The organism is Robinsoniella sp. KNHs210 (assembly GCF_000686105.1).
Classification (GTDB): domain Bacteria; phylum Bacillota; class Clostridia; order Lachnospirales; family Lachnospiraceae; genus Robinsoniella; species Robinsoniella peoriensis.
In genome coordinates this window covers 4451030-4566372 of record NZ_JMLZ01000002.1, presented here as the reverse complement: position 1 = coordinate 4566372, position 115343 = coordinate 4451030, and the positions used below count along the sequence as shown (strand labels likewise).

The following is a 115343-nucleotide window of genomic DNA, read 5'->3' as shown; positions in this document are numbered from 1 at the left end:
CAGATACGCTTCATATATATCCACCTTGCTGGTAATCTCCCATGGTGCGTGCATGTTCAGTACGGCAACACCGCTGTCAATAACCTCCATACTGTAATTCGCCAGGATAAAAGCAATGGTTCCGCCGCCGCCCTGGTCTACTTTTCCAAGCTCTGCTGTCTGGAAACTAACCTGGTTTTCATCCAAAACCCTGCGTATGTCTGCAATATATTCCGCATTGGCATCATTGGAGCCGGATTTACCCCTTGAACCGGTGTATTTGTTAAATGTCAGTCCCCTGCCTAAGAAAGCACTGTTGTTTTTCTCCATAACACTTGGATAATTCGGGTCAAAGGCAGCACTTACATCGGAAGAAAGCATCTTAGAATTTTTCAGGGCACGGCGCAGCTTCAACTCACTGTAATCTCCGGTACAGTTCATAACCTCAGCAACCGTATTCTCAAAAAACTTAGACTGCATACCGGTTGCCCCCACGCTTCCGATCTCCTCTTTATCCACTAAGAGGCAGACTGCCGTTCTGGTTGTGTTAGCCAACTGCAGCATAGCCATGTATGATGGATAAGCACATACACGGTCATCCTGTCCATATCCCATAACCATACTTCTGTCCAGTCCGTAATCCCTTGCTCTTCCCGCAGGAACAGCTTCAAATTCTGCAGACAGGAAATCTTCTTCTTCTATTCCGTACTTTTCCTTGAGTATCTGAAGAATCTGGGCTTTTACCGGCTCTTTATCATCTCCGTCTAACGGAATACTGCCTATTAATATGTTCAGGTCTTCCCCTTCAATAACTTTATTTGCTTTTTTCTCCAGCTGGGTACCGGATAAATGAATCAATAAATCAGAAACTCCAAATACAGGTTCTGACATCTCTTCTCCAATGGAAACTTCCACAATGCTTCCATCTTTTTTCGCTGCAACACCATGCAGGGCAAGGGGATGTGCAACCCACTGATACTTTTTCACACCGCCATAGTAGTGTGTTTCCAGCATTGCGAGATCATTATCCTCATATAATGGATTCTGTTTCAGATCCAGTCTCGGTGAATCAATATGTGCTCCCAGAATATTCATACCTTCTTCCATGGGTACTTCTCCGATATGATACAGCGCAATTGTTTTTCCCATATTTGCAGCATATACTTTATCCCCTGACTTTAAAACTCTTCCGGAAGAAACAATTTGATCCAGATCCTCATAGCCAAAAGACTGTACCTGCGCAATCACTTCTTTTACACATTCCCTCTCTGTTTTACATTTGGAAATGAAATCTTTATATCCTTCATTAAAAGCAAATACTTTTTCACGACCTGCCTCATCATATTTTTTCCATGCATTTTCCCGTTCCATATTATGTCATCCTTTCTGTTTCTTTTATTTAAAATATAATTACATACCTCTGGATTTCTTTACACATGCCTTCATGGCTTCGATCACAGCACTTCTCATACCTTTTTCTTCCAATACACGCACCGCCTCGATGGTTGTTCCTCCCGGTGAGCATACCATATCCTTTAATTCCCCCGGATGCTTTCCGGTTTCTAAAACCATCTTTGCACTTCCAAGTACTGCCTGGGCTGCAAATTTATAAGCCTGGGCTCTTGGCATTCCATCGGCTACCGCACCGTCAGCCATGGCCTCGATAAACATAAATACATAAGCCGGAGCACTGCCGCTTACGGAAACTACCACGTCCATTAGATGTTCACTGATTACTTCTGTGGAACCGCATGCTCCCAGAATCCTGCATACCATCTCTAATTCCTCAGAAGACACCAGTTCATTTGCGCAGACTCCGGTAATCCCTTCCCCTACCAGGGCCGGTGTATTTGGCATACAGCGAATAATTTTAAGGGGTTTTTCAAATACATCACCCAGCCATTCAAGAGTCTTACCAGGAGCTATGGACACCACGATCTTATCAACGTTAACTGCATCTCTGATCTCTTTGATTACCGCTTCATAATACTGTGGTTTAACCGCCAATACAATCACATCCGACTGCTTTGCAACTTCTTTATTATCTATGGTAGTGCAGATGCCAAACTTTGCTTTAATTGCATCCAGACTTTCCTGTCTGGAAGTAGATCCTATAATTTCATCTGCAGGAATCAACTCATTTTTTAAAATCCCGCCCAGCATCGCTGTCGCCATATTTCCACATCCAATAAATCCTATTTTCATTTAAGAACCTCCTGATTTTAATCTCTTTACCATTCTGCAGGTGCATTTCTTTCACACTTTACCCATGAATAGCGCAAGCTGGGCTTGTGCTATTCCTAAATCAGCAGTGTGAAAGCGGTTTTCTTTAACACTTACCCCATGAATAGCGCAAGCTGGCTTGTGCTATTCCTAAATCAGCAGTGTGAAAGCGGTTTTCTTTAACACTTATCTTTCACTTTATCAAATTAACGGGATTCGGTCAAGTTTTTCATTGAATATCCTTACATTTTGAACTATAATGATTAGAAGATTTTCTTTAAGGGAGCGCACCTATGATAAAAGACAATGCTTATATGAAATTAATAGAAGAGATTTCTCTCAATGCATGGCCTTCGCATAAGATCGAACTTTATGACGGATGGCTGATCCGTTTTTCCCACAACTATACCTACCGTACCAATAGTGTAGAGCAGGTTGGCATCTCTAATCTTCCGGTTGAAGAAAAAATAGCATATTGTGAATCCATGTATGCCAACTTTCATACCCCGGTTAATTTTAAAATCAATCCCATGATCGATCCGTCTTTTGACCGGATCCTGGCGGAACGAGGGTATAGCGTGGAGCATATAACTGATGTGATGACTATGCCTATGGAACAATTTCATATGTTCCCTTATGAATCTATTGAATATGAATATTATGGAAGAAACTCAAACCTACCTTCTTCCGTTTTTTATCCGAATGATACGATCGTCCAGCTGCGGGACCGCATTACGGATGACTGGATAACTTCTCTATTTCGTTTAAACGGTACCACCAATCCTACACTCAGGAGGATTGTGCCTTCAATGTTTAAGGCAATCCCAAAGGAAACGATCGTCGCTTTTATCGAAATCGACGGACGTATGGTTGCATCCGGTCTGGGTATTTTGGACCGTGCCCACATTGGCCTTTATGCCATTTATGTGGACGCAAGCTGCAGACGCAAAAACTTTGCGCGTTCAATTTGCAGCTCAATTCTGGAAGAAGCAAGAAAAAAAGGTGCTGAGCATGCTTATCTTCAAGTGGTAGATGGCAATACTTCCGCTAAGGACCTTTATATTTCACTAGGATTTGAAGATTTTTATACTTACTGGTTCCGTTCAAAAAGGAACCTGGCAGTCCATAAAGTTTGACTTCACACGAAAGACGCAGAATGCTTTACGGACTACCGGATACAAAATTTAACTAGGAAAGGTAATATGTAATATGTGGATAGCTGATAATTGGAAAGATTACGAAGTAATTGATACTTCTTGTGGAGAAAAATTAGAGCGGTGGGGGGATTATATTCTCGTCCGTCCTGACCCCCAGGTTATCTGGGATACACCGAAAACCAACAGAGGCTGGAAAAAGATGAATGGCCACTACCACCGCAGTAAAAAAGGCGGGGGTGAATGGGAATTCTTTGATCTTCCCCAGCAATGGAGTATTTCTTATAAAAGCCTGACTTTTAATTTAAAACCTTTTAGTTTTAAGCATACCGGTCTTTTCCCGGAGCAGGCGACAAACTGGGACTGGTTTTCTGATAAAATCAAACATGCAGACCGCCCCGTTAAAGTACTGAACTTATTTGCCTATACCGGAGGCGCTACCCTGGCAGCCGCTGCCGCAGGCGCTTCGGTGACCCATGTGGACGCTTCTAAGGGCATGGTAGGATGGGCGAAAGAAAATGCCCGCTCTTCTAATCTGGAAGACGCACCAATCCGCTGGATTGTAGATGACTGTGTGAAATTTGTAGAACGTGAAATCCGACGCGGCAGTCATTACGACGGAATTATTATGGATCCTCCTTCCTACGGACGGGGTCCTAAAGGCGAGATCTGGAAAATTGAGGATGCCATTCATCCTCTCATTAAATTGTGTGCACAGCTTTTGACAGAAAATCCATTGTTTTTCCTGGTAAATTCTTACACCACAGGACTTGCACCAGCTGTTCTGACATATATGCTGGCAACTGAATTAAAACAATTTAACGGAAAAGTCGACTCTCAGGAGGTAGGACTTCCTGTATCCGGCAATGGACTTGTGCTTCCCTGCGGAGCATCCGGCCGCTGGGAATCAAAACCAAAAACCCGATAACTGGTTATTAACTCAAGAAGGAGCTTTGTTACATGGATCTTAATCACGATATGCCGCTTAAAAAGCAACTGTTCACCATCCCCAATCTTATGGGGTATTTCCGTATCATCCTGATACCGGTTTTCGTATGGCGCTACATTACTGCTGACAGCATAACTGATTACAGAATAGCCGCCATCATTGTAGCAGTCTCCGGATTAACCGATATGTTTGACGGGAAAATAGCCCGACGCTTTCATATGATTACCCCTTTAGGCAAAGCACTGGATCCCATTGCAGATAAGCTGACTCAGGGGGCTATGGCACTTTGCCTTGTATTTCGTTTTCAGTGGATGATGCCTCTCTTAATTCTCTTCATCATAAAAGAAGGTTTTATGGGCATCATGGGAATTCTGCTGCTGAGAAAGGGCAAGATGCTAAATGGTGCTATGTGGTTTGGTAAAGTATGTACAGCAGTACTGTATGTCATTATGTTCATACTTTTCCTTTTTCCAAGCATCCCTTTGGCCGCAGCAAACGTACTGATCGTCATCTGCATTGGTTTCATGCTGCTTTCCCTGTTTATGTACATACCGGTATTTGCCCAAATGCATAAAGAAAAATAAGATATCTGTAAACAAGCAACAGCCAGTCATATGAAAAGTTAACTCATCTTTTTGTTGTGACTGGCTGTTCTAAAGCCTGTTTGAAAATTCATTCCTGCCATCTGCACACCTCACTTTGCGGCATATTTGCCCCGAATTAGAGCTCTATCAAGCAAAAATACATCCCGACTGTAAAATAATATTTGCATATGGCGTAATCTCGCCGGTACGTATCACCGCTTTACAGGATTTTGTTCTGTCTTTTAAGTCACTATGGGATATAAACACGATTTCCGGACCCTGTTGCTGATCAGCAAATAATTTCTCAATTTCCAACATCATCTCATGATTTTTATCTTTGATCTCCTCTGCCAAAATCAGTTTTTCTATTTTCATATCTTCTGATACTACTTTTAATACTTCCATAAATCCAGGATGTCCGAAACTTAATGCTAAATCTATTCTCCTTATTCCATCGGGAATGGGCAGTCCGCAATCTCCGATTGCGATTAAATCTGTATGCCCCATATTAGATAATACTTCTGAGATATCGCTATTTAAAATTCCATGCTTTTTCATCTTTATACCTCCTGCATATCGCTGACCACCAGTGCTTTAATAAGCAGCAGTTTGAAAGAAACTTTCAAACTTCCATCTCCTTCATAGCATCCAGCACCTGACTTCGGCATGGCATCCCCCCCTGGGCTCCGAACTTCTCTGTTGACAGACTTGCAGCTGTATTGGCAAACTGCAGTGCATTTTTTATATCACTTCCACTGGCGATTTCAACGGTAAATGCCCCGTTTAAAGTATCGCCGGCTCCGGTGGTGTCAACGACGTTTGCTTTTCTTGCCGGTACTACCAGGATCTCTCCTGAATTCAGGCAAGTTGCTACGCCTCTGCTGCCCTGGGTAATAATCAGCTTTTCCGGATATTTCTTCAACAGTTCCCCGGTAGTCATTTCATCTCCAAATAATATGACTGCTTCGTGTTCATTTGGAGTCAGGTAGGTAACCTTATCCAGAATCTCTTTTCTGACAGGTCTTGCCGGACCTGGGTTCAGGACAATTTTCACCTGACTTTCATAACATTTTTCTATGACGTATTCAATCGTTTCCTGCGGAATCTCATGCTGAAGCAGTACAATATCACATTTCCGCAGTTCATCCAGAATTTGATCCACATATTCCCGATCCACGCAATTATTTGCTCCGGCAACAACGATAATGGTATTGTCATTTTCACCTACCGTAATCAATGCCAGCCCGGTTGATACGTCAGGTATGACTTTTATATGATCTGTAATAACCCCTGCGTTTTGGAGATTCTCAAGCAAGGCTGCTCCTGCATCATCGTCTCCCACACATCCGAACATCTCAACCTGAGCTCCCAGCTTTGCCATAGCTACAGCCTGGTTCGCGCCTTTCCCACCGGGTATATAGTGTACATCTTCCCCGCGTAAGGTCTCTCCTTTTAACGGAATACGCTCTGCTGTTACCGTCATGTCCATATTAATGCTCCCTACTACTGCTGTTTTCATACTATTCTCCTTTTCTGCACTCTTTAAATTTCATTAGACGTATTTAACGTTGTTTCCCTTTTTATCAGCTTCACTTCAAATATTTTCTTTATAGCCTCTTTTCCTTCTACCGCACGAATCAATGCTTCCACAGCTGCCTTTCCCATTTCACCAATGGGCTGGGATACTGTTGTCAGCTCCGGTGTCACTAACCTGCTGAGACTGATATTGTCAAATCCAATAAGCTGTATGTCCTGAGGAATACGGTATCCCTCTCTTATCAGAACCTTATATACAGAAATAGCTACCATATCATTCGCGGCAATAATACCATCTGTCTGCGGAAACTTTTCCAGAATCTCCCTTGCCTTGTTCAGTCCATCCTCATAATCATACCTGCAGTCAATAACCGATTCCTGCAGCCCTCTTTCACGGCAGACATCCTGATATCCCTGATAACGCCGCCGTGCACTGGAAAACTTGAGCGGTCCTCTCATATGCACGATATGCTCACAGCCGCAGGATATCAGATATTCCATTGCTATCCTGCCTCCAGTATAATGATCGGACTGAATGCAGGCACTTTCCCCGCCTCCTTCTAGCTGCCGGTCGATCATCACAACCGGTATCCTGCATTTGTGCACCTCGTTCTCCATCTTCTCCTGGTTTGTCATTAGAATAATACCATCTGCATTCATCCTGTCCAGTAAACTCAGATTCTTCTTTTCTTTCTCCAGATCATTATTCGAATTGCAAAGGGTTAAACGATATCCCCGCCGATAGCTTTCCTCTTCAATCGCCTTTGCCAGTTCATTGAAAAATGGATTTTCTATATTCGGAACGATCATTCCGATAATCCGGGAAGACCTTTTAAAAAGGGAACGGGCTACTTCATTTGGTTTGAAACCGGTTTCTTGTATTGCATTTAAAACCCTCTGCCTCTTTTCCTCATCTACATTTGCTGTTTCATTCATAACTCTGGATACCGTAGCCGGAGAAACTCCCGCTATTTTTGCCACATCACGAATACTTACCATATACAGAACCTCCATGTCATCACTTTGAAACCCGTTTCAAGATATTTATATTATATTCTTTGCTGTATTGGGTGTCAAACGTTATTTGCCTGAATTCTTTTTTTCATCATTTCAGATATTATTTATATTATTTCCCTGTGAATTCCACTTAGGATTTATATAATTTCACTAAACAAATTATGTTTGAGATTATACTCAAAAACTGAGAGACTGCACAAAAGGACGGAAATAGGAATATTGCTTTCCCATTTTCGTCCTTTCCAGACTGACTATACAGCGACCGAAGTCGGCTGTCCATTTCCATTTACCAGTTCTTTTATATCCTGTATATCATGACTAAGGTCTAAATCCTCTGTTAATACTTCGGCTATACTCATACAGTTATTTCCCATGCGTTCAAGACTATGCAGCACTGCTGTAAATTCTACCGTGAAATCCGGACTGCACTTTCCTTTTTTCAAACGATCCATATGATTCTTCAGTAAACGCACCTCTAATGAAAGAATATCCTGTTTCTGTAATATAACATTGCCTGCATTTTCGATATTGCCTGTCTGAAGCGTATTGATACAATTATCAAGCATCTCACTGATGCTTTCCATAGTCACCTGAATTTCTTTCACGGCATCTTTTGAGAATCGGAATCCTTTTTCCTGCTTACTCCTGGACGCCCGGGCGATATACAGTCCGTTCTGTGCCATGCGCTCCGATTCTCCCAGAACATACATGTAAGATGCCGTCTGTCTTGCCTGATCTTCTGTCAGTACCCCGTCAGCCATCAGACCTGACATATGCTTCACTGCCTTTTTCTGTACAGAATCAATCATCTCAGCCATATGTTCTGCCTGTTTCAAAGCATTCTCATCTCTATTAATAAATGCATTTTTAGAATCCAATAGTACTGTCCTGACGTTCTGGGCTACATGGATTACTTCTTTACGAATCAGATGCAGGGCAAATACCGGTTGATTCACAATGGTAGAATCAATAAACATCGGCTCATTTTCTCTTGCCTCATTATCATCTTTACCGGGAATAATCCACATTACAATCTTAACCATAAGCCAGATTAAAGGAAGCCAGATTAACGTATTCGCAATATTAAAGGTTGTATGGGCATTGGCGATCTGTCTCGAAATTACATCAACTTCATTTCCTTTTGGTGAAATCCACTGTACGAATTTTGCAAACCATGGGATGATACAGATAAACACCAGACTTCCGCTTATGTTAAATACACTATGTGCCACTGCGGTACGTTTGGCATTCCTGGACTGCCCTACCGATGCCAGAAGTGCTGTTATTGTAGTACCGATGTTGTCACCCAGAAGAATCGGTATCGCACCTGCAAGTCCGATAACACTGGTAACTCCATCCGCTCCCGGCTGAATTGCAAAATTCTGTAAAACTGCAATGGTTGCGCTGCTGCTCTGTACTACCAGAGTCATAACCGTTCCCAGCAATACACCCAGCACCGGTATTTCAGATACTTTTGCAATCATATCTGTAAAGATCGGACTGGCAGCTAATGGCTTCATTACGTCACCCATTGTTATTATTCCTACAAATAGTAAACCAAATGCAAAGATAGTCTGACCTACACTCTTTACTTTTTCTTTTTTTGAGAAGAAGAAAATCACGAACCCGATAAATACAATCGGCCATATGTAATCATTAATTTCAAAAGCAATTATTTGGGCTGTCATCGTTGTTCCGATATTAGCACCCAGAATAACAGAAATTGCCTGGGGCAATGTCATCAGACCTGCACTTACAAAACCAATTACCATTACTGTCGTTGCACTGCTGCTCTGCAAAACTGCTGTTACAAGAGCTCCGGCCAGAACTCCAAGCACCGGATTCTTTGTCAGAAATCCCAGAATCATCTTCATTCTTTCTCCGGCGGCTTTCTGAAGTCCCTCGCTCATCATGTTCATACCATAAATAAATAGTGCCAAACCACCCAATAGACCAAAAATCGTCTGCAATGTACTATTCATACGTTTTCTCCCTTAAACCTGTAAAATTTTTATTATAAAGGCAGATTATCATAACTATGTAAAATGTAATCCGAAGTTTTGTAAAGTTCTTGTAAAATTTTCTTAAAGTTCAAAGCCTGTACCCCTTAAAAAACGCAAAAAAACAGACCTTCCTTTGCCGTTCCCGGCACCTCAGTATGACTTTACAATCAAATACTGTGAAAAGGACTGTCTGTTCTTCATTATATATTTATTTTTAAATTTAGGTTTAACCGATTAAGTTCAGGATCTGTTGTTTTGATCCGGCTCCAACCATTGGCTTCTCCGGCTGTCCATTGCGGAATACCATTAAGGTAGGAATGGACATTACTTTGTATTTTGCAGCCAGATTTGGATTCTCATCTATATTTACTTTAGCGATATTTACAGATGTATCCTCATCTGCAATCTGCTCCAGGATCGGACCTACCATTTTACATGGTCCACACCAGTCAGCATAAAAATCAACTAATACAGGTCCCTGTGCCTGTAAAACATCTTGTTCAAAGCTAGATTCATTTGTTTTAATAAGACTCATAAGCTATTACTCCTTTTTTTATTGTATTATCTCTCATATTTGTGATTTTATTCTTTATTGCAAAGTTTCATTCTGCCATTAAAGTGCGGGTTTTGATTTAAATATTTTGTCATCAATATTCTGTATGGAGATCTGACTCAGGCGCTTTTTACAAGCATCATCCAGATCCTCATAGATCTCATCCATAATATCCGCCATTCCGGAAGCTATCAAACATTTCAAGCAGGAATTTCCCGAACGCCATCCGGATGAAACGATCTTGGTATCCAACGCATCACAAATCTGCTGCAGATTTACGGCATTTGGATCCTGATCAAAATAATATCCACCCTCGATACCTTCCTTGGTTACAACAAGCCCGGCTTTTTTTAGCTTCGCCATAACTTTCCGTATTCTGGCTGGGTTGGTACAGACATTTTCTGCCAGTACATCACTGGCTAAAATCGTTTTTTTATGATTAAGAAAAACTATCGCATGGACTGCCACTGTAAATTCGCTGGTCACATTCCCTCCCACCTTCTCTTTTATCTATCTGTTATCTTGTTAGTTACAGTTGATACTGTAATAATATCAATTACAGTTCGTTTTGTCAAGTAGTATTTCAATATTTTTTTATTTAAATTTCGACAAAATGGAGGCTGCAGTCTGCAGCCTCCATTTTCAGTATTATTACTTTAATTCAATTGTAAAAGGTTCGCCAACCTGTTCAAAATCGTTACTCATTTTTCCGCTTTCTTTTGGAAAAGCTACCGCATAAAGCGTCAGTGTAACGGAAGATGCATTTTCTCCGATATGAGGTCTTAAATCATCAATGTTGAAGCGTCCCCTGCCGCTGCCTGCCCTAGAGAGATAGAAGCTGATTTCATTGCCCAGATCATCCGTACCTTCCAGTTTCATATCATATTCGCAGCGATCTGTATTATATGTGAAGTATATTTTTTCTCCCAATGCGTTGTTGGTAAATTCACTTAAAGTAACCTGGGTACCATCCGGGAGTTTAAAACTATTATCAAGCGCCCGTCGGAATGTATCGATACTTAACTTACTTCCATCCGCCTCAAATGCAAATTCCCAGTTACCACCGCCCTCACGGTCACTGAATACTAATTCAAAATCCAGTTTTCCGCTGGTGTCGAGTCCTTCAATATCATAATGCATTACACTTTGCATGGTATGCGGGTCTGCCAGCGCTGTTCCCCCGCTTGCACCTGTGCTTACATCTCTTCCATTGATATAGATACTGCCGCTAATCGTACTCATATCATTCTCTTTTAGCTCACGGTCGTAAACTTCTGAAGTAGAAACTACCAGCTCATTCTCATCCAGGATAACTGAATTTAATGTAATAGTCACTCCATCATCGCTTACGGACTGGTTCAATACACTTTCGTAAGGGGATAAATCCTTCTGAATTCCAAGTGAATTTGCAATCGTATAAGACACATATTTCATTGCAGCCTGTACTTCCCCTTTTAACGGACCTGCTGCCAGACCAACCGCGCACAGGCAGACACATGCAGCAGCCACTATTTTCTTTCCACTGTTTTTCTTTTTCATATTATGAATCACCTTCTTCTTTATTCTCTTATTTTCTATTTCCGTTAAATGTTCGTCTGAATATTCATTCAAATCTGTCTCTACTTCATTTAATAACTCATATATGTTTTTATTCATATTATATCTGCTCCTTTCCCATCTGAAAATAAAGCTCTTATTTTCTTCTTACCCCTGGATACACGATTATAAATAACTGCTTTTTTCAAGCCTGTTTCTTCACTAATTTCGTCCATTTCCTGCTCTTCTACATATAACTTTAGAAATAATTCCCGGTCCTCCGGTGACAGGCAGGACAGCATCAGTTCCAGTTCATCTGAAATTTCCTGTTCCACTGTCTTTTGAATTGCCTCATCTTCTTTTACAATGACGACATCCTCCCAGTTTGAATTTTCCAGGTCTTTGGCATATTTTCTCAGATAATCAATTGCTTTATATCTGGCAATTCCTGCCGCCCAGTTTTTAAAGGTATTTTTTTCTTCCTCAAAGTAAGAAATATTATTCCAGATCCCTAAGAGAACGTCATTTAAACATTCCTCCTGATAATCTTTCAAAGCATACATGTGTTTTCCAATCACAGACTTTAAAAGTCCTCCATACTGGTCTATGATATACATAAGAGCTTTTTCGTTTCTTTTTTTTAATTGTTCAATAAAATTGTCTTCTCTTATTTTCATTTTTTCCCCCATGGATTTATTGCAAGCTTGCCAGAACGTGTTTTATAATTGCCGTGTCCGAAATGTACGATTCGGTTTTAAATGAAAACATGCTCCTGTAATACTATTTAAATATGATATATGAAACAATTGATCTTCCATATATTTTTTCTGACCGGTCAGGTAAGCTTACGTATTACCTGTTACACTTATTATTTCGTATTGGCTTAGGTAAATTCTATCAATATCATAACATTTTTTTTAATTTTTGTTTTAACCGATAAAAAAGCCATCAAATCTTACGTGATTTGATAGCTTTTTACTGCTTTTATATGAATCTAATTTGTTATATCTAAATATTTATCGATTCTGTTTTATCTTGAATATTACATTTTAAACATTTATATTAATGACTTTCCTTTAACTTATGCTTTGCACAAAACTGCAATTGCCTCATAAGGCTGAAGTACACCGGTTTTATGCTCTTTGTAATTAGATATTAACTCCTTGCCATCTTCTAATCCCCGGAACAAATCACATGCCTGAACTTCTTTTGTAAAGTTACATGCGACTACAATTTTTTCACCTTCCCAAAGCCTTTCGTAAGCATAAATGTGATCGTCCTCTTCCAAAAGCGGATTAAATCTGCCATGAACCATGATCTCATTTTCTTTTCTCAGGCGGATCAGTTTTTTATAGTAGTTATATACACTGTCTTTCTCTGCCATTTCAGCTTCCGCATTGATTTCCAGGTAATTTTTATTAACTTTAATCCATGGCGTACCTGTCGTGAACCCTGCATTCTCTTTCGTGTTCCACTGCATAGGGGTTCTGGCATTGTCACGGCTGATTTCTTTTAAGCAATTCATCATCTCTTCTTTACCTGCAAGGCCATTCTCAGTATATTCATGGAAAGCATTAATACTTTCAATATCACGATAGTCTTCTAACTTGCTGAAGTATGCATTTGTCATCCCCAGTTCTTCACCCTGGTAAATATATGGAGTTCCTTTCATCATATGAAGGCAGGTAGCCAGCATTTTTGCGGATACTTCACGGTACATAGGACTGTCATCGCCAAATCTGGATACGGCTCTTGGCTGGTCATGGTTATCCCAGAATAAACTGTTCCAAGCCTTTCCTTCCAGATTAATCTGCCATCTGTTCATTGCTTCCCGCAAATCTTTTAAAGGTACCTCTTTTGCAGACCATTTTCCGATTCTGTGGTCTCCCAGTTCCACATGTTCAAACTGAAATACCATGTTTAATTCCCCGGTTGTTTCTCCGGCATATTTTTTTGCTTCCTCTATGGTAACACCTGCTGCTTCACCAACGGTCATAATATCATATTTAGACAATACTTCCTGATTCATCTCTCTGAGATATTCATGTACATGAGGTCCATTACATACAAATGGGCCATTGTCTCCATAAAGTCCGTTTCTCACTTCACCATCCGGGAATGCCGGGTCCTTAGAAATCATGCTGATTACATCCATACGGAAGCCATCGATTCCTTTTTCGCACCACCAGGACATCATATCGAATACTTCCTTACGAACCTGTGGGTTTTCCCAGTTGAGATCCGGCTGTTTTTTGGAAAAGCAATGCAGGAAATACATATCCGTTTTTTTATCATATTCCCATGCAGAACCTCCAAAACATCCGCCCCAGTTATTCGGCTCTTTGCCGTTTTTACCTTCTTTCCAGATGTAATAATCACGGTACTGGTTATCTTTGCTCTTTTTGCTTTCTACAAACCACTGATGCTCATCGGAAGTATGGTTTACCACCAGATCCATAACGATTTTTATTCCGCGTTTATGAGCCTCAGACAGCATCCTGTCATAATCCTCCATGGTTCCAAAGTCACTCATGATCGCCTGATAATCAGAAATATCATATCCATTATCATCGTTTGGGGACTGATAGACCGGTGAGAGCCAGATTACATCAACGCCCAGGTCCTGCAGATAGTCCAGGTGTTCCGTTATTCCATTTAAATCTCCGATTCCATCTCCATTGCTGTCAGCAAAGCTTCTTGGATAAATTTGATAAACTACGCTTTCTTTCCACCACTGTTTCATGTTTTTCCTCCATCTATTGACTCATAATTGTACAGTTTACTTCTTTTTTCTGAGTTCATCATATCATCGGAAATGCTGGAGCGTCAATAGGTTTCGTGCGAAACTATATATTATAACAATACTTTATCATTTGCTTTATGCATATTATACAAAACGACAAAATCAAAAAACAGCCTGCCATAACATGGAACTGCCCCCAATAAGTAAAATCATAAAGTCCAACTTATTGGGGGCACATCAGATTTCTATTACAGTAAACTGTTTTAACATTTATTTCCCGGATCTGTCCCGGACGGAATCCCGGATTACCAGTTTTACCGGCAGCCGGGTATCTTTATTTTCCACTGTTTTATTTTCCATTACCTGAAGGAGACGTTCAAATGCCAGTGCCACCTTTTTTCTGTTTTCCTGCCGTACCGTTGTCAGCTTGGGACGTACCACTCTGGCAAGCATATTGTCATCAAATCCAACCACCGAGATCTGGTCCGGTATTCCAATGCCCCTGTCATGGCATTCATTTATAAATTCCACTGCCAGATAATCCGCAGCAAAGAAAAGTGCCTGTGCTTTAAGGAAACGGGGCATCATCTCCCGGTATGTACAAAGGCGCACCGTTTCATAATGAGAAAGCAGAATGCGCCTGTTATCCATGCATAAAACTCCTACTTCCTCCAATGCTTTTTGCATTCCCATCCAGCGGTATGCATCTGCATTTTCCTCGTACTCCGCCAGATAGAGGGGATCACGGTATCCCATATCCAGCAGATATTTTCCAGCCAGATATCCTCCGTGAAAATCATCGATTCCAATATTCACCATATCATGGGATTTGTCCTGATAGATATCAATTGTTACCATCGGTTTATTTAACTTTTTCTGCAGCTTCAGATAATCTTCTTCAGAATAAGCAAACAGAATCAGCCCATCCACATTCCATCTGGACGCTATATTAATTACGTTTTCCTGATTTTCACCGCCGATCAGCATCAAATAATAGCCGTGGCGTTCCACGATTTCATGTAATGCCCCAGTCATCTCGCTGACAAAAGGATCTCCGATAGCCGTATTCCCATGGGCCTTTTCATATCCGATCACAAGTCCGATAAGTTTTGACTTCTGATTGGTCAGTATCAGGGAGCCCATATTTGGAACATATTCTGCTTCTTTTAATAGCGCTGTAATCTTCTGAATTGTTTCTGGTGACACTTTTTTCGTTTTCCCATGCAATACATTGGAAACCGTTGTCCGGCTCACCCCCACCATATCTGCAATGTCCTGTAATCTTACCATATCTATCCCCCTGATTAGCAAAATCTTAAAGGCCAATCCTAAACAATCAGAAATTCCTGTCCTTCATAGGCGATATCGTATATTTTAGAACGGTAACTCTCTGACTCTTTCATTTCTTTTATTCGTTTGATCACACTGTAATCTTCCCAGAAATGCATGGGAAATACTGCTTTTACATCCGTTACGGTTCTTAAAAAATAATCCATACCCTGATAAAATTCCCCTTCTTGTCTTCCATCCAGCGGGAGAAATGCAGCATCAATTTCTTTATCTTTTATTCCGTCTACGATCTTCCGATAGACTCTGCGCATTTTTTCATTCCAGTCATCCGGCTCCAAGGTCCAGGTCCAGTCATTTAAATCCCCCGCATGATAAATGGTCTTTCCACCGGCGGTTACAAGAAATGCAACGCCTTCATCCGTGGAATGAAAGGTTTCTACCACAAGATCTCCTATCCTTTCTTCCATGTTTTTTCCCAGAAAAGTTGTTTTGGAAAGGAATTCTGCCGGAACCTGCTTCGTTTTGATATCGGATGAAAGAATATAGCAGATATTAGGATGAACTTTTTCAAGTTCAAAAATCACCCTGGAAAAATGGTCTCCATGCCGATGGCTTGCAAATACATAAAGGGGCTTTTCTTCTGATAAATCCGGGACTTTCCCCTGGAAATAATCAAACAATAGATAAAACTCCGAACCTTCAACTAAAAATGAACTGTGATGTATATAGGTGATTTTCATACTTACCTCCATTCAGATCTTCAGAGCGTGTGTAATGCTCTGTGACCTCAAAAATATTTACGACTGCGTTAATACTAAAATAATCCTCCAAACACCTGAATAACCACACCTGCCACAACCGAAATTCCGTACAGCAGTCCAACGATTTTTAAATTTTCTTTGGGGTTATGATTCATTTTTAATAACACTACCAGACCAATTCCCGCCCCGGTACACAGCCCGGATACGACGGATGCAAAACTGATTGCACCACTTAAATACAGCTCGGTCAGTATAACCGATGAGGCACAATTTGGTATCATACCAATCAGTGCCGCTATGAAAGGCTGAATCAGGGAATCTTTTAGTAGATATTCGGAAAGCCTCTGGGCACCAATCCAGTCCAATGCAACTTCCAGAACTAAATTAAACACCAATACATAGAGAAATATTTTTGCCGTATGGCGCAGGGCCGGCATTAAAATTCCGCCATGCCCTTCATGGCAGCCGCAGTGGTCACAGATTTCCCCGATTTCCTTCTTTCCTTCACTTCGGCTTCGAAAGAAAATGTCTACTCCATATCCGGCAACAACTGCTATTATGATCTTCGTTATAATTAAATTGAGAATATCGGTTCCTCTGCCGGGATTGCCCATCAGGATCAGGATCGCCTCATCGGATGTAGCGATAAAGACTGCCAGCAGCGTTCCCAGTGTGATGATTCCTCCGGAATACAGATTTGCTGCAATAACAGAAAACCCGCACTGGGGAATACATCCCAGAACTGAGCCTGCTACCGGTCCTGCTTTGCCTACCTTATAAAGGGCTTTTTTCATAAATCCACTGGAGTAATGTTCTACTGCTTCTAAAATTAAAAAAGCTGCAAATAAAAATGGCAGCATCTGTAAACTATCAAAAAATGCTTCTCGTAATGCTTCTGTAAACATATTCCCTCACTGTCTTCCTACCGGTTATGCATCTTACAATGCCCTGCACGGTATTACGGCAACACGAAAATTTAAATGCCGCATCTTATTTATTATATTCACCATATCCGTGAAGCATTATACCATATTTGCCCAGATATTGCTATGATATTTACGTTCACTTAATGATAAGTTTTTTTCCATAAGCCTGTATCCGTGTGAACCAGAAAAAGCGTCTCTGCCGGCGCTGCAACACGCCGGCAATAGACGCTTTCCCTGTCACTTACTTATTTTCTAACCTTATTTTCTCAACGGAACTGTATTTTCCAAAAACTCTCTTTCCTGCAGAATCAATTTTGTATGCCCTTACTTTTACATAATAAGTCCTGCCGGTCTTGAGATTTTGGATCAGCGGATTTGTTCTGCCGGTGCGTATCCTGGTCATAGATTTCCTGAAATCTTTACTGGTACTATATTTAACCAGATATCCATCTGCCCCGCTGGTTTTTCCAAATCTTACCCGTATTCTGTCTTTTCCCGAAGTTTTTAACGTCAGGGATTTTACCCTGTCAACGCTGATCTTTTTCCATTTGGCGTATACGGTAATATTCTTTTTCGTTCCTTTCTTTATTTCCTTTATTTTGTTTTTATAGTTCTTATCGGTATACCAGCCTGCAAACGTGTATCCTTTTCTTGCTGCTTTTTTTAATTTTGTGGTTTCATTTGTCAGAAAAACTGATGGATTGGATGTGGCATTTTTGCCTTTGTTTAATTTATAGGTTACCCCATAGCCAATCCTTACCCTGCAGCTGGCTTTCACATTGCTGCCGTCTCTTGACTCGGCAGTAATAACCGCTGTTCCTGGTGCTTTTGCCGTTATTCTGCCCTTGCTGTCCACAACGGCTGCTTTTTCATTGGAAGATGTCCACATTACCGCTATCTCATCCGCATTGGAAGGGGACACCTTTGCAGTGAGTTTTACCTTTTTCCCTTTAGCAAGACGTATATCCTTCTTATTCAGTGTAATCTTATCCACTTTTACCGGATTCTTCTGATACGTTGCTTTCACAACCAGGTTTCCCTGCACATTTGTATAAGCTTTATCCCACCCCATAAATGTATAGCCTGCTATGGAAGGCGGATTTGGCGCTGTGGCATCTTTGCCTTTCTCCACGGTTTCTTCTTTCAGAAGCTTTCCGTCCCGGTCTAAGAATCTTACGGTATATTTTACAGACGGGACAGCAATTTCCTTATACTCTGCCATGACATCCAGATTGCTCTGTACATTCGTATAGTCTTTGTCCCATCCGATAAATTCATATCCTTCTATCTCAGGCGGGTTTGGCGCTGTGGCATCTTTGCCTTTTTCCACATTCTGAGCCTTTAACAGATTCCCATCTTTTCCAAGGAAACGGACGGTAAATGTCTCGGTTGGAGGATTTACGGCTTCCTGAAACTCTGCCATAAAGTGCAGCGTCTTGCCTGCAAATGCAGTTTCCCCTCCCTGCTGGAAGGCAAAGTCTGCTTCTGTGCTGACTTCTGCTTTGTCTAACGTCCATCTGACAAATTCGTAACCTTCATTGGCATCTGCATGGATGGTATAAGTATCATTTTGTTTGGATATGGAAGTTTTTCCGCCTGCCGCATTCTGAGTGCCTGCCAATATCTGAGATTCATAGGCATCCTGCGTCAGTTTACTCACAGAATAAGTATTATACCGGATTTTATCCAGGAACTGTCTCGTATTCCCCTGCTCATACAAGATCCCCACATCTGCGTTTGGCAGCTGGGTCAGGCAGGAATATGCAAAATAAACTCCTGTTTTCGTCACATCAAACTGGTATTTCCAGTCAATTTCCGGATATTCCTCCCCATTCGATATGTCATCATTTATTAAACCGATACGGATTACGCCGTGTCTTCTGGAGGACTCTACAGGTGCGGATAATATGACTGCACGTTTTCCATCTATATAACCATCATAATTGATTACAGACAGCTGGCATCCGGAACCGCTTGCCAGCAGAAGCCTGTCATCTAACGCTCCGTTTGTCCATGTCTCTCCTCCGTCTTTGCTGTAGGCGGTGGCAATTCTGCTTTTGACTGTTCTTGCAAATACCTGCAGGGTACCGCCTGGAAGTTCAATTAACTGGGATTCACTCATGGAACCTACGGTTGCCCGGTCAAATTGCGGGCTTCCACCCAGCTTCCAGGTTTCGCCATGATCATCGCTGTAAATGGTATGACACCACTGATCTCCATTTACATATTCATAGACCTGGAATAGCAGCCGTCCCTTATGTTCTCCATCTACAATCTGTATTCCTCTGCCTGGTCCTACACCTAAGAATCCCATGTCATCCGTCTTCACCATGCCATTTAAATTCACAGGATCTGACCATGTCTTTCCCTGATCATCACTGTATTTCAGATAGAGATAAGAGGTCCGCAGAACCTGGAAGACAGATGTGTCATACATCACATTCATAGCTACATCCTGATCCGTTGTGACTGTTGTAATAGTATCATTATTGTATTCAATATCCTTTTGTTTTACAGTTAACGGCTCACCATTTTTAAGTACTTCAAAATTTCCGTTTAATGAATATTCCGTAGGTGCTCCGTTCTGATCGTAAATTACATTATTTTCCCGAACGGTATAATTATATTCGGTCTCTCCTGCTTTCTTTAGCTTCAGATATTTCTTACCATCTACCAGCGTATAACCACTGCCTTTCTGTGCTGACAAGGTGCCGGTTGCACTTGGGAATGCATCCACCAGGATAAAAATTCTTCCATCGGAATTGATGGTGCGGTCTTCTAAGAGTGCCGGATCGATAAATGCTGCGCTTCCGGCAACTGAAACAGAGGATCCTTCTTTAAATATCTGACCATTATCTGCAAAGTCATCAAAATGGAATGGAAGTATTCCCTCTGACCAGCTTCTGCCGCCGTCCGTGCTGGTACTGACTGCGGTATCCAGATTATTCGGAGCATCCTGGGTTCCTCCAAACCTCACATCAATGGCTGAAATAACGGTTCCCTGCATAGTTGTCAGCATAGCCGGTATTCTGAAATAAGAAGAACCGGTCGCATCATTTGAGTGGAATGGTGGGTCTAACTGTTCATATCCTTCCACTTTAGTCATAGACTTACATGTTTCTTCATTCAGCGGTACCCCATAATATTGCAGTTTTTCCATACTGCCTGCATAGGTATATTTCACAGCACCGCCTCGCATGGTAGCACCAATCGTTACGGTATTCAGATGAGGCATATCAGACAGATATCTATACCCTCCAAGGACGGATGCTGCAAGTTCGAATTCCAGCTTGCCATTTACAAAGAGCTGATAGCTTCCTTTCTCTTTATCTGCCCGGAAAATCACTTTATTCTGTTCACCAATTCTGATTACTCCTGTTTTTAGTAATTCCGCCCCTTTGTAATCAAATACAGGATCTCCCTTTTGATTTCGGATTTCCACACCCAGGTTTTCCCCGCTGGTATAAACATGCATATGGGTATTCTGGGCGGCAGTTGCGGTATCATCCCCCAGTGAAACGCTGAACAGGGACTGAATAGATGCATTTGCAGAAGTAAAATCTACAAAAAGTGTTCCTTCCTCTAAATCTTTTATTTTCTCAATATATTTTCCTGTAAGATCAATTGGATGTCCGCTCTCAATCTCCATTTTGCCTTCATCAATGATCAGATACCTGCCTAAGGCTTTGATTGTAAATACCTGTTCTTCCGAGATTTCTCCGATACTTGCTTTTACCCTTACCGAATAGGTATTGCCTTCTGTCAATGTTTCTTTTACTTTTAACTGGTCGCCTTCAATGACGAACTTATGATTATCGGTATCCTTTTCTCCCTGGCAAAGACTATATTCAGGTGTTCCTTCCGGTGCCAGCGCACTGACATAGAACGTCCCAGCCAATGCGGACGGTGTCAGGTCTGTGAGCTTTGCAGCCAAAAAGCCAAGTCCGATTACCACTTCCCCTTCTTTCAATTCTACTGTTTCTGTTTGAAACGTAACTGATTTACTGGTTTCCAGCAAGTCTGCCTTTACCGTAACCTGATACGTCTTATTTACGGGTAAATTTCGAAGTGTTATCATCTTTTCCCCTTTTTTTGAAGAGGCAGCATATGTTTTACCATCGCAGACAGCCTGGATTTTAGTTACCCCAAAGGTACTACCATAAGTTTCTTCCAGAACTTTAATATCAACTGCAATTTTGTCTCCGGATGCAACTGCTCCTATTGCTTTGTCACTCTGCTCCTCCGTATGGGGAAGTTCGTATGACAGATTGCAGATAGGGCTGGTTTCATTATATAACCCGCATGCCCGGATCAACGACTGCGCCATATTCAACTGGCCATTTGGATTGGGATGAATGGTATCATTGTTCCAGTAGGTATTCTGCCACAAATACGCTCTTGTTTCTAATTCTTTGCTCCATTCTGTAAAATGATCGTCTAGCAGTGCATTTTTTTCTGCTGCAACGGTGCGTATTACTTCCGCATATCTTGGAAGATTTACCGCCCTGTTTCCGGCTTCCGGCCTGAGCGGGTTTGGTGTCCGTAATACGGCAACAGCACCTTTGTCATGTATTTTATCTACGATACTTTCCAGATTTGCTTTATAGCGGTCTATTGGAACCGTTTCATTTGAAGCATCGTTCGTTCCAAGCATGACGATTACAACATCTGCATTGTATTTATCCAGTCTTTCGTTGGAATTTTCCTCCTGCTCCGCTGTGGTTGCACCTGATACAGCCGTATTAATTACCACATCATCTTTTCTGCCCAGTTCATCTTTTAAATATTTTTCAAATGTCTGATGGATGGAATCATAGCCTTTTGTGTGCAGGGCGCCGTGGGTTATGCTGTCACCTAAGAATAACCAGGTTGCAGGTTTTTTATTTTCTACAATTTCTTTCATTTGTTTTTGAAGATCATTTAACTCAGTCTGCGTAACCGGTTTAATCTGGCCTTCATCTCCTTGCATTACAGTTCCTGTAACGGCTGCAAGCTGTGTATCCCCGTCTTCAGACTTCACAGTTATCGTATAGCCTGCGCCTGTTGGGAGACCGCCAATCACTGCCTGCTTATTAATAAATCCGCCGCTTATGGTCTGATCCTCAATTAGCAGTTCATAACGCCACCCGGTAATGCCTTCGAATACCGAATCAGGGATATTTACTGTCAACTGTGTATCTGATGCCGTTACCCTTGGTGCTTCTCCGGAATACGTTGAAGGGGTCTTAACTTTTCTCAAAGAGAGGTCTCCTTCGCTCACCGGAAATCCTTCTGCGGTACCGTAGGTCACTTTTGCAAATTGTTTTGCAATTTCCAGATGTCCTAATGCATTTATTTTTCCCTGTTCATCCAGACAATTCTTTTTAAATGATTCATGGTCTGTATTCTTAAAATAGTCTGCTACCATAACTTTTGATTTCTGTGCATCGCTAAAGCCTTCGTATACCTCATGAACAGCCTCCGCATAAGCAGCAGCCATTTGGTTCCGGCTTTCATCTGCCTGGGCATAAGGTGTCTGAATAACCAGATAGCCTGTGCCATCACGCAGCCCAAGTGCTTTATCTGCCAGTGTCTGCAGGGATGCCTTAAATGCTTCCAGCCCTTCAGTTCCCGCCTGATAATCTTCTTCTCCTACCATCACGGCAAGCGCTCTCGGATCATATTTTCCAACCAGCTTCTCAAACTGATCCTTTACATCTGCGATTGTATTTCCGGCTTTCCCGGTATTGATCATATAGCGCTGACGCCCCATAACACCACCATTTTTTGTCCAGCGGATATACTCTTCAAACTGCCCCACATAATTTCGGATTCCCTGGGTTGCGCCGTAACCGCCTTCCACATCTGTTCCACCGGTAAATACCCAGGTATTATCTTTTGACTGGTCAAACATCTGCTCCGGTAAATCACATAATATTCCGCTTTCTGACTTGGTTATCTCCAGTGTATCTTCTAAACTGGCTGCTTCATCTGTTACCACTACGTAAGCAATCTCACCTTTAAAACCATTGGATACCGTCTGGGTATTGCCATTATAATAACCTCCTATGGTGAGCTGGTTTAAGTTCTGTACGGTTGAGAAAAATCCTTTATTGCTATCTCCCGTAAATTTCCCCCTGTCTACACCGTCAATTGCAAACCGGAAGACATATCCGCTGTCTGCCTGGGTCACCATCGCTGTATGCCACTCTCCGTCGGCATAATCAATTCCGGCAACAGATGCTCTGGTGTGTTTCATATCTGCACGGTATCGCATAAGATTATCCGATTTTTCCAAATAAAAGGAGGCTTTGTTTACGGATCCATTGATCGCTGTGGATTCCCCCGCAGTTTTTCCCATCAGCATCATGAGATTACCACTTTTATCAGTTGTCCGGAATTTAATCAGGACGGATCCTGTTGACAGTTTGCCTACTTCTGCAGCTTTTTCACTCGCATCAACCAATGTGCTTCCATTAAATTTCTGCCCTGCAAGATCCTGGTACAGAACAGCATTTTCTTTCATTGATTCTATGCCGGTTGGGCTGTTATTACATATTTTATCTGATACTTTGTTCCCATCTTTGGACCGCACCTGGTAATAATAGGTCTTTCCTGCCCCTGTCTGATCAATATAAGAGGTACCCTTGGTGCTTCCGATCTTTTCATAAGTTCCATTTTCATCTTCACTTCGGTAGATATCATACTCTGTGATGCCTTCTGCCGGAACAAAATTAATTTTAATGGAACTGTATCCTGGTTTGATAACGGTTTCGATGGACGGTCCCTGGGATGCGGGTATGGTAAATCCGTCAAATCCGCCTTCGGCTACCCCGATATTTTGCGCATTGCCGTAAAAATCCCTGCCTTCAGCTGTTATTTTACGGAACGTCAGCTCATGTGTGTCATCCGTCCCCGGACGGAATAATAGCTTCGTCGTGCCGCTGCCGGAATCATATTCCATAGAAACAGGTTCTCCGTCAGCGCTTGCTTCCAGATGGGGGCTGCCTATTACCATCATTGGCTGGTCAAATGTTACTTCAATCCTGCTTCCTTCCCATCTGACACCTTGTACGGCTGGTGCTGTCCTTTCCACCGGCGTCTTGTCAGCCATCAGCCATTGTAAATTAAACGTGGAATAATTCTGATCCAGGTTTGTTCCTTCCCAGAATAATCCGATTTGATTTTCTCCCAAAACGGAAAGGCATGAATATCCATAATTTCCAGCTTCCACTAATCTGGATGCAATCCATACAAATTCATCTGTCTGTGGTTCATAATATCCAAGACGGAGGGTTCCGTGGTTTCTACCAGCCGCATAAGTACTGTCCGGATTAGCAAAAAGAAACATTTCCTTCCCCTCATATCCGGGCACCTCATATGGATAAGGAACAATCGTAAGCTGACAATATGCATCCCTTAATACGGAATCAAACTTCAGGGTATTCTCCCAGGTCTCTCCTCCGTCTTTACTGGTGGCTATGGCTACATTCCCACCCTGGTTTCTGCAGAACAGTCTCAGTTCTTTTTCTCCTGCTGCATTTGTTACCTCCACTGCCTGGGATTCTGTCATCATTGCGCCGTTGTTATTCATGGTTTTCGTCTGCAGTATGGTTCCGTTGCTAAGTACTCTTCCGTCATTTACGGTTTCACCCATGTGCCATGTTTCACCGGCATCATCACTATAGATTACCGCTGCTGACTGGCTCCCGCCTACATTACTGTTTGTAATATATACCGGAAGTATTAAACGTCCATTGCTCATCTGCATGCCTACTCCCGGACCCGTCCCGGTAAAGAGCATCCAGTCTTCTTTGATCTGACCGTTCAGATCAATTGGCTCAGACCAGTCTACACCATCATTTTCACTTGTGACCAACCAGAGATGTGAGGTTCTGACTGCTTTTAATGGCGCAGCCTCAGTTCCGGTATAGAGATAAATGTTGCCGGCGTACTGCAGTTGGTCTGCATCATCGTTTGCATTTGCCGGCTGGGCTTTAGATACCTGCTCACTTATTTGACCAGATTCCGGTTCACCCTCCGCTTCCAGTACTTCGCCATCATCTTCCATCAGTATTGGATTTCCGATAACTTTGGATTGCAACTCTGTTTCATCTTTATTGGATACTTCTTCTGCTGTTTCTTTTATGGTTGCTTTTCTGGTTGCTTCTGTTGTTTCTTCCCCTGTTGTATTTTCTTCGGTTATTGTATCTGGTGCTTCTTCTTTCGTTTCCTCTTCTGGTGTTTCTTTTCCTGGTGTTACATCCTTTGGCGTTACATCTCCAGATGTTACATCTTTTGGCGTTTCATTTCCTGATGCTTCTTCTTTTGACATTTCATCTCCAGATGTTACATCTTTTGAAGTTTCATCTCCAGATGTCACATCTTTTGAAGTTTCATTTCCCGGTGCTTCTCCTGATGTTTCACCTGCTGGTGTTCCATTCTCTGATGTTTCTTCTGCCGCTGTTCCATTCTCCGATGTTTCTTCTCCTGATGTTCCAACCGCTGATGTTTCTTCACCTAATATTTCTTCTCCCGAGATTCCATCTTCTTTCGTCCTATTTGCTGAACTGACTGCAATCTTTTCAAATAGTTTTCCATCTGCCAGATTAGGTACCACATAATTCGTGGCCTCCCCCGATGCTTCATCGTACACGATTCCATTTTCCCGGATTGTATATTCTTTTGTGTAAGTGTTGCCTCTTTCTGAATTTGGACAATCTCTTAAGATCAGATACTTCTTTCCGTTCACCTCTTTATAGCCGGAGGAAGTTACCAGACTTCCAGAATCCATAATTGCATTGGACTCTGGGAACATATCTACCATCAGGAATATTTTACCGGTATTTCTGTCCTGGACCATATTTGCATCAATACTCAGTGCATGTCTGTTCTGCCCCGATGGGAGATTTACCAGAGTTTTTGTTTCCTCCCAGGTTACGCCCCCGTCTGTGCTCCTTTTGATAACAGTGTCAATATTACCCTGGTCTGCAGATCCGCTCTGGCGTTTATCAATGGCTGCAATAATAGTTCCCTCAGTTGTTGTTAATAAGGATGGAATACGATATGAAGCAGAATTCTCATATCCATTGTAGAATAGCCTTGTATCTGTTCTGACCGCATCTTCCGGATCATCGGGAATTACCGGTTCATAAGCAGTTGCCTTTTGCATCTCTGCCACTTCTTCTGCTGAAAGAGCCTGTCCATACACCTCTACCAGGTCAATGTCACCGCTAAATACCCATTGATTTGTCCCTCCTTTAGCCGGAGCACGATCCAAAGCACCTACTTTAACGGAGTCCGCTTCTGTTATTTTGTCAAAGAAGCCAGACTTATCCTGTTCCGTAAGCTTCTTTCCGTCCAGATAGATCTGGAATTTCGTTTTCCCAAATACATAAACAACTGTATGCCATTGGTCATCACGAATCGAAGCTGTGACACTAACCTGATTATAATTTGTTACATTGCTGTTGTTCCCCTGACGTACTTCTACCCCGGCTTTGTTTCCCGTTGGATTAACATAGGCAACCGCATAGGTATTTTCCTGCCCTGGATCTGTACTGGACAGACTGAACAAAGCACTTAATCCCTGATTGGGATTGGATCGGTATCTTACTGCAATGGTCCCCTCCTTTAGCGTTGAAAGCCTTGTCAGATATTCCTCTGTAACATTGAGCGTATTTGCCGCTGACGAAATACTCATATTTCTCCCGGAATATATGGGCAGGGTTTTTTCCTGTGCAGATACCTGTATCATTCCCTGAGGCACAATCCCTGACACGACAAGTACAATTGCTAACATCATCGCTAAAAATCTTTTTTGTTTTTGCTTGATATACATTATTTCCTCCTTTTTCACATCCCATAAGATAAGTTTAGTTATTCTCCTACATGGAAACCCGGATTTCCTTTCCCCTCCTCCTTTCTCTTACTGGAAATCGTTTCCTGTCGATATACCTAACATTATCACAAAAATAATTTCTTTTTTCAATATAATATTAGAAGATTTTTCCTTTTTGTTTGTTTCTTCCTTTTTTACCGTTTTTCCAATGCATTTATCAAGGTTTTTCCAGTAATTTCTATCTATATTGCACAATTACAAAAAAGCCCCTCACGAAGTTATGCTTCATGAGAGGCCATTCACTGCTATTAAATTTTATAAGTTCCTCAAAAATACTTTTGTCTCATATGGTTTCATTTCCATGGTCCCCATCACCTGAGCACCTGTATACAGGTCCAGCAACGACTGTTTTAAACAGATCCATACTGGCTCGTGACTATAGTTCAGGACAAATATATATTGTCTGCCATCCTTTTCCCTTACGGCTAATTCTGTCTCCCTGGGTAATTGAAGCATATTCTGATAAGGTTCCGCCACACAAAGCTTCCTTAAGAAAACCTCTGCCGTATCCCTTGTAAAAGCTCCCCCAAAATAATAGACCTTACCTTTCCCCCAGTTATTCTTTATAAGTCCTGCTGCCCCCTTATAATAATTAGACTGATAAGTACCCAGTATTTCCGCCTGATTGGTAAGCGGTTCCAGGATATCATTATAAACCGCTGCTTCTATCAAGCAATCCTCCCAGCCCACCATAATCTTTCCATCTGCTTTCCCGATAAAAGTACCGTCTGTTACGTCCGTTCCCGACAAATCCTGCATAAGCCCGGGAAGATTCTGCATCACACATTTTCCGGTTCTGTCTTTATATCCGGTCCTGCATCCCAGAATCAGGATACCCCCTTCCTGCACATAAGCTTCTAAAAGGGCTTTTCTTTTGTTTGTTATAATAATACCGTGGGGATAGAATAATAGTGGATACTTTAATAGTTCCTGCAAGGATACATCCTCTGTGAGATAGACGTAATCCATCGGCGTATGGGTTAACTGTGCCGCCTCAAAAATTCCCTTCTGACTTACTTTTTCCATACGCTGATGCCATACATCCAGATCTGCATCCCAGACATTATCATAGTCTTTGATTACACCAAAGGATGCCTGATATCTGCTTCCCGCCAGTTCTCCTATTTTCCGAAATTTCCCATGTATCTCCCGTACTTCCTCCAGTCTTCTGTTATCCCGGTTGGCATAATCCAGAATGCCATGCCAATAAATCTCGGTTCCCATAATCGCAGTACGCCAGCGGAAATAGCTGATGTAATCTGCACCATGTGCTACGCTCTGCATAGTCCAAAGTGTCATCTGCCCGGGTTTTGGAGCCGGAGCTTCCATCCGGGTATTCCACCCGTTGGCACCCGACTGCTGTTCCATAATACCAAAGTTTGGGGAAACAGATCTCACTTCTGCCAGATTACGGCTCCATTTCCGGTCATTTAAATCATCTGAATGCAGCGGATCCTCGCACAGGCAGTATGCAAAATTAGGATAGGAATCGTACATATAAAAATCCAGGGATTCCTTTGTCATGCGGTGGTTATCCAGGTGGGAGAACATTCCATTCGTCGTAATGAAATCGGAATCTTTCTTGTACGTCCTTAGAATATCACTCTGCATCTTGGCAAAACGGCAGGCACTGTCTGATATTAATCGGATATAGTCCAATACCTCATGGGGATTTGTGGAATTACTAATGGTGGTACGTGGTACATGGATTTCCTCCCATTCGGTGTATGTCTGATTCCAGAAGACTGTTCCCCATGCGGCATTTAAAGCATCCAGATCTTTATATTTGTTCTTAAGGTATTCCCGGAATGCCAGCGTATCACTTTCAGAATAGAATACGTCTGTCTCACAATTCAATTCATTGTCGATCTGCCAGCCGATGACAGAACTTCTCTTACCATAATGCTGTGCCATTTTTGTTACAATCCGGGCACTGAGCTCCTGATATTTTTTTGAGTTATAATTGTAATGCCGCCTTGCCCCATGACGAAACGGGACTCCATTGATATCACAGTTTAACACTTCCGGATATTTTTGTGTAAGCCATGCCGGAGGGGTTGCTGTGGGCGTCCCCATAATTACCTGCATCTTAGTTTCTTCAGCAATATCTAAAAAATCATCGAAAAATTCATAAGTAAACTGACCTTCCAAAGGTTCTGCTTTGCTCCAGGCAAACTCTGCAATGCGAATTGTTTCAATACCTGCCTCTTTCATTCTATTCAGGTCATCTTTCCATAGAGACCTGTCCCAATGTTCCGGATAATAGCAGGTACTAAGTGCTAGTTTATCCAGTTTTATACTCTTTTCAATTGTCATAAGACCCTCCACTATATTTCGTTCTCCAACTGCTCATTTAACTTCTTCAGGGACAGGCAGAAAGTAATTTTTGTCCCTTCATCTTTGGCACTTTCTATTTTCAAAGTCCCTTCTGCCCCATAATAAATCTTCAGACGGCGGTATACATTTTTGATTCCAATAGATTCCCTGCCATCATCTCTTTCACACTGCTCATAGGTTCTGCGCACCTCTTCCGGCGTCATTCCGACTCCGTCATCGCTCACGCAAAAAAAGATACCCTGCTCCTGCATTCTGATTTCAATATTCAGATTTCCTTTTCCAAGTTTTGGTTCCAGTCCATGTATAATGGCATTTTCTACCAATGGCTGCAAAATGAAGTTTGGAATGATATAATCCCTTGTCAGGTTATCAATCTGATAAGAGGCTTCTACCTTATCCCCAAAACGGTATTCTTGAATAAACAGATAATTCCGCACACTTTTTAATTCCTCATCAATTGTTATGAAACTATCCTGCTTAATGGTCGCCCGAAGCAGATCCGCCAGGGTAACCGCCATATCGGAGATGTCATTATTTCCTCCGCTTCTTGCCATCCAGCTGATGGTATCCAGGGTATTGTATAGAAAATGGGGATTAATCTGCATTTTAAGAAATTCAATCTCCGCCTGCTTTTGGGATATCTCCATTTTATATACCTTTTCAATCAGGGTTTCTATGTTCTTAGCCATATCATTATAGGTTCTTCCCAGACTTCCGATTTCATCATTGCCCGCAATGTGCACCCGGCCTGAAAAATCCCCCTGTCCCACTGCCGTCATACTTTTGCTCAACTGTCCCAGGGGAAAGGTAATATGCCTGATCATCAAAATAATTGCAACCACAGCCACTACTATGGCCAGCAAAGCTATCCCGCCTGAAAAAAGCGCAAAGTACCGGATATCTTTTTGTATTTCTCCAACTGCTACCGTTGTAACCAGCATCCATCCATTGGGCATTTTTTCACCGGTATAAAGGTAGGAATCCACTTCATTGATTTCTGCCCGTGAATCATTTTCCATATTCTGCAGCCTTTCAAGTTCCACCGGAAAATAACTTCCCACATGCTTCCTGTTGTTGGATGCCACTACTATTCCATCTGTATCCACAATGTAAGTACCACTGGTGTACGTATTTGATATATCTTCCAGAATATCGGAGAAATATGCCTCTTCGCAGACGAGATCGATGATTCCAATGGGACGCTGTGTTTTAAAGTCATAAATAGCCCGCTCAATACAGATTCCATTCTGCCCGTCATCTGTCAGTTTCCAGAGGGTGGAGCCCTTCGCATCAAAGACTTCATTTCCGGAGAACATCTGTATGACCTGCTCTCCAACCTGCTTTTGTACCGTAAACTCTTCCTCCGTCAGGGAAATAACGCTCAGGGAAGTTACGTTTTTATTATAGAGGGCATCTCCGATCAGTTCTTCCTCCACTGACCTTTTTACCAGCAGCTTCTCATATTCAGACAGCGTTTTCGTATTGACTATGCCCAATTGCTCCTGAATCTTAGTGTTTTTCAATGTATTAAAAGTAATGGTCTCCATTTCATCAATATTATTTTCCAGGTTATTTGTTGTCTGTCTGGTAATATCCATGATATACTGCCTGGACTTTTCTTTGTAAACCGCTTGGAATACAGCCATTGAAGCAAACGAAATACCTGCGCTGGAAATGATAACCAATACCGAAAATGTAAGAATCAGCTTTTCTTTCAGCCTCATATCCTTGAATCTGTGCTTTCTTTGCATGATTAACCCCATGGCATATTACAGAAAATCTGTAATACTGCTGTACCTCTTATTTTTTCCTGTCCATCATGTCCAGAATTTCTCTGATTGAATAATCCTTTTGTATCCCCGGGTTCTTCCTGTACTCTCCCGGCGTGCTGTCAAATATCCGCTTAAACACCTGACTGAAATAGCGGGAATCATGGAATCCTGTTCTGTCGCAGATCATATTGATTTTCTGTTTATTTTCCTTTAGCAGATACCCCGCATTCATAAGACGGATACCAGTCAGGATATCCACAAAGGAGTAACCAGTTTCTCTTTTTATCAACCTTGACAGATAGATCGCGGTGAAATGATACTGTTCAGCCAGTGCATTCAGTGTAATATCTCCGCTGTAATTCTGCGCGATATAAGCCAGCATATCCATAACCTGAGGATTTGCCCCCCGGAAACTGTAAAGTATTTGCTCGGAAGCATCAAAAGCCCCCACCATATCTTCGTGTTCCCGGACTACTTTCCTGGAATATCTTTTTTGTTCCAGAATACTTACGGCACGTCTCACGGAAGCAGCTAATTCATCCGTCTTAATTGGTTTTAATATGTAATCATATACCTGCTGTCTGATTGCTTCCTGTGCATACTGGAAATCACTGAATCCGGTGAGCAGTATTACCATGGTACTCTTCTGGTATTCCCGGATATACCCCGCCAGCTCAAGACCTGACAGCCCCGGCATGCGGATATCACTGATAATAATGTCAATCTCTTCTCTCTCCAGCAATTCTCTGGCTTCCTGCCCATTCTGTGCACTTAAGACCTGTTCAAACCCCTCTGCCTTCCAGTCCATGGATAAAATTCCCTGGAGTATAATAAATTCATCATCTGCAACCAGCAGTTTCAATGATATTCCCCCTTTTCCTGTATCCTTCCTCAGCCCTTTACTGCCCCTGCCACCATTCCCTCCATAATATTTCGATGTAATAGAATGTATACAATCACGCTGGGGATAATGGTAATCACAACTGCAGCTATCATCGCTGTATAATCCGTTGCATATTGCCCCTGAAAAGCAGTAAGTCCCACTGGAAGCGTCATTTTTGACTGGTCTGTCAGAAATATCTGAGGAAGCAGAAGATCGTTCCAGATATTGATAAATACAATCACAGCTACCGTCACAACAGAGGATTTGGAGATGGGCATAATGATCTGGTAGAAAATACGGTAGATACTGCACCCATCCATTACTGCTGCTTCTTCAATATCACGGGGAATTGACAGAAAAAATCCGGTTAGTATGAAGATAGCCATTGGAAAGCTGTTGGCTATATGGGGAATAATCACCGAAGCATGGGTGTTCAACAAGTTTACCTTATTAAACATATTAAATAACGGGATAATCGTTGCATATGCAGGTATCATCATACCCAGCAAAAATATATTCATCATTATTCCGGAGAGCTTCCATTTCATCCGTGATATTGCATAGGCAGCCATACAACTTAAGACTGCTCCGGCTAATACCGCTATTACTGCAATTATAACAGAATTTGTAAAATATGTCCCAATCTTTCCATCCACCATCGCAGAAATATAATTCTTAAATCCAAAGGCTTCCGGCATGCCCCAGGGATTGGCAAATAACTCATCATTGGTCTTAAACGAACTGATTAACAGCCATATAATCGGATAAATACAGGTAAGTGTGAATAGCCCCAGCCCTGTATACTTAAATGCGAAAAACATCTTGTCTTTTTCATTTATCCTCATCTTTATTCCTCCTTTCAAAACCATCATGCAATACTAGAATTCAACTGGATCCGATTTGAAAATCAAATTCGAAACTGCAACGGCACAGATACATAAAACAAGTAAAATAACACCAATTGCTGCTGAATATCCGTATTTTAATGTCCGAAATCCCTGATAAAACATATAAGTAGACATTAATTCGGTTGCATGGTTTGGGCCTCCGCCGGTCATAACCGCCACCAGATCATAATATTTCAGGGACCCTGTAATAATCAACACTGCATCCACCTTTAATATATTTTTAATGAGTGGAAAAGTAATAGAGCGAAATTGTATCCATCTGCTGGCTCCATCGATTTCAGCCGCTTCATACAGGGAACTTGGTATATTTTTCATTGCAGCTATCTGTATAATCATGTGATACCCAACGAACTGCCACATGACAACAATAATAATACAAAACAGTGCAATCCGGGGGTTGGACAGCCATGCCTGCTGAGCATTACCAAATCCCAGAACTTCAAGGAGTTTATTCAGAAGCCCAAATTCCGAATTATAAATAAAAGACCACATCAGTCCCACTGCCACCCCACATATAACACTGGGCAAAAAGAATACTGTTTGGAAAAAGTGACTTCCTTTTATCTTTTGAAACAGAATATTTCCAAAAATTAATGCCAGCGGCAGATGGGCAATTAAGGAACCGATTACCATGAAAATATTATTGCGCAGAGCCGTTAAAAAGGTAGAATCTTTAAACAGATTCAAATAATTTTTCAATCCCACAAATTTTCCCGGACTCATCAGATCAGTCTGAAATAAACTGATATAAATATTATAAAATATCGGTATCAGAGAAAATACACCATAGATTAAAAATGCCGGAAGTACAAATACTGCAATACTTTTTTTATTTCCTAAAATTTTGTCCATATTAACAGCCTCCTTAAGCCTGATTAACTGCCGCTTCGACAGAAAGGTTTAAACTTTTAGCGGTCTGCATTTTCTTCTGCAAATGCCTGCAGTTCATCAAATGCTTTCCTGGGATCGGAACCTCCGAATACCGCCAGACACTGATTATTAAATTCCACACCTTCTCCGGCCCCAAAGGCTCTGTCCCACCAGGGTGTGAGACCCTTTGCCTGGTTTGATAAGCTGATAATCTCAGCAACCAGTGGGTCAATCTTAGAATCATCTACTTCTAATTTTAAAGATGGCAGCCTTCCCATCTCATAAAGCAGTTTCTCTTCACTTTGTTTGGAGGTCCAGTATTTCAAAAATGCAACTGCAATCTCCTTGTTGGATGAGGATTCAGCAACGGCAAAGCAGGTATCTACCGATCCAACTGAAATATTATTGTATTGGGAATTCTTCGCCGGGAGTGTAAAAGCACCTACACAATCGGTGATAGAACTGGTATTCTTATCCAGAATTGTGGATGCATCCCATGCTCCCTGAAAATACATAGCCGCCTTTCCCTGTTTAAACTGAGACTGTACTTCTTCTGCTGTCATACCAAGCATTCCGTCCTGAAAATATCCCTTATCTATCATACTCTGTACTTCATTGGAAGCTTCCACATGCGCCGGATCATTCCATTTTCTCGTTCCGTCACAGATGCCATCATACAAATCCAATCCTGCTATTCCGTTTGATATCTGCTGCACAAACTGCGCCGGAATCCAGGAATCAGTAGCTGCCAGTATCATTGGCGTAACCTGGTTATTTTTTAAGGTTTCGCATACATCCAGAAATTCTTCATAGGTTTCTGGAACGCTTACCTGATTCTCTTCGAATATCTTTTTATTGTAAAACATGACACAAAAGGACTTCTGGGTTGGTATTGCATATAGTTTTCCATCATAAGTCACCGGATCTAGTACCCCTTCTGCAAAACTGTTCTTCCACTTGTCATCTCCTTCCACCGCTTCCTGAAGGGATGCCACTTTGCCGCCCTCTACAAATGGTTTTAAATAATCCAACTCCCAGGTAAAAAATATATCGGGCACAGAATTAGAAGCCATAAGCGTTGTCAATTTTGTTTTGTACTGTTCGTTCTCATAAAACTCTATATTTACCGTGGCTCCCCACTCATTGTCCTTTGAAAACTCATCAGCAATTTCCTGATACGTCTCCCGATATGCATCAGCTGCGCTTCCAACGCACATAGCTGTCAGCGCCGGTCCATCTCCTGTTTTTACACCTTCTCCCGTATTCCCACTATCCAGGTTTTCTGACATCTCACTTCCCGTTTTGCTGCTCTTCCCATCCGGGGAAACCTGGCTGTCAGCCCCATTGCCTCCGCATCCTGCCAGCATACCTACGGCTGCCATTGCCGCAATCCCTGTAAATATTAAACTCATCCATCTTCTTTTCATACCCTGTCTCTTCCTTTCATAATTCGTTTTTCATTTTCCTTGTTTTAACACATTTTCAGGTTCACCACATCGATTCCTTTTGATATCTGTTTTTGTTTTAAGATAATTTTATTATATATTACATCACATTAATCAAACAGGTAGATGGATAACCAAAAATGTTTAAAATATAAAACAGAGTAGTCTTACCATATCACCCTCTTTACTAAAAAATAAAAAAAGCGGTATGATTAGCTTTCCCAGCTATATCATACCGCAGATCTTTCCTGTTTAAATTTACCAGATAAATGTTTCAAAAAAGGTTTCATTTTTCAATCTTCTCAAAAAACACTTCTCTTTAATTCCCCATTCCAACTATCATACCCAGCACATAAGGTACCAGCCATACCGCCCATACAAAAATACTGAATTTGTGGAAATTCTCCTGTTTCTGCTCATCCTTTTTCACCAGAACAATCGTTGCCCATACTGCATGGAACAGCATCAGGGCAATTGCCAGAGCGCCTGTAATTCCATGGAGATTTATGCCACCAGTACCTGGCTTACTTCCGGCAATGGTACTCATAATAGTAGTTCCTGTGGTATCAAACACCAGACCCAGCCAGAATATAATGACATGAGGCTTGCGCAAAACGTGTGCCTTTCGCTCTGAAAAAACGCCGATTGTATAAAATATCAGTGCCAAAGTAATCGTAATTATAGCTAAAACTAATTTTACATCCATATGTAATTTCTCCTTTATATTCAACTTGAACAACGTTCATTATATAGTATAAATTATCATTTGTCAAATCTTTTAGTTAAATCCATATGCAATGCAATTAAAAATCAGCCGGAGATTCTTCCTCCCAGGCTGATTTTCTTATCTATATTAATTTCGTTATCACACTCTGAAACCCACTCAGAACAACATTGCCTTCCCCGACATTCAATTTCTCATAATTGTTCAAAAGTATTTCTCCTATTTCATCCCCTAACGGCAGCCTGATTTCCCTTGCATTACAATTGTGGATCGCCAGAATCCGTTTTCCTTCATATCTTCTTTCATAAGCAATGATTCCATCCTGGTCTTCATACCGTGGAATGGTATCGCCATAAATAAAAGCTTCTTCAAGATCTTCCCTTTTTCTTAAGGCTATCATCTTTTTGTAATAAGAAAGCAGGGAGTTTTCATCTTTTTTCTGTGCCTCATAATTTATCCTACGGTAGTTCGGATTTACTTCGAACCATGGAGTTCCCTCCGTAAACCCTGCATTTTTCCTGTCGTTCCACTGCATAGGAGTCCGGCTGTGTTCCCTGCATTCGTTGTTGACTTTTTCCAATGCCTCTTCTTCCGTCATACCTTTTAGCAGGTAACCATTATAATTGTTGAAGGTTGCCAGATCCAGAAACTCGTTAATCGATTTTTTCTGGTAATCCCGCATTCCAATTTCCTGCCCCTGGTATAAAAATACAATTCCCCGCAGGAAAAAGTTTACCGAAGCCAGCAAAGATTCGCTATAGAAACTAATATACTCTTCCGGTATAAACCGCTCCACAGATCTGGACGTATCGTGATTGTCTGTAAAATTACACATCAGACCATGGCCTTTCGCGTAATCCTGCTTTGCAAACAGCCGCTCTCTCAGTTCATGGATCATTTCTAACGGACGGTCTTTCCATTCTTTATCCTTTACATGAAACTGCGTATGGCAGAAATCAAAGATCGTGGAAAAATAACCATCGTCTCCGATAAATTCCCCCAGTTCTTCCGGTCTGACATCGTCCACCTCTCCGATTGTCAAAGCATTGTGAGGCTTAAAGGTCTTTTCGTTTAACTCATTCAGAAAGACATTTAGTCCTTTTGCATTGCGGAAATAATCCCAGGCACTGGCAAGCCCGTCCGGTCCGTCTGCCGGCTGGTTGACATATGCAAAGTTTTTCTTTAAATGGCTGATTGCATCGATGCGAAATCCCCCAAGTCCCATGTCCAGCCATCGATTTACCATATCGTAGATGATTTCCCTCAGTTTTGGATTTTCCCAATTCAGATCCGGCTGGCCTTTTGTAAAAAGATGCAGATAGTACTTATTGGTATCTCCAATTTTTTCCCAGGCACTGCCGCCAAAAATAGAGCGCCAGTTGTTGGGCGGGTTATTTCCATCCCCTTCTTTTATAATATAATAATCCGCATATTCGCTGTCTGGATCCACCATTGCTTTTTGAAACCATTCGTGCTGGTCTGACGTATGATTTACCACCAGATCCATCAGTATTTTGATTCCTCTTTTATCTGCTTCCAGTATCAGCTCTTCCATCTCTTCATTTGTTCCAAACATCGGGTCGATCCTGTCGTAATCGGAAATGTCATAACCATGATCCACCATCGGGGATTTGTATATCGGACATAACCAGATTACATTGATCCCTAGATCCTGCAAATCGTCCAAATGCCGGATAACCCCTCTGATATCACCGATTCCGTCCCCATTGGTATCTTGAAAGCTCTTTGGATAAATCTGATATCCAATTGTATTATGCCACCACTTTTTAAGCATTTTATCCTCCATCTGCACATAACTCTGCGCCTAAACTTTGAACTTAAGTGTATCTGCTGATTCATTCCTGCCAATGCATTTAGCCCTTAACGGCTCCGCTGTTGGCGGAATGATCATCCAATGTATGCATCCGCAATGCATTTAGCCCTTAACGGCTCCGCTGGTTACACCCTCCACATAATATTTCTGCATATAGATGAACAGCAGCGAAATAGGAATCGCAATAATCACACACCCAGCAGTAAATACCGTAAACATCGTATTAGAACTTGACTTTGTCATCATCGTGTACAATCCAATCGCAACCGTATAGTTCTCAAGCTTATCCCCCATGATAACCTTGGAGAAAATGAAATCCATCCACGGTGCCATAAATGCAGTAAGTGCCGTATAAACAATCATAGGCTTTGACAATGGAAATATAATCTTGGTAAATACCTGAAACTGGGTTGCCCCATCAATCTTCGCCGATTCATCCAGTGCTTTTGGCATGGTGTCAAAAAATCCTTTTGCCACATAAAAGGTAAGTGCCGCACCGGAAGAATAAATAAGTACCAATGCCAGAAGACTCTGTGTCAGATCCATCGCTTTTAAAATATAATAAACTGCGATCATACTCATAAATGCCGGAAACATATTCAGAACCAGGGCTATTTTCATGATCGGTTTTCTCATGCGGAATCTCAGCCTGGATAATACATATGCCATGGATGTGGTTAAAAATGTACTTAACAGGCAGGATGCCACCGACACGATCAAGGTATTGGAAAACCATCTGAAAAAAGGATATTCACTCATGGTAAAAAGCATTTTATAATTGTTCAGGGTAAATCCCTTTGGTATAAAGTAGGAAACAAATTGTCCGCTCTCCGCTCTGAATGATGTCAGAACGATCCAGATAATGGGGAATATCCAAAGTATACTAAGTGCAATCAGTATGATGTAAGTGATCGTATTGCCTAATTTATTTTTCAGTTTCATTGATACATATCCTCCTTACTGTACGCAGCTGATCTGGTATATGTAATCAGCGAGAATACTGCACATATGACAAAGGTTATGATACCGATGGTAGACGCCAGGTTATAGTCCGCCTTTTCTACCGTCAGTTTATATAACCATGTTACCAGCAGATCCGTATCTCCTGCCGCATAAAAGTTACTGTTAAGCGGTGCTCCTCCGGTCAGCAGGTAAATAACGTTGAAGCTGTTTATATTACCGACAAACTGCTGAATCAGTGAGGGCGTCATAACAAAAAAGATTTGGGGCAGCGTAATCTTTCTGAAAATCTGGAAGGTATTGGCACCATCCATTCTGGCCGCTTCCACCTGATCCTCCGGCAGATTCGTTAAAATACTGGTTACTACAATCAGGGTAAATGGAATGCCGACCCACATATTTACCATAATAACCGAGAATTTTGCTACCAGTGGATCTGTTAAAAATGGAATTGGCTGATCGATCAAACCAATATTCTGCAATAATGTATTCAACGGCCCGGATGCATGAAGCATATTTCTCATAATCAGAAGAGATACAAACTGAGGCACTGCAATTGTGGTTACGAAAATCGTACGAAAAAATTTCTTAAGACGAATTCCTTTTTTGTTGATCAAAAGCGCCAGTATAACTCCGCCCAGAAAGTTTGTAACAGTAGCCAAAAGTGCCCAGATCAGTGTCCAAACTAATAGCGGGAAGAAAGTACCGGCAATATTTCCGCCCAGCATAGAACCAAAATTGCTAAATCCAACCCAGCCAAACAAGTTCTTTGGCGGCAGATGATTGTGGTCATAGCTTGTAAATGCCAGTAAAATCATATACATTAGCGGCAAAATAGTGAAAATTAATACAGCAATTGTGGGCAGTCCTAGTAATGAAATGTGAAAGCGGCTGTCCAGCAAGGAATGAATATCCTCCGTAAAGGAAGGTATTTTCTTATCTGACGCTTTGAGCATCTGGATATTCCGGGCGCTTTTTATATTTACAAAATAAGCTGCGATAAACAGTGCGATGATGATCACAGTTGCCAGTCCATAAATCATAAACAACATAGAATTATCTCCCTGGACCTGTACCTTAATGCCCAGATTTTCATCCATGACCCACCCCTGCGACTGCACCCCAAGGGTTACCAGTCCGCCAAGGGCAGCTGCCCCATTAAATATCATGTAGAGAAGGAACACTGCTTCTATGGCTAGAAACAGTAAACCTTTTATGATCTGATGATTCATCAGATTGGCACTTCCCATGATAAAATAAGATAAACGAACGGACAGATCCCCGTTTTTAAATCCATTTATATAATTTTTAACTGGATTTCCTCTTCTTTTCTTTTTTGTCTGCATATCCTTATCTCCTCTGAAAAGGCCAGCCATGAATCTTCATGACCGGCCTATGCTTTGACAGATGCGCGCTTACCGAATCTGAAAAATACTTGTGCCGGGTCCCTGCCTGACTTATTAATTGGCAGCAGCGGCACTGGCGGTATCATTTACCAGGGCATCCAGTTTCGTCTGAATATCTGCATCTGATAATTTACCTGCATATGCATCGATAATAATCGGATCCAGAATATCCCAGAAGGAACGCAGTTCAGAAAGTTTTGGCATTAATACGGTATAGTCTTCCTGGGTCATCTCAGAAACAACGCCGGAGATCATGTCATTTTTTACTTCATCTGATTCTCTTAATGCATTATTACAGGGAATATTTCCATTTCCTTCAAAACGTGCTTTCTGGCTTTCCTGGTTTGAGAGGAAATCAGCAAGTTCCATTGCATCTAACGGATATTTGGTAGCTGCATTTACAGCCAGTAATTTAACTCCCTGGAAAGAGCGCAGCTGAACGGCACCATCTCCAAAATCAGCAGTTGGGTAAACAGCTACCCCAAGGTTTTCTCCAAGGGCATCTGTAATATCCTTTTTTCCCCAGGGGCCGGTTACCATAGCAGCGATTTCACCGGATTTTAACTTATTCATAGCATCTGCATTGCAGGCAACCACGTTTTTATTATCTTTTAGAGAAGCAATCCATTTTGTTACATTTACGCCCTGTTCGGAATTAAAAGTGGTATCTGCAATGTCTTCCCCATTATCTCCGAAAAGCTTACATCCGTTTGCAATATACATCGGTGCTACTGTATAGTTGGTACCTTCTTCCGCTACATTTAATCCGATTTTAGCCTTTGCGGTAATTCCCTCAAATGTTTTCACATCTTCTTCCGTAAGCATGGATTTGTTATAAACCAGATACATTGCTTCTACTGCATACGGGTAGCCATAAACAGTATCTTTATAGGTAGCCGCATCCAAAGCTGTCGGCGTATCTTCACTCTTAATTCTGTCTGCATACTTGGTATTTTCGTATAAGGTGCCCGCCTCTACAAGCTGTCCCAGCTGATCATGAGGTAATGCGATTACATCTGCTGCAGCCTCCGGATCTTTCTTCACCTCTTCTTCCGCCTTGCCGCTTTCTGAAAATACAACATCGATGGTATAATTCTTTTCCGGATGAGCTGCTTTAAACTGCTCTACCAGATCCTTGGTAATATCCAGTACATCCTGATCTGCCCACACCTTTAACGTCACGTCCTTACTGTCTGTGCTGACTGCTGATCCTGTACCGGCTGCGGTAGCCGCCTCTGCCGAAGACTTACTGTTGCCTCCGCACCCTGCAAGCAGACCGCCCGCCATCATAACCGATAATGCAAGAGCTGTAAATTTAACTGTTCTTTTCATAATTCCTTACCTTCCTTTTCATTTGGATGTTCTCCTGTTTTCTGAGGTAATTATAACTTTTCATCCGCCTGTTTAAAATGAACTAAATAAACTTTGGTAGTGAACAAAATAAACTTTTCATGGCTGTATGGGGGTTCCCTCCACTTATTGTGCTGTTTCCGGCTGAACATGACTATTCTTTCATAAACTACATGGACATAGAAAATCAGAATCTACGTAACTTTTTTCAAATGCCATGCCAAATAAATCAACGTAACTTTTTTCAAATGCCATTGACAAAACTAAGACTGACAGCTATAATCAAAACAACATACATGCGTATGTACAGGAGGTGATACTATGCCACGCCATGATCCAGACCAAAAAACAAAGCAGAATATATTGGAAACTGCTATGCGCCTTTTTTCTGAAAGGGGAATGGAGAATGTGAACGTTGAAGATGTTGTAAAGGAGGTCGGTGTTACACGGGGAGCATTTTACCATTATTTCAAATCCCGGGAAGAATTGATTTCAAGTGTTATGTATAAATCTTTTGAATGTGATAACCCTTATCTGCTTGCTGATAAACAGGAAGGACTTAACGCTCTTGAAAAATTTCGCTTTATAGCCAAACTTAGTCTGCGTTCCCATTTGGATGCAAGTGACAGTATGAAAGCACAGATGAAGAAGTTAGCGAACAATCCAGTTGTTTTTAAAAATGAGATGATATTCCAGGTAAATGTTATGGCAACTTATATGGAGAAGTTACTGATTGAAGGTAACAAAGACGGCTCGATGAATGTGGTCTTTCCAAAACAGACATCACAAACGATTGCATGGCTTGCTGCCTCGTGGCTTAGTCCATACGCATTTGAAGTATCTTATGAGGAATATGTCGATAAAGTTTTGTTCTTTGAGCAACTCTCAACATTGCTGGGCTTTCCTATAATGGATGAGGAAATGAAAGAGATTTATTTAAAACTCGGTAGTTCTGAATTTAAAAAAGAATAAAAGTATAATTTTTAACTGCCTTTCTTTAGGCAGTAAAATTTACAGGTTAAACATACATACGTATGTATTAAAAGGAGGTTAATAATGTCAGAAAAAATAATTGAAGTATCAAGGCTGGAAAAATCTTATAAGTCAAACCATGTTTTGAAGGATGTGAGTTTTACCATTGGAAAAGGCAGCATATTTGCCCTGCTTGGGTCAAATGGTGCGGGAAAAACTACAGTTGTTAAAATCCTTTCCACATTGCTGAAACCGGACGGCGGCAGTGCTGAAATTAACGGATTTGATGTAGCAGCAAATGGCGATGATGTACGTAAATGTATTAGCCTTACAGGACAATTTACAGCAGTAGATGAAGTTTTGACAGGCAGAGAAAATCTAACTCTTATCGGACAGCTAAAACGTCTGCCAAACCTTAAAAATACGGTTAATGAGTGGCTGTCTTTTTCGGGTTTGGGGGATGCCTCCAACCGGAAAGTGTCCACCTATTCGGGAGGTATGCGGCGCAGGCTTGACATAACAATGAGTCTTATGGGCAGCCCCGATGTGCTTTTTCTTGATGAACCTACAACAGGACTTGACCCCCAAAACCGCATTGCTATGTGGGATCTGGTAAAAGAGTTAGCAAAGAAAGGAACAACAGTGTTTCTCACAACACAATATTTAGAAGAAGCTGAATATCTCGCAGATAATATTGCTATTTTACATGACGGTAGAATCATCGCAGAGGGAACACCGACGTATCTGAAAGAAAAAATGCCCCAGAGAGGGGTACGGCTTAATTTTGACAGTGAGATAAAAGCCGGTATAGCGATAAAACTCTTAACGGAAAATGGAATTTCTGCCGACAGCATAGAACAAAACTTACCCTCTTTAGAAGATGTATTTTTAACGCTGATTGATGAGAAAAAGGAGAGCAATTAATATGAAAAAATCTAACGTAAATATTTTTTTTGATGCATGGATCATGTTTAAACGCTGTTTCATTATATCTTTGCGAAATCCCGAAACACTCCTGACGGCAACCTTAATACCATTTTTTTTAATGGTTTTATTTGGTACGGTATTTGGAAGCATATCCGATGTAGGGGATTTTAATTACATTGACTTTATCGTACCGGGAATTATCTTGCAAAGTATCGGTCAGGCATCTCAATACTCGGCAATGAATGTTACATCTGACATGACAAAAGGCATCATAGACCGTTTTCGCTGTATGTCCATATCAAAATCCGCCGTGTTAATTGGTCATACAGGTGCTGGAGTGATACGAGGTCTCATTTCAAATGCCGTCATTATCATAACTGCTCTCATTCTCGGCTTTAGACCGCAAGCTGGATTTATAGATTGGCTTTTGGCAGTATTATTTCTTTTGCTGATAAATATTACAGTTACTTTAATCGCTGTACTATGCGGGATGATATCAAAATCGGTAGAAGGAGCGAGCGGACTACTGTTTCCCCTTTTTATTCTGCCTTTTATGAGCTCGGGGTTTGCTCCCGTAGACACTATGCCAGGCGGCATTCAGTGGTTTGCAGCGATACAGCCTATGACACCCATTATTGACAGTTTGAGAGCCCTGACACTTGATTTGCCTTTGGGAAATAGTTTATGGCTGGCACTTGCCTGGTGCGTGGTATTAAGTATTGGGAGTTTTACTTTATCAATGCGGACATACAATCAAAAATTATCGTAAAAGTACATTCATTTATACTGGGCTTTATCGCCAATTTCATTAGTACCACAGCTCTATTTCAACCGGATATCCCACTTATCATTGGCGGATTAGGCGATTTTCTGTTCATTGCCAACTCAGACTTAAAATGTTAAAATACCTTTATACTTAACAATCATACATTTTTCATAGCAAAGATAAGGATGTGAAACTTGAAACCCAAATACCGCTTTAACCGTATCCGCACAAAATTATTTACCATATTTTTTATTCTGGTACTGTTCCTGCTGCTGATTACTATTTCGTTGAATTACATGATCTCCAGCCGTTCTAACAACCGGAATGCAAAAATATTAAATAACCAGATGGCGACTCTGGCTGATCAGGATTTCCAGGTTATATTTGATGAAATAGACCGGATTTATTCTTCCATAACCACCAGTCCGAATTTTTCATCTCTTTATAATGCCAGCAGTAAAGCTTCCCCATTGGAGAATTATCTGCTGACCTATAACCTTTCGGATCTGCTGAGCACTCCACTGGGAGCTTCCCTTTATATACACAGCATTAATTATATCAACCCATCCAATGACATGCTGATTTCCTGCATTGCCGGGGAAATGAATGTTGAGCGCAATTTTTCATTTTCTGACTCGCCTTCCTGGTTTCAGACAGCCGTAAATAAGTTGGAAGAAAATGAGAATGCAAATATTCTATATCTTCCCTCCCACCAGGAGCTCTATTACAAACGTGGGGCAAATGATGTAAATAAAGAAGTAATTACCGTGGTCAGAAAGACTGCTAATGTCAATACAAATTATCAGAATAAGGGACTATTATTTTTTAACATCGATCTGGAAGTATTGAAAAAACTAACCAGAGGACTAAATGCTTACGACGGGATGCAAAATATCATTATGACAGACACCGGAGAGGTAATCTATTCAACAGATACCGGTCTGACTCAGGTTCCGGGCGCAGCAGATACCCTGTTAAACTGCAAAACGATTGGATATCTCACCTTATCCCAGAATACCTACATGGCGCTTCCTGTTCCCATTCAGGTAAATAACTGGCGGATTATTTCCCTCATACCAAAATCCGTCTACACCCGTGAAAGCCGTCATGTGGCATTGCTCAGCATTTTAGTCGGCGTTCTGGTGCTGACTCTGGGGCTTTTCATTACCTGGATTTTGTCCAAAAGGATCTCTACCCCCATTGAATCTCTTTCCGGAACTATGAAAGCTGTTTCCAACGACCAGATGGATATCCGTGCTGAGATCACTTCTAATGATGAGGTGGGTGAGCTCTCCGTGAGTTTTAATACGATGCTGGACCGGATCAATGATTTAATTGAACAGGAGTACGTTCTGACTGCCCGGCAAAAGGATGCTCAGATTAAAGCTCTGCAGGCACAGATCAACCCCCACTTTCTCTATAATATCCTGCAGTCCATAGCCAGCATTGCATCCATTAACCATATACCCGAGATTACCACTATGGCTAATTCCCTTGGAAAAATGATGCGATACAGTATTAAAACAGCTGAAAACTCCACTACCATCCAGGATGAACTGATACATGTGGTACATTACCTTGAAATCCAAAAAATCCGCCACCTGGAAAAACTGGATTACCAGATCCAGTCCGATGAAAAATATGCTGATTTTCCACTGTTAAAATTAACACTTCAGCCATTGATCGAAAATGCAATTATGCATGGGTTCTGCCCATCACACGAAAAACTTTTTATTTTATTAACGGTTACAGAAGAAGATCCCTGGCTTATCATTCAGATTTCAGATGATGGTGCCGGAATTCCGGCCGAAAAGCTGCAGCAGATTCAAACAGAACTTCTTACACCTGCTACAGGCTTTTACAGTGACAGCAGTCCCAGTATCGGTATAAAAAATGTCTATGCACGTTTGCGCCTTTACTACAACAAAAATGTTCTGCTGGAGATCGACAGTGAGCAGGATGAAGGGACTGTTATTACTCTGAAACTGCCCTTGGATAAGGATAAAACGAAAGAATTACCAGAGTGATTTTGCAGAAGCAATTAAGAACAGGAGGCACTAAAAATGATCCGTACTATCATATGTGAGGATGAATACTGGGTACGAAAAGGCATTATAAACCTTGTCCCCTGGAAAGAATTCGATCTGGGGTTTGCAGGTGAATTCGAAAATGCCACCGATGCCATTGAGTTTTTAAAGACCAATCCGGTTGATCTGGTCATTACTGATATGAATATGAATAACGGAGATGGCTGTACGCTGCTTGACTATCTCATGGATTCAAATACTGATTGTGAAAAAATTATTATCAGCGGATATACCGATTTTGAATATACAAAAAAAGCGATCAATTCCTCTGTATGTGAATACTTATTAAAACCGGTAGAAGAGACGGAGCTTCGAAATGTGCTGAGAAAAGCCATTGATAAGATTCATGCAAAACGCAAAGACCGCCTGGAGCAAATCGAAGTACAGGAAAAAATGCAGCAGACCGTACCGCTTCTTCAGGAAAAATTATTAAATTCATTGGTGAGTTCCGAAGATTATGGAAAAGAAAAAATTATTGAGGAACTGTCTAAGATAGGTTTTGAATTAAATGATAAATATTTCACTGTACAGATTCTCTATGTGGCAAAGTTGGAACCCGGCGCATCCATTACTCCCCTATCCGAGGAAGAACTGATGGAGTGGACTTCTTTCATCGAAGAAAAAATTACACGAAAAGAATGTATTTTATTTAAAAGCCGTCATCGTAAAGAAGAGTTTATCCTTTTATGGGAAGGAACACCACAACGTCCGCTTCATCGGGCTTCCATATTCTCAGAATTTCAAAAACTGGGGGATGTCAAGGGCTATACCATGAAAAGCGGGACAGGAACCTTTGTGAAAGGATATCAGTCCATCCCTCTTTCCTATCGGCAGGCGAAGGCTGCGCTGGATTATGAACTGATCAGCCAGCCGCTTCCCCAAATCATATTTTACGATGATATCAAAGAGCTGAACCTAAGAACCTACTCCTACACCCTGGATGAAAAATTACTGAACGGCATTATCAAAAACAGAAGCCGGAAAATGATCCCTCTTTTTTTAGAACATATCGGTTCTATTTCCAAAACTGCTTCTTACTACCATCTTCCAACTTATAAAAATGCCGTGATACGTGCTGCCATGCAGTTAGAAAAGGCATGTTTTGAAAAAGAAATGAAATGCCCGGAATTATCAGATACGGTAAATATTGTCACCCCGATGTGTTCCACCGCCCGGATTAACCAGTATCTCATAAAGATCTTCCACGATATTCTGGATGAAATCGAAAAAGCCAAAGTTCCCGCGGGGAAAAACGTAATCGAAGAAATATGCGAATATGTAAAAGTAAACTATGGTGAAGAAATCAGTCTCATTGCATTTGCCCAAAAATACTACATGAACCATATTTATTTGAGCCGCCTGTTCAAATCAGAAACAGGTGAAAACTTCAGCAGTTTTCTAACCAGAATAAGAATGGAAAAGGCAAAAGAATTATTATCCAGTGATTCCTTCCTGATTAAGGAGATTGCCGAAATGGCAGGTTATGAAAACCCTTATTATTTTACCAAAGCATTTAAAAAATACTTTGCCTGCTCGCCAACGCTCATTGAGAAGCTGGATACCAAGGAGAATGAGGGTTGAAAGGAAATCTATATATGAAAAAATATTTTTATTTTACTTTAATGATTGTCTTGATCCTGATTATGACTGCCGGCTGCAGTTTTTCACTTTCAGCCACCGATGATACTTCTGAAACCACTGATGCAGATCAGGTAAATCTTTATGTTATGCATGGACGCCAGGAAGCACCGGAAGCCTACACAAAACTGGCAGATGCTTTCCACAAAAAATATCCGAATATTACCGTGCACTATGAAACACCAAGCAATTTCGACCTGACCATGCAGAACAGAAGGGCTCAGAACCGGACACCGGATATCTATTCCGCTACCACCATTGAAGCAAATGCCGGAATTCTTATGGATCTGACCGATGAACCTTTTATGAAAAATGTAAAAAAGGTAACCTTTGACACCGTAAAAGATAAACGGGATTATTTTTTCCCCATTGGGTATTCCGGTGTAGGCGTAATTTATAACAAAACTGTTTTCAGTGAAAACAACCTGACACCCCCTAAGACGCTGTCAGAACTCACGAAAGTCCACCAGGTGCTGGCTTCGAAAAACATTGCGGCCTTTGCCCTTGGATACAAAGACCTGTGGGTTGGGCATTTTTCTCTGCGGCCCGCCTTTTATGCGGTGTATGGAACTTACCCCGACTGGAATCAGAAAAGAAGCAAGGGAGAAGTATCCTTTTCCGATACCCCGCAGTGGCAGTTAATCGCTGATATACCGAAGAATTACGTCTATGCCTATGGCAATACCGATACCGCATTTGAAGTGGGTTATATGGATGCCTGTTCTATGCTTGCCAATGGTGACGCAGCCATGATGCTTCAGGGGTCCTGGGCAACTTCACTCATTCAGACCTATAATAAGGATGTGGAACTGGGATTCATTCCCCTGCCGGTCTCCGATGATCCGGAACGCAGTAAGATCAGTTACTATTGTGACTATTATTTATCCATAAGCGCCGACACCAAACATCCAAAAGAAGCAAAGCTGTACCTGGATTTTCTCTCAACACAGGAAGCTGCAGAAATCTATGTAGACAGTACGAAGACCTTTTCCAGTGTAATTGGTGCCCCCATTCCGGAAGATACCGTTTCTAAGGATATCGAAAAATATGTGGATAAAAACCAGTATATCGATGACCCCAGCGGCACCTGGCCTAACCGTTTTTATAAAAATGCAGAAAAATATTTTATGGAATATATATTGGATGGTATAAATTACAAAGAACTCACGAATTTACTGGACGAAGAATGGGATACCTGCAGTGATAAATAACTGCAGGCATCCCATTTGCATTTAGATAGATTATTTCTTTACAACTGGCATCCAGACCTCAAATACAGCATTTGCAGGATCCGGACTTAAATACAATTCGATATCCGGTGCATTTCCGTATTCATATCCGGAAGTTGGCAGCCACTCTGTCACAGCTCTTTTTTCAATATCCTGGATGCTGTCCGGCATGGTACCTGTTCCAAAGAATACAGCCCAGGTAGCAGCCGGAACCATGTATTCTTCTGTTCCTTCTATTGCAGGCTGGTCTGTAGCCACTCCAATATAATAGCACCAGTTATCTTCTTCCAGGCAGGCGCTTACTCCCAGAATTCCTTTGACTTCCTGATTCATCATTCCGGCCAGTTTCTCCAGAATGCCTGTCTGCGCTGCTTTTGCCCACATCTGCGGTACTTCCCTGAAATTCTCTTCCAGCTCTTTACTTAAGCTTTCCTTCATTCCTACAATTCGAAATGCTTCCTTTTTCTCAATACGATATTCCATCTCCGCTTCTCCTTTAATCACCATTTTTAAGCTGATACGCGGGTATGCCTTTAATGTAACGCCCTGCTGCTTTGCTGCAGAAGGCGGAAATCCATGGACTCCCTGGAATGCACGGTTGAATGACGTAGGGGATTCGTACTGGTAACGATATGCCACATCAAGAACCTTATCTCCATTACACAGATCAAAAGCTGCCTGGGTCATCCTCCTTCGTCTGATATACTCTGCTAAAGGTACACCTGCTATATAAGAAAACATCCGCTGGAAATGATATGTGGAGCATCCGGCTATCTGAGCTGCTTTTTTGATTTCTATTTCCCTGCTCAGACTGTCTTCAATATATTTAATCGCTTCATTTAATTGTTCTATCCATTCCATTTGTATCACCTCTTTTATCATCATAGTTTATTTAAAGAATAAAATCCTCTCTTATTACAGACGGAATCTGCGAGATAGACTTATCGTAAGATTTTTCGGCATAACACAACTCAATAGGCAAGAACCTCATATCCTTCTTCTGTGACAAGCACCATCACTTCCCACTGTGCCGATGGCTTCCCGTCATCCGTATAGACCGTCCACCCATTTTCATCATCTACAAAAACCTCATCCGTTCCCATATTTATCATAGGCTCAATCGTAAAAATCATGCCCGGTGCCAGGATCACTCCGGTATCCGGTTTTGTAACATAACTGACGCATGGGTCTTCGTGAAACTCCAGTCCTACACCGTGGCCTCCGATATCTCTAACCACTGTATACCCGTTTTTCATGGCATATGCGTGGATGGCATGCCCCATATTGCCGATGGGCTGCCAGGGTTTTACTTCATCCAGTCCAATCTGAATCGATTCCCTGGTGATATCCACCAGTTTCTTTTTTTCCTGGCTGACCTCACCGATACAGAACATTCTGGACGAATCTGAGAAATACCCATTGTAAATGGTGGAAACATCTACATTTACAATATCCCCATCCGCTAAAATCCGCTCCTCATCCGGGATTCCATGACATACTTCCTCATTTATGGAAACACAGACGCTTTTGGGAAATCCTTCATAATCCAGCGGTGCCGGAATTCCTCCCAATGTAATTGTAGTTTCGTGAACGATTCTGTTAATTTCTTCTGTGGACATGCCCGCCTGTATATGTTTTGCAACCTCATCCAGAATGGCAATGTTTATTTTTGCGCTTTCCCGTATTCCCTCTATCTGCTTTTTTGTCTTAATCATATTCCGGTTTGGAATCCGGTATCCTTTTCGCTTCAGTTCCTGTAATTTTCCATCGAATCCTTCGTGGCATAACTTATATTTTTTACCGCTTCCACACCAGCACACATCATTTCTGCCCAGTTTTTTCAACATATCTTACTCCCTTTCTCTCTAACCTCCGCAATATTCCCCTCTCTCATCCCATATCTTCGGTATTGCCCCGGAGTTCTTCCGAACTGTTTCACAAAAGCCCTGGTAAATGCCTCCTGGGAAGAATATCCGTATTCCACTGCAATGTCCAAAAACCTTTGGTCCGTTGCTGCAATCTCTTCGGCAGCCAGACATAATTTTCGGGTGGCTATATATTTTTTGAAAGAGATCCCGGTATATTCATGGAATTTTGCAGAACAATAAAATGCAGAATATCCTACATGACAGGACATTCCCTCCAAGGTAGGGTTTCCTTTTATATTCTCTTCTACCCATGCGATCATACTCTTTACTGTTTTAACTGACATATCTTTCTACCCTGCCTTTTTCATTCATTGAATATCCCAATTCATTCTATACCTGATACTATTTTATCAGAATCCCTATCTTTTTATTTGATATAAATTGCACAATAATGGTGCATTCGAGCATGCCCTAAAGTATTTTTTCCATCACCGTCAGGTATTCATTGGTTTCATAATCCTTTTTTTGATAATATCCTTCCGTCTGTGGATCCCGGCTGGTCCAGAGGATTATTTTATCTATGCCTTTTTCCTTCAGCCTGTTCTCAAACTCTTTTAACAGAATACTTCCCAATCCCTTGTTTTTCATGCTAATATCCATGCAAAACTCTTTGATTTCAAAGTGTACGCAGTCATAATACTGTTCTTCTCTCCCCACGATCATACCGCAAAGCTTTCCATCCACATATCCGGCAATGCCATAAGCATTGTCACCGGTAATCATCTGGCGTATCCTTCTTCCTGCAGTCTCTTCTGTCCATTTATCATTCCAGGGAGGTGCATTAAACGCATTCATAAACATATTTGCCAGTTCTAAAACCATTGACTCTTTCATTTCATAAAATTCCATATATGTAACAACCTTTCTCAGATTTAATTTATCTCGGACTTCACGGCTTCCTGTACATCTGGCTTTCTGTCTTCTCTTACGATACTCCGAATGCGCTTCCAAATATCTGCATATAAAGCGGTATCGCTGCCATTGCTAAAACAGTCGTTACAGTGATTACAACCGACGCAAAAGAGTAATCGCTTCCGCTTTCTTTCGCCATAATCCCAAGCTGGGTCATGGCGGGCATGATTGTCATAATACAAAATACAAGCTGAAGCTGGGAATCTATCGGCAGAAGGAGACACAGTCCAAACATAATCGCAGGCGCGATAATAAAACGTCCCGCCAGTATCATAACCAGCTCTCTGGAAAACCGGATTTCCCTTCGATCAGTCATACGGATAACACTTCCAATGAATACCATGGACAGTGCTGTTGTCGACTGTTTTACATAGCTTATGGAACTCATCAGAAAATCGGGCAGATTTATTTTTAACAGTACCACGGCCACCCCCAGCAGAAACCCCACAAGGGGAGGCGAAAAGATATTTTTTATTTCCTTCTTCCAACCGGACTTTGTCTTCTCACCGGAATCCCTGCGCAGCAGCCAGGTTCCAAGCGTCCAGAATAATGTGGTATTCGCCATATAATACACCATAGCATCTGAAAGCGCCTTTTCTCCCATCAATGCTATAATTACCGGAAAACCTACAATGGTTGTGTTAGAAAAGGTCACTGCATTAATGAACACCCCTCTGCGGCTTGCACTTACCCGAAAAAGCCCAGCTAAAAGGACACTGATTCCCAGGCATACCAGAATCACCATGACCGGTATGGGAAGCTTTGTTACAATCCGTAATAATTCTTCCCGGTCTTTACAGGTTGTAAGTACGTTATAAAACATATAGCAGGGTATGGCTATTTTGACACAGAATTTAGAACAAACATCCATTCCGGTCTTTCCAAACCATGCCCTGCCAGCAATTACCCATCCGATTCCAATCATAATCAACAGTGACAAAACACTCTGAATACTATTCCATAGCATAATCTTTCCTCTTTCTATGATGTCAACCCCAGATAAACTCGCTCCCAAATATCCCAAAAAGTAAAATTATAAATCGAAAATTCATATCATACCTGCACTTTCTTCTGCCTGTGTTGGATATCTAAAAATGTTTCCTTCTTCTAAAACGAAAAACCTTCGCAAAAAAATAAGCTATATCACATAATAACATGGTGGGAATCTTATACATTTGTTGGGTATCCTTTCTGATTTATTAACCGTTGTTTCGGATCGTTCGATTTTCTTTAACGCTATTCTTCTGGTCTTTGATTATGTTTCTTAATCTTCTAATATATATATGATCTTCGATATTTCCCCATAAGCATCTGCCGGATTCGTCCATTGGAATGTATAGCCCAGTGAAACATTGACATACCGGATGCCGTTTTTTAAGATCTTCATTGGCATATGGGAATGACCGCTGATGCTTAAGGAAACATCATTCTTTTCAAAAAAATACCGGTATCTTTCACTACCCAGCTGATTGATAAATTTACCATAAAAGGGAATTGGATAAGAACGGATAAGATCACTGGTTGGCAGCATGTGCATGACAACACAGCGCTTTTTCCCCTTGGCGGCTTCCTTTTGGAAGGACTTCTGAAGCAGTCTGATATCCTTCATTACCAGCCTGACATCCCGTTCATAATCAATCACACCCCCATGGATTACCTTCTGATCCGGCCAGAGATATCGGGATATTAGATTATTCGCCGCCTTCCTGGGATTATCCCCTAAATGCTTCCTTCCAAAGCTGTAATCAAACCAGCCGCAGATCCCCGTAATGTACCATTGCTTTGTTACAATGGGATTTTCCATCAGGGAATACTTTCTGTGAAATAGTATACTGTCATGAAAGGCACTGGATTCTTTGTTAATCTGAGCGCTGTTTTTTCTTCTCAGATTCTCCACATACATGTCATGATTTCCCGGAACAATTCGCACCTGTGCCCTGGTCCTATCCGCTATATTATCATAAAATCTGAGTGCATCTTGGGCTCCCGTAGATGTATCCCCCAGAAAAACAACCACATCCAGCCCCTTGTCCGCTATCACTTCAGGCAAAATCTTAAGGAAATCAAACTGCCTGTTAAAATCAATATGAAGGTCCGATATAAATCCAATCCGCATTGTCACACTCTTCTTTCTGCCACTGTCCGCTGTTTCAGTCTTACTATAAGTATATCCAAAAAATTGATTTTATCAAGCCCCTGTTTCCATTAATAATTATTCTCTGTTAATTTCTTCAATAATGGAATCCCCCAGTACCTGCTTCACCGGGATAAACACTGCGCCAACACTAATTATTAGGTTCAGTATTATAATTCCTCCTATCATCCAAATGTTCGTCCTTTGATTAGGATTGATATATAAATAAACATGGGTAAGTAAATAAAGCAAAAGTCTCTCCAGTCCTAAATACACCAGAACAGTAAGCAGGCTTGCAAAAACACCATAAAGCAGCCCTTCTTTTAACATCATTATTAAAAATCCGCTGTCTGTAATTCCCATTGCTCTTAGTATTCCAAACTCATGCCTTCTGGACAGAACCAGATGGCTCATGCTATTCATAATATGCATTAAGCTGATCATTAACAGGATCACAGCTATCCCATAAAAGAATATCATTTTTTGTTCCAGATAACTGTTTTGCAATTTTATTTCAGCCGTATAGTCTTTGATCAGGCATCTTGGTAAATTATAGATCTGATCTTTGATTCCTTTTACAATCTCTTTGCTATCCCCCGTCCCTTTTTTTACACTGATTATGTTGTAACCGGATATACCAAAGTTTTCCTCCATCTGACGGTTGGTCATAATCAAATCTAACCCACTATTCCCTATGAAATACGGATTATTTGCCATTGCTCGACTTACAACTGCCGATACCACGAATTTCTTTTCTAGAAACCAGTCCTCCTGATCTCCGAATTTCACCGCCTCTTCCGGAACATCCGGACTTTTTGGCACTTTAACGGTTATCGTATCACCGGGATGGATAAGCAACCCATCATAATAGCCCTGTCCATCCATGAGCGTACGCAGAATTACTGAATGATCTTCTTGCATTTTCAGGGGATTTATCCTTCCCTCCAGAAGATATGATTCCAGTCCCGCCAGCATTCGCGAATCGTATCCATAAATATTGCTCTTAATTCCGTATCCTCCATCCGGCCTCTCAGTACAGATCCCATTAAAATATTCCATAGTTCTGGGGTCCGGCAAATAGTTCGGATCATTGGCTATTTCCGGAAAAAAGTTTTTCCATTGTAATGTATCCCGGGCAATTTCAAGCTCGCCCAGAAAATAGTTTACCGGATGGGCCGATTCTACTCCCGGTACTTTTTTTATATTTGATACACTCTTTTCAGGTATTGTATCCTGAAGTGATGAAGTCTCCAGAAAGATCTGATAATCCGATCCCAGCCCGTCATCTGCCTTTAGTGATAATTCATTATTATGTCTGGTATTTACCGTTACATATGTTGTACATAAAAAAATGATACCACCAAGAGACAGGGAAAACAAAATGCTGATAAACGTTCCTTTTCTTGCAAACATAAACTTTTTAGAAATCACGTCTGTCATTTGCACTGTATTCGTACTGTAACTTTTTCTGTTTCTTCTCTTACTATGATTACTGTTTTTCATAACATCAACCACAGACAGCCTGTTTAACCTTCTTACACTGATAAAGCTGATCAGGAACAACAGGATTCCTAAAAATACCGCCCCCATAATAACCGCCTTATAGCTTATATAAAAATGTTTGGAAACCGCATCTGCATCTGCGAACACATTGGAAAATTTTGAATAAGACAATCCGATAATTCCATTTCCGATGATACTTCCAATTGGATATCCCATTGCAAACAACAGCCCAAGTTCCATAAACAGCAATCGGAAAATATCTTTATCCCCAATTCCCAGGGCCTCCATGATTCCATATTGGGAAGTCCTCTTCATAATAGACACGTGAAAAATACTATATATAATAAAAGAGCTGAAGATGCACAATATTATAATTACCCCATTAACAGTCAGACTAAATTCTTCCTGTGCGTACATTAATGCCGTAGTGAAATTAGAACCTGGAGTAGTCATCAGCTTCCAAAAACCGGAAGGCTGCCCATCTCCAAAAAAAGAAACAACTGCATCATTTACCATCATTCCCCCATCCGGAACATGAAACTCTTTCTGAAATGCTTTTCTTTGTTTCTTTAAGTCTTTTTCCTCATCAAACTTAATATAAAGAAATTGCTTTCCCCCATCCCCCTTTGTGTCTTTGCTTACAAATCCTTCCATCCCGCCAACTGCTGTTGCCCATCGGTTTGAAACCACTCCGCATAAGGTGTATTCTTTACCATCCAGCATGACTTTTCTACCAATTTCATTGCTGATATTTAAATTTTGCATGGTATACTCATCCAGCATAACCTCTCCCGGTTTTGCCGGGTAATCTCCCTTTAATAATTTCCTTTTAATAATGGAGAAATATTCTCCATCCGCGTAGATGAAAGAAAAAATATAAGGTTCCTGAATAACCTTTTTCTTTTCAAATACCCCAAGCCGGGTGATTCTATACTCCTCCCCCTTCTTTTTACTCCGAATCTCCTGGATTAAGTCTGAATCTGCCTTAATGTAATAATGATAATCCCCGTAAACTGTCCGGTCTTTCTCCAGATTACTTCTTTCTCCACTGTATACAAGTGAACTGATCCCTGTCATCAGAGCAACTGAAATCACGATACTGAAGAGAATGGCCAATGTCTGCCTTTTATAAAATTTGATGTATCGTACTGAGAATTTATAACTGGCTTTCATTCTATATCACCGCCTTCTCCCACAATTCCACCATCTTCTATATGGATAATCCTGTCACAGATTTGTGCAATCGCCTCGTTATGAGTAACCATCATGATTGTCTGATGGAATTTCTGACTGCTGTTTTTTAATAGACCGATTACCTCCATGGTTGTCCGGGAATCCAGATTTCCGGTTGGTTCATCCGCCAGGATAATTGCCGGTTTATTTGCAAGGGCTCTGGCAATCGCAACACGCTGCTGCTGTCCTCCTGAAAGTTCATTGGGATATTTATCTCTTTTTTGCCACAATCCCAATTCATGCAGCAGTTCCCCGATATATACATGGTCAATGCGCTTCCCCTTATCAAAAGTCACTGGAAGTGCTACATTATCATAAACATTTAAAACCGGCATCAGGCTGTAATTTTGAAAAATAAATCCTATATTTCTCCTCCTGAAGATTGTTAACTCTTTTTTCTTCAATGCCGCTATATTGTGGTTTCGAATGATGATCTCTCCATCGGAAGGATTGTCAATTCCTCCAATTAAATTTAATAATGTACTCTTACCGGAACCGGAAGTCCCCACCAAAGCGACAAATTCTCCCTGCTCAATCGAAAAACTGACATGGTGTAAAGCCTGAACCGAATTCTCACCGCTGCCATATACTTTAACTATGTCCCTTATTTCTAATATCTTCATCGAACCGCCTCTTTTCCATTTTTTCTTTATTGTAGCAGACAAGTCTTTCATATCTGCTACAAATAGATTCTCAGTTCTTACAATTTTGTAAGAACACCAAAAAAGAGCTGCCCTCCCCCGGCTTAGATTCAATTGTTATATATCCTTTCTGTTTTTCCAGAATCAATTTAGCAAGGTATAGCCCTATGCCCGAACCTTCCAGTTCCTGTACCTCCCTGCTTCGATAAAAGCGTTTAAAGATATGGTTAAATTCTTTTTCATGAATACCAATTCCCTGATCACTAATTCTAATCTGGCTGTACATTTCAAATTGTTTTATTGAAATCTCAATCCGGCTTCCCCTGGGAGAATATTTCACGGCATTCTCCAAAATATTCTCCAGCGCCTCCGCCGTCCACTTCACATTATGAACCAGTGAAATTTCATCAAATTGCCGGGTAATAATTTCAATTTCTTTGGAAACGGCTTTCTCATATACAGAATTAATCGCCTTTCTTAAAGTTTCTTTGACCGGATGAGGTTCCGCATCAAATTGAATTACCCCCTCCTCCAGCCGAACCATTTTAAACAAAGATTGTAAAATCCAATTTATTTTTTCCGTCTGTTCTTTTAACTTTCTTTGAAAAACAGATCTTTTTTCTGGATCCAATGTCTGATTTTCTAAAAGTTCCTGATACATCATAACATTAGACAAGGGTGTTCTTAATTGATGAGACATATTAGAAATGAGGCTCTTTACACTTTCTTTTTCCTCTTTTGCCTGGCATATTTCAAGATTCAGTTTTTCCTGAACACGCATCATCTTTCCAGCTAAAGCCGATGCTTCTCCCTCTTTTAAATCTGATTGAGAGACAGCTCTTTCACTTAGCAATTCATCCAGCATCTTATCAATATTAAAATACAGTTTCAGATATTTCTTCCTGTAGTAATAGCACAGCATTCCAAGAAGAACTATGCAAATCAAAAATAATACATATGCAATCATTTTTTCTCTCTCCAAATGTACCCCATCCCATGCACCGTTTTAATAGATTGGGGATTAGAAGAATCTTTTTCAATCTTCATTCGCAGTCTTCTGATATTTACGGAAACAATATTCTCATCCACATATTTACCATCCTGATCCCAAACCCAATTCAATATCTGCTCTTTGGATAAAATCTGCTCCTTATTCTCCACAAAATATACCAAAAGCTTATACTCCACTGTGCTGAGCGAAATCTCCTCATTCTCCTTAAATACCTTTCCCCTACCCTTATCAATCGTGACTCCATTGGAGTTTATAATAGATGCATTCTCTCTTCTTCTACACAAGTTCTTTATCCTGGCCTTCAGAACAGACAAGGAAAATGGTTTTGTCATAAAATCATCTACCCCTAATTCTAAGGCTTTGATTTCATCCATCTCCGTATCCCTGGCTGTCAGCATAAGAATAGGAATCTGACTGTACTCCCTCACCTCCCTGCACAATTCAAAACCATTTCCATCCGGAAGATTACAATCCATGATAAGCAGAGAGTAATTCTCCTTATCTATTTTCTCTTTTGCTTCCTTTTTACAGACAGCCCTATCCAGACTATATCCCTCACACTCCAAATAAAATACCACACCTTCCATAAGGTCTATATCATCTTCTATCATTAATATTCTTTCCATTCCATCACCTCTTCCATTCGATAAGTACATCATATTCCACCCCCATTCTAATTTCAATACAATCCAGAGAATGATTGCAAAAATATATAAGATTTTTTGCTTACGTAAAAAAAGCATAATCTTCTGCTACAAAGATTACGCTTTTTACGCTCTAGAGCGAACGGGCTTACCGCAGAACTGGCATTTTCTAACCTTCCCGGAGTACTAATCCAGATACTTGCTTTCATTTTTCTCCTGTTTTTTTCTCACAAAATGATCAAAAACCCAGGTAAAGCAAAATATGAGTAAAAATAAGATAATAAATGCGGTTCCAACTCTTTTCTCTATACTAAAATTCTTTTCGCCCTTACTGCAAATCAGTATTGCCCAAAAAGCCAGGCTGAATATTCCTGAACCGGCAAACCCATAAAATAAACTACCCTTCCATCCTCTTAGTGCATTGGAACCATCCCAGATGCCTTCCCGGATGCACCCAACCTGATACACGATAATACCTGCCAGTAATATAACCGTTTCCCCCAGAGTACTTCCTGAATCAGATTCCAAAATAAAATCCTGCACAATTATTACTACCAGGCAGATAACTACCATAAACCAGAAACTACGTTTTCCTATTTCCGCTAATTTCTGTTTCTCTCTTTCATCCAGGTTATTTTCTCTCATAGCCATTCCTCCTCCCAAAATAAATCGTTTAGTGTCTTACCTAAAGCTTTGCATATAGAAATGCAAAGTTTGAGTGATGGGTTGAAATCACCGGCTTCGATCATACCAATCGTCTGCCTGGTAACACCTGTCATCTCTGCTAACTGTACTTGCGAAAGATTTTTTTCCATCCTCGCAATTTTTAATTTCAAGTTTTTCATATCCCACCACCTTTTTCTTAGTTTAGTATACTACCATTAACGAATAGATGTCAACTATATATTGCATTTATATACTATATTTTACATTTGTGAACTATATTACTCACCTGTATGAGGCTGTATGACGCTGTATCACATTGTAAGAAGGTAAGAAGTTTAACTCACATGGACTTCAGTCACTGCTTTTATGCTGTTTTCTGACAAAAAAAGAGACCCTGCAGCGGATCTCATTCTATTTCACAGCTATTAACTAGGCAACCTGTAATAGCTTTGCAATTTGTGCTTCTATTCTCTCAACTGTTGTGTCAAAAACTACTGCAAGTTCTGAAAAAAGTAAATGCTCTACCCTCTGAAGATTTTTGTCATCACTTATACTCAGCTTTTTTCCACTTTCCTGTCTGTTTTTCTGTGCATGCATAATCCCTTTTAACATGCCAAAACATTTTCCACATTCACATGACTTCAGTACACTCTGATATTCTTTGTCTCTTACTCTATCATTCTCGTCATAAATACCCGTCATTTTTGGTAAATCATCAAGGTACTTCTCGGCTTTTTCTTTTGTTATGACTTTTCTCATGGATACCTTGTCATTGTTTGTTTTGATATAAATGGTACCACCATCATTACAAACAGGTTTTAAAATATAGTACATCTCATTTGTGTTAAGGAAATCCAGCATATCAATTTTTTCAATATTATATACGCCTCTTCCCTCATAAACTACACTTTCATTAATTTTGAACAATATAAGCACCTTACTTTCTTTACTTCCCTCGTGGAAGAACTACTCCAATAGCCAATGCTTTGAATACCGCAGCAGCAAGTTACTATCCTATTATAACACACTTTTTGCTTTTTTCCTAGGGTCAAAAGTCACAATAGCTATATCGGGATCTATAGATAATAATAACCAATAGCCAGTACAACAGAAAAAGGACTACCACAATAATGTAATTAATGTGGCAGTCCTCATCTTACGCTTGGACTAATGTATCTATTTAAATTGTTTTAATTATTTAACGATTGTAGCAACACGGCCTGATCCAACTGTACGTCCACCTTCACGAATAGCGAAAGTAAGACCCTGCTCCATAGCGATTGGGTGGATCAATTCGATTGACATTTCTACGTTATCGCCAGGCATGCACATTTCTGTGCCTTCTGGAAGGTTGATAACACCTGTAACGTCAGTTGTACGGAAGTAGAACTGAGGTCTGTAGTTGTTGAAGAAAGGAGTATGACGTCCACCTTCATCTTTTGTCAATACGTAAACCTGTGCTGTAAATTTTGTATGGCATGTAACTGTACCTGGTTTGGAAAGAACCTGTCCTCTTTCGATTTCTGTTCTCTGAACACCACGAAGTAACGCACCGATGTTATCACCAGCCTGAGCTTCGTCAAGAAGTTTACGGAACATTTCGATTCCTGTAACAACAACTTTTCTTGTTTCTTCTTTGATACCAACGATTTCAACTTCTTCAGATACATGAAGAATACCACGTTCTACTCTACCTGTAGCAACTGTACCACGGCCTGTGATAGAGAATACGTCTTCGACTGGCATTAAGAATGGCTGATCTGTAGCACGCTGAGGATCTGGGATCCAGCTGTCAACTGCGTCCATAAGTTCCATGATCTTGTCTCCCCAAGCGCTGCTTGGATCTTCAAGAGCTTTTAAAGCAGAACCCTGGATGATTGGTGTATCATCGCCTGGGAATTCATATTCGCTTAATAATTCACGGATTTCCATATCAACTAATTCAAGTAATTCTTCATCATCAACCATATCACATTTATTCATGAATACTACGATGTAAGGAACACCTACCTGACGGGAAAGTAAGATATGCTCTTTTGTCTGAGCCATAACACCATCAGTAGCTGCAACAACAAGGATAGCACCATCCATCTGAGCAGCACCTGTGATCATGTTCTTTACATAGTCAGCATGTCCTGGGCAGTCAACGTGTGCGTAATGTCTCTTATCTGTTTCGTACTCAACGTGAGCTGTAGAGATTGTGATACCACGTTCTCTTTCTTCTGGAGCTTTATCAATATTCTCGAAATCAACTGCTGCGTTACCTGCAACTCTTTCGCTCAGAGTTTTTGTAATTGCAGCTGTTAAAGTTGTTTTACCATGGTCAACGTGTCCAATGGTACCAATATTAGCATGTGGTTTGTTTCTTTCAAATTTAGCTTTAGCCATTTTGAATGTCCTCCTTATAATATGCGCCTGTATCAGGCTTTCTTTTTGGTTTTTTATTTCATTAGGCTATCTTTGATTATATTTCAAATCAAAGATATTTTCAAGCCTAATTTTTTAAAATAACGATATAATTACTTACTTGGACTTAGCACTTAATACTTTTTCCTGTACAGACTTCGGAACCTGCTCATATTTTTCAAAGAACATAGAGTAGTTACCACGTCCCTGTGTTTTGGAACGTAAGTCTGTAGAGTAACCAAACATTTCAGCCAGCGGAACATAACCTCTTACAAGCTTACCACCACCGATATCTTCCATACCTTCGATACGACCACGACGGGAGTTGATATCACCGATAACATCACCCATATAATCTTCAGGCATAGTAACTTCCACTTTCATGATTGGCTCTAATAATACCGCATCACCTTTTCTCATAGCATCCTTGAATGCCATAGATCCGGCGATATGGAATGCCATTTCACTTGAATCGACTTCATGGTAAGAACCATCATATACGTTTGCATTAACACCAAGTACCGGGAAGCCGCCAAGAATACCTGCTTTTGATGCTTCTTCGATACCCTGACCAACTGCCGGGATATATTCCTTCGGAATAGCACCACCAACAACACTGGATTCATATTTGAATGTTTCTTCGCCATTTGGATCCATTGGTGTAAATCTAACTTTACAATGACCGTACTGACCACGTCCACCGGACTGTTTTGCATATTTGCTGTCAACATCAACAGGTTTTGTAAAGGTTTCTTTGTAAGCAACCTGAGGTGCACCTACATTTGCCTCAACCTTGAATTCACGAAGAAGTCTGTCTACGATAATTTCAAGATGAAGTTCGCCCATACCTGCGATAATTGTCTGTCCTGTTTCATGATCTGTATGTGCACGGAAAGTAGGATCTTCTTCTGCAAGTTTTGCTAAAGCTTCACCCATCTTGCCCTGACCAGCTTTTGTTTTAGGCTCGATTGCTAATTCGATAACTGGTTCTGGGAATTCCATGGATTCCAGAATAACCGGATGCTGTTCGTCACAGATTGTATCACCAGTTGTTGTAAACTTAAAGCCTACAGCTGCTGCGATATCTCCTGCATAAACTTTATCAAGTTCTGCTCTCTTATTAGCGTGCATCTGAAGGATACGTCCAACACGTTCCTTTTTGCCTTTTGTTGCATTTAATACATAAGAACCTGAGTTCATAGATCCAGAGTAAACTCTGAAGAATGCCAGCTTACCAACAAATGGGTCAGCCATGATCTTGAATGCTAATGCTGCAAACGGTTCATCATCAGATGAATGTCTTACGATCGGATTTCCTTCCATATCTGTTCCTTCAATAGAAGCGATATCAGTAGGAGCCGGCATAAATTCAAGAATTGCATTTAACAGCTTCTGAACACCTTTATTTCTGTAAGCTGTACCACAGCAAACAGGAATAGCAGTACATTCGCAGGTACCCTTTCTCAGAGCAGCCTTTAATGCTTCTACGGATGGTTCTTCACCTTCCAGGTATTCCATCATTAAATCGTCATCTAACTCGCAGATTTTTTCTACTAATTCTGTACGATATAATTCAGCATCATCTTTCATGTCTTCCGGAATCTCAGTGATGGAAATGTCTTCACCTTTTTCATCATTGTAGATATAAGCCTGCATTTCGAATAAGTCAATGATTCCCTTGAAATCATCTTCTTTTCCGATTGGAAGCTGAAGACAGATTGCATTTTTACCTAATCTGTTTTTAATTTGTTCTACTGCACCGTAGAAATCTGCACCCATGATATCCATCTTATTGATGAATGCCATACGAGGTACATTATAAGTGTCAGCCTGACGCCATACATTTTCAGATTGAGGTTCAACACCGCCCTTAGCACAGAATACACCGACAGCACCGTCGAGTACACGTAGGGAACGTTCAACCTCTACTGTAAAGTCAACGTGTCCTGGAGTATCAATGATATTGATACGATGCTCTAAAGCACCTGGTTTTGTTTCGCAGTTTTCCTGCAATGTCCAGTGACATGTTGTAGCGGCTGAAGTAATTGTGATACCTCTTTCCTGTTCCTGCTCCATCCAGTCCATGGTTGCAGTACCTTCATGAGTATCACCGATTTTATAGTTTACACCAGTGTAATACAGGATACGCTCTGTCAATGTTGTTTTACCAGCATCGATATGAGCCATAATACCAATATTTCTGGTTCTCTCTAATGGATATTCTCTTCCAGCCAAGGTTATTTCCTCCTAAATAATTTAAAGCTTTCCGCTTTGTCACAAGCCGGCCAATACAGGCCGGCACCGTTCTTTTATATTTTTTATATAATTAGAAACGATAGTGAGCAAATGCTTTGTTTGCTTCTGCCATTTTGTGCATGTCTTCTTTTTTCTTAACGGATGCGCCTGTATTGTTTGATGCATCTAAAAGCTCATTTGCTAATCTGTCTACCATTGTTTTTTCTCCTCTTTTACGAGAATACAATGTGATCCAACGAAGAGCTAAAGCCTGGCGTCTATCTGGTCTAACTTCGATAGGTACCTGGTATGTTGCTCCACCAATACGTCTTGCCTTTACTTCGAGTACAGGCATGATGTTGTTCATAGCTTCTTCAAATACTTCGACTGCTGGCTTATCTGATTTCTCAGCCATTTTGTCAAATGCTCCATATACTATTTTCTGAGCTACACCTCTCTTACCATCTAACATAATGTTATTGATAAGCTTTGTAACCACTTTGTTGTTGTATAATGGATCTGCTAATACGTCTCTTTTTTGAGTATGTCCTTTACGTGGCACGGTACTTCCCTCCTTAATTATTATCGCAGCCAATTAAGACTGCTTGATTAATTCATCGGTACTCACATGTGTCGTTCTACTTGTGTTTCGTGCACGAAAGCTTCTATATTAACCTGCAACCACGGGTGAATAAGAAATCCGGCACAATTTTTGTTTGTAGTTCTGTTTGTGATACGAATAATTTATAATTTAATTGTTACGAATTATTTTTTAGCGTCTTTCGGTCTCTTAGCTCCGTATTTAGAACGAGCCTGTCTTCTCTTTGCAACGCCTGCTGTATCAAGTGTACCACGAACGATGTGATATCTTGTACCTGGTAAGTCTTTTACTCTACCGCCACGGATCAGAACAACGCTATGCTCCTGAAGGTTATGTCCTTCACCTGGGATGTAGCTTGTTACTTCGATTCCGTTAGATAAACGAACTCTGGCGATCTTTCTAAGAGCTGAGTTAGGTTTCTTAGGTGTAGCTGTCTTAACTGCTGTACATACACCTCTTTTTTGTGGTGCGGATACGTCCGTACTCTTTTTCTTTAAGGAGTTAAATCCTTTTTGCAGAGCAGGTGCAGTTGATTTTTTCTCAGATGTCTGACGACCTTTTCTTACTAACTGGTTAAATGTTGGCATTCCTTTCACCTCCTGTTTTATTTGTACAAAAACATAATTTTTTTCTTTCTGTACATGTGGTTGCTGTTTTAATTTTATTTTATGATGCATGAAATTAGATTAAAATTCACGCACACTGATTTATTATATCCACATGCATTTCTAATGTCAAGCACTTTCCAGTATTTTTCAAAGTTTTTTGCCCAAAATACCTTATAATTTTCTTAAGCCGGTAGACAACAAACGTCAGGAATGCTATGATAGGCGCAAATCGGAGGCGATATATTATGAGGAAATTATTAAAACCATTATCATTTATACCAGCTATACTTTTAATGTGCCTTATTTTTAATTTTTCCAGCCAAAGCGGAGATGTTTCCGGACAGCTGAGTTTTAAAGTCAGCTGTAAAATTGTAGAAGCAGGAGATTATATCTTCGACGCCAATCTGGAACAGTGGCAAATAGAAGAATGGGCCAATAAAATCAACTTTATCACACGTAAATTAGCACATATGACCGAATATTTTGCCCTCGCTGTGGCAGTATCCTTTCCATTATATGTGTACGGGCTGCACGGTATCTGGCTTATGCTTGTAGCCGGCATCCTATGCGTCGGTTTTGCCCTGGGAGATGAATACCACCAATCTTTCGTGGGAGGCCGCTCTCCTTCCCTTCGGGATGTCGGGATTGACAGTGTTGGAGTCTTTTTCGGTATTGTACTCGTCCGGATGGTGGGATGGACCGGACGAATGACGATCTTTAAGCCGAGAAAGAAAAAAACAAAGGTAAAAAGAATCACAAAAGTAAAACACAAAAACCATAAGTTCAAAAATTACACAGCCAACGCACCGGAATACCATTATAAGGAAGAACATGCTTATTATAATGATATCCCAAAATCTGCATCTAAATCAAGAACATTTAGAAAAGCGCAGAAAAACAGCAAAGACAACAGTTATTCCTATGACCAGCAATATACCGGTTACGATGGCCATACACCTTACAGTCAGGATCCGGGTTATCAAAATTATAATCATCAGCAACCCTATTATGGAAATAACCCCCAGAATTTTAACGGGCAGCCTAATGGCGGCGGTCCTCAGCAGAATTTTAACGGGCAGCCTTACAGCGATGGTCCTCAGCAGAATTTTAACAGACAGCCTTACAGCGATGGTCCTCAGCAGAATTTTAACAGACAGCCTTACAGCGATGGTCCTCAGCAGAATTTTAACGGACAGCCTTACAGTGGCGGTCCTCAGCAGAATTTTAACGGGCAGCCTTACAGCGGCGGTCCTCAGCAGAATTTTAACGGGCAGCCTTACAGCGGCGGTCCTCAGCAGAATTTTAGCGGGCAGCCTTACAGCGGCGATCCTCAGCAGAATTTTAACGGGCAGCCTTTCGGCGGCGGTCCTCAACAGGATTTTAACAGTCAGCCTTTCGGCAGCGGTCCTCAACAAAATTTTGGAGGTCAGCAACAGGATTTTAACAACTACAGTTCCGACCAGGACTATGCAAATTACCATTCCGCTGATTATTTTGAAGACCAGACACAGTATTATGACCGGCACCAGCAATATGAAACTTCTGATGACAGCGATCCGGAAGAGGATTACAGCGCAGCGAAAAAACATTCACAGCGGCCGGACGATGATGATGACGTGGATATCGTATCCAAAATCCAGTCTCTTTTTAACCGGAAATAATAAAAGCCAATGCAGTATATGATTATAAACTGCGTTGGCTTTTTCTAATTAATCTCCGTATTTTCAAACTGAGACAGAACTGCTTCTTATCTTACATCCCTTCCAGCCTGCTTCATTACCTCCTTTAATTTCTGTATATAATATTGATAATCTTTAAGGGATGTAGAAGGTGCCACCTGATGATCAGAGCCCACTATATATCCACCACCCCGAATCACCGGAAGGATTCTGTCAAATTCCCGGTCTATTGCTTCTTTTCCTTCGGCAATCATAAGCTTATTGAATCCGCCGATAAATTTCAGCCTGGGAAACTGCTCTCTCACTTTAACTATATCCATTCCGGCATTCACATCCATGGGAAGAAATCCATCCACCCCTGCTTCTAAAAAATGCGGGATCATAATGGTAAAGTCTCCATCCGTATCCACAAAAACATTATTTACCCCATGCTCTTTCAGCAATGGAATCAGTCTTTTGTAATAATCGCCTACAAATTCATCAAAGTTTTTCCCTGATATCATCGGTCCGTTTTTTCCACTCAGATCTTCCATCAGATAAACAACATCCGGCTGCAGCAGATCTACGATTTTTATTACTTTTGTAGTGTACACCTGCAATATATACTCATTGATATCATGTATCAGATCCGGCTCATCGTAGAATGCATATAAATGTGCCTCTATCCCCATTAATTCCCTGGGAACCCAGAAAAATCCTTCCAGATTCAACCGGATTGAGTAGTCTCCTCTGTCATGCCCCTCCTTCAGGGAACCGTATGCAGCCTCTATAGCCTCATCACTATAATAAGCCTCCAGTTCTCTGTCTGCATAAGATTTAAGCTTCTCCCAATCTGCTTCATTCTGAATAACTGATTTATATTCTGTTTCAATCTCCGAACCCTTTTTCTGCATCATCTGCCTGCCGTATATATCCTGCTTAATGAGATAGGTTTCGGTATCTTCCAGTATCTTTTCTTCAAATCTGCGAAAAGGAAGCACAAAATGAATCCGCCTTACTGAATCAAATCCCAGATACTGCTCATATTCCATGACTCCCTGCCCCCATGCTGCCGCCAGATACTTTTCAGTCTGATTTGCTTTATTTCCTACAATATCATTGGTAATATCCTTTGCATTTTGTGCGATATCTGATGGAAATCCCTCTTCCACAAAGCGGTTTTTCGTTAATACCCAGGGATAAAAAGTTTCCTCCACAGCACCTCGGTCCGGCTTTCCAAAATTCAAAGTTAAATTTTCACGCTCCCTATTTGTCATTATATCCTCCTTCTCCATTTACCGAATTCCAGAGCCTCAGTTAAGATTCATTTCTATACCGCTGCATATTGCAGGTAAACCTGCAATACTACCACCAGAAAATAGTTTGAAAGCGGTTTTCTTTCACGCTTAACCCCATGAATAGCGCAAGCAGGCTTGTGCTATTCCCAAATCAGCAGTGTGAAAGCGGTTTTCTTTCACACTTAACCCCATGAATAGCGCAAGCAGGCTTGTGCTATTCCCGAATCAGTAGTGTGAAAGCGGTTTTCTTTCACACATTCCTCTGCAATCCTCTTTATAGGTTCATTTTAAAAGTAAATAGTGAAAAAGTACATGTAAAATCAAAGCTGAAATATATAAAATACAAAACTCATTTATCATTCCTTGCACGGTATTCACGAGGGGTATACCCGGTTGCATTTTTAAATACTTTACTAAAATAAAATTGGTCGGAAAACCCTAATAACTCGGCTATTTCCCCTATGAGATACTCTTCTTTCCGATCCAGAAGCTTCTTTGCTTCCTCTATACGGATACCGATGAGATATTCGTTATAGGTACAGTTAAAATGCGTTTTAAATGCTTTGCTCAGATAAGGCTGGCTGATGGAAAATATACTGCAGATATTCAGTATGCTATTGTCTCCGGCAATATTTTTGCGGATATGCTCTTCTACTTTTTTCACTAATTGTTCGGTACTTAGCCTGCCCTGGGGTAGTTTTACAGTACACGGATTTTCTCTTGTAGAGATCAAAAGCCTTCGGATCCTTACAAAAAGTTCTTCAATTTTCTTAGGCTCCACCGGCTTTAGAAGATAGTCAAATGCTCCATAGGAAAATGCATCGTGTACATAGTCAAAGTCGGCGTAACCGCTTACTGCTATGCAGACCGCTCTGTTTTCTTCCTGTCCGGCAATGTATTTTATAAGCTCAATCCCATTTTGTTTTGGCATTTTCATATCCGTTAATACAACATCCGGGCTTGTGTTATGGTAAAGTTCAATGGCATCTTTTACGTTATATGCTTCTCCTGATACCTGGAAATATTCCGTCCTCTTCTGAATTGCTCTTTTTTCCATATCTAGGGCTGCCGGCTCATCATCCACCAGCAATACTTTATACATCTTTACCCACTCCTTTTATCTGTATTTACTAATATTCATGCCAAACAGAATACTGGTGCCGCCCTCGTCATTGTTATCCTGAAGTTCATACCAGAAACTGTCTCCATAATAAATCGAAAGCCTGATCAGTGTCCCGCTCAGCCCCATTCCTCCAAACTGAATCTGCTCTGCTATATAGGTGGCTTTATCTGTATTGTGAAATTCGTCGATTCTCTCACGGATTACTTCTCCGGCTTCTTTGCTGATGCCGCACCCGTTATCCTTTATTTCTACAACCAGCTTATCGCCCAATACCACTGTGTAGATCTTAATAATCACTTTTTCATGTTCCATCAGGCTGTACTTAATGGCATTTTCCACCAGCGGCTGGTAAGTCAGCTTCGGTATTATAATATATTTAGTGTCATCATCTATCTGCATTTCAAATTCGATTCTTTTCTGGTAGCGGCTCTTCATAATTGACATATAGGCCTTCAGGTTCTCTATTTCTTCCCCTATGGTTACTTCGGATGTCTCATAATTGGATGCATATCTCAGGATCTCCGTCAGACTGTAGCATGCATCTGCTGCCGTTTCTGTTTCCCCACGCTCACACAAATTAGCAATACTTCCAAGGCTGTTGTAAAGAAAATGAGGACCCATTTCCGACTGCAGGGCACTAAATAATGTTTTTGTCTGGACATTTTCCAGTTTTTTCTGCTTTACCAGAGCATCCTCCAGCCGCTTTGCCATATCTTCAAAAGAATTCACCAAAATCTCTGTTTCTTTATCCTTAACTTTTATCTCCCTCTTTTGTCTGAAATTCGTCAGATCTGTATTCTGCATGGTCTTTACCAGCAGATTAATCGGACGCATAATCATCCTGGTCGTCCAGAAGCTGTAAAATGTAGTGACAATTATCAGCACTAAGGTAATGGCAATAATTCCTCCCAGCATCTTGTTCAAGGACTCATTCAGAACATTCTTATCCAGAATGATCACTGTTTTACAGGCGTAATAATTGGATGATGCCGTGGAAAATAGTGAATGGCTGTCTTCTTTTATCTTGGAATACTGCCTGGTAAAATCCTTCACCTGCTGGATATAAGTATCATTTCTTTTACTGTCGGGAAGATTGGTATAGAAAAGCTCATCTGTTTCTTCCATAAATACCATGACTTTTAAGCCTTTGCCATTCCACTTTACATTACAGATATTATCCATATAAAAAGCATTCTGCTGAACTTCCAGATAACCGATAATATCAGTATTTCTGTCCTTAACCGGCTTAATTTCAGACACAACCAGGACTTCGCTGCTCTTGTTCCAATAATCGAGATGCGGCTTTAAATAGACCCGGCTGTTCATCTGCTTCATCGGATACTGGCTTTCTATCATTTGTATCCGCTGTCTTACATCATCTTTTTTTACATCCGTTTTCCCGGTACTGTAAAATGTGCCATCTTTTCCATAAATCGAAACCCTTCTTATATCCGATTTATTGATATATGCCTTAGTCAAAAGCTTTCGTATTTCTTTGCCCACTTCATCACCGGACGAAACCACAGCCTGATCCCACAGGTCCAGAAAATGATTATCTGACAATACGTCTATCGCCGTCTGATCCATGGTCGTAAGGCGGCTGTCAGCCTGAGCCATTACATTTTCGGCGATCTGTCCAATATTGCTGACTCCATCCTGATGGATATTATATTGGTTATATTTATAGAAAATAACTGCTGCAATTCCAATAAACAAGATCGTCAAAACAGCATAGGTCATAGAAAGCTTTGTACTGATTTTCTGTTTTATCATAGTTCACACTCTGCCACTTCATAATCCTCTTTTCACAAAAGCGCATGTATGCAAAATGCCTGTGAAGGACTCTTTAAAACCGCTTCAGCCATCTCACGGCATGGTCGATCCATCCTGCATTATCCGGTACGATCTGATCCTGGTTACCCGCTGTAGTCTCATCGCACAGGGATAATCCATGTCCGCCTTTTTCATAAATGTGTAGTTCAAAAGGCACTCTGTATTTGCGCAGTGCACAAGTAAACAATAGCGTGTTTTCTACGGGAACTGCATTATCTTCCTGGGTATGCCATATAAATGTGGGCAGCGTATCTGCTGTGACCTGCTTCTCCAGAGATAACTTTTCACTCAGTTCCGTGGAACCGTCTGTTCCCGTCAGATTTGCGCGCGACTCCTTATGGGTAAATTCACCCATCGTAATAACCGGATAGCATAAAATCATTCCTGATGGTTTATAATTTAAGTTTTCTGTTCCAAACACCTGTGTAAATATTTCATCCTTCCATAGAGTTCCAAGGGAAGCGCATAAATGTCCCCCTGCAGAAAATCCGCAAATAAATATCTTTTCCGGATCAATGCCCCATTCTCTGGCATGTTCACGAACCATAGCTACGGATGTGGCAAGCTCAAGTACAGCACATGGATATCTGGATGGTGCAGCACTGTATTGCAATACAAATGCCTGCATACCTGCTGCTAAAAACCGCATTGCTACCGGTTCAGCCTCCCGGTCAGATTTAAATTGGTATGCACCTCCCGGACAGATAATGACTGCCGGTCTTTTCCCGGACATTTTCAGTTCTTCACTGTCACTATACATATACCCAAATAATCTGGGCTGATATTTTCCATGATCGGCACCTGCCTTTTCATACGCTGCCTCTACATTCATTTCTTTGTAAATCATATAACTCCCTTCTGCCCTTTTAGGACCATTCATCTCAGAGTATGCCTGAAATTTCTGTTATTATTTTTTCTCTATTATACACCATATCTATTTGAAGGGAAATAGTGGAGTGCTGAAAGGAAAAGACCTATAAACAGAGGTCTTCTCCCTATCTATAGGCCGTTTATTACTCTTCTGCTAATCATTAATAGTCATAATTATCCACGGTAGCCGCATCAAATACCAATGCATCCCCTAATACGCACTCACGGTTTGTAATCTCTTTCGTTCCCAGTCTTCCTGCTTCAATGGAGGTAGAATCCGTCGTGATCGTTCCCTCTGCCAGCTGATATCCTGAATGAACTGCCAGATATCCCAGATCCATACAGTTCCAGAGAACTCCGGTATTCATTGGATTCTCTTCATCCTTAATGTATGTTTTCAGAGCATTTGGTGTCGCCAGTCCGGTTAACGTGATCTTGGAAGGATCCGGTTTGCTGGATGCAGACTGATACTGTGCACCCAGAGCAGGAGTTGACATGGATGACAATGCAATTGCTGCCTGAATCTGGTCCGCACCTTCCCCCATACGGCTGATCAGAGTTGCACACTCGCTGTTTACTGTAGTTTCGTCCGTACCCGGATAATATACATCTGTTTCTTTATTCTGAATTTTCATAAAGCTGTAATCATCTGTCTTCAGTAATTCATCAATTGCTGCCTCCCATGCTGTTTGATTTGCATCTGTGCCGGATCCGGACACCAATGCAATATTTGCAGGTTGGCCTGCACCGTATCCTTTCGCCTTCAGATCAATTGCAGCACCATCCAACAAGCCTTTTGCAGCTGCCTGTGCAGTAATCTGGTTTACAAATAAATCTCTGGAATCTTCCTGAGCATCCGCATCAAATGTTACTACTTTAATACCTGCATCCTGGGCTTTTTTTAAGGTCGGAGCAATTGCAGTCGGATCATTAGGAGATACAATAATAACATTTACATCCTGTGCAATCCATCCTTCGAGAATATCCACCTGTTTCTGGTTAGTAGCCTGATCCTGTGACGGTCCATCATACAACAAGGTGATTCCCAATTCATCTGCTGCTTCCTGGGCACCTACTTTACATGCATCAAAATAGTTTTCTCCTTTGAATTTGGGCAGCATTGCCACAACCACATCAGCGCCTTTGGTTTCTGCCGATGAATCTTTAGATGCTTCCTTTGTTTCTTCATTGCCTGCTGCGGCTGTCTCTTTCGTCTCCGCTTTTTCTGTCGTTTTACTTCCAACTGATGTGTCAGTCGCAGAGCATCCGGCTAAAGAAGATACCGCCATAATACCAATCAGGGCTGCCGCCAATACCTTTGTTACCAATCGTTTCTTCATAATTTACCCACCCTTTCTTCTTACAAATTAATTTTTTATGTAAATATTATGTGTTTACTCAGTTGACCCTGAATATCACAATTTTATTACAATCCATTGGTTTTTACAACCGGCTGCTATATAGTGGCGTATTTACGCCGGGAGACACTAGCCGTCATACCTGACTCTCCGATATTTGTTTTGCTGATACTGCAATAATTTTCTTTTTCTTAGCTTTTGAATTTACAAAGGCATAGGCGATCAGAGCAATCATCAGAACTACACCCTGTACAATCGTCTGCACGTCAATAGGAATATTCAATACGGTAAGTCCGCTGTTCAGGGTTGCTATAATCAGCGTGCCCAAAACGGTGCCTTTCATATCTCCGATTCCGCCGTTGATACTGGTTCCGCCCAGAACAACTACCGTTATTACTTTCAGGTTAAAACTGGTTCCGGCATCATACTTAACACTGGTGAACCTTCCCAGCCATATAAAGGCTGCCAGTGCACAGATGAGACCACAAATTACATAAATCAGTATCTGCATCTTATCCGTATTCACACCGGAATATTTCGTTGCATTTTTATTCAATCCAATACTGTATAATTTTCTGCCAAAAGTAGTCTTACCCAGAAGAATAATGAAGAAAACAGCAAGTATCACATAAATCCAGATTTGAAGCGGAATCCCTGCAATGGAGGTATTTCCAAAAAAGTTCGTAAAGTTATAACTGTAAACACTGTCACCATGAGATATTCCTCTTGCCAGCCCCAGAAACAGATACATCGTCGCCAGCGTAGTCACCATCTCCGAAATTTTGGCTTTGGCTATGATAATACCGTTCACCAGTCCGCAGATTCCTCCTGTAAGGATCGTAACAATAATTCCAGCTCCTGTTCCCATTCCGGCAGCTGCCATTCCGCCCATCATAGCGGAGAGAATCATGATGTTTCCTACCGAAAGATCAATGCCGCCCGTAATAATAATCAACGTCATAGGCAGAGCAGCCATACCGATTTCTACAATATTTCGAAACATAACGTTTATAATGTATGCGGGTTTTAAAAACGACGGACTCCCTAGTGCGATTGCTGCAAATATCACAACCCAGATTAAAAACAGCGCCATATTAAACGTGACTTTATATTTTCTATTCTTTTCCATTATGCTTCACCCCCCAGCCTTACAGATCACAGGGTTTGTAATGACCCTTTTTTTCTTGATATATCTGGCTGCCGTAACCAATACGGAGATGATAATAATTGCGCCTTTAATTGCATCTGACCAATTTGGACTAATACCAAGATAGTTAATTGCCGGGGATATCATGGCAAGAATGAAAGCTCCAATAACCGTTCCGATTATTTTTCCCGAACCTCCCGCCGTGCTGGTTCCTCCTAATACAACAGCTGCAATAAATGTCATCTCAAGACCACTTCCCATAGTGGTAGTAACTCTCTGCCCTGCCGTTGCTATAATTACTGCTGATATCCCAAATAAGGCACCTGCTATCGTATAGGTGAGCACTACAGTTTTATTTACATTTATACCAGCCAGTCTGGCACCGCCTTTATTGTTCCCAATAGCATAGATCTTCTTCGAAAATCTAGAGTACTTCATAAATAGCAAGGCTGCTGCCACCACAATCAGGCATATAAGTACACTTGCCGGTATCATTCCGAAGATTTTTGCATCGAATGCCAGCCAGGTAAAAGAAGCCGGCAAATCATAAATAGACCCTTCTACCGTAAGCGGCAGAATCCCCTGAAATATCTGGGTCGTCGCCAAAGTGGCTACAATTGCCGGAATCTTTAATTTTGTAATAAACAACCCGTTAAATGTGCTCAGGGCTGCTCCTATTACCATCGCTGCTGCCAGAAGAACAGCAAACGGTGCCCCCATCTTCCCGATAGCCGCTGTGCATATACAGATTACTGATATTAAAGCTCCTGTGGAAACATCGATATTCGATGTCAGAATAATCATGTTCATACCTACTGCCGATATTAATATGTAACTGAAAGAATTCAATAAGCTCATCAGGTTATTTACGGTATAAAATCCTTTTGCAAAAATTGCAAGTCCAATCAATACTACTGCCAGAAAGACTGCCAGATAAAATTCTGTTGTTAAAAACGCTGCTTTTTTCTTATTATGATCCATTTTACTCCCTCCTTAAGCATATCTTCAAAATGTTTGTGTCCGGCTTATGCCATTACCTGCTTTTTAGATTCCAGAGCTACTGTTAGTATCTTTTCCTGGGTCACTTCATCTCTGTCAAAACAACCGGCGATATAACCGTCTTTCATTACATAAATCCGATCACACATTCCAAGCAGTTCCGGGAGTTCTGAGGAAATCATAATAATCGTCAGGCCTTTTTGTGTCAGATCACTGATAATCTTATGGATTTCTGCTTTTGCATTTACATCCACGCCTCTGGTTGGTTCGTCCAGTATTAAAATTTTAGGATTTAATGCCAGCGCTTTTGAAACAGATACCTTCTGCTGGTTTCCCCCTGACAAATTTGCAACCAGAAAATCAGCCTTTGGAGCTTTAATACCAACATCCTGTATATATTTTTCTCCAATTTCCTGCTCTTTTTTCGTGTGGATTATGCCCAGTTTACCAGCAAATTTTTCCAGTTGGGGCAGAGAGATATTCTGTTCAATACTCATATCAACAATCAATCCGAATTTCCCACGATCTTCGGAAACATATACCAGTCCATTTGCCATAGCATCTTTATAGTCCCTGATCACAACCTCTTTTCCCTCTAGTTTGACTTTACCTGCAGCTTTTCCCGTAAAGCCGCAGAGGGACTCCATAAGCTCTGTCCTGCCAGCTCCTGCCAGACCTGCAAACCCGAGAATCTCTCCTTTATTTAAGGCAAAACTGATATCTTCTAAAAATCCATCGTCATAATAATGCTCTACACGAAGCAGTTCTTTTCCAATCTTAGCTTCTGCCTTGGGATAATAATTGCCCATCTTTCTTCCTACCATATCTGCCACAAGTTCATCTTTATTCGTACCGGATACCTCTTTAGTAGAAATATACTGACCATCACGGATCACCGTTACCCTGTCGCAAATCTCAAATATTTCTTCCAGACGGTGGCTGATATACACAATTCCCAGACCTTCTTTTTTCAGGTTCCCAATAATCTCAAACAGGGCACTGACTTCTCTTTGGGTAAGAGATGCCGTAGGCTCATCAAATATGATGATATTAGCATCAAATGTAAGTGCTTTTGCAATTTCCACCATCTGCTTTTGAGCCATACCCAAGGTTTTTATTGTTACATCCAGGCTCATCTGAGTATTCAGGCGTCTGAAAATCTCTTTTGCCCGTTTCTTCATCCCATCGTAATCAATGAAACTGACAGGACCTATCCTTTTCGTTATCTCATGTCCCAGAAACAGATTATCCAGTACGGTCATTTTCTCAAAAAGGCTGGTTTCCTGAAAAATAATGGAAACTCCTTTCTGGTATGCTTCCATAGGATTCCCAAACGATTCCTCTTTTGCATTAACAACCATTGTTCCGCTGTCCGGCTTATGCACTCCGCAAACCACTTTCATAAGCGTGGATTTTCCTGCTCCGTTCTCGCCGCAAATGGCATGTACTTCACCGCTTCGAAGTTCAAAATCAATGCCATTCAGGGCCAGGACCCCTGGAAAAGTTTTCACAATATCTCTAAGTTCCAATATTGTTTTTCCCATAGTTCCTCCTCCAATCTTCATATGCTGTCTCTTTCTTAACTGTCTTTATCTTATCAAGAGCAGAAGAAAAGGTACATGTAAAATCAAAAAGGGTTTATATAAAATACAAAAGCCCCCGGACAGAAGATTTTACTCTTTGTCCAGGATTTTATCATATGATCCGGCCTTCCTGAGGCAGGGAGTCTCATTACGTCATAGGGAAAAGTATAAAATCAATCAAAAAAATGGCATGCTATAGTTCACACCATAACATGCCATAATTACTTATTCTTCTGTAGCAGATACCAAATCTTCTTCACCCAGATCATCCAGATCTAAATCATCTGATAAATCAAGGCCCAGATCCAGATCGTCATCATCATCAAAATCTTCATCCTCATAAACCTGATCCAGTGTATAATCTGTATCCAGTTTTACATTACGGTATCTCTTCATGCCTGTTCCGGCCGGAATTAATTTACCGATTATAACATTTTCTTTTAATCCGATAAGCGGATCAATCTTACCTTTGATTGCTGCTTCTGTCAGTACCTTCGTCGTTTCCTGGAAAGATGCTGCTGATAAGAAGGAGTTGGTTGCAAGAGATGCTTTTGTTATACCAAGCATTACCTGTTTTCCGTCTGCAGGCATCTTGCCTTCTTCTACTAACGCATCATTAACATCTTCAAAGTCAAGAATATCTACCAGTGTACCAGGCAGTAATTCAGAATCACCATTATCCTCAATTCTGATCTTCTTCAGCATCTGACGAACAATAACTTCGATATGCTTATCATTGATCTCAACACCCTGTAAACGGTAAACACGCTGAACTTCCTGAATCATGTAATCCTGTACAGCACGAACACCTTTGATCTTCAGGATATCATGTGGATTTACGCTACCTTCTGTCAGCTCATCACCGGCTTCCAATAATGCACCATCCTGTACCTTGATTCTGGATCCATAAGGAATCAAATATGTCTTAGCTTCACCGCTTTCATCGTTTGTCACAATAATCTCGCGTTTTTTCTTGGTATCCTTAATGTTTGCAATACCAGGAATTTCTGTAATAATAGCAAGACCTTTTGGCTTTCTTGCCTCAAAAAGCTCCTCGACACGGGGAAGACCCTGTGTAATATCCCCGCCGGCCACACCACCGGTATGGAACGTACGCATGGTAAGCTGTGTTCCAGGTTCTCCGATAGACTGAGCTGCAATAATACCTACGGATTCACCTACCTGAACTGCTTCGCCTGTTGCAAGGTTGGATCCATAACATTTCGCACATACACCGATATGTGATTTACATGTCAGTATCGTACGGATCTTAATCTTGTCAAATGGTTTTCCATTTGCATCCACACCTTCGTTCATGATACGTGCCGCACGTCTTGGGGTAATCATATGGTTTGCTTTTACGAGAACTTCACCATCTTTATTTGTAAGAGTTTCGCAGGCAAATCTACCTGTAATTCTCTCTTGCAGGCTTTCAATTTCTTCTTTTCCGTCCATGAATGCTTTTACATACATACCCGGAATTTCTTTTCCTTCACAACAGTCAACTTCACGAATAATCAAGTCCTGGGAAACGTCAACCAGACGTCTGGTCAGGTATCCGGAATCGGCTGTACGAAGAGCAGTATCAGACAGACCTTTACGAGCACCATGTGCAGACATAAAGTACTCCAATACGTCAAGTCCTTCACGGAAGTTTGACTTGATAGGCAGCTCGATTGTATGACCGGTTGTATCCGCCATCAAACCACGCATACCGGCAAGCTGTTTAATCTGCTTGTCAGAACCACGGGCTCCTGAGTCAGCCATCATATAGATGTTATTGTACTTATCAAGACCGTCTAACAGCGCCTTGGTCAGAATATCATCGGTGTTCTTCCATGTTTCCACAACTTCTTTATAACGCTCTTCTTCCGTGATCAGACCACGTTTGAAGTTCTTTGTAATTCTATCTACCGTATCCTGTGCCTGCTGAATCAGCTGCGGTTTTTCAGGAGGTACTGTCATATCGGAAATGGATACGGTCATCGCTGCCCTGGTAGAGTACTTGTAACCCATAGCCTTGATATCATCAAGTGCTTCTGCAGTCTTGGTTGCTCCGTGAGTATTGATGATTTTCTCCAGAATCTGTTTTAATCCTTTTTTACCTACGTGGAAATCTACTTCCAGCTTCAGTGCATTTTCCGGAATATCACGGTTTACAAAACCTAAATCCTGAGGAAGAATTTCATTAAAGATGAAACGTCCCAACGTAGATTCTACATTTCCAGTAAGCCTGCTTCCATCCGGCATGATCTTTGTCATACGAACCGTAATTCTGGTCTGTAATGTCAAAGCCTTATTTTCATAAGCAAGGATTGCTTCGTTTACGCTTTTAAATACTTTGCCTTCTCCAAGTGCACCTGGTCTCTCCTGTGTCAGATAGTAGATACCAAGGACCATATCCTGTGAAGGTACGGCAACGGGACCACCATCGGAAGGTTTTAACAGGTTGTTTGGAGACAACAGTAAGAAACGGCATTCTGCCTGTGCTTCCACAGACAATGGAAGATGGACAGCCATCTGGTCACCATCGAAGTCAGCATTAAACGCTGTACATACCAATGGATGAAGCTTGATCGCCTTACCTTCTACCAATATAGGCTCAAATGCCTGAATACCAAGTCTGTGAAGTGTGGGGGCACGGTTTAACATAACCGGGTGTTCTTTGATAACTTCTTCCAGAACATCCCAGACTTCCGGCTGAAGTCTTTCTACCATCTTCTTCGCATTCTTAATATTGTGAGAAGTACCATTTGCTACTAATTCTTTCATAACGAAAGGTTTGAATAATTCAATTGCCATTTCTTTTGGCAGACCGCACTGGTAAATCTTAAGTTCCGGTCCAACAACGATAACAGAACGTCCTGAATAGTCAACACGTTTTCCAAGTAAGTTCTGACGGAAACGTCCGGATTTACCCTTTAACATGTCTGATAAGGATTTAAGGGCTCTGTTACCCGGTCCTGTTACCGGACGTCCACGACGTCCATTATCAATTAAAGCATCTACCGCTTCCTGAAGCATACGCTTTTCATTACGAACGATAATATCAGGTGCACCTAATTCCAAAAGTCTTTTCAGACGGTTATTACGGTTGATGATTCTTCTATATAAGTCATTCAGGTCAGATGTGGCAAAACGTCCGCCATCCAGCTGAACCATAGGACGTAAATCCGGCGGAATAACAGGAACAACTGTCATGATCATCCACTCCGGTCTGTTTCCTGAGCCACGGAAAGCTTCTACAACTTCCAGTCTTTTAATGATTCTGGCTCTTTTCTGACCGGTAGAATCCTTCAGTCCTCTTTTTAATTCAACGGATTCCTTCTCCATGTCAATGGCTTCTAACAGTTCCTTAATGGATTCTGCTCCCATGCCTACACGGAAAGTGTTTCCCCATTTTTCTTTCGCTTCCTGGAACTCTTTTTCTGTCAGAACCTGTTTGTACTGTAAATCTGTAGTTCCTTTATCCAACACAATATAATTGGCAAAGTACAATACTTTTTCCAATACTCTGGGAGACAGATCCAGAATTAATCCCATTCTGGAAGGGATTCCCTTAAAATACCAGATATGGGAAACAGGAGCTGCAAGCTCAATGTGTCCCATACGTTCTCTACGAACGCTGGCTTTGGTTACTTCTACGCCGCATCGGTCGCAGACTACACCTTTATAACGGATTTTCTTATATTTACCGCAGTGGCACTCCCAGTCCTTGCTGGGACCGAAAATACGCTCGCAGAATAATCCGTCTTTTTCTGGTTTCAGGGTTCTATAATTAATCGTTTCTGGTTTTTTAACTTCTCCTCTGGACCACTCTCTGATCTTATCCGGAGATGCTAAACCAATTTTGATTGCATCAAAAGTCATTGGCTGATACGTTTCATTGTTTGTTGTTTCAGGCATTGATGGTACTCCTTTCCATTGTTAGCTACCTACATTTACTCTTCATCAAGAACTTCTTCTAGGTCTAAAAATGCTTCTTCTTCTTCCTCTTCCACATCAACTAACTCGCCGTCCTCAAATTCCTGCTGACTAAATCCGAAGTCTTCCAGAGGTTCTTCCTCATTGTAGCCCTTCTCGCCTTCAATAACGGAATGCAGATCTGTTTCGCCAAAATCAATCGTTTCCATGATTTCAACTTCTGTCTGGTCTTCCTTGAGTACTTTTACATCAAGTCCAAGGGACTGAAGCTCTTTTAACAATACCTTGAAGGATTCCGGTATACCTGGTTCCGGTATATTTTCTCCTTTGATAATTGCTTCGTAAGTCTTCACACGGCCAATAACATCATCGGACTTCACAGTCAGAATTTCCTGCAGTGTATAGGATGCACCGTATGCTTCCAGCGCCCAAACTTCCATCTCTCCGAAACGCTGTCCACCAAACTGTGCTTTACCACCAAGAGGCTGCTGTGTAACCAGGGAGTAAGGACCGGTGGAACGTGCATGGATTTTATCATCAACCAGATGATGAAGCTTCAGATAATGCATGTGTCCGATTGTAACTGAACTGTCGAAGTACTCGCCGGTACGGCCATCACGCAGCCTTACTTTACCATCGCGTGAAAGCGGTACACCTTTCCAGAGTTCTCTGTGTGCTCTGTTCTCATATAAATAATCCATAACATCAGGAAGCAGTTCCTGCTCATGTTTCTCTTTAAATTCTTCCCACTCAAGATTGACATAATCATTCGCCAGATCAAGAGTATCCATAATATCAACTTCGTTCGCACCATCAAATACCGGCGTGGATATATTAAATCCTAACGCTTTTGACGCAAGACTTAAATGGATCTCAAGTACCTGTCCTATATTCATACGGGAAGGCACACCAAGAGGATTCAATACGATGTCAAGCGGACGTCCGTTTGGCAGGAACGGCATATCTTCTACCGGAAGTACACGGGAAACAACACCCTTGTTACCATGACGGCCGGCCATCTTATCTCCAACGGAAATCTTTCTCTTCTGTGCAATATAAATACGTACTGCCTGATTTACACCCGGTGATAATTCGTCTCCGTTTTCTCTGGTAAATACTTTGGCATCTACGACTATACCATATTCTCCATGAGGTACTTTCAGAGAAGTATCTCTTACTTCACGCGCCTTTTCACCAAAGATCGCACGAAGAAGCCTTTCTTCTGCAGTCAGCTCAGTCTCTCCCTTAGGGGTAACCTTACCAACCAGGATATCTCCGGCACGGACTTCCGCACCGATACGGATGATACCTCTTTCATCCAGATCCTTTAACGCATCATCGCCGACACCGGGAACGTCTCTTGTAATTTCTTCCGGTCCTAATTTTGTGTCTCTGGCTTCTGCTTCATATTCTTCAATATGGACAGATGTATAGACATCCTCCATAACCAGTCTTTCACTTAATAATACCGCATCCTCGTAGTTATAACCTTCCCAGGTCATAAATCCGATCAATGGGTTCTTACCTAATGCAATTTCACCATTCTGTGTAGAAGGTCCGTCAGCAATAACGTCTCCCGCCTGCACATGATCGCCTTTGAATACGATCGGTCTCTGATTGTAACAGTTACTCTGGTTACTTCTTGCAAACTTCGTCAAATGATACTCATCTTTAGATCCATCGTCATTTTTCATAACAATTGTCTTAGATGTGGAACGTTCAATCGTTCCGGCTTTTTTTGCAACCACACAAACACCGGAGTCAACCGCTGCTTTCATTTCCATACCTGTTCCAACAACCGGTGCATCCGTAGTCAATAACGGTACGGCCTGACGCTGCATGTTAGATCCCATCAGCGCACGGTTAGCATCATCATTTTCCAGGAAAGGAATCAATGCGGTAGCAACAGAAAATACCATCTTAGGAGATACATCCATGTAATCAAATGTAGTTCTTTCATACTCCTGCGTTTCTTCTCTGTAACGACCAGAAACATTTTTATGAACAAAATGTCCTTCTTCATCCAGGGCCTCATTCGCCTGAGCTACATGATAATTATCTTCCTCATCTGCAGTCATATATACAACATCTTCCGTAACACGAGGGTCAGTCGGATCTGTCTTGTCTATTTTACGGTATGGTGCTTCAATAAAACCATACTCATTAATTCTGGCATAGGTTGCCAGGGAGTTAATCAGACCGATATTAGGACCTTCAGGTGTCTCGATCGGACACATTCTTCCATAATGGGAATAGTGAACATCTCGAACCTCGAATCCCGCTCTATCTCTGGACAAACCACCAGGGCCCAGTGCGGATAAACGTCTTTTATGTGTTAACTCACCAAGCGGATTATTCTGATCCATGAACTGAGACAGCTGGGAAGAACCAAAGAATTCTTTAACAGCTGCTGTTACCGGCTTGATATTGATCAGAGATTGTGGTGAAATTCCTTCCAGATCCTGTGTTGTCATACGTTCACGTACAACTCTTTCCAGCCTGGAAAGACCAATACGGTACTGGTTCTGCAGCAATTCGCCTACTGCTCTGATACGTCTGTTTCCTAAATGGTCGATATCATCTGCATTGCCAATTCCATATTCCAGATGCATATTATAGTTAATAGAAGCAATAATATCTTCTTTTGTAATATGCTTCGGAATCAATTCGTGGATATTCTGCTTGATTGCATATTTGATATCTTCAATATCGTCATTTTCTTCCAGTATTTTTTCAAGCACAGGGTAATATACTAACTCTGTAACACCCACTTCTTTTGGATCAACATCAACGAAATTCGTAATATCAACCATCATACTGGAGATTACTTTCGCATTACGTTCTTCCGTCTGAATCCAAACGAAAGGAACTGCTGCATACTGAATAGCATCTGCAATTTCACGTGTTACTTCGGTGCCTGCTTCAGCCAGAATTTCACCTGTAGTAGTATCTACAACATCTTCTGCAAGCACATGTCCTGAGATACGGTTGCGAAGAAGAAGCTTCTTATTAAATTTATAACGGCCAACCTTAGCAAGATCATATCTTCTAGGGTCAAAAAACATACTGGTAATAAGGCTTTCTGCACTTTCTACTGCCAGCGGTTCACCCGGACGGATCTTTTTATATAATTCAAGAAGACCTTCCTGGTAATTTTCTGATGTATCCTTAGTTAAACTTGCCAGGATCTTTGGTTCTTCACCAAATAACTCAATGATCTCAGCATTGGTACCGATGCCAAGTGCACGGATTAAAACCGTAATCGGCACCTTTCTGGTTCTATCTACACGAACATAGAAAACATCATTGGAGTCAGTTTCGTATTCCAGCCAGGCACCTCTGTTAGGAATAACGGTAGCAGAAAATAACTTTTTACCAATTTTATCATGAGCAACTGAATAATAAATACCTGGCGAACGAACCAACTGACTAACGATAACACGTTCAGCACCATTAATTACAAAGGTACCTGTTGCAGTCATTAAAGGCAAATCCCCCATGAATATCTCATGTTCATTGATTTCGTCATTCTCTTTATTATGAAGTCTCACCCTAACCTTTAACGGTGCAGCAAATGTTGCATCTCTCTCCTTGCACTCCTCGATGGAATATTTCACATCATCTTCACATAATGTGAAATCTACAAATTCCAAGCTCAGTTTGCCACTATAATCTGCGATTGGAGAGATATCTTCAAAAACTTCCTTCATTCCTTCGTCTAGGAACCATTGGTATGAGTCTTTCTGGACCTCAATCAAATTGGGCATTTCCAGAACCTCTTTTTGTCTTGAGTAACTCATACGAAAGCTTTTGCCGCTTTTGATTGGTCGTATCCTGTTTTTCTCCATTGACGTTTCACCCCTGTTCTTTCTATATAAATATAAACTATTTCCAACAACCCGGTTTTGGGCATAATGATACCCTTGGGCACAATCCTGCACAATAGTGCATCTTCCACTTTAGCATAAAGAAAAACTGCTGTCAAGCAGTTTCTCCTGAAAAAATTGGTTTTAAATTTGTACAATTTGATCTTCCTGTTTAAGAGCACGATTAAAAACGAACAGTAGCAAACTGTGGATTTCAGCTTGTATCTGAAATGTGCCGTATACATAGCATCAATAATTTGCAGCACCATAGTTTAGCAGGGTTTTGGTATCCCTCCATCTGGATTCACTGCTTGGACACCCCAGAACCACCGAAATGTAGGTCTTTCCGTTTTTGCTCATCGCCCCGGCAAAGCAATGTCCAGCCAAAGTTGTCCAACCTGTTTTTCCACCCAGGAATCCTGACATCTGGCCCAGCATATCATCCGTACTATATACCGTAAATCCTCTGCCGCCAGAAAGGCTGGAAAAACTATAAGCCCTGGTCTGTATAATCTGGCGGAACAAATCTTTTTTGATGGCATAACGCAGCATCTTTGCAAGATCCAGAGCCGACGAACCATGATTTCCCATCTCCAGTCCATTTGCTGTGACAAAGGTTGTATTTTTGCATCCAAGCTCTCTAGCCTTCTGATTCATTAGATCTGCAAAATTTTGTACCGAGCCGCTGATATGCTCCGCTATTGCCACTGCCACATCATTATAGGAAGGCAGCAGTAATGCATACAGCAGATCCTGCATCCGATAGACTTCACCCGGATTCATATACAGCTTTACTTCTTCCTGTCCTGCGGCATACGCAGAGACAGAAACTGAATCATTCAATCCGGCATACTCCAAAGCCAGTATTGCCGTCATTATTTTTGTGGTACTGGCATTGGGGCGGTTTTGATTTGCATTTTTCTGATAAATAACTTTTCCCGTCTTAGCGTCAATTAATACCGCAGAGGGTGCAGACAGGCTTAATGCAGAAGCGCTTACCTTTTTCCCGGAAGCATCAACGAACTTACTTCCTATAAAAGTACTCTTCACCATTGCCCCATTACTGCCCAGATAGTAATCGCCAACCCATTTATTTTTTACCATATAACCATTACTGCCAAAATAGTACCACTTACCCGACACTTTCTTCCAACTGTTTTTCAGATAACTTCCGCTTTGGTTCTGATATTTCTTTCCTTTATCCCCAGTTCGCATACCCGGCTTCATGAAACCATATTTATCAAAGCTGTATTTAATTCCATTTATGGTAATTCTTTTATTTTTGACCGCATAACCATTTTTATCAAAATAGCACCGTTTATTATTGATAGTCTTCCACTTATTCGTTATGTACTGGTTCTTTTCATCCCGGAAACGCCAGCCTTTCGATGTTTTCACAAGCCCTTTTACATATTTCCCGCTTGCCTCCAGGTAATGACTGCCAACCCAGCTTTGTGTAACGGCATAACCCTTCCTATTAAAATAATAACGGTTCCCATCAATTGTTTTCCACTGGCTTTTCAGGTATCCCTTAGAGCCATTCTTATAGCGGTATCCCTTCCCGGTATTTTTAAAGCTTACGATCCATCTTCCTTTGGAATTTACATACCGGTCACCAACCCAGCGGCTTTTTTGCAGTCTTCCGCTCTTTGTATAATAATACCAGCCTGTACTTTTGTGCTTCCATGCAGCGTCCGCCTGGAAAACAGGTGAAATGCCAATCAGCAATATCAGAATTAATGTTAATGGAATAAAAAATCGCTTTTTTACATTTTTCATTTAACTCTACCCCCCACTTTGATTTTCAAAAACATTCTAAAAATATTATACATGATAATGTAAAATTCACCAAATCAATTTTTCTCACCAGCAATATAAAAAATGCCGGTGCCAAGATTATCTCTCAGCACCAGCATCATTTTAAGTTATCATACATTCTAAAATTACAAATTTAAAGCAGATCAGATTGTTCCATCCCAGGTAGAAACTGTTTTGGCTTTCTTCTCTTCCTCGTCAAACCAACGGGTGGTCACTACTTTTCCTTCTGTATAGAAACGATATCCGTCTTTTCCAAGGCAATGCAGATCTCCAAAGAAAGATTTCTTATGTCCATTAAATGGGAACATACCTACGGGAACCGGAATACCTACATTGACTCCCACCATTCCTCCGTCCGTACGTCTTGCAAATTCTCTCGCATAGTGACCGCTCTGTGTGAAGATTACAGAACCGTTAGCATATGGATTTGCATTCATAACCGCAAGTCCTTCATCGAAATCTTTCACACGTTTGATACAGAGAACCGGACCAAATACTTCTCTGTCTCCGATGGTCATTCCCGGTTTTACGTGATCGAAAATCGTAGGCCCTACATAATAACCATTCTCATATCCCGGAACCTGGATATCCCTTCCATCTAAGATCAGTTCTGCACCCTCTTCAATTCCTTTTTCGATCCAATTCGTTACAAACTTCTTATGCCCTTCATTTACTACCGGACCCATACCTGTTGTTTTATCATAAGCCGGACCGACTTTAATTTCTCTTGCTTTTTCTACAATTGCATGAACCAGGTCATCTGCAATATCTTCCTGGACTACAACCACCGGGAGTGCCATGCAGCGTTCACCGGCACATCCAAAGGCTGCATTAATAATTCCAGCTGCTGTTCTTTCGATTGGTGCATCATTCAACACCAGTGCATGGTTTTTCGCTTCACAAAGAGCCTGAACGCGTTTTCCATTTGCTGCTGCAGTTGAATAAATATGTAATCCTACTTCTGTTGATCCCACAAAAGTAATTCCTTTGATATCCGGATGCTGTAAAAACATTTCCGCTTCATTTCTGGAACAGGTCACAATATTGATTACGCCATCCGGTAGCCCTGCTTCCTTATATAATTCAGCGATGCGCATACAGGTCTGAGGTGTAAACGTTGCAGCCTTTATTACAATGGTATTTCCACAGGCGATGCACATTGGTGTCATCCATCCCATAGGGATCATTGCCGGGAAGTTAAATGGAACAATACCTGCAAATACACCCATGGGTTCACGGTACATTACAGTGTCAAAACCGGAGGAAGCATCCATAAGACTTTCGCCCATCATTAATGACGGCGCGGAAATTGCCTGTTCGGTTCCTTCTTTTGCTTTCAGGACGTCACCTTCTGCCTCAACCCATGCTTTGCCGTTTTCTCTTGCAACAAGTTCCGTCAGTTCATCCATATGTGCAATCAGCAGATCTCTCAGCTTATAAAGAATCTGAACACGTTTGATTACAGGTGTTCCTGACCAGCCAGGGAAAGCTGCTTTCGCTGCTGCAATGGCTTCTTCTACTTCCTCTGAAGTACAGCAGGGTACTTTTGCAGTGATTTCACCGGTACTAGGATTGCAAGCATCCGTATATCGTTCCGTCTTAGATTCTTTAAACACACCATTAACATAATAACCCAGTTTCTTAACATCGCCCATGATAAATCCTCACTTTCATATTTGTGGTAAACCATTGTAATTTGTTGATTATATTTTGGATATATCTTATATTATCACAGAACATAACCAAAATCAACACAAATTTTTCGTTATTTTATTCACGAAACAATCAGGACATTATCTGCATTCACAGATATGTTCATAACTTCACATATCTATATTTTTTTGTGAAGACCTATTCCGGACAACAAAAAATCCCCGCAGACACCTGGAACCAGGTAACTGCGGGGATTGCTAATCATCAGATTATTTTAATGTGGAATTATATAAACGTTTCATGTGTACTCATAAAAATTCGCATTAATATATGAAGAAACTCATTCAAATCTCCTGTACGATTCACTATAATTATCCATAAATTTTTGTGTTGCAGTCTCGTCTGTAGTCATATGCAGTCCCTGGAATGATATATTCGGGGACTGTTTTACACCCTCTGAACATACTGCTCTGCAATAAAACCGCTGTACTTCTTAGCAATAAGAACCTGGTACCATCCTGGTTCTTTATTAATTACATCCATAAGATTACCTTTGTTAAGAGTCTGGTATGGTCCAGAAATGATACCATAGTTTGTCCCCGGCCCTTTCCGGACATTAACACCATCTCCAGTGCATCTTCCAACCCATACGGAATCTTCTGTACCTTTTACAATTGCGTCGAAGCCAGCGCCTTTGATTTTATCCGCCAGGGCTGTTGCATTGCCTTTATTGCTAAATGCTCCACACTGTACCTTATACTGTCCTGTCTCTTCTTTTACGATAGCGTCAAATCCCTTTCCTGCAATAAGTGCTGCTTGCTTCTCTGCATTCTTTTTACTGGCAAAAGATCCGGCCTGTACTTTGTAACTGCCTGCCTTATCCGGTTTTGGTGCAGGTGCGGGCGTAGCAGATGTATTTCCACCGCCTAATGCGTTAAGGGCCTCTGCAAGCTGCCGCGGCCAGCGTCCTGCATCTTCGTTCCCATAAGTGCCATAGATCCGGTTTAGGATGGAAGTATCCGTGTCGGAATCCTTGCAACCGGCGAATTTGTTTGCTGCCGTTAATGCTCCGCTTCGGATGGACATAGAAAAAGCAGATCCCCTTACAGCCGGATCGTGGTTATCCAGGTTTATTCCTTTCTTTTGCAGGTAAGTCTTTACCGGTAAATAATAGTCCCGCTTTGCGGCCGCATCCTGCAACTGTTCAAACTCTTTTGGGTGCTTGTCGCACAGTTCTAGCCAAACTGCTGTAAGTCCGGCATTGCCTATTAATTTACTGTTACCGGCTCCCATAGCAATGTACTTGTTAAATCCCAGGTATCTGGCCGCATTATGATCTACACAGGACTGCATAAACGGTACCAGACCATATCTATAATCAAACTGGTACTTGCCATAAGCGTGCCCTTTGTCCCCGGCCACCTGTCGGAAACCGGCGCTACCACTTTCGTATTTTGTCCAGCCCATCCAGATCTCTTCGGGTGCGGATGTGCTGCCAGACATTAGTTTTTTTACTTTCTCCACAAATCCGGGCCACAGACCTTCGTCCAGGATTCGCCGCGGGCAATGCTTCCGGGATGCATCGTAATGCATTTTTAACCGGTCTGTGGCCCATCCACGGTCTTTTAATAATTTGGCTGCCAGCCATTGCGCATTGGCAACCGCAGTGTAATAATCGCTTTCCGGGTTAACACAGATTTCTATATTAATAGAATTAAGGTTGGAAATTCCATATCTTCCATTTCCATCTCCTACCGCCCAGGCTCCGTCCTGGAAGTCTAATGTCTGGTAGATTTCTTTCGAGTCCACATAGAAGTGTACTGTGCCATCCAAATTTCCATTTTTCATGGCATTTGCATGCGCCAAGGCACTTGCTCCCGAATTCCAATTATCTGTTTCGTGCATAACTACATAAGCCGGTTTGTTCTGCCCTATGTAGCAGTGTGTCTTTGCAATCATTTTTTTAATTTCCATATCTTCTACCTACCCTTTCCGAAAAGAAAAGAGAGCGATTTACTCGCCCTCCGTTTTATTTATAATCTTTGTAAATGCCTGATGTAATCCGGTACTTGCTAATCCTGTAAAGGCTCCATACACAACGGTTTCTAACCCTATTGGAGTATTTGCCAGTCCTGCTGATACGCACGCCAGAACAGCCCCTAGCACTGCCAGAATGGTTGGTATGTACTGGTTACTTACCTTTTCCAACCAGGTTATATGCTTAATGCAGTAACCTACGATTAAACATGCTACTAAAACTACTGGGATATAATAATCCTGTAAAAATCCTAAATCCATAATATTACCTCTTTCTTATAAATATTGGGCTGCCATTAAGATAAGCCCGGTTGCGAGTGCCCCAGCAACAACAGAAATTATAGTTGTAAATGCTGTCTTCTTTGCACTGTTCCAACGTTCTGCCGGTTCATTTTCCAGTTTCTGCAACCGGTCTCCCTGCTTTTGCTGCTCTTCCATCATCGTTTTCATGTTTAATGCCAGTTCTTTAACCGACATTGCCAGTTCCTGTATACACTTTTGCTGTGCTTCCAAATCCGCCACACGCCCTTTTAGCGATCTGCTATCTTTTCCAAGCTCCGCTATTTTTACTGCCACTTCTTCATCATTCATAGTCCCTCTCCTTGTGTCATAATTTTGTGCAAAATAAAAAGACCTTTCGGTCCCGCTCATGCTTTCATATGTTCTCCTTATTACTCTGCTAAAATAGTCTCTTTTTCTTCTACGGTAATCCACCCTTTTGTTAATGCTTTTTCTACGACCTCAGCATTACCGGTATTATTATAAATCCTTTTAATTGTATCAAACATTACTATTCCTCCTACATTCCTAAGATTTCTAAGGTTAAAGTATCAACCGTTTCTTCCAGGGATTTTATTCTTTCTTCTGTCTCATTTGGCTTAATCAACTTGATCCGGATCAAGTCCCCCACAACCGGCGTTATCTCTCCTGTCTCAGTAATATTAGTATCAATTTCAGCATCTTTACGCTTCTCAATATCAATAAGCTTAGTATATCCTGTATAAAGCTGCAGCTCTTCTTCATCCTGCGCTGAAAGCCTATAGATTTTTTTAGTATTCTCAGGGTTAAATGCTGTTTCTACCTCAGTTAATGTGGTGTTTCCAGGCAGAATAAAGAACACAATCTTTTCCGGCGTGCAGTCTACTCCACAGGTAATAAGTTCAAATGTTTTATTATTGTTCAATTTTATTTTTTCCATAAAATCATCCTTTCTTTTTTAAATAGGTTTCAGAGTTAAACACGAATTTGACTACCACATATAACTTCGACAGAATGTATAATCCCTGGTATATTTCCGGTAACGTAATAACCGATAAAGTAGGTAAAATTCTTATAGTAACAATTGCATTGCAGGCAAAATCCCCTTTACCGTTAAATGTATGGCATAAACTTATAGCTCTGCCGGCCGGAACACGACCGAAGCATACATTTTACGGAAACTATGATAATGCAAATTATAATACGACAATAAAAGCGGAGTCGAACGGGGATGTCTTAGTGCTTACCAACAAATCAATTGCTGCAAACGAGTGGCTTGTCGGAAGCGTCATAATTGCTTTCTAACAAATATTTTAAACCATATATACTAATGTACCTCTTACAGAGCCATCGGCAGCCGGAAGAATCCCCCAAACCTCCTTACTGCTTTTTGCAAGCATAACACGACCGTGTTCTCCCAATGAGCTTGAGTATCCCTTCATTACATTACAAAATGAATCCTGTAAAGGTATCTCTTGTAATGTCAATAGCCGAACACTCGTATTTGCGGTATAAGTCGCTACGTTAATGTCAAAGCTTAAAATTCTTAATCTTCCGACTGCTATGTTCGTAACTGTCCCTGATATTCCAGCTGCCAGGGTAACTTGTTTGTTTATATTATCAAAATTCGTGTTTATCTCATTGATTGCCCCTACGATTTCTTTGCTTGTCGTATTTAAGTTAGCTGCAGTACCTACCTTAAGTTTGGATTTAATATTGGTAAGTAAAGTTGAGAATGTTATTTTCTTTGTCTTGCTCGTATCCTGTATAACCATCAGATCTGCGTCACTCGACGTGGTGGCCTGCGTTAGGTCCACTATTTTTCTTGTTGCCATGCTATTCCTCCTTACAAATTAAGATATAACCATCAGTATCAACCAGAGAATAGTCATCCATCGTAGTAATTTCAAATATCTCCGGCACAATTCCAACGGCCAATTTATACTGTTGCCCGGTATTAACCGGGTTTGGGCTTATGTTTACATCGTTTATAACAATATTTGCTACTGCCATTACGATACCACCACCCTTACCGGTTCAATCCAGGTTTCATCACCTATCAGATAAATATATTTAAGTGTATACATTCCCGCAGTCAGTGGGCGTATGTAGGCATCAATTACATGTTCGTCTACAATGCATTCCCCCTCCATTTCAAGGGCTTCATCCTCTGTCCATAGTTCAAATTTTGCCATCCATATCTTAAATTCCCCGCCTGCTTCAGATGTTATCTCAATCTGCACATGCCGTTCTTCTCCGATATCAAATTTTGTTTTAAGCATCCGCCCACCTCCTTGCTTGCTAATATTCTTTCCCCAAAATACTGCTGTGCTACCAGCGCCGCCAAATAGGGAACCGGCTTTATGATAACCTTCTTTGATGAACGATCATATTCAAAGAAGATTCTGGTCATAAATGTTTCATTGCCGGCTTCATCAGTTGCATACAACTCTAAAATATATGTGCAGTCCTCATCTCCAGGGATCTGTACTTGCCACAGATCCCCTTCCATGCGTTCAAATACGATTTCTATTTGATCAACCTTTCCTATCAAGCGTTTTACTGCCATAGGATCACCGCCTAATCAGTAACTTCTACAGAAATCACGTAGGTTTTGCCCGCGTCTACCGGGTTTGGCGTAATCGTTACAGACTTAATAATCGGAGCTACCTGATCCAATGTAACTGTCCGGGTAACTGTGCTGGATTTACCGGCAGTATCCGTAGATACAACTGTAATTGTATTGCTTCCCGCAACAAGTGTTAATGCTTTCGAGAATGTACCATCTGCGTTAACTGTAACTGCTTCCGCTGCGCCGGCATTCAATTTTACGGTTACTGTACAAGGACTGGAAGTTGCATCGTTTGTTGTTCCTGTTACAGTACATGCTGCCTGGTTTGTAATTAAGTTATCCACCGGCGCTGTTACGGACAGTGTTGGCGGAACTGTATCCACAACAAAAGTTACAGATTTCTGTGCAGCGGCATTACCATCAAAGTCAGATGCATCAACTTTAATAGTGTTGCTGCCTTCCGGAAGTGCTGTTGTAGGCACGTAGCTGCAGGTGTAATTCTTGCCATTCTGTGTTTTCGTAATACCGGATGTAATAACAGATGATCCGATAGTTATCTTAATTGTATCTGGATTAACACCGGAATCTGTATCAGTTACCGTAAATGTTACGGTTGGCTTGTTATTGGTAAGTCTTGCACTTGCTGTAGGTGCTGTAATCGTAATTACCGGTGCCACTTTTTCTTTTACTTTTAACTTTAAGCTATCACCCAGTGTTGCATCGGTGTCTGCCTTAGTTGTTACGTTACCTGCCTCATCCGTAGCTTTTACAGTAACTGGGTAATAGTGCCCAGCATTTACATTGTAAGATGACCCAGAGGGCGCTGTAATAGTGGCCTCGTACTTTTTGGAAGTACTATTATAGGTTAACGTGTGTGTTTGACCATTTATAATAGCCTGAACTGTTTTTACTGCCATGTCTTTTCCTCCATTTAAATAACGCCCAAGGCTCCCTGGACGTCTGATTTTAGCGTTTCTATATCCTTTTTTGCCTGTGCAAGATCTGCAAGAATACTGACTGCACCGCCGCTTTCTAATTGCTTTAACAGCTCCTGCAGGGCGGCAAACTGCTCATTGGTTGCATTTAACAGTGCTTTCATATCTTCTATGGTAGCAAGCTGTTTTACGTCACCGGCCGCAAAAGTTGCAAATACTTTCTTGGTATCCAGCATTACTGCAAATTCACCAGGGCGCATTTTAGAGGGATCAAAGTCTTTTTCATTTCCTCTTCTTATTAAAATAATCATTTTAATCACTCCTCAGCTACTACAGATTGTGCAAACTCTTTTAACGATGCAATATGTGTTTGTATCTCGGGATCTACTACAATCCGGTTAACCCTTTTATTTTCCTCTATAATACGCCCCTTCTCATCGATTCTGGAAAAAGTAATGCTTGTACGGACTCCTTCTGCTGTTTCTAATATAGTAATACTTGTTACCTTATTCATAATTTAGTAACTCCTTTTCATATTCCTTCATATATTTAACTGCTTCCTTTGTGTAATCAAATGTTTTTGTCTCTGGCTGAATCAAATAAGATTCTAATCGATCCATGCCATGACCTACCTGTTTCGCCTTTACTTCCCAGACAAACTCCATACCTGGTGTTCCTTTTATAACAAAATAGAGTGGTTGCAACTCAGACACCCACAAATCGCCCTCACCATATTTTTGTGTAAAGACATTGTAGGCGTAATCGAAATCAATAGTTTCCGTAAATACATCTTCCATATAGATGTAGCACGTCCCCGTGTTATCCAAGGTTGCACGGCCGATATCCCCAAATAGTGGGGACGGTGTTTCGTAGCAATATAGTAATCGATCACCATAATTTGAAGTTTCTACACATTTTGATTTATTACCGTTCCTCACTACAAGACTATTGCAAGTTACACTGCCCTCTTTCTTTATTGATATGGAATTCGTTTGACTGTCATTAGGATCTTTTATCATAATACCATTTTGTGAAATCCGAACTCTTTCTATGTATCCACTTTGCCACGGCTCGCTTATAATGATTCCGTATACTTTCTCGCCTATTGGTGCCTCGTAATAACCATTCTCAGTTAACTCTACCCCAAATTCATCGGTAAAAAATGAAAATCCTTTTGCGCCAAAACTGGTTAGAAAAAAAGGATCATTACTATTTTTATCTTGATATACAATTCCATCGGAATAGAGCGATGCTTCTCCATGTTTATCTTTTATTACTAGCTGAGAAGGAGTTTTACCTTCTATTGAACCTTCTAGCTGAATGTTACCACCTGTAATTTGGGCATTAAATGCTTGAAGATTGTTTGTGATTGTATTTCCATTAGAATCAACCTTAAATGTGCCATTACCATTGTTAATCTCTACACCAGTAATTACTCCAGCATTTATTCGGTCTGCATTAATCCTTAATGCTTCAATAGAGTTTAAGACCGCATTGCCATATTTGTCATATCCATTATAATAATTCTTCCCTCCATCATTGCTTATAAAGAAACCATCTATAGATATTTTGTAAATGATCTCACTGTCTTTCATCTCTGGCTTGTCGTGCATGTAGCGAATTGTGCTACCGTCTCCTCCCTGTGCAATCGTTTCATAATATCCAAGTGCATTCAAGGCAATACTGTTAAGTTGTTGCGTTGCAATATCATACTGGCTGATCTCGTTTTTGATATCCTTTTTTGCCTGCGCCAGAAGTTTAGTCTCTGCTCCATACCGGGTATAATTATTTTCTGTTTTTGTTTCTGCATCGCAAATTACAGATTGATAACCCCCCATAGAAAACGTTGTATTTGTAATTACCGTTTTATAAGTGTCGTTTTTTCTATCTGTTATATATGCAACATCGCCTTCTTCAATGCTTGGATCCGACAAACTGGTTATTGACAATGGTCTAAAACGCCTACCTACAATTCTAGGTCCTACGTACCCCGCTACTTCTTCTGCGTGTCCCTTCTGTATCAATGGATTTCCTTCCAGAGACAATGCATAATCCTCTTTACCATATAGGAAAGATTCTGTTTTATCATTATTATCATCTGAACTATTATCCGCTGTAGCTTTTACACCAGTAATTACGATGTCTGCTACATCAATGTCTTGACTCCCCAGTAAAAATAGATGGTAAAAATCTCTCTGATCAGTAAAACTCCCGCCATCCGTTATATCACCAGAATAACTTTTAAAGTTTCCTCCATCTGCATTTGATCCTGTATAATCATAGAGGTTCCCTCCGTCTAAAATGTTATCATTTCTGTCGAATATACTAAAATCATACCATCCAAATTCTAATGCATTTGTGTTACTAATTCTAGCATAGCAGCACATGATTTGAGCACAGTAAGATATAATATCCCTGAATGTTAATGCTTCATCTTCCGGCCGCTTTTCTACTGTAAATCTACCATTTTGTATGGTTTGGGCATTATATGTCATCTGGCAGCACAAACAGGCATCCGCGATAATCTCATTAATGGTTGCTGGGTAGGAAAGCTTACTTTTAGAATAAGGTTGATCGAAGAACAGCATATAGTCATATGCCTCTATTGATATTGTAAGATCTTTTGATCTTGCTTTACATACCCGGTAAGTCCCTTTACTTAACACTTCCCAGCTGCCGTCTTCTAACTTTAATCCGATATAGGACCGGATATCTGCACCTTCAAAATCATACTCCGAAAATTTATCATTCATATTGTTTAGAACTGCAGTGTACTTCTTTATTACTGCCGCTCCAATATCGAACTTTCCGCTGCTGGATGTGGCACCATTGATGCTGTAAGACATAAAATCACCCGTTGATAGGGTTATCGTTTTGCCCTGTTTGGTACCGTCTTTAAAAGTTATCGTATCCTGGATACGAAACTCCCGGTCTTTTTGTATTGCTTTTTTATATTCTGTACTCGTGTTTATCATTTATTGATCACCTCTTTATCGTTGCACTACATCCACATTGGCGCTTTTATACCAATAATACCCGTCTCCTATATCTCCCATCACTTCCTTAGAAAGTGTCCCGCGGTAACTCTCCATCGTGATTAAGTTGCCATCATCCCGGAACGTAATCGGGAAAAACCCAACTGTCATGATACTTTTTATAAGGACAATGTCCTGCTCCGTTAAAAAGGACCACAGCAGGGAAATTGTCTTTTTCTCCGCAATGGCTTCTCCGATCATATAGGCATTTAATGTCCTGCCAGTGTCCGAACTCCATATAATTTCATCATTTATCTTCATGGAAACGGGGGCTGGCAGTTTTATGTCCCCGGATTGCAATATAAACATGTGCCATCCCTCCTTACTTAATTGTTACTGTGTTAAATCGTCTATCTATACTGGTTTGCGCCATCTGCGATGCAGTCGCTATCGTCTCTCCGTCCAGGTTAAAGCCAAGGGCAGATAATGCTGCTATTAACCGGATTACTGCCCGGTCAACAATAGATTCCAGTTCTTCTTTGGTAATGCTTCCGGATGCAGCCAGCAATGCCGCCTGCTTTGCCATTTCCAGCATTTTACCTTCCGGTGCTACAACTTCACCCTGGTGCCGGTTATCCCCAATCATGGCTAACTGTGGTGTGTTTGGTTTCACAAATCCACCTTGTGCCAATGCCGGGATTTGTGGTGTATCAATACTTGGAAGCCAGGTAAACGGCTCAAGAGGGCCTATGCTTAAATTTCTAAGTTGATCTAATGCCCAGTTAATTCCATTAAAAGGTACCGATATTACTGAGTTAATCCCATTAATTAACGCATTTATAACAGCCTTTAGTCCCTCTAAGATCCCCTCCTTAATGCCGTCAAATACTTGCCCACCAGAACTAAATACGTTTTTAACTGCCTCCCAGGCTGCAGAGAACTTATCTTTAAACCAATTTGTTATATTCCCGAATGCGCCGGTTATTCCTTTCCAGACACCGCCGAAGAAATCGCCTGCTTTAGAAAATGAGCTCTTTACACTTCCCCATGCATCAGAAAAAGTATTTTTGAAAAATGATTTTGTAGTGGAAAACGCACTTTTTACATTTCCCCAAACACTAGAAAATGCAGATCCAACGGTACTAAACGCTCCGATAACCGCATCTTTTGCCTGCTTAAATTTTTCACCGAACCAGTTTGCTGCCGGCGCAAATAATTCCTTTATGCCTTTCCATATGCCTCCCAGGAAATCTTTAATTCCATTCCAAATACCGGTAAAGAACGTCTTTATACCTTCCCAGGCTTTCTTCCAATCACCAGTAAAAACACCAACAATAAAATCTATCAAGCCGCCCAGTGCATCGAATAGATCTCCGACAACATCACCTATTGTGCCAAAGATATTCAGGAATAAAGTTCCCAAACCTTCAAGAATCGGTGCAAGTATAGGCATAATATTTTCTGCACACCAGTTGAGGAACGGCTGTATTGTTTTTTCCCAGATATCCTTAATTCCATCGGCAAGCTTACCAAAGAGTTCTAACCCTTTATTTATCGCTGGCTGTATATGTTCTTGCCAGACCGTAGTGAATTTCTGTGCAAGCTTATCTAACACCGGCGCGATATAAGTATTATAGCCATCAAGGATTTTGCCCTGTACTTCTGTGAATCCCGTTTTAAACGATTCAAACATAGGTTTAACATGTTCGTCATATACCGTTTGAAATTTTGCAAATGTATCTTTGACAGACTGGTGTAGTGTACCAAGCACCGTACTTATCGGTTCTAATGTATTATCAATTGCTTCTTTGATTTTATCCTTATTAGCTATCAGAGGACCGACAATCATATCTATGATATCTCGACCAAATTGGAGTGCAATATCTACAACTCCTAAAAAACCGTCTGAAAAGATACCAATTATAGACGCTGTACAACTTTTTGCATTTTCCCCCGAAAAAACCGAGAAAATATCTGCTACTGCAACCGAAAAATCTCCTGCAAGCGCGCTTATCTCAGCTGTCACATTGAAAATTGATACCAACCTGTCTTTTATAAAATCTTTACTTCCCTGCAGATATTTATCTATCCCGCCTACCAGATTATCTGCGATGGTTAGTCCGATACTTGCAACACTTCCCGCTGTTTTTCCCAGATTAATGGCGATTGAGTCCAGCATAGAATTAAAGCTGCTTACAACTTTAGGATCTGTAAATATATCTTTTAGAGACTGTCCTATTCCGGATAAATGGTTCTTTATTGAATCTATCTTTTTAAAACTATCTCCAAATCCTATCTGAAACCCTTTTTTAAATAGCCCTGCAAGCTCTTTTGCCCTGTCTATAAGACCTTGGATTTTTGAAGCTGTTTTATCGATTACTGTATCGTCCTGGGCTAAATTCCCGTAATCAACTGCACCACCAGTACCGCCCACCGCTCCACCGCCGGATCCGGAATCATCACTGTCTGTTTCCGGATCTGCCAGTTTATTTACCTGGTCAAACCCCATAAGGGCTTTCATATCCTTTGCGGCCTTTTTGGCGGCGCTCCCTACTCCCTTTGTGGATTCCTGCAGTCCGTCTGCAGCGCCAGAGGCTCCATCCAAGCCACCTGTTGCCGCAGCGGCTGTATCTGCCAAATCTGCGACCGGCGCTGCCGTTTGCCCGCTGGATTTGTTGCCGGTTATCAGCTCTGTAAAGGACTTAAAGGCATTTGCTAGGGTAGACAACTTGCCGATTAAAGTGTTTACCGCCTTAATAATAGGGGTAAACAGGTTTATAAGCCCCTGGCCAATTGTTGCCTTAAGGGAATCAAACTGCAGGGACAGGATCCTTACTTGGTTTGCCCATCCATCCGATGTCCTGGCGAAGTCACCAGTCGCTGTTGCCAGCTGCTGTTGTACGAACTGGTATCTTAATGCCACTTTCTCCGCCTCAGACATATTCGCAGTCGTTTTTCCGAAACCATTAGACATTGCATATGCATCCAGGGCAGTTTGCGTCATAACGATACCCAAATCTTTTAAGGACTCCGTTTCTCCCGTAAAGACACTTTTCATTTTGGTATAAGCTTCATCCTGGCTTATGTTATAAAATGAAGCCACATCACCGGATAACCCCGTTAAAGTAGTTCCCATATCATAGGCTTCCTTCTCGGAAAATCCAAAAGCCTTTGACATAGCACCAAATGTTCCGGTAAACTTTTTGGACATCGTCTCAGACAAACCAAAGCTTGTCGCAGCACTTTTGGAAAATTCATCCACTTTGGAACTCATAGATGGGAATGTTACATCCACAACGTTTTGCACTTCATTCAGATCTGATCCCAGGTCAAGACAAGCCTTGCCAAAATCTATCACTTTTTTAACAGCAAATGCAGCTGCAAGGGCCCCACCTGCCTTCTTTGCAAGAGCACCGATTCCGCCCATTTGCTTATCAAAACCATTTTTGTTAACAACCAAGTCAAGGCCAATCTGACCTACGCTTGTTGCTGCCATTCGTATCACCTGCCTTTTTTGGCATAATAAAAACGCCACCCATTAATGAGAGACGTTTTTTGCTTAATCTATTATTTCCTTGCTATTTATTGTGGGTAATAACATCAAGCGCTGACAATATAGTGTGCGCTTCGTTGAAAGCATTTTTATATTCTTTGCTGTCTATTTTAGTAGATTTAGTTATTAGTGGGATCATTAAGCACGGGCAGCCAAAGTTATTAAGCGTAACCTTAATAATAAGATTTTCTACTTTCTTCTTCTGTTTTCGCTTACCTGTGATTCCGCCTGCAACAGCACCAAATCCCCCAAAGAGAGCACCGCCGATCAGCGCCTGGCCAACACCACCACTAGTTACAATACTGTCATCTTCTAAAAGGTCATAATTAATCAAATCACTAAAGTTAAGCCAGGTTTTATCTCCTACCTTTTGCTTGCCTCCACCTACTATTTTCTCCGCCGCTACAGACATACCCATTGTGCCCACTGCCATAAAGCCTTTAAACAAAGATTTTCCTGCTCCTGCTTTTTTCCCATTAACCGGAACCGAACCATTAATTCTAAACATACTATGGTTTTCGTCAATCTGCACTGGGCCAATGCTTTTTGTACATTTAATAGCTTCTTTCTGTCGTTCTGAAATTGTATTCGCCCCAGTTTTTATTGCCGCCCACGCTTTTGAAGCTGTGAAACCTGTTTCTTCAATTTCTACTTCTTCTTGGCTATTGTCCAAGCTTTCTTCTTTGATTATTTCTTCAATAGGGCATCCGCAATTTGGACAAGATACCGCTTTGTTCGAAAACTCTTTTCCACACTCTGAACATATAATTAATGCCATTTCTATTCCCCCATACTTTTTTCTAAATTATACCAAATTAGAGGAATTAAGTAAACTGCATTTCGCCAATATTCTACTTTCCTTTTCCTGCCATTTCAATAAACCCATTTTTAAATGCTTCGAGTATTTTTCCCATGTCTTCTTCGCTTACCTTCTTGGCACATCTTCTTTTCCAATCCGCCTGGATCCGCTTCTGATCCTTTGTAAATTGTTTCAAAACATCCTTGTCTGTCTCTGATCGGATAGCTACTATGCGCCCCAAAGCTGTGTCAGGACTTATACCCATGAGAAGATCTTTAAATTCATCCCATTTCATTTCCTTTAAATCACGGGATAATCGAATCCCGTACTGCGCTTGAAAGCTGCTTATGATTAAATCAAAGTCATCAATCAAGTCGTAGTACGGGTCACTACTCTCCCGACTCTTCGTCTGCTCCCTGAATTAGATTCATGGCAGCTTCAATAATCACCATTAAATCCTTAAATGGAAGTTTCATTTTTTCAATTTTCTTCCTATCCTTTTCGCTGAACATCTTTTCGTATGCCAGCATAGCTGCCTCTGTTTCTGGTTTATTACCAAACAGCCCCATAATTTCTAACATGGTGGTTGCATCTGCATTTACTTCATACTCTGTACCTCTGATTACTAAAACAGGATTTTCATCAAAGCTTAATTTATCCGTAATATCTATTTTCTTCGCCATTTTTCTATCTCCTTGTATACATTAAGAAAAGGCAGGATTTCTCCCGCCTTATGCTGCTGGTGTTACCGTTGGTTTCCCATTACTTAACACTTCAAATTCCAGTGGTGCTATAGCTGTAGCATCCCCTGTTCCCGCATTTGTTACATTAATAACCGCACTTGTAAATTTAACGGTTGTGCCATCTGGAAACGTCCACTGGAAGTCTTTTTCCACCTTTCGTCCGTTTAACCATACCAATGCAGCAACTGCATCATTACCAGCATCTCCAACATTTCTTTTGGCTGTTACAGAAATCGTAACTGACTTGGATGTCATTAATCTTCGGGTCCAACCTTCCGTGTCATATGGATTCCATTCTTCCACTCCATTGTCAAAGCTCACTTCAAAAGTTTCACAGTCTGCAATTGATTTTAATGCTGCTGTTCCACCGGAAACCGCTGTGTCAATCTGGAACTGGTTTTCATAACACGGGTAAACCCCGCTTGCTTTTTCTCCTGCAAAGGTCTGCAGGTTTAATGGAATTCGCATATTCCTGCCCTCAATTGCTGCTCTTGCTTCATTCTGTTTCAAATTAATCACCTTTCCTTTCATATATAAGTTCTATCTCAATAACCATCTCATAGATCCCATTGTCATCTGTTCCCACATCCACCGGCTGATCTACAAGCGGATGAATAAATTTTATCTGCTTTTCATTGATTCTTACTTCTCTCATGGCTGCAAGCTTATCAAATAACTCTGCACCAACAGCTTCTGTATCCCGCATACTGCGGTTCCAGTGTATTAAGATGCTGATCTGCTTCGTTCCATAGGATTCTTTATCTTTCCCGCCTATCGCCACTGTATAAGGCGCTGAGCGCTTTAAATTGTACACTCCGATGCTTTGATCCTGCTTTGCGTCTAACTTTCCCATATAGACACTACTATCGTCTGTGAATCCAAGACCGGATACCAGATCCCGCACATCTTCTAACATCAGCATTATAATCCAGCCTCCTTCTTGTAAAATTCCTGATAGGCTTTCTTTGCAAAGTCTTTATTCTTGCCGCCAGGAAGCCAGTCTTCGTGCCATTTACCCTTTGCATTTGGATTTTCATTAGTCTGAAACTCAAACTCAGGGTGATAATACAGTTTTCTTGCATAGGGTGTGCTTGAAACTAAACTGACCCTGCCAGTTCCCGCTTCTGAATAGTCCACGAATGATCCTTCGTTTTGCAGTGCTCCCGTATCTCTTGGGATCACCTGCGCCTGAACCTCTTCGGTATGCAGCGCCTCTGCGGTTTTCTCCAATGCAGTTACCTGGGCGCGGGTTAACTGTTTTATCTTCTGGCTGTTTATCTTAACTTTTGAATTTACTTGAATCATTCCAGCATCAACTCCACATAATTTACGGTGCCATCCGGATTCCTTGCCTTTGTTCCCTGGTATATTTTCCTCTTTACCTCAAATATAATAGCGGTTCCTCCGCTTAGAGTTGGTAATTCTGGTGCAATATCCCCTGGAATAAGTGCCGTACCCGTAATCTGTACATATTTTTTATCTCCGGTAAATACTGTTTTTGCCATATCCTGATAGTTGCACATGGCATCTGTTTCCAGGGCTGTTTCTGGCTCACCGTATTTGTTCAGGCCTTCTTTCTCTATTACGATGTGGATCGGTGTGGTGCAGAACTGTTTTGGCACTAAATTAGGGTACTGCATCCTACACCGCCAATCTGCAGCATAATCCCGTCTGGCAAAGCTGCTCATAGGTGTCCCGCCTCATCGGGATCCCCTTCTGTATGGTAACATTCCAGCTTTCCCCAAACTGCATGGAAACACCATTTATGGAATAACCGGATAAGACCATGTCAAAGATATCTTTGTTTTGGTATTCGAATTCTGCCTGCTGACAACATACCTCCTGAAGGATCTCCTGCTGAAACGGTGTAAGATTAGAAAATCCCCGGCTTACAATCCGGTTGTAAGTCAGGGAATCCAGGTGGCGGCTGGCCTGTTTGAGATACTTTTCCATATCGTCATCATTTGTAATGACTGTTCCATTATATATATCCGAATAGTATGCTTCACTAGCATATGGTTTATATTTTACCATTGTGGCTATTCACCTTCTTTTTCCTGCCCTGGTTTCTTTCCTTTTGCTTTTTTCAACGCTTCCAGTTCCGTTACTGCTTTCATATATTCCTCATAAGAGACTGTCTTACCCTTGCCGGATGCAATGATATTTCCCGAATCATCCTTAATATCAAATCCTCGTGTCTGGTAAGATATTTTTTCTTTTTCGTCTATCAGATAGACTTTATTTCCTTTTTCCGCTGTCATATTATCCTCCTATGCCTGCACGTTCATGGAACATCCTTCAACCTTCTTTTCCAGCATAAACAAGTCACCGAAGTTTCTATTCTGGTAAAGGTATCCGTCTGCAGTTCTTGAATCTGTCCCAGGTGTAAACAGTTTAATGTAACTGTATTTATCCCTCGCCACAACACAGGACGTATGAATTAAAATCCAGTTGATTTGCTTAGCGTCTTCTGCTGCTACACATCCGGTTGTGAAGTCATACTTTGTTTTCATTCTGGCCGCCGGCACCATCCTGAAAGTCACATTGTCCAGGGAATGCACGTTTCTGTTAATGGTAGATGGTGTAGTTACTGTCATAACGCGCTGTATTCCCTCTGCTTCTTTAATAATTTTCTGCATAGCCGGGGTAACGTACATAAGCCTTCCTTCTTCCGGAACACCTGCTTCATCCATAAGCGCCATTTCCGTGTCAAATGCTTCCAAAAATACAGCAGCATCAATCACTGTTTTATCAATCCTGCCTGCATAGGTTGTTAATTCGGTATGAAGTTTTGAATATCTGTAAGAATCCTTTTCAGGAATAGCCTGTTCTGTTTCAAATGTATTCTGGATGTTTGCCACCGACAAAGTTAAATTTGTTTCATCAATGTCAAGTGGATCGATCCAGAACTCTACATCCCTGTCGTGCTCTAATTTCTTAGCTTCCCAGTCATTAGCAAGCGTTCCCGCGTTAAAACCTGGTGTTCTGGTATGGTCCTTATATCCTGTTACACTCATCCTGGGTAGCTTAATTGTTTGGGCATTAATAAACTTAACACCGGGATTACTTTTGGTAAGCTCGTCTGAGCAAAGCTCTTTTGCGTATTTCTGCTGCAATAACTGTGTAAATTGTGTTGCATAATCATATACTGCCATTTTTATACCTCTTTTCTTTTTATAATCCGAATGCTGCCTTTAGAGCATCATCCGTAGTTGTTTGTTGGTTTCCGCCGCCAGCTCCGATCTGTTTAAATCCTGTGGCCTGTTCTGTCGTTGGTTTCAATGCGGGTACATCTTCGAGAACCTTGTTTAAGGCTCCTTTTAAAGCCTCTTCGTTAATCTTTCCATCCTGACCCGCAACGTTGCTTAAATCCGCTAGTTTTAACACGTATGGCACTGTTTTAGCATCTATACCCAACTGAATAGCCTGCAAAATAGCCTGGTTCTCTACTTCCTTCTGTTGTGCCATAGCCTGCGCCTGTGCTGCCTGCGTCTGCAGTGCATTTATATCTGGCTGCTGTGCTGCCTGTTGCTGTTTAAAGGAAGCCATCGCCTGCTCTGCCTCTTCCTTGGATAGTCCTTGCTGCTTAAAATAGCCTTTTAGCACACTTTCTTCTGCCACAGACTGTTTTCCCTGGATAAGCTGCGCAATCTTATCGTAATCGATCTGTGGTGCAGCACCCGCTGTACCGGTTTGCGGCTGCCCAACAGGCTGTGTTGCCTGCGCTCCTGGATCTGTGCCTCCTGGCTCTGCAAAAATTTGTAATTTCATTGGTAGTTTTCTTCTCATAGCATAATCTCCTTTACAATTTATAAGAGTGTCTCTCTGTAACAGTTTTACGGGTGTCTCCCATCAACAGTTTTCACAGTGTGTCTCACCGTAGTTTAAAGCCTTCGGGCATAAAAATAAGACGTTTCACCCCGCGCCTTACAGGGAGATGTATGGACCACCTTACCCTTTCTTTTCTGATGTGACCTTTTCTGGAAGAATTTCAACCATGCCAAGCCTTGCTAACTTCTCAGCTCTGTCTCTTTTTACCTCAAACTCTTCGCCTGTCTGTCGAAGCCTGAGTTCGTTTTCACGATCTCGGAAGTTTGCCTTTACTTTTACTTTCACACTGTATCACCTCCTGCCGAATTATGTGCATAATAAAACCACCGATCAATATATATCGACTGGTGGTTTTACTTTATTTCCTTTAATTTTTCAAAATAACTATGGTATTCTTCTTTATACTCATCCACGGTCATTCCGGCCCGCCAAAAATCAAAACCTTTCATATACGGTGAAGCCCATGTTTCATCAATGAATATTTTTTTGGAGTTATCCTTTAATCTCTGTTGCCAAATGGGAATATATTGTTTCCGTTTTGATGGATCCCTCATTTTACCAAAATAGTATGCCTGCTCTATTTCAAACTCTTCAGGTGACATATCATCTTTCCAAAAAATAAACTCTTTCATTGATGGTGTAGCCCAATTATTTATTTCTCCCATCTATAGCAACAACTCCTTCCCCGTAAAACTCTTTCAATATACTTTCAATTATTATTTCTTCTCTTCTGGCACTTCTTTCAACTGGTGTAATTTTACCACTCCTTGACAATTTATTCAAGTCCTCCAATTCTTCTTCAAAATAGAAATCTGGATAAAAATCCGTATCAGCATCTTTAGTACGTTTTGCAATGTATTTCATACCATCATTTTGTACTGCTATCTGAACAGGTATATTCGAATATAAAATTGGAGTGGTAAGGTCGGCCTCTGACAACGAGCTAATGATATTATGATTATGGATAAAAGCAAAATTCTCGTCTGGATGGGATTCTACATACTTCCAAAAATCAATACCAACACTCCCAGGATCTCCATTTGTTTCATAGTACTCCAGCTTTCCTGTCTTCAGATTTACAAGATGCATATGCTCACATCTGTCCTCATTTCCCTTTTTAGCCACATCCTCAATAGCCTCTGATAATCCTCTATTAACTGTTTCATTATATTCAGGAAGCGACACAGAATAGTCATTCTTTTTGTCATAATAAACAGGTTCATTTTTATATATGAATTGTGATTTTGCTCTTGAACCGATTTTTTCCTGCCATTCCGCTGCTCTGCCACCATGCATCCTTTGATTGTCTTCATCTAAAGAAAACTTAGCTAATCGTTTTAACTTTTCAACCTGCCTCTCCGCATGCTGTTTTTGCGCCTCTTGTTTATTTACTTTCTCAACAGCTTCCAACTCCTGTTTTGTCCAGGTATCATCTGCAGTAGATATTCCCGGAAAGTATGTCGTATGGCTATCCTTACATCGAGGATGATATAGTCCTGCTGCTATAGCGGTGCTCATTAGCGGATACTTCCCATCTGATGGTTTGCCACCGGACCATACATCATCAACCAATATCTTGCCCACAAACGGCAAACACATTGGACAGGGATTTCCACGCTTATTTACTATAACAGTACTGATTCCCCACTCCTGCCGCTTTTCTCCCTCTCCGGTCAAATAGGCACGTTTGGAAGCTGTCTGTATTGCCATAAATGCATAATCGCTTATTTTATGCCTTGCCCCGTTTTTATATTCAATGCAGTTTATGCCGGAACCTAAAAAATCCTTGGTCGCCATGTCTACGGCCTTTTCATAGGTGCCCGCTCCGGTATTTGCATATACCTGTGCATTAAAAATAATCTTACGGTATTGATCATCCGCCATTCGTAACATTGCGTGTTCCGCTTTGGAAAAATCCTTCCGGGTGGCTCCGATCAAGGCATTCAGTTTACGATCATTCAGTTTAAAAAACTCACCCGTTGTCTGCATACTTTTATTCAGACTTCCCGGAGGTTTCCAACCTTTCTTTATGGCATTCATGATCTCTATTTCCTGATCCAGTCCGCCTTGCTTTCTTGCCTTATGGATTATTTCATCCACAGATCCATTTATATCTGCAAATTTCCCTTGAAATTTCTTCTGGTTCTGCTTCTTATATTTTTCCAGTGCCTGCAGCTGTTTTGCTTGCCACATTTCCCAGCGCATTTCTTCTGCAGATTCTTCCACCTTATGCCGCTTCATATTCCGCATCATGGAAGCGATCAATTCTTCTTCAATGGCAGCGAATGCTTCTTCGATATCATATGGTTCCATATGGATCACCTGCCATTCGACAGCACTTTAAAGCCCTGGCTCTTAAACTGCCGGATCATTGCTTTAAGCTGGGTGGAGCTGCTGCATTTATCACACCGCAGTTCTGCATAATCACTTTTTTCAATTGCGTAGACTCCAAAGGCTACCTGTTCACTGGCTATTTTTAGAAGCCCCTGGTATTCCTTCCGGCTCATGCGGTACATTCTTTTCGCTACCTGCACTTTCATCTGGCAGACCCCCTTCTACATTTGCTTTAAAACCTCCAAGATCCATGTTGATACCAGGTTCATCTGCTTCTGTAATGCCCTGCTCTGCCTTAAGCCGTTGGATCTCTTCCTGCTTACAATGTTCATCCAGCGTATCGCCATACAGTTCTTCTACCGCCCGCTCTATAGACATAATGCCCTGGGTTTTTGCTTTGCCTATGGTTTCCACCTGTGACTCAAAACTTGGATTAGCATATTCTCCGAAAGGTATGTTTACTTCCACCTCTTCCACTGGTTTCCCGTATAGCAGGTTGTAAGCATTTATACATGCAGTAACCACCTCTGGCAACGTCTCCTGCAGTGCCTCTACAATCGCATTCCTGGTGTACAGCGTGGCTTTTTCTTTTTCCCTCTGCGCTTCTGCATTGTCCAATTTTTTTGTGTCTATGCCCAGTGTAGAAGGTGATATAACGCCCTGTAAACACTGGTCAAGTGCTGTTATGTAGGAAGCAAGGTAACTTTCGTGTGGGATATTCGGTTGATCTATCTCAATTTTGCTGCCTCCATCTTCTGAAAAACCACCTTTAGTCTCAATAAAACTATTATCAAACGGATTTGGCTTTAATAGCTTTCCGTTTTTTTCATCCTTTGGTATTAAGTCTTCCGGTATTCTTTTTATAGGCCTCCCCTTACGCAAAGCATCCATCCACTGTGACCAAGTTTCGTCAAATGCGTCATAACAATCTAGCTTGCCATCATAAATGCTTCCGCCCCTGCCTTCGTACTTGGCACTTTCATATACCTGTAACGGCACCGCAAGAATTACTTTGTCATCGAATACCCAGTCGGACACTCCTTTTGTATTGTCGATTGCATGCAAGTCAACCAGTTTGTCGCCTTCATACAGTTCATTCCTTATGTACCCATGTCCGTAATGCTCATACAAGACATACTGCTGGCTTCTGACTGTGTAAGGCGTCTTGAACACCACCTCTTCCAGATCATCTCCGTCATAGACCAATTCAATTCTTTCCCCCGGATACCAGCGCAGGATCGGATATTCGCTTTTCTTAGTGTTAATGGTTACCTTATAGGCTCCATCTCCTATATAGAGTACCTCTTTTAAGGATCTTTCAAATTTCTTCCGAAACCTGTTTGCTTTCTCTATGTCTTTCCACAGCAGTTCCTGTGCTGGATTTTTAAATTCAAAGTCGTTCATGTCTTCGACTATAATACCAGTAAAAATGCGAACAATCATCCCGGGTAATCCGGTGTGTATCTTCCTCATTTCCATACCTGGTGTACACTTGGATGACCAGAACTTATACTTATCAGCATATTCCGGATTCTGCTGATACATCTGCTCTATCTCGTTTCCATCGCCACGGTACCATATACGATTTCTGATTGCAGATAGTTCAAAGTCCATGACTTCGTTAATCTGGATACCATAAGAGTTTGACGGCTGAATCTGTAGCCAGCTCCTCAGTCCTCGTTTTATATTATCTTCCAATTTCTTTGTCCACCTCACTTTATCACGCTCCTAACATGTACATTGTTTCCGCAACGCCTGTAGTGCAATCCGGTGCATCATCGTGCTTATTTTCTCCATCGCGCTGATATCTAACCATAGCCTGGTAATACTCCGGCCATTTGTGCATCCAGTTCTGTGGATAATAAACATGTTCCATTACCCACGTTGCGTTTGATAATATTCTTGCTTTTTTATTTTTCGACTGGTGGAACCACTTAATTATTGTAATAAAGTTTTTAAAATGTTCTTCTGATATTCGTTTTACATTCCTGGCGAAACCAGAACCGCCATTATTGCTCTCCACCCTTGCCCTGTTTACCGCATATTCCTTAAATCGTTTTGCTGTTTCTGGCTCCGTAATTTCCATACCTTGTTGCGTATAATACACGTCCAACACATAAGCCTCTCTAAGATATATGCCCCAGATAATTGTGCATAGATAGTCGGATCCTTCATCCGCGGTGTCTGTATAGCTGTAGATTCCTTCAAACAGGCTGTTTCCGTTATTGTCTACAGGTAGCTTATCGTAGGTCTTAAAACTGGTGTACAAACGGCCTTTAAGGTCTATTGGTTCTTGCTGGTAGTTGGCGCTTGCTATATCTTCTCCCATAGCTTTTATTTTGTCTGTATAGGATTTATAAGATAGAACTTCTGGGCAAAGCATCTCGCATGTTTCCTTGTTTATCAAGGCTTTCATGCTTATGTGCCTTATATTTACTCCGTTTTCTTTATAATGTTCTAAAGCCCTACCTGCCAGATCATCACTTGCCCATCGTGTCATTATGATAATAATCTTTCCGCTTTCTTCCAGACGCGAAAGCATTGTGTTAGTGAACCATTCCCAATGTTTTTCTTTTACATTTTCGTTATTGGCTTCCTCTGCGTTCTTTATCAGATCATCTATAATAAGTAGCGAAGCCCCAAATCCAGTTGCTGTTCCTGTGGGCGAAGTTGCTAAATAATTATTATAACCACCTTCCAAGCTCCATAAATTCATCGCACCGTCACCGCGCTTTATGTATACTCCCGGAAATACATCTGAGAAAACCGGTTTGTAAATATCCGCCTTTTCCTCCATTATGTCATTTCGGACATTCTTAGAAAACATGGTTGAAAGTGTTTCGTTGTAAGAACCAGTCATTATTTTTTCTTTCTGGTTTCTCCCCAACACCCACTCTACAAATAATCCAGCTGTACGGCTTTTGCCGTGTCTGGGCGGTTCATTTATTATTAATACCTGCTCTTCACTCTCATAAAAGTTCTGGAATTCTGTGCACAGTTCAATGAGATATTCCCTATCGGCCTTATAAAAGTCTGGCGCTTTTAGTTTGCAATAAAAAAAGAACTCACGCCTTGCAAGTTCTATCTTAGCCCCTAACTGTATTAGCTTGCTATCCATCATGTATCAGCTTCTTTAGTTCTTCTGTAGTAAGTCCCTCAAATGGATTATTAATGGATATGCCTCCGCTGTGCTCTATATCCTGCTTATCCCTCCACTCATGAGGTTTCCTGTTCTTAAGCCAGAATATCTGTGCTGTAGTATCTGGAACAACCTCTTTCGTCTTACGTTCCGCCAGTATCTCTTTGGTTTTTGGAAATTGTTCCTGAACAAGCATAAGTTCATCGTCCGTGGCATCCGGGTGATTAAGTCTGTATCTGTTCATGTACTCGTGCAGCTTATCCGAATATTCTACCTGCTCCATTGGTACACTGATATACTTGTTTTCCGTATAAGAATATCCAAGTGCACGCTTCAAAAGCGCATTCTCCACTTTTCGATCAATTATTTCCTTTCCCTTTTTTAGGGTGTCTTGAATATCTTGATACTTTGTTTTCCATGATTGTAAAGTGGAATACCCAATTCCCATATTTGCGGCTATCTGTTCCTCTACAAGCCCGTCTCTTGCCCATCCTTCTATTTTCAGCAAGCCTTCCGGCTGTAACCATTCTTGATATTTACCTTTTGCCATTCAGGCTCACCTTCTTTCTAAATCAAGTTATTAACAAAAAGACACCCGCCTAAGCAGATGCCTATTCATCCCCGCCCTGCAGGGATTTACTATGTGTTCCGGATTTTACCCGGAGATTCAATTACCGGGCTTTGACACCCGGTAATCGTATGTGTTTGGGAGAACTTTTCAATGAACAAATAGATGAGCTGTACCTATTAGTTCCAAGTGGGTTCTTTGAACCTACTTCTACAATATCTATTATATCACGTTATTTTGTGCTTTGTGTGCGTTTTAAATAATTATCAACTTTTCTGCTCACCCGGCTTCTGTCCATACAAAGTCTTTTCCCCACTTCTTCCTGATTCATCCCGTCCACAAATAAATAAGTGAAGATCAATCGTAAAGTGGTGTCTTCTATTCCTGAAATAAACTCTTCTACCGCTATCCGCTTCTCTTCAGATGCTTTTTTCTGTTTCTCTAACTTTATTTCCAAGTTCCTGATCCGGATCCGCTTCTTCTCGTCATCTAAGATATTGTAGCCAGACACATGAAATGTCATGGGCTGGTATGGAAATTCCGGATTAGATCCCTTTGCAGATCCATATTCATAGTTTGCTGTCATGCTCCGCAGGTTGTGGATCCGATTCTCCAGGGCTTTTATGTCCTGATCTAACTTCTTGTAGTCTTCTAATGTTTTCTTGTCCAAGCCCACCCCTCCTTTGATATGGTATATGTCTAAAATGCCACCATGCCCCATCCGGAATATCCGCAAACATGGCTTTATCCTGCCTGGCACTATCTAAGTGCCTTATTGCCGCTGTTCTACTTTCTCTTTTCATTCATTTTCCTTTCTTAAATTTCAGTTTTATTCATTTAATTGTTGAAAAAACAGTATTACAGGATTATGATGACCCTCTCTTTCTAAATGTTCCATTACTGCTTTAATTCCTTCAACAGAATTTAATTGACGTTTCACGGATAATATACATCCTACAAATCCTCTATCTGTTTTTGCCGAAACATAATATTTCATTTTTACACTCCTTAAATTTGGATATAATAACCTTGTAATCAATATCCCAACATTAAAAACTTGCACAAATAATAAAGCTATCAACATAGGAATTATTTCGTGTGTTTTAATTGCATAAATCAAACATATAGTCCACGCGACTGCCGATATAATCCAGCATATAGCAAAAAACATAAATATAAGCTCTTTCATTCCTAATCCCTTTTCCCTTTCCAACTCCGGCACCGTTCACACCGCTTCTTGCTGCTCACCAGCGTCCCCAAAATCATATTTGCCCGTTTACAAGTTGGATGTACGTATATTGCCATCTCTCCTGCGCTTATTGCGTGTCTGCATGTTTCATATTTTGGTTCATTCATAGTTTTATCCCCCGTTTATCATATTTGATAAGATCCGAAGCTGCTTTTCCATCTGCATCGCTGCTTTTTCCTGCTTTTCTACTTTACGATAACGTTTGATCCTACACTCCATCCATTCTTTTACCTTCTCGGGCTGGTCATAATACTCCACGATCAGCCTGAACGGCTTTTTAGCATTCTTTTGATTAGTTGGAAAAAACAAATTTAAGTCTATATCCATTCGTCCTCTGGGATATCTAATTAATAACTTCATCAGGATCCCCCTTTTATTTTTCTAATCCTTGCCTTTAAGCTTTGCATTACCCAGTTCTGTATATCCTCTTTTCTTGACAGCGCCTGCATTACGTCCTCATCACGTGTGCCCTCACAAATTAGATGATGAATGATTACTTTCTCAGTCTGGCCTTGTCGGTGTAGGCGCTTGTTTGCCTGTGTGTACAGTTCATAGTTCCATGTTAGCCCGAACCATATGACATGGTTCCCTCCATTCTGAAGATTTAACCCATAAGCACTGCTGGCCGGATGTGTAAGGAGAATATCAATTTCCCGGCGGTTCCAATCATCCTCATCCTGGGTCGTTTTTAATTCTCTAATTCTAAGACCTGTATTCTTTAGCGCCTTTAATAACCTCATGCGGTCATGTTTGAAGTTATAGAACACCAAAGCGGGTTTTCCCTGCAGGGATTCTATAAGTTCCATAAATGCCTCTATTTTACAGTTGTGGATCTCGTGGACATTATGATCCTCATCATAAATCGCACCGTTTCCAAGCTGCAGCAATTTATTGCTTAACGCTGCCGCACTTGTAACGCTTATATCCTCATCATCCGGAAGTTCCAGTACCATTTTCCACTCTAATTCGTCATAAGCTTTTTGGGACTTTGCATCCAGTACAACTGGTATCTCATGGTAGGTAACGTCTGGCAGCTGTAAATAATCTTCAGTTTTCATGGAAATACAGATATCTGAAATCTTTTCCAGTATGCTGTTTTCACTTCCTGGCTTCGCCTTATAGTTATACACGATGTTGTTTCCCCTATCCCCTGGATCAAAATAACGCTCCCGGAACTGTGTATACTTAGCACCCAGTCGTGCTCCACCATCTAATAGAAAAATCTGTGCCCATAAATCATCCAGTCCATTTGGTGAGGGTGTACCGGTAAGTTCTACGACTCTGTTTATTTTTCCGGTTACGCTTGCCAGGGCTTTGAACCTCTTCGCTTTGTGGCTTTTAAAGCTGCTGGATTCATCAATGACTACCATATCAAACGGCCAGTCATTACGGTAGTAGTCCACCAGCCATACAACATTTTCCCGATTAATAATATAAATATCTGCCGGTGTGTTA

General features: G+C 41.2%; 103 protein-coding genes (2 of these 103 running past the window's edge). 10 read left to right on the top strand and 93 right to left on the bottom strand.

Features of this window, described 5'->3' with window-relative positions; all coding sequences use genetic code 11:
• On the bottom strand, positions 1–1350 hold the 5' portion of the coding sequence (locus tag CD03_RS0126335) for an aminopeptidase (protein WP_027296173.1). Its footprint begins 30 nt before the window's first position; 1350 of the gene's 1380 nt are visible here — the first part of the coding sequence; it begins with the start codon at positions 1348–1350; its stop codon lies beyond the left edge, outside the window.
• Positions 1351–1389: 39 nt separating this feature from the next.
• Positions 1390–2184 (bottom strand): pyrroline-5-carboxylate reductase, encoded by a 795-nt coding sequence (proC, locus tag CD03_RS0126330; RefSeq protein ID WP_027296172.1) that lies wholly within the window; start codon positions 2182–2184, stop codon positions 1390–1392.
• Positions 2185–2495: 311 nt separating this feature from the next.
• Here proC and CD03_RS0126325 point away from each other — a divergent pair, with 311 nt between their 5' ends.
• The 3 genes from CD03_RS0126325 (at position 2496) to CD03_RS0126315 (ending at position 4889) form a co-directional block, all read left to right on the top strand.
• Positions 2496–3338 (top strand): GNAT family N-acetyltransferase, encoded by an 843-nt coding sequence (locus CD03_RS0126325; RefSeq protein ID WP_044289685.1) that lies wholly within the window; start codon positions 2496–2498, stop codon positions 3336–3338.
• A gap of 73 nt (positions 3339–3411) precedes the next feature.
• A complete protein-coding gene (locus tag CD03_RS0126320; RefSeq protein WP_027296170.1) occupies positions 3412–4284 on the top strand; it encodes a class I SAM-dependent methyltransferase in 873 nt (290 codons plus the stop codon).
• A gap of 32 nt (positions 4285–4316) precedes the next feature.
• Positions 4317–4889, top strand: a complete 573-nt coding sequence (locus CD03_RS0126315; RefSeq protein ID WP_242849159.1) for a CDP-alcohol phosphatidyltransferase family protein — start codon at positions 4317–4319, stop codon at positions 4887–4889.
• Positions 4890–4927: 38 nt separating this feature from the next.
• On the opposite strand, the gene CD03_RS40205 is transcribed toward CD03_RS0126315, so the two are convergent.
• From CD03_RS40205 to CD03_RS0126190, 25 genes are all read right to left on the bottom strand, one after another.
• On the bottom strand, positions 4928–4996 hold the full coding sequence (locus CD03_RS40205; RefSeq protein WP_377140753.1) for a hypothetical protein: 69 nt from the start codon (positions 4994–4996) through the stop codon (positions 4928–4930).
• Positions 4997–5036: 40 nt separating this feature from the next.
• Positions 5037–5447, bottom strand: a complete 411-nt coding sequence (rbsD, locus tag CD03_RS0126310; protein ID WP_027296168.1) for a D-ribose pyranase — start codon at positions 5445–5447, stop codon at positions 5037–5039.
• Between the two features lie 64 nt (positions 5448–5511).
• Positions 5512–6408 carry a ribokinase gene (gene rbsK, locus CD03_RS0126305; protein WP_027296167.1) on the bottom strand — a complete coding sequence of 299 codons (897 nt, stop codon included), beginning with the start codon at positions 6406–6408 and terminating at the stop codon, positions 5512–5514.
• Between the two features lie 23 nt (positions 6409–6431).
• The gene (locus CD03_RS0126300; RefSeq protein WP_027296166.1) at positions 6432–7424 is read right to left on the bottom strand and encodes a LacI family DNA-binding transcriptional regulator; all 993 of its coding nucleotides are present in this window, start codon (positions 7422–7424) and stop codon (positions 6432–6434) included.
• A gap of 269 nt (positions 7425–7693) precedes the next feature.
• Entirely contained in the window at positions 7694–9424 is a 1731-nt protein-coding gene (locus CD03_RS34940; protein ID WP_044289684.1) for a Na/Pi cotransporter family protein, read from the bottom strand.
• Positions 9425–9671: 247 nt separating this feature from the next.
• On the bottom strand, positions 9672–9980 hold the full coding sequence (trxA, locus tag CD03_RS0126290) for a thioredoxin (RefSeq protein WP_027296165.1): 309 nt from the start codon (positions 9978–9980) through the stop codon (positions 9672–9674).
• 78 nt (positions 9981–10058) lie between these two features.
• Positions 10059–10484 carry an RrF2 family transcriptional regulator gene (locus CD03_RS0126285; protein ID WP_027296164.1) on the bottom strand — a complete coding sequence of 142 codons (426 nt, stop codon included), beginning with the start codon at positions 10482–10484 and terminating at the stop codon, positions 10059–10061.
• Between the two features lie 165 nt (positions 10485–10649).
• Positions 10650–11654 carry a DUF4179 domain-containing protein gene (locus CD03_RS0126280; protein ID WP_027296163.1) on the bottom strand — a complete coding sequence of 335 codons (1005 nt, stop codon included), beginning with the start codon at positions 11652–11654 and terminating at the stop codon, positions 10650–10652.
• Positions 11651–12211 (bottom strand): sigma-70 family RNA polymerase sigma factor, encoded by a 561-nt coding sequence (locus CD03_RS0126275; protein ID WP_027296162.1) that lies wholly within the window; start codon positions 12209–12211, stop codon positions 11651–11653. The genes CD03_RS0126280 and CD03_RS0126275 overlap by 4 nt, the downstream gene beginning before the upstream one ends.
• Positions 12212–12615: 404 nt before the next feature.
• The gene (locus tag CD03_RS0126270; protein WP_027296161.1) at positions 12616–14277 is read right to left on the bottom strand and encodes a glycoside hydrolase family 13 protein; all 1662 of its coding nucleotides are present in this window, start codon (positions 14275–14277) and stop codon (positions 12616–12618) included.
• A 270-nt stretch (positions 14278–14547) separates the two neighbouring features.
• On the bottom strand, positions 14548–15567 hold the full coding sequence (locus tag CD03_RS0126265) for a LacI family DNA-binding transcriptional regulator (protein WP_027296160.1): 1020 nt from the start codon (positions 15565–15567) through the stop codon (positions 14548–14550).
• Positions 15568–15605: 38 nt separating this feature from the next.
• Positions 15606–16307, bottom strand: a complete 702-nt coding sequence (locus CD03_RS0126260) for an MBL fold metallo-hydrolase (RefSeq protein WP_027296159.1) — start codon at positions 16305–16307, stop codon at positions 15606–15608.
• A 74-nt stretch (positions 16308–16381) separates the two neighbouring features.
• Positions 16382–17233: a putative manganese transporter gene (locus CD03_RS0126255; RefSeq protein WP_027296158.1), complete on the bottom strand. Its 852-nt coding sequence runs from the start codon at positions 17231–17233 to the stop codon at positions 16382–16384.
• 262 nt (positions 17234–17495) lie between these two features.
• Positions 17496–27074 carry a sialidase domain-containing protein gene (locus tag CD03_RS38085; RefSeq protein ID WP_052377987.1) on the bottom strand — a complete coding sequence of 3193 codons (9579 nt, stop codon included), beginning with the start codon at positions 27072–27074 and terminating at the stop codon, positions 17496–17498.
• A gap of 315 nt (positions 27075–27389) precedes the next feature.
• Positions 27390–29450, bottom strand: a complete 2061-nt coding sequence (locus CD03_RS0126240; RefSeq protein ID WP_156043040.1) for a beta-galactosidase — start codon at positions 29448–29450, stop codon at positions 27390–27392.
• Positions 29451–29461: 11 nt separating this feature from the next.
• Positions 29462–31195 carry a cache domain-containing sensor histidine kinase gene (locus CD03_RS0126235; RefSeq protein WP_197041700.1) on the bottom strand — a complete coding sequence of 578 codons (1734 nt, stop codon included), beginning with the start codon at positions 31193–31195 and terminating at the stop codon, positions 29462–29464.
• Positions 31196–31271: 76 nt separating this feature from the next.
• Positions 31272–32105 (bottom strand): response regulator transcription factor, encoded by an 834-nt coding sequence (locus tag CD03_RS0126230; protein ID WP_027296155.1) that lies wholly within the window; start codon positions 32103–32105, stop codon positions 31272–31274.
• Between the two features lie 29 nt (positions 32106–32134).
• Positions 32135–32971, bottom strand: a complete 837-nt coding sequence (locus CD03_RS0126225) for a carbohydrate ABC transporter permease (RefSeq protein ID WP_052377986.1) — start codon at positions 32969–32971, stop codon at positions 32135–32137.
• 33 nt (positions 32972–33004) lie between these two features.
• A complete protein-coding gene (locus CD03_RS0126220; protein WP_027296153.1) occupies positions 33005–33886 on the bottom strand; it encodes a carbohydrate ABC transporter permease in 882 nt (293 codons plus the stop codon).
• Between the two features lie 56 nt (positions 33887–33942).
• On the bottom strand, positions 33943–35331 hold the full coding sequence (locus CD03_RS0126215; RefSeq protein ID WP_027296152.1) for an ABC transporter substrate-binding protein: 1389 nt from the start codon (positions 35329–35331) through the stop codon (positions 33943–33945).
• Between the two features lie 337 nt (positions 35332–35668).
• Positions 35669–36055 carry an HsmA family protein gene (locus CD03_RS0126210; protein WP_027296151.1) on the bottom strand — a complete coding sequence of 129 codons (387 nt, stop codon included), beginning with the start codon at positions 36053–36055 and terminating at the stop codon, positions 35669–35671.
• A gap of 142 nt (positions 36056–36197) precedes the next feature.
• Positions 36198–37868 (bottom strand): alpha-glucosidase, encoded by a 1671-nt coding sequence (locus tag CD03_RS0126205; protein ID WP_027296150.1) that lies wholly within the window; start codon positions 37866–37868, stop codon positions 36198–36200.
• Between the two features lie 141 nt (positions 37869–38009).
• Positions 38010–38849, bottom strand: a complete 840-nt coding sequence (locus CD03_RS0126200; protein WP_044289682.1) for a sugar ABC transporter permease — start codon at positions 38847–38849, stop codon at positions 38010–38012.
• Positions 38846–40213, bottom strand: a complete 1368-nt coding sequence (locus tag CD03_RS0126195) for a carbohydrate ABC transporter permease (protein WP_044289681.1) — start codon at positions 40211–40213, stop codon at positions 38846–38848. The genes CD03_RS0126200 and CD03_RS0126195 overlap by 4 nt, the downstream gene beginning before the upstream one ends.
• A 114-nt stretch (positions 40214–40327) precedes the next feature.
• Positions 40328–41605 carry an extracellular solute-binding protein gene (locus CD03_RS0126190; RefSeq protein WP_027296147.1) on the bottom strand — a complete coding sequence of 426 codons (1278 nt, stop codon included), beginning with the start codon at positions 41603–41605 and terminating at the stop codon, positions 40328–40330.
• A 339-nt stretch (positions 41606–41944) separates the two neighbouring features.
• Between CD03_RS0126190 and CD03_RS0126185 the strand changes: the two genes are divergently transcribed.
• From CD03_RS0126185 to CD03_RS0126160, 6 genes are all read left to right on the top strand, one after another.
• Positions 41945–42595: a TetR/AcrR family transcriptional regulator gene (locus CD03_RS0126185; protein ID WP_027296146.1), complete on the top strand. Its 651-nt coding sequence runs from the start codon at positions 41945–41947 to the stop codon at positions 42593–42595.
• Between the two features lie 84 nt (positions 42596–42679).
• Positions 42680–43519, top strand: a complete 840-nt coding sequence (locus CD03_RS0126180; RefSeq protein ID WP_027296145.1) for an ABC transporter ATP-binding protein — start codon at positions 42680–42682, stop codon at positions 43517–43519.
• Position 43520: 1 nt separating this feature from the next.
• Positions 43521–44291, top strand: coding sequence for an ABC transporter permease (locus tag CD03_RS0126175; RefSeq protein ID WP_027296144.1), 771 nt, complete (start codon positions 43521–43523; stop codon positions 44289–44291).
• Between the two features lie 191 nt (positions 44292–44482).
• Entirely contained in the window at positions 44483–46315 is a 1833-nt protein-coding gene (locus CD03_RS0126170; RefSeq protein ID WP_027296143.1) for a sensor histidine kinase, read from the top strand.
• A 36-nt stretch (positions 46316–46351) separates the two neighbouring features.
• Positions 46352–47956, top strand: coding sequence for a helix-turn-helix domain-containing protein (locus CD03_RS0126165; RefSeq protein WP_027296142.1), 1605 nt, complete (start codon positions 46352–46354; stop codon positions 47954–47956).
• A gap of 14 nt (positions 47957–47970) precedes the next feature.
• Complete coding sequence (locus CD03_RS0126160; protein ID WP_156043039.1) at positions 47971–49224, top strand: ABC transporter substrate-binding protein; 1254 nt, start codon at positions 47971–47973, stop codon at positions 49222–49224.
• A gap of 30 nt (positions 49225–49254) precedes the next feature.
• Here CD03_RS0126160 and CD03_RS0126155 read toward each other — a convergent pair whose 3' ends face one another.
• The 17 genes from CD03_RS0126155 to rpsL all read right to left on the bottom strand — a co-directional run bounded on the left by CD03_RS0126155 (position 49255) and on the right by rpsL (position 65744).
• Positions 49255–50103 carry an AraC family transcriptional regulator gene (locus CD03_RS0126155; RefSeq protein ID WP_027296140.1) on the bottom strand — a complete coding sequence of 283 codons (849 nt, stop codon included), beginning with the start codon at positions 50101–50103 and terminating at the stop codon, positions 49255–49257.
• 110 nt (positions 50104–50213) lie between these two features.
• Positions 50214–51089, bottom strand: coding sequence for a methionyl aminopeptidase (locus tag CD03_RS0126150; protein WP_027296139.1), 876 nt, complete (start codon positions 51087–51089; stop codon positions 50214–50216).
• On the bottom strand, positions 51083–51454 hold the full coding sequence (locus CD03_RS34930) for a helix-turn-helix transcriptional regulator (RefSeq protein ID WP_044289678.1): 372 nt from the start codon (positions 51452–51454) through the stop codon (positions 51083–51085). The genes CD03_RS0126150 and CD03_RS34930 overlap by 7 nt, the downstream gene beginning before the upstream one ends.
• Positions 51455–51581: 127 nt before the next feature.
• On the bottom strand, positions 51582–52019 hold the full coding sequence (locus CD03_RS0126140) for a GNAT family N-acetyltransferase (protein WP_027296138.1): 438 nt from the start codon (positions 52017–52019) through the stop codon (positions 51582–51584).
• Positions 52020–52095: 76 nt separating this feature from the next.
• A complete protein-coding gene (locus CD03_RS0126135; RefSeq protein WP_027296137.1) occupies positions 52096–53049 on the bottom strand; it encodes an AEC family transporter in 954 nt (317 codons plus the stop codon).
• Between the two features lie 297 nt (positions 53050–53346).
• Positions 53347–54198 carry a metallophosphoesterase gene (locus CD03_RS0126130; protein WP_027296136.1) on the bottom strand — a complete coding sequence of 284 codons (852 nt, stop codon included), beginning with the start codon at positions 54196–54198 and terminating at the stop codon, positions 53347–53349.
• Between the two features lie 96 nt (positions 54199–54294).
• Positions 54295–56814 (bottom strand): FtsX-like permease family protein, encoded by a 2520-nt coding sequence (locus tag CD03_RS0126125; RefSeq protein ID WP_197041698.1) that lies wholly within the window; start codon positions 56812–56814, stop codon positions 54295–54297.
• A 74-nt stretch (positions 56815–56888) separates the two neighbouring features.
• Positions 56889–57575, bottom strand: a complete 687-nt coding sequence (locus CD03_RS0126120; RefSeq protein ID WP_027296134.1) for an ABC transporter ATP-binding protein — start codon at positions 57573–57575, stop codon at positions 56889–56891.
• Positions 57576–57645: 70 nt separating this feature from the next.
• Positions 57646–58560 (bottom strand): sensor histidine kinase, encoded by a 915-nt coding sequence (locus CD03_RS0126115; RefSeq protein ID WP_027296133.1) that lies wholly within the window; start codon positions 58558–58560, stop codon positions 57646–57648.
• Positions 58557–59231: a response regulator transcription factor gene (locus CD03_RS0126110; protein ID WP_027296132.1), complete on the bottom strand. Its 675-nt coding sequence runs from the start codon at positions 59229–59231 to the stop codon at positions 58557–58559. The genes CD03_RS0126115 and CD03_RS0126110 overlap by 4 nt, the downstream gene beginning before the upstream one ends.
• 204 nt (positions 59232–59435) lie before the next feature.
• Entirely contained in the window at positions 59436–59894 is a 459-nt protein-coding gene (locus tag CD03_RS0126105; RefSeq protein WP_027296131.1) for a DUF6773 family protein, read from the bottom strand.
• Positions 59891–60094, bottom strand: coding sequence for a helix-turn-helix transcriptional regulator (locus tag CD03_RS0126100; RefSeq protein WP_027296130.1), 204 nt, complete (start codon positions 60092–60094; stop codon positions 59891–59893). Before CD03_RS0126100 ends, CD03_RS0126105 begins: the two co-directional genes overlap by 4 nt.
• Before the next feature lie 250 nt (positions 60095–60344).
• Positions 60345–60842: a CarD family transcriptional regulator gene (locus CD03_RS0126095; protein ID WP_044293770.1), complete on the bottom strand. Its 498-nt coding sequence runs from the start codon at positions 60840–60842 to the stop codon at positions 60345–60347.
• A gap of 267 nt (positions 60843–61109) precedes the next feature.
• Positions 61110–62303, bottom strand: a complete 1194-nt coding sequence (gene tuf, locus CD03_RS0126090; RefSeq protein ID WP_027296128.1) for an elongation factor Tu — start codon at positions 62301–62303, stop codon at positions 61110–61112.
• A 135-nt stretch (positions 62304–62438) separates the two neighbouring features.
• The gene (gene fusA, locus CD03_RS0126085; protein WP_027296127.1) at positions 62439–64556 is read right to left on the bottom strand and encodes an elongation factor G; all 2118 of its coding nucleotides are present in this window, start codon (positions 64554–64556) and stop codon (positions 62439–62441) included.
• Positions 64557–64647: 91 nt separating this feature from the next.
• A complete protein-coding gene (gene rpsG, locus CD03_RS0126080; protein ID WP_027296126.1) occupies positions 64648–65118 on the bottom strand; it encodes a 30S ribosomal protein S7 in 471 nt (156 codons plus the stop codon).
• Positions 65119–65321: 203 nt separating this feature from the next.
• Positions 65322–65744, bottom strand: a complete 423-nt coding sequence (gene rpsL / locus CD03_RS0126075; RefSeq protein WP_027296125.1) for a 30S ribosomal protein S12 — start codon at positions 65742–65744, stop codon at positions 65322–65324.
• Positions 65745–66010: 266 nt separating this feature from the next.
• On the opposite strand from rpsL, the gene CD03_RS39230 reads away from it, so the two are divergent.
• Positions 66011–67426 carry a VanZ family protein gene (locus tag CD03_RS39230; protein WP_063837260.1) on the top strand — a complete coding sequence of 472 codons (1416 nt, stop codon included), beginning with the start codon at positions 66011–66013 and terminating at the stop codon, positions 67424–67426.
• Between the two features lie 86 nt (positions 67427–67512).
• Here the strand turns inward: CD03_RS39230 and CD03_RS0126065 are convergent, their stop codons facing one another.
• The 49 genes from CD03_RS0126065 to CD03_RS39655 all read right to left on the bottom strand — a co-directional run.
• Positions 67513–68700 (bottom strand): uroporphyrinogen decarboxylase family protein, encoded by a 1188-nt coding sequence (locus tag CD03_RS0126065; RefSeq protein ID WP_027296124.1) that lies wholly within the window; start codon positions 68698–68700, stop codon positions 67513–67515.
• Between the two features lie 370 nt (positions 68701–69070).
• Entirely contained in the window at positions 69071–69823 is a 753-nt protein-coding gene (locus CD03_RS0126060) for a response regulator transcription factor (protein ID WP_027296123.1), read from the bottom strand.
• A gap of 15 nt (positions 69824–69838) precedes the next feature.
• Entirely contained in the window at positions 69839–71617 is a 1779-nt protein-coding gene (locus CD03_RS0126055) for a sensor histidine kinase (protein ID WP_027296122.1), read from the bottom strand.
• 73 nt (positions 71618–71690) lie between these two features.
• Positions 71691–72524 (bottom strand): alpha/beta hydrolase, encoded by an 834-nt coding sequence (locus CD03_RS0126050; RefSeq protein ID WP_081820380.1) that lies wholly within the window; start codon positions 72522–72524, stop codon positions 71691–71693.
• A 184-nt stretch (positions 72525–72708) separates the two neighbouring features.
• The gene (locus tag CD03_RS0126045; RefSeq protein ID WP_044289675.1) at positions 72709–73887 is read right to left on the bottom strand and encodes an autoinducer 2 ABC transporter substrate-binding protein; all 1179 of its coding nucleotides are present in this window, start codon (positions 73885–73887) and stop codon (positions 72709–72711) included.
• A 154-nt stretch (positions 73888–74041) separates the two neighbouring features.
• Positions 74042–75034, bottom strand: coding sequence for an ABC transporter permease (locus tag CD03_RS0126040; protein WP_044289674.1), 993 nt, complete (start codon positions 75032–75034; stop codon positions 74042–74044).
• A gap of 6 nt (positions 75035–75040) precedes the next feature.
• Entirely contained in the window at positions 75041–76033 is a 993-nt protein-coding gene (locus CD03_RS34920) for an ABC transporter permease (protein WP_044289672.1), read from the bottom strand.
• Positions 76034–76077: 44 nt separating this feature from the next.
• Positions 76078–77595, bottom strand: coding sequence for a sugar ABC transporter ATP-binding protein (locus tag CD03_RS0126030; protein WP_027296118.1), 1518 nt, complete (start codon positions 77593–77595; stop codon positions 76078–76080).
• A gap of 264 nt (positions 77596–77859) precedes the next feature.
• Positions 77860–81540 carry a DNA-directed RNA polymerase subunit beta' gene (gene rpoC, locus CD03_RS0126025; RefSeq protein WP_027296117.1) on the bottom strand — a complete coding sequence of 1227 codons (3681 nt, stop codon included), beginning with the start codon at positions 81538–81540 and terminating at the stop codon, positions 77860–77862.
• 35 nt (positions 81541–81575) lie between these two features.
• The gene (gene rpoB / locus CD03_RS0126020; protein WP_027296116.1) at positions 81576–85406 is read right to left on the bottom strand and encodes a DNA-directed RNA polymerase subunit beta; all 3831 of its coding nucleotides are present in this window, start codon (positions 85404–85406) and stop codon (positions 81576–81578) included.
• The gene (locus tag CD03_RS38355; RefSeq protein WP_141728551.1) at positions 85355–85543 is read right to left on the bottom strand and encodes a hypothetical protein; all 189 of its coding nucleotides are present in this window, start codon (positions 85541–85543) and stop codon (positions 85355–85357) included. The genes rpoB and CD03_RS38355 overlap by 52 nt, the downstream gene beginning before the upstream one ends.
• Positions 85544–85673: 130 nt before the next feature.
• Entirely contained in the window at positions 85674–87203 is a 1530-nt protein-coding gene (locus CD03_RS36530; RefSeq protein ID WP_052377985.1) for a hypothetical protein, read from the bottom strand.
• Positions 87204–87385: 182 nt separating this feature from the next.
• Positions 87386–88897 carry a CoA-acylating methylmalonate-semialdehyde dehydrogenase gene (locus tag CD03_RS0126005; protein WP_027296114.1) on the bottom strand — a complete coding sequence of 504 codons (1512 nt, stop codon included), beginning with the start codon at positions 88895–88897 and terminating at the stop codon, positions 87386–87388.
• A 445-nt stretch (positions 88898–89342) separates the two neighbouring features.
• The gene (locus CD03_RS36525; RefSeq protein WP_052377984.1) at positions 89343–90869 is read right to left on the bottom strand and encodes an SPOR domain-containing protein; all 1527 of its coding nucleotides are present in this window, start codon (positions 90867–90869) and stop codon (positions 89343–89345) included.
• 39 nt (positions 90870–90908) lie between these two features.
• Positions 90909–91193, bottom strand: a complete 285-nt coding sequence (locus tag CD03_RS0125995) for a phage holin family protein (protein ID WP_027296113.1) — start codon at positions 91191–91193, stop codon at positions 90909–90911.
• A gap of 15 nt (positions 91194–91208) precedes the next feature.
• A complete protein-coding gene (locus CD03_RS0125990) occupies positions 91209–91523 on the bottom strand; it encodes a hypothetical protein (protein WP_027296112.1) in 315 nt (104 codons plus the stop codon).
• Positions 91524–91731: 208 nt separating this feature from the next.
• Entirely contained in the window at positions 91732–92130 is a 399-nt protein-coding gene (locus tag CD03_RS0125980) for a hypothetical protein (RefSeq protein WP_027296111.1), read from the bottom strand.
• Positions 92131–92503: 373 nt separating this feature from the next.
• On the bottom strand, positions 92504–93025 hold the full coding sequence (locus CD03_RS0125970; RefSeq protein WP_027296109.1) for a hypothetical protein: 522 nt from the start codon (positions 93023–93025) through the stop codon (positions 92504–92506).
• A gap of 1 nt (position 93026) precedes the next feature.
• Positions 93027–93203 (bottom strand): hypothetical protein, encoded by a 177-nt coding sequence (locus CD03_RS38080; RefSeq protein WP_156043038.1) that lies wholly within the window; start codon positions 93201–93203, stop codon positions 93027–93029.
• The gene (locus CD03_RS0125960) at positions 93203–93472 is read right to left on the bottom strand and encodes a hypothetical protein (protein ID WP_027296108.1); all 270 of its coding nucleotides are present in this window, start codon (positions 93470–93472) and stop codon (positions 93203–93205) included. The genes CD03_RS38080 and CD03_RS0125960 overlap by 1 nt, the downstream gene beginning before the upstream one ends.
• Positions 93418–93759: a PF13754 domain-containing protein gene (locus CD03_RS34905; protein WP_052377983.1), complete on the bottom strand. Its 342-nt coding sequence runs from the start codon at positions 93757–93759 to the stop codon at positions 93418–93420. Before CD03_RS34905 ends, CD03_RS0125960 begins: the two co-directional genes overlap by 55 nt.
• An 11-nt stretch (positions 93760–93770) precedes the next feature.
• Complete coding sequence (locus CD03_RS0125950) at positions 93771–94679, bottom strand: Ig-like domain-containing protein (RefSeq protein WP_027296107.1); 909 nt, start codon at positions 94677–94679, stop codon at positions 93771–93773.
• A 14-nt stretch (positions 94680–94693) separates the two neighbouring features.
• Positions 94694–95008 (bottom strand): hypothetical protein, encoded by a 315-nt coding sequence (locus CD03_RS0125945; RefSeq protein ID WP_027296106.1) that lies wholly within the window; start codon positions 95006–95008, stop codon positions 94694–94696.
• 5 nt (positions 95009–95013) lie between these two features.
• Complete coding sequence (locus CD03_RS0125940) at positions 95014–95211, bottom strand: hypothetical protein (RefSeq protein ID WP_027296105.1); 198 nt, start codon at positions 95209–95211, stop codon at positions 95014–95016.
• Entirely contained in the window at positions 95204–97672 is a 2469-nt protein-coding gene (locus CD03_RS36520; RefSeq protein ID WP_052377982.1) for a hypothetical protein, read from the bottom strand. The genes CD03_RS0125940 and CD03_RS36520 overlap by 8 nt, the downstream gene beginning before the upstream one ends.
• Before the next feature lie 15 nt (positions 97673–97687).
• Complete coding sequence (locus CD03_RS0125930; protein ID WP_027296104.1) at positions 97688–98041, bottom strand: hypothetical protein; 354 nt, start codon at positions 98039–98041, stop codon at positions 97688–97690.
• A 13-nt stretch (positions 98042–98054) separates the two neighbouring features.
• Positions 98055–101168, bottom strand: coding sequence for a hypothetical protein (locus CD03_RS0125925; RefSeq protein WP_027296103.1), 3114 nt, complete (start codon positions 101166–101168; stop codon positions 98055–98057).
• Between the two features lie 82 nt (positions 101169–101250).
• Complete coding sequence (locus tag CD03_RS34895) at positions 101251–102003, bottom strand: zinc ribbon domain-containing protein (protein ID WP_052377981.1); 753 nt, start codon at positions 102001–102003, stop codon at positions 101251–101253.
• A 73-nt stretch (positions 102004–102076) separates the two neighbouring features.
• Positions 102077–102397, bottom strand: a complete 321-nt coding sequence (locus tag CD03_RS34890) for a Gp15 family bacteriophage protein (RefSeq protein ID WP_044289671.1) — start codon at positions 102395–102397, stop codon at positions 102077–102079.
• Between the two features lie 16 nt (positions 102398–102413).
• The gene (locus tag CD03_RS0125910) at positions 102414–102707 is read right to left on the bottom strand and encodes a hypothetical protein (protein WP_027296102.1); all 294 of its coding nucleotides are present in this window, start codon (positions 102705–102707) and stop codon (positions 102414–102416) included.
• 48 nt (positions 102708–102755) lie between these two features.
• Positions 102756–103277, bottom strand: coding sequence for a phage tail tube protein (locus CD03_RS0125905; protein ID WP_242849158.1), 522 nt, complete (start codon positions 103275–103277; stop codon positions 102756–102758).
• A 1-nt stretch (position 103278) separates the two neighbouring features.
• Positions 103279–103689 (bottom strand): minor capsid protein, encoded by a 411-nt coding sequence (locus CD03_RS0125900; RefSeq protein WP_027296100.1) that lies wholly within the window; start codon positions 103687–103689, stop codon positions 103279–103281.
• Positions 103689–104072 (bottom strand): hypothetical protein, encoded by a 384-nt coding sequence (locus CD03_RS0125895; RefSeq protein ID WP_242849157.1) that lies wholly within the window; start codon positions 104070–104072, stop codon positions 103689–103691. Before CD03_RS0125895 ends, CD03_RS0125900 begins: the two co-directional genes overlap by 1 nt.
• Complete coding sequence (locus CD03_RS0125890; RefSeq protein WP_027296098.1) at positions 104069–104407, bottom strand: hypothetical protein; 339 nt, start codon at positions 104405–104407, stop codon at positions 104069–104071. The genes CD03_RS0125895 and CD03_RS0125890 overlap by 4 nt, the downstream gene beginning before the upstream one ends.
• A 1-nt stretch (position 104408) precedes the next feature.
• A complete protein-coding gene (locus CD03_RS0125885) occupies positions 104409–104801 on the bottom strand; it encodes a hypothetical protein (protein ID WP_027296097.1) in 393 nt (130 codons plus the stop codon).
• Positions 104802–104806: 5 nt separating this feature from the next.
• Entirely contained in the window at positions 104807–105028 is a 222-nt protein-coding gene (locus tag CD03_RS0125880) for a hypothetical protein (protein WP_027296096.1), read from the bottom strand.
• 9 nt (positions 105029–105037) lie between these two features.
• Positions 105038–105922: a hypothetical protein gene (locus CD03_RS0125875; RefSeq protein WP_027296095.1), complete on the bottom strand. Its 885-nt coding sequence runs from the start codon at positions 105920–105922 to the stop codon at positions 105038–105040.
• Between the two features lie 19 nt (positions 105923–105941).
• The gene (locus CD03_RS0125870) at positions 105942–106556 is read right to left on the bottom strand and encodes a hypothetical protein (protein ID WP_027296094.1); all 615 of its coding nucleotides are present in this window, start codon (positions 106554–106556) and stop codon (positions 105942–105944) included.
• A 162-nt stretch (positions 106557–106718) separates the two neighbouring features.
• Positions 106719–106883 (bottom strand): hypothetical protein, encoded by a 165-nt coding sequence (locus CD03_RS38075; RefSeq protein WP_156043037.1) that lies wholly within the window; start codon positions 106881–106883, stop codon positions 106719–106721.
• Between the two features lie 68 nt (positions 106884–106951).
• Positions 106952–107263 (bottom strand): hypothetical protein, encoded by a 312-nt coding sequence (locus CD03_RS0125860; RefSeq protein ID WP_027296093.1) that lies wholly within the window; start codon positions 107261–107263, stop codon positions 106952–106954.
• Positions 107247–108911, bottom strand: a complete 1665-nt coding sequence (locus CD03_RS36515) for a phage minor capsid protein (protein WP_052377980.1) — start codon at positions 108909–108911, stop codon at positions 107247–107249. Before CD03_RS36515 ends, CD03_RS0125860 begins: the two co-directional genes overlap by 17 nt.
• 5 nt (positions 108912–108916) lie before the next feature.
• Complete coding sequence (locus CD03_RS34875; protein ID WP_242849156.1) at positions 108917–109105, bottom strand: hypothetical protein; 189 nt, start codon at positions 109103–109105, stop codon at positions 108917–108919.
• A complete protein-coding gene (locus tag CD03_RS0125840) occupies positions 109062–110648 on the bottom strand; it encodes a phage portal protein (RefSeq protein ID WP_027296092.1) in 1587 nt (528 codons plus the stop codon). The genes CD03_RS34875 and CD03_RS0125840 overlap by 44 nt, the downstream gene beginning before the upstream one ends.
• A gap of 4 nt (positions 110649–110652) precedes the next feature.
• Positions 110653–112053, bottom strand: a complete 1401-nt coding sequence (gene terL / locus CD03_RS0125835; protein WP_027296091.1) for a phage terminase large subunit — start codon at positions 112051–112053, stop codon at positions 110653–110655.
• Positions 112043–112621, bottom strand: a complete 579-nt coding sequence (locus CD03_RS0125830; protein ID WP_027296090.1) for a hypothetical protein — start codon at positions 112619–112621, stop codon at positions 112043–112045. Before CD03_RS0125830 ends, terL begins: the two co-directional genes overlap by 11 nt.
• A 250-nt stretch (positions 112622–112871) precedes the next feature.
• Complete coding sequence (locus CD03_RS0125825; protein WP_027296089.1) at positions 112872–113309, bottom strand: hypothetical protein; 438 nt, start codon at positions 113307–113309, stop codon at positions 112872–112874.
• A gap of 159 nt (positions 113310–113468) precedes the next feature.
• A complete protein-coding gene (locus tag CD03_RS34870) occupies positions 113469–113852 on the bottom strand; it encodes a hypothetical protein (RefSeq protein WP_156043036.1) in 384 nt (127 codons plus the stop codon).
• A gap of 147 nt (positions 113853–113999) precedes the next feature.
• On the bottom strand, positions 114000–114248 hold the full coding sequence (locus CD03_RS0125810; protein WP_027296088.1) for a hypothetical protein: 249 nt from the start codon (positions 114246–114248) through the stop codon (positions 114000–114002).
• A protein-coding gene (locus CD03_RS39655; protein ID WP_044289667.1) for a DEAD/DEAH box helicase crosses the window boundary here: on the bottom strand, positions 114248–115343 show its 3' portion. The gene runs 176 nt beyond the window's last position; 1096 of the gene's 1272 nt are visible here — the last part of the coding sequence; the start codon falls outside the window, past its right edge — the gene reads right to left on this strand; the stop codon is at positions 114248–114250. Before CD03_RS39655 ends, CD03_RS0125810 begins: the two co-directional genes overlap by 1 nt.

Bases quoted from the DNA above. Each gene is read 5' to 3' on its own strand.
- CD03_RS0126040 (WP_044289674.1), bottom strand. From the start codon at position 75,034: ATGGAAAAGAATAGAAAATATAAAGTCACGTTTAATATGGCGCTGTTT.
- CD03_RS0125870 (WP_027296094.1), bottom strand. From the start codon at position 106,556: ATGAGAAGAAAACTACCAATGAAATTACAAATTTTTGCAGAGCCAGGA.
- CD03_RS0126240 (WP_156043040.1), bottom strand. From the start codon at position 29,450: ATGACAATTGAAAAGAGTATAAAACTGGATAAACTAGCACTTAGTACC.
- CD03_RS0126030 (WP_027296118.1), bottom strand. From the start codon at position 77,595: ATGGGAAAAACAATATTGGAACTTAGAGATATTGTGAAAACTTTTCCA.
- CD03_RS0126205 (WP_027296150.1), bottom strand. From the start codon at position 37,868: ATGCTTAAAAAGTGGTGGCATAATACAATTGGATATCAGATTTATCCA.
- CD03_RS0126260 (WP_027296159.1), bottom strand. From the start codon at position 16,307: ATGAAAATCACCTATATACATCACAGTTCATTTTTAGTTGAAGGTTCG.
- CD03_RS0126155 (WP_027296140.1), bottom strand. From the start codon at position 50,103: ATGGAATGGATAGAACAATTAAATGAAGCGATTAAATATATTGAAGAC.
- CD03_RS0126300 (WP_027296166.1), bottom strand. From the start codon at position 7,424: ATGGTAAGTATTCGTGATGTGGCAAAAATAGCGGGAGTTTCTCCGGCT.
- CD03_RS0126235 (WP_197041700.1), bottom strand. From the start codon at position 31,195: ATGAGGCTGAAAGAAAAGCTGATTCTTACATTTTCGGTATTGGTTATC.
- CD03_RS0125860 (WP_027296093.1), bottom strand. From the start codon at position 107,263: ATGGGAGAAATAAATAATTGGGCTACACCATCAATGAAAGAGTTTATT.
- tuf (WP_027296128.1), bottom strand. From the start codon at position 62,303: ATGGCTAAAGCTAAATTTGAAAGAAACAAACCACATGCTAATATTGGT.
- CD03_RS0126200 (WP_044289682.1), bottom strand. From the start codon at position 38,849: ATGAAACTGAAAAATAAATTAGGCAATACGATCACTTACATCATACTG.
- CD03_RS0126175 (WP_027296144.1), top strand. From the start codon at position 43,521: ATGAAAAAATCTAACGTAAATATTTTTTTTGATGCATGGATCATGTTT.
- CD03_RS36525 (WP_052377984.1), bottom strand. From the start codon at position 90,869: ATGGAAATTAAAAAAATGATTGCAAAGACACACTGCTACATAGGGCAG.
- CD03_RS0125950 (WP_027296107.1), bottom strand. From the start codon at position 94,679: ATGGCAGTAAAAACAGTTCAGGCTATTATAAATGGTCAAACACACACG.
- CD03_RS0126195 (WP_044289681.1), bottom strand. From the start codon at position 40,213: ATGCAGACAAAAAAGAAAAGAAGAGGAAATCCAGTTAAAAATTATATA.
- CD03_RS0126275 (WP_027296162.1), bottom strand. From the start codon at position 12,211: ATGAAAATAAGAGAAGACAATTTTATTGAACAATTAAAAAAAAGAAAC.
- terL (WP_027296091.1), bottom strand. From the start codon at position 112,053: ATGATGGATAGCAAGCTAATACAGTTAGGGGCTAAGATAGAACTTGCA.
- CD03_RS0126065 (WP_027296124.1), bottom strand. From the start codon at position 68,700: ATGACAAATAGGGAGCGTGAAAATTTAACTTTGAATTTTGGAAAGCCG.
- CD03_RS0125880 (WP_027296096.1), bottom strand. From the start codon at position 105,028: ATGACAGCGGAAAAAGGAAATAAAGTCTATCTGATAGACGAAAAAGAA.
- CD03_RS0126190 (WP_027296147.1), bottom strand. From the start codon at position 41,605: ATGAAAAGAACAGTTAAATTTACAGCTCTTGCATTATCGGTTATGATG.
- CD03_RS36530 (WP_052377985.1), bottom strand. From the start codon at position 87,203: ATGAAAAATGTAAAAAAGCGATTTTTTATTCCATTAACATTAATTCTG.
- CD03_RS0126045 (WP_044289675.1), bottom strand. From the start codon at position 73,887: ATGAAGAAACGATTGGTAACAAAGGTATTGGCGGCAGCCCTGATTGGT.
- CD03_RS0125940 (WP_027296105.1), bottom strand. From the start codon at position 95,211: ATGAATAAGGTAACAAGTATTACTATATTAGAAACAGCAGAAGGAGTC.
- CD03_RS34920 (WP_044289672.1), bottom strand. From the start codon at position 76,033: ATGGATCATAATAAGAAAAAAGCAGCGTTTTTAACAACAGAATTTTAT.
- rbsK (WP_027296167.1), bottom strand. From the start codon at position 6,408: ATGAAAACAGCAGTAGTAGGGAGCATTAATATGGACATGACGGTAACA.
- CD03_RS0126215 (WP_027296152.1), bottom strand. From the start codon at position 35,331: ATGAAAAGAAGATGGATGAGTTTAATATTTACAGGGATTGCGGCAATG.
- CD03_RS0125930 (WP_027296104.1), bottom strand. From the start codon at position 98,041: ATGTTTATATTGCAATCCGGGGACATAAAACTGCCAGCCCCCGTTTCC.
- CD03_RS0126050 (WP_081820380.1), bottom strand. From the start codon at position 72,524: ATGATTTACAAAGAAATGAATGTAGAGGCAGCGTATGAAAAGGCAGGT.
- CD03_RS0126060 (WP_027296123.1), bottom strand. From the start codon at position 69,823: ATGTATAAAGTATTGCTGGTGGATGATGAGCCGGCAGCCCTAGATATG.
- CD03_RS0126315 (WP_242849159.1), top strand. From the start codon at position 4,317: ATGGATCTTAATCACGATATGCCGCTTAAAAAGCAACTGTTCACCATC.
- CD03_RS34905 (WP_052377983.1), bottom strand. From the start codon at position 93,759: ATGGCAGTAAAACGCTTGATAGGAAAGGTTGATCAAATAGAAATCGTA.
- CD03_RS0125970 (WP_027296109.1), bottom strand. From the start codon at position 93,025: ATGGCAACAAGAAAAATAGTGGACCTAACGCAGGCCACCACGTCGAGT.
- CD03_RS0126150 (WP_027296139.1), bottom strand. From the start codon at position 51,089: ATGTTGAAAAAACTGGGCAGAAATGATGTGTGCTGGTGTGGAAGCGGT.
- CD03_RS34940 (WP_044289684.1), bottom strand. From the start codon at position 9,424: ATGAATAGTACATTGCAGACGATTTTTGGTCTATTGGGTGGTTTGGCA.
- CD03_RS0126100 (WP_027296130.1), bottom strand. From the start codon at position 60,094: ATGAAAAACTTGAAATTAAAAATTGCGAGGATGGAAAAAAATCTTTCG.
- CD03_RS38080 (WP_156043038.1), bottom strand. From the start codon at position 93,203: ATGGCAGTAGCAAATATTGTTATAAACGATGTAAACATAAGCCCAAAC.
- CD03_RS0126180 (WP_027296145.1), top strand. From the start codon at position 42,680: ATGTCAGAAAAAATAATTGAAGTATCAAGGCTGGAAAAATCTTATAAG.
- CD03_RS0126280 (WP_027296163.1), bottom strand. From the start codon at position 11,654: ATGAATAAAAACATATATGAGTTATTAAATGAAGTAGAGACAGATTTG.
- CD03_RS0126055 (WP_027296122.1), bottom strand. From the start codon at position 71,617: ATGATAAAACAGAAAATCAGTACAAAGCTTTCTATGACCTATGCTGTT.
- CD03_RS0126165 (WP_027296142.1), top strand. From the start codon at position 46,352: ATGATCCGTACTATCATATGTGAGGATGAATACTGGGTACGAAAAGGC.
- proC (WP_027296172.1), bottom strand. From the start codon at position 2,184: ATGAAAATAGGATTTATTGGATGTGGAAATATGGCGACAGCGATGCTG.
- rbsD (WP_027296168.1), bottom strand. From the start codon at position 5,447: ATGAAAAAGCATGGAATTTTAAATAGCGATATCTCAGAAGTATTATCT.
- CD03_RS0126105 (WP_027296131.1), bottom strand. From the start codon at position 59,894: ATGAGAGAAAATAACCTGGATGAAAGAGAGAAACAGAAATTAGCGGAA.
- CD03_RS0125990 (WP_027296112.1), bottom strand. From the start codon at position 91,523: ATGAATGATGAAGAAGTGGCAGTAAAAATAGCGGAGCTTGGAAAAGAT.
- CD03_RS0125945 (WP_027296106.1), bottom strand. From the start codon at position 95,008: ATGATTATTTTAATAAGAAGAGGAAATGAAAAAGACTTTGATCCCTCT.
- trxA (WP_027296165.1), bottom strand. From the start codon at position 9,980: ATGAGTCTTATTAAAACAAATGAATCTAGCTTTGAACAAGATGTTTTA.
- CD03_RS0126325 (WP_044289685.1), top strand. From the start codon at position 2,496: ATGATAAAAGACAATGCTTATATGAAATTAATAGAAGAGATTTCTCTC.
- CD03_RS0126320 (WP_027296170.1), top strand. From the start codon at position 3,412: ATGTGGATAGCTGATAATTGGAAAGATTACGAAGTAATTGATACTTCT.
- CD03_RS34875 (WP_242849156.1), bottom strand. From the start codon at position 109,105: ATGAGCCGGAAGGAATACCAGGGGCTTCTAAAAATAGCCAGTGAACAG.
- CD03_RS0125810 (WP_027296088.1), bottom strand. From the start codon at position 114,248: ATGAAGTTATTAATTAGATATCCCAGAGGACGAATGGATATAGACTTA.
- CD03_RS36515 (WP_052377980.1), bottom strand. From the start codon at position 108,911: ATGGAACCATATGATATCGAAGAAGCATTCGCTGCCATTGAAGAAGAA.
- CD03_RS0125895 (WP_242849157.1), bottom strand. From the start codon at position 104,072: ATGATTCAAGTAAATTCAAAAGTTAAGATAAACAGCCAGAAGATAAAA.
- CD03_RS0125900 (WP_027296100.1), bottom strand. From the start codon at position 103,689: ATGCTGATGTTAGAAGATGTGCGGGATCTGGTATCCGGTCTTGGATTC.
- CD03_RS0125830 (WP_027296090.1), bottom strand. From the start codon at position 112,621: ATGGCAAAAGGTAAATATCAAGAATGGTTACAGCCGGAAGGCTTGCTG.
- CD03_RS0125925 (WP_027296103.1), bottom strand. From the start codon at position 101,168: ATGGCAGCAACAAGCGTAGGTCAGATTGGCCTTGACTTGGTTGTTAAC.
- CD03_RS34895 (WP_052377981.1), bottom strand. From the start codon at position 102,003: ATGGCATTAATTATATGTTCAGAGTGTGGAAAAGAGTTTTCGAACAAA.
- CD03_RS0126160 (WP_156043039.1), top strand. From the start codon at position 47,971: ATGAAAAAATATTTTTATTTTACTTTAATGATTGTCTTGATCCTGATT.
- CD03_RS0126130 (WP_027296136.1), bottom strand. From the start codon at position 54,198: ATGCGGATTGGATTTATATCGGACCTTCATATTGATTTTAACAGGCAG.
- CD03_RS0126120 (WP_027296134.1), bottom strand. From the start codon at position 57,575: ATGAAGATATTAGAAATAAGGGACATAGTTAAAGTATATGGCAGCGGT.
- CD03_RS0126225 (WP_052377986.1), bottom strand. From the start codon at position 32,971: ATGAGGATAAATGAAAAAGACAAGATGTTTTTCGCATTTAAGTATACA.
- CD03_RS0126135 (WP_027296137.1), bottom strand. From the start codon at position 53,049: ATGCTATGGAATAGTATTCAGAGTGTTTTGTCACTGTTGATTATGATT.
- CD03_RS0125995 (WP_027296113.1), bottom strand. From the start codon at position 91,193: ATGGATTTAGGATTTTTACAGGATTATTATATCCCAGTAGTTTTAGTA.
- CD03_RS0125960 (WP_027296108.1), bottom strand. From the start codon at position 93,472: ATGCTTAAAACAAAATTTGATATCGGAGAAGAACGGCATGTGCAGATT.
- CD03_RS0126140 (WP_027296138.1), bottom strand. From the start codon at position 52,019: ATGGAATTTTATGAAATGAAAGAGTCAATGGTTTTAGAACTGGCAAAT.
- CD03_RS34930 (WP_044289678.1), bottom strand. From the start codon at position 51,454: ATGTCAGTTAAAACAGTAAAGAGTATGATCGCATGGGTAGAAGAGAAT.
- CD03_RS39230 (WP_063837260.1), top strand. From the start codon at position 66,011: ATGAGGAAATTATTAAAACCATTATCATTTATACCAGCTATACTTTTA.
- CD03_RS0125885 (WP_027296097.1), bottom strand. From the start codon at position 104,801: ATGGTAAAATATAAACCATATGCTAGTGAAGCATACTATTCGGATATA.
- CD03_RS0126265 (WP_027296160.1), bottom strand. From the start codon at position 15,567: ATGGTAAGATTACAGGACATTGCAGATATGGTGGGGGTGAGCCGGACA.
- rpoB (WP_027296116.1), bottom strand. From the start codon at position 85,406: ATGGAGAAAAACAGGATACGACCAATCAAAAGCGGCAAAAGCTTTCGT.
- CD03_RS0126220 (WP_027296153.1), bottom strand. From the start codon at position 33,886: ATGGACAAAATTTTAGGAAATAAAAAAAGTATTGCAGTATTTGTACTT.
- CD03_RS0125980 (WP_027296111.1), bottom strand. From the start codon at position 92,130: ATGGAAAAAATAAAATTGAACAATAATAAAACATTTGAACTTATTACC.
- CD03_RS0125910 (WP_027296102.1), bottom strand. From the start codon at position 102,707: ATGGCGAAGAAAATAGATATTACGGATAAATTAAGCTTTGATGAAAAT.
- CD03_RS0126210 (WP_027296151.1), bottom strand. From the start codon at position 36,055: ATGGATGTAAAATTAGTTTTAGCTATAATTACGATTACTTTGGCACTG.
- CD03_RS36520 (WP_052377982.1), bottom strand. From the start codon at position 97,672: ATGATAAACACGAGTACAGAATATAAAAAAGCAATACAAAAAGACCGG.
- rpoC (WP_027296117.1), bottom strand. From the start codon at position 81,540: ATGCCTGAAACAACAAACAATGAAACGTATCAGCCAATGACTTTTGAT.
- CD03_RS0126115 (WP_027296133.1), bottom strand. From the start codon at position 58,560: ATGATTGCATATGTATTATTTTTGATTTGCATAGTTCTTCTTGGAATG.
- CD03_RS0126185 (WP_027296146.1), top strand. From the start codon at position 41,945: ATGCCACGCCATGATCCAGACCAAAAAACAAAGCAGAATATATTGGAA.
- CD03_RS38085 (WP_052377987.1), bottom strand. From the start codon at position 27,074: ATGTATATCAAGCAAAAACAAAAAAGATTTTTAGCGATGATGTTAGCA.
- CD03_RS0125875 (WP_027296095.1), bottom strand. From the start codon at position 105,922: ATGGCAGTATATGATTATGCAACACAATTTACACAGTTATTGCAGCAG.
- CD03_RS0126005 (WP_027296114.1), bottom strand. From the start codon at position 88,897: ATGGGCGATGTTAAGAAACTGGGTTATTATGTTAATGGTGTGTTTAAA.
- CD03_RS0126255 (WP_027296158.1), bottom strand. From the start codon at position 17,233: ATGTTTACAGAAGCATTACGAGAAGCATTTTTTGATAGTTTACAGATG.
- rpsL (WP_027296125.1), bottom strand. From the start codon at position 65,744: ATGCCAACATTTAACCAGTTAGTAAGAAAAGGTCGTCAGACATCTGAG.
- CD03_RS0126270 (WP_027296161.1), bottom strand. From the start codon at position 14,277: ATGAAACAGTGGTGGAAAGAAAGCGTAGTTTATCAAATTTATCCAAGA.
- CD03_RS0126110 (WP_027296132.1), bottom strand. From the start codon at position 59,231: ATGGAAAGAATATTAATGATAGAAGATGATATAGACCTTATGGAAGGT.
- CD03_RS0125890 (WP_027296098.1), bottom strand. From the start codon at position 104,407: ATGCAGTACCCTAATTTAGTGCCAAAACAGTTCTGCACCACACCGATC.